The following is a 115343-nucleotide window of genomic DNA, read 5'->3' as shown; positions in this document are numbered from 1 at the left end:
ACACCTCGACCCCGCGCTCGGCCGCCAGGTGCGGGGCGTTGACGTAGGTGACCTGCTCCTCCACCACCGAGCTGAACAGCCCCTTGGTCGCCGCGAGCTTGAGCACCGAGACGTCGTTGCTGACCACCTCGCCCCGCACGTCCACGGTCACGCTCGCGGCGATCCCGCCGGCCACCGCGGTGAAGGCCCGGCCGAGCTTCTCGGCCAGCGGCAGCAACGGTCGGACGTCCTCGGCGACCACGCCACCGGTCTGCACGTTCACCGCGTCCGGCACGAACTCGCCCTGCAACGCCAACTTCACACTGCGGGCCACGGCGAGGCCCGCCTTGTCCTGCGCCTCGTGCGTGGAGGCGCCCAGGTGTGGGGTGGCCACCACGTTGTCGAAGGCGAACAGCGGCGATGAGGTGCAGGGCTCCTTGGCGTACACATCGACGCCGGCCCCGGCGACCCGCCCCTCGGCGATGGCGTCCGCGAGGGCCTGCTCGTCCACGAGGCCACCCCGGGCGGCGTTGACGATCCGCACCCCGGGCTTGACGATCGCCAGCTCCTTCTCCCCGATCAGACCCACCGTCTCCGACGTCTTCGGCAGGTGGATGGAGATGAAGTCGCTCTGGCGCAGCAGCTCATCCAGGCCGACGAGGCGGACGCCGAGCTGCGCCGCCCGCGCCGGCTGGATGTAGGGGTCGTAGGCGATCAGCCGGGTACCGAACGCGGCGATCCGCTGTGCGAAGAGGACACCAATGCGCCCGAGGCCGACCACCCCGACGGTCTTGCCCTGCACCTCCACCCCGGTGTACTTCGACCGCTTCCACTCCCCCACCTTCAGCGCCGTGCTGGCGCTGGCGGTGTTCCGCGCGACCGCCAGCAGGAGGGCGACCGCCTGCTCGGCCGCGGAGACGATGTTGGAGGTCGGTGCGTTGACGACCATGACGCCGCGGGTGGTGGCCGCCGGCACCTCGACGTTGTCCAGGCCGACGCCGGCCCGGGCGACCACCTTGAGTCGTGGTGCCGCGGCGATCGCCTCAGCGTCGATTCGGGTCGCACTGCGGACGATGACCGCGTCCGCCTCGGCGAGTGCCGAGAGCAGGGCCGGACGGTCAGTGCCATCCACATGTCGGACGTCGAAGTCGTGGGCGAGCACCTCGATGGCGGCGGGAGCGAGTTCTTCGGCGATCAGTACGACGGGATTCATTGGTCCTCTAAATGTCGTCTATAGCGGTCGGCCGGGCGGCGGGGGCAGCACTGCGCCCCGCCCGCAATCCAGCCATGGCCGTCAGGTACCGGCTACCGGCACCTGACAGGGATCGTAGGGGGCCGATCGGGGCCGGCGCCCCGCTGATCAGGGTGAGTGCCCTCACAGCGACCGCCCGGCACGGCCAGCTGCGCACCCGTCGTCGGCGCCGGAGCGCAACCGCCGGACGCCCGGGACCCAACGCCGGGGAGGGAGAGCGTCAGGTCACGGGCGTCCACGGTCCCCGGGCAAACCCCGCACCAGGGCGCCCGGGAGCTTCCTGGATCAGGCGGTCTCGGTGATGGGCCGGTCCACCCAGCTCATCATGGCCCGCAGCCTGCCGCCAGTCTCCTCGATCGGATGCGCCGCACCCTCCGCCCGCCACTTGGCGAAGTTGGGGCGGCCGGCCTCGTCCTCGGCAACCCACTCCCGGGCGAACTCACCGGACTGAATCTCGCCCAGGATCGCCCGCATCCGCTCCTTGACCCGGGAGTCGATGACGCGGGGGCCACGGGAGAGGTCGCCGTACTCGGCCGTGTCCGAGATGCTGTACCGCATCCGGGCGATGCCGCCCTCGTACATGAGGTCCACGATGAGCTTCAGCTCGTGTAGGCACTCGAAGTAGGCCACCTCGGGTGCGTAGCCGGCCTCGGTGAGCACCTCGAAGCCGGTCTGCACCAGCGCCGCCGCACCGCCGCAGAGCACCGCCTGCTCGCCGAAGAGGTCGGTCTCGGTCTCCTCGGTGAAGGTGGTCCTGATGGCGCCGGCCCGAGTGCCGCCGATGGCCTTGGCGTACGCCAGGGCCAGGCCGAACGCGCTACCGCTGGCGTCCTGCTCGACGGCGACCAGACAGGGCACGCCCTTGCCGTCGACGTACTGCCGGCGCACCAGGTGGCCGGGGCCCTTCGGGGCGATCATCGCCACGTCCACCTCGGCCGGCGGCGTGATCAGCCCGTACCGGATGTTGAATCCGTGCCCGAACAGGAGCGCCTTACCCGCGGTGAGGTGCGGCGCGATCGACTCGGTGTAGAGGGTGCGCTGGGCCGTGTCCGGCGCGAGGATCATGATGATGTCGGCCTCGGCCGCCGCCTCGGCCGGGGTCTGCACCCGTAGCCCCTGCTCCTCCGCCTTCGGCCGGCTCTTCGACCCGGCGGGCAGACCGATCACCACCGCGACACCGGAGTCGCGCAGCGACAGCGCGTGGGCGTGGCCCTGACTGCCGTACCCGATCACGGCGACCGTGCGGCCCTGAAGCAGACCCAGGTCGGCGTCGTCGTCGTAGAACACCTCAACGCTCATGGACTTCCCTTTCGTACGGCCGCGCCCGGCGGCCGGTCGGAGATCTGGTGGAGTACGGATCAGGCGGCCCGAAGCGCCGGACCGGCGGTGATGGAGCGGGACCCACGGCCGATGGCGACCGTGCCGGACTGCACCATCTCCTTGATCCCGAATGCCTCGAGGTCCCGGAGCAGGGCGGCCAGCTTGTCCGGGGTGCCGGTCGCCTCGACGGTCAGCGTTTCCGGGGCGACGTCGACGACCCGGGCGCGGAACAGGTTCACCGTCTCCAGCACCTGACCGCGGGCGCTGCGGTCCGCGCGGACCTTCACCAGCAGCAGTTCCCGGGCCACCGACACCTGGGAGTCCAGCTCAACGATCTTGATTATGTTCACCAACTTGTTCAGCTGCTTGGTGACCTGCTCCAGCGGAGAGGAGTCGGCGTTGACCACGATGGTGATCCGGGAGACATCCGGGTTCTCGGTCTCCCCCACGGCCAGACTGCCAATGTTGAAGCCGCGCCGGGAGAAGAGCCCGGACACCCGGGCCAGGACCCCGGGCTTGTTCTCCACGAGCACGGAGAGCGTATGCATGGTCACAGTGGTGCCTTCCTCGTCTGGTTCTCCCGGCCCCTGCGGCGCCCGGTGCGGTGGGCCATGACTACACCTCGTCCTCGTCGAAGACCGGCCGGACCCCGCGGGCAAACATGATCTCGTCGTTGCTGGTGCCGGCGGCGACCATCGGCCACACCATCGCGTCCTTGCCGACCACGAAGTCGATGACCACCGGGGCGTCGTTGATGGACATCGCGGCCTCGATCGTCTGGTCGACGTCCTCCGCTGTCTCGCAGCGCAGCCCGACGCAGCCGAGCGCCTCGGCGAGCTTGACGAAGTCCGGAATACGATGCTTGTGGGTACCGAGTTCGGTGTTGGAGTAGCGCTCCCCGTAGAAGAGGGCCTGCCACTGCCGCACCATGCCGAGATTGCCGTTGTTGATCACAGCGATCTTGACCGGGATGCCCTCCAGCGCACAGGTCGCCAGCTCCTGGCTGGTCATCTGGAAGCAGCCGTCGCCGTCGATCCCCCAGACCACCGTCTCCGGCCGGCCGACCTTGGCACCCATCGCCGCCGGCACCGCGTACCCCATGGTGCCGAGGCCGCCGGAGTTCAACCAGGTGCGGGGCTTCTCGTACGAGATGAACTGGGAAGCCCACATCTGGTGCTGGCCCACGCCCGCCACGTACACCGCCTCCGGGCCGACGATCTCGCCGAGCCGGCTGAGCACGTACTGCGGGGAGAGCGTGCCGTCGGCCGGCTCGTCGTACCCCAGCGGGTAGCGCTTGCGCAGCTCCCGCAGCTGGGACCACCAGTCGTCGAGGTGGGGCCGGTGGCCGGCCGCCTGCTCGACGGTGACCGCGCCGACCAGTTCGTCGATGACGTGCCGGGCATCCCCCACAATCGGCACGTCCGCGTGCCGGTTCTTACCGATCTCGGCCGGGTCGATGTCGGCGTGCACCACGGCCGCGTCGGGAGCGAACGAGTCCAGCTGGCCGGTCACCCGGTCGTCGAACCTCGCCCCCAGCGCCACGATCAGATCTGCCTTCTGCAGGCCGTAGACCGCCGCAACCGTCCCGTGCATGCCGGGCATGCCCAGGTGCTGCGGGTGCGAGTCGGGGAACGCCCCGAGCGCCATCAGAGTGGTGACCACCGGAATCCCGGTCAGCTCGGCGAGCTGGCGCAGCCCGTCGGTCGCGCCGGCCTTGAGCACCCCGCCACCGACATAGAGCACCGGCCGGCGGGCGATGGCCATCAACCGGGCCGCCTCCCGGATCTGCTTTCCGTGCGGGTGCAGCGTCGGCCGATAGCCGGGTAGGTCGAGCGTCGGCGGCCAGGCGAAAACGGTTGACGCCTGGAGGACGTCCTTGGGGATGTCCACCAGAACCGGGCCGGGCCGGCCGGTTGCGGCGAGGTGGAACGCCTCGGCGAGCACCCGGGGCAGTTCCTCGGCGCTCTGGACCAGGAAGTTGTGCTTGGTGATCGGCAGCGTGATGCCCTGGATGTCCGCCTCCTGGAAGGCGTCCGTCCCGATCGACGGCCGGGCGACCTGGCCGGTGATCGCCACCAGCGGCACCGAATCCATGTACGCGTCGGCGATCGGCGTCACCAGGTTGGTCGCACCGGGACCGGAGGTGGCGACGCAGACACCGACCCGCCCGGTCGCCTGCGCGTACCCGGTGGCCGCGTGTCCGGCACCCTGCTCGTGCCGGACCAGGATGTGCCGGACCGTGGAGTCGTACAACGGGTCGTACGCCGGCAGGATCGCGCCGCCGGGGATGCCGAAGATGACCTCGACGCCGAGCGCTTCGAGGGAGCGCACGAGGGAGCCGGCACCGGAGACCTGGGTGGGGGCGGGGGTGCGTACCGCCGGGACGGTCGGGGTGGCCGCCGCGCGGGGCCGGTCGGCATCGCGGGGCGGCTCGACGGCCGCACGGGCCCGCCGGGCGGAGTTGGCGAGGGTCTCGGGTGTGGGTCTCGTCATGGCGGTTCAAGCCTTCGGCTGGAGGGTGCGGTGGGTTCTGCGGTGGAACGCCGGCGGAACGCCCGGCAGATCTGACGGCAACAAAAAAGCCCGCGTGCGGGATGCACGGGGCCAGCGCACTCTCAGTGGGAGAGCGCGCTCAGATAAGTACTCGCAACGACCGGTACGACGACATGGGGAACAGCATGACGTATCTCAAGCAATGAGTCAACCCGTCCCACATTCTGGTTAACGGGTCGGTCGCAACTTCCACCCCGGGACAGTCGGCCCCACCGACCGGTCCCGGGCTGACCCGATCCCGCTCCGACCCCGGCCCTTTCGACCCGGGCTGCTCCGACCGGCACCGGCCACTCCGACCGGGCTACTCCGACACCGGCTACCCGGGCCCCGGGCGGGACGGCGGCCGCCGCGGCGACGGCGGGCCGGAGGCCAGCACGGGCGGCACCGACACGGCGACCGGCGGGGCGTGCGACGAGGTGGCCGCCTCCAACATCGCCTCCAGGTGCTCGGCCGGCACCCCCCAGCCGAGGAGTGCGCCCTGGCCGAAGTGGCAGCCCGCGGCGACCACTTCGGCCAGCGCGGTCGGAGTCGTCACCCCCTCGGCGATAACCCCGAGACCCAACTGATGCCCCAGGCGCATGACAATGTCGACCATCGGGGCGAAGGCCGGGCCGTCGGCGTCCACCGGACGAACCGGCTCATGCCCGGCGACGAGACTGTGGTCGATCTTGAGGATGTCGAGCGGAAGCCGCCGAAGCTGGCCGAGGGAGGAGTAGCCGGCGCCGAAATCGTCCAACGCGATCCGCACCCCGGTACGGCGCAACGCGGTCAACCGCCGGATCAGCTCGTCCACGTCGGTGGCGACGGCGTGCTCGGTGACCTCCAGCACCAGGCGCTGCGGCGGAACCCGATGTGCCCGCAGCGCGTCAGCGACCTGACCGACGTAGGCCGGGGCGTGTAGCTCTCGCGGCGAGACGTTGACCGACACCCACACGTCATGCCCGTCGGCGAGCCAACGGGCGAGCTGCTGGCAGGCCTGGTCCAGCACCCACGCCCCCAGCTTGGCGATCATGCCGCACTCCTCGGCGAGCGGAATGAACTCATCCGGGCGGACCGCGCCCAGTTGCGGATGGCGCCACCGGAGCAGCGCCTCGGCACCGACCGGGCGCACCGACGGCAGCGACGCCACCGGTTGGAACACCAGCCGCAGCTCGTCGCGTTCGATCGCCCCCCGCAGCTCGTGCTCAAGCGTGGCCCGCCGGCTCAACAGCTGGTCGTAGGCGACGTCGTACCGCTCGATCCGGTTCTTGCCGCGCTGCTTGGCGTAGCGCAGGGCCAGGTCGGCGTGGCGCAGCAGCAGGTCGACATCGGGTTGACCGGCCCAACCGGCGATGCCGATGCTCGCCGAGAGGAAGACGGGCCCCTCGGGCAGTTCGTACGCGGCCGCCACCGCCCCGAGGAGTCGCTCCCCCATCTGGTCGATGGTGGCCGGCGAGCCGGGCAGTAGGACGGCGAACTCGTCCCCGCCGAGCCGGGCCGCCAGCTCGCCGGAGCCCAGGGGGGCACGTAGCCGCCGGCCCACCTCGGCCAGGACGGCGTCCCCGGCGTCGTGACCGCGCACGTCGTTGACGTTCTTGAAGCCGTCCAGGTCGAGCAGGAGCAGGACGCACGGGGTGCCCCGCTCCGCGCAGCGGTGCAGCGCCCGCAGCAGTCCCCGCCGATTCGCCAGGCCGGTCAGGGCGTCGGTGTGTGCCAACTCCCGGAAGTGTGCCTCCCCCTCGACCAGCCGGCGCGCGTACCGCCGGACGTCGTGCAGGGTCAGGTACTGCCGGGCGACCAAGGCGAATACCTCGACGCTGGCGGCGGCCATGCCGCACGGTTCGAAGCGGCCGTCCTGGAGCAGGTGGTACGCCGCCGCGCCCGCCATCACCAGGATCGGCAGGACGGCGTGCTCGCCCTCGCGCCGGGTCGGGTCGATGTCCGACTGGCAGGGACGATCGAACCCACGGAGCATCAGCGCCACGGTCAGCAGGCCGGCGACGGCCACCGTCGCGCCACCGAAGGCCAACCCCGCCTCAGCCTTCAGCAGCCCGGTGGCGACGCCGAGCCCACCGACGGTCGTCGCGGCGGAACCGGCGCCGAGCGCGGCGAGCCGGCGCCGCGGCGACGAGACCCGAAACACCACGACGGTGGCAAGGCCCACGATCAGCGCCGCGCTGGCGGTGGCGAGCAGGATCGGCGCACCGACCGCCGGAGCGGATCCGAGCAGACGGGTCGGCTCGGCGAGGAGCACCCAACCCACGAACCAGAGCGCGGTAGAGATGATCATCCCGTCCAGCACCAGCCGGGTGGCCACCCCGATGGTGGGGGCCATGCCGGGGAGGCGGAGCAGCCCGGCCCCGAAGAGCAGCCCGCTGGTCGCGGTGGCCAGGGCGACCAGCTCGGCCCAGCCGACCAAAGGGACCGGCTCGGGCTGCCCGGCAGCGGTCAGCAGTACCGCCACGCCGGCCCCGACCTCGACCAGGCCGATGCCGGCGGCCACGGCGAGGAGGAGGAACGCTGCGGGGCGGCGCGCCGACAACCGACGGGCGCCACCCACCGCCGGGATGGCAGCCGGCTTGCGGGTGAGCCCGCTTCGCACCGCGCCGCGAAACCGACTCGTGGGTAACAACACAGCCCAACTCTGCCGGATGAACGCGGGGTGTGGGGGGCCGGGATGCGCATCTGTTGGGACACACCCGGCGCGGGCTCCGGTCACCCCCGCGACGGTGCCAGACTGGTACGCATGCCTGAGCTGCGGTCGAGGACCTCCACCCACGGTCGGACGATGGCCGGCGCCCGAGCCCTGTGGCGGGCCACCGGGATGACCGACGACGACTTCGGCAAGCCGATCGTCGCCATCGCCAACAGCTTCACCCAGTTCGTTCCGGGGCATGTCCACCTCAAGGAGCTCGGTGGCCTGGTGGCTGAGGCGGTCGCCGAGTCCGGCGGGGTGGGCCGGGAGTTCAACACCATCGCCGTGGACGACGGCATCGCGATGGGCCACGGCGGCATGCTCTACTCGCTGCCCAGCCGGGAGTTGATCGCTGACGCCGTGGAGTACATGGTCAATGCCCACTGCGCCGACGCTCTGGTCTGCATCTCCAACTGCGACAAGATCACTCCCGGGATGCTGCTGGCCGCGCTGCGGCTGAACATCCCGACCGTCTTCGTCTCCGGCGGTCCGATGGAGGCCGGGAAGACCGTCGCGATCGAGGGGGTCGTGCACTCCAAGATCGACCTGATCGACGCAATGATCGCCGCGTCCAACGAGGCGGTCACCGACGACCAACTCGACCAGATCGAACGCTCGGCCTGCCCCACCTGTGGCTCCTGCTCCGGGATGTTCACGGCCAACTCGATGAACTGCCTGACCGAGGCGATCGGCCTGGCCCTGCCCGGCAACGGGTCAACACTGGCGACCCACGCCGCCCGCCGGTCCCTCTTCGTCGAGGCCGGCCGTACCGTCGTCGAGATCGCCAAGCGCTGGTACGACGGGGACGACGCCACGGTGCTGCCCCGCACGGTCGCCAGTCGCGCCGCCTTCGACAACGCGGTCGCCCTCGACGTCGCGATGGGTGGCTCGACGAACACCATCCTGCACCTGCTCGCCGCCGCCCGCGAGGCCGAGCTGGACTTCGGGGTGGTGGACATCGACGCCATCTCCCGGCGGGTGCCCTGCCTGGCCAAGGTCGCACCGAACTCCCCGAACTACCACATGGAGGACGTCCACCGGGCAGGCGGAATCCCGGCCATCCTCGGTGAGCTGGACCGGGCGGGCCTGCTCAACCGGGAGGTCCACGCGGTGCACTCCCCTTCGCTGGAGCGTTGGCTCGCCGACTGGGACATTCGCGGCGGCACCGCGACGCCGGAGGCGATCGAGCTGTTCCATGCCGCGCCGGGCGGGGTACGCACCACCGAGCCGTTCTCCACCACCAACCGCTGGTCCACGTTGGACACCGATGCGGTCAGTGGGTGCGTCCGGGACCGGGCTCACGCGTACACCGCGGACGGGGGGCTGGCCATCCTGCACGGCAACCTGGCGCCGGAGGGTTGTGTGGTGAAGACCGCCGGGGTGCCCGAGGAGTGCCTGACCTTCCGGGGCCCGGCCCGGGTCTACGAGTCCCAAGACGACGCGGTCACCGCCATCCTGGCCAAGGAGGTCACCGCGGGGGACGTGGTGGTGATCCGCTACGAGGGCCCCCGGGGCGGGCCCGGAATGCAGGAGATGCTCTACCCCACCTCGTTCCTCAAGGGCCGGGGGCTGGGGCGGGCCTGCGCGCTGCTCACCGACGGCCGGTTCTCCGGCGGGACCTCCGGGTTGTCGGTCGGGCACGTCTCCCCGGAGGCCGCCGCCGGCGGGCTGATCGCCCTGGTCGAATCGGGCGACGAGATCGTCATCGACATTCCGCACCGGGCCATCGAGTTGGCCGTACCGGCCGAGGTGTTGGATGCCCGCCGGGTCGCGCAGGAGAAGCAAGACCGGCCGTACACGCCGGCGGAGCGGCAGCGCCCCGTCTCGGCGGCGCTGCGCGCGTACGCCGCCATGGCGACCTCCGCCAGCGACGGCGCCTACCGCCGCGTCCCCGAGTAGCCGAAATTCGGGGCGCGGCCTCGGGGACCGCCCTCCCGAGAAAGCCCGGGAACGCCAGCCGACCCTCCGCCTACCGAGCGGACCGGGCCGGCCTGGTTGTCGGCACGGACACCATTCACATCGAACATGGACACGATTCGGCGAGCGAGACCCGCGATTCGCCGGTGGCGGGTGTCTTTTCTTGCTGCTCAGTCCCGGGTTCGGTTGGATTCGTGAGCCCCGTCGCGGCGATTACAACAACAGCGACCAGTCTCACGACCTTCTGAATCGTCACGTCGTCCTCCTCGTCTGCCGGTCGGCAATGCCGCGGCGGAGAAGCCGGAAATCGCCTCCGCCGCACCGGTGGTTGACTCTACCGACCACTCCCCGACATTCACATAGATCTGGCTATAGGCCCATCCCAGAATTACCTTAATAAGTCCTAAATTCCAGCACATAGCAGCTGCCCGAACACTTTATGTGATGCCAGTCGTTCCCGCCCTTCTGGAATAGCTTCGCGCCGCACGCAGCCGCGAACCCAGAGTCACCCGCCGGCACCCCTGTTCGACGCCAACACCCGGAGCCCTCTCCAGGCCCAGGCCGGGCGTACACCGTGTCGACCAACCCAGGACGAGGCGATCAGGATCAACCGGAGCGGTCGACCACAGCAGAGCATTGTCTGTTTTGGGCATTTTTTTCGGGTTCATGTTCGTTTGATCCGTTTGTCGGTTTAGCGTCCGGGTTGGCCGCTACCGCCCGCTCGGTAGCCGAGGAACCCACCCGGTCCGGCACCACCGGGCGGACGGCTCCTCGTCGTTCACGGGGGAAGGACACCGACACCGCGATGAACCAGCAGGAACACATCCAGACACCCGAACCGGACCGCCCCGGCGGGCACCGGGCGAAATCACGGCGGCGCTGGTGGGCCGTCGGGCTGGCCGGGGTGACCGGCCTGGCCCTCACCGCCGTCGGCATCACCGTCACCCCGATCGGGGATGCGGTCGGACGCGCCATCAGCAGTAGCGACGACCGGCCCGGGAAACACCGGGGCGCCCCCTACGCCGGAGGCGAAAACCACGACGAGCGAGCCAAGGGGGACGGGAGCACCCACGACGGCAGGGGAAAGGAAACGAAGGGCGTCCCGGTCCCCTGCGACGCCGACAAGCTGATCGCCGCGATCACCCTCGCCAACGCCCGCGGCGGCGCCACCCTCGACCTCGCCAGCAAGTGCACCTACCTGCTCACCGCCATCATCGACGACGCCGGCCTCCCCGCCATCACCACCCCCATCACCCTCAACGGCGGCAAACACACCACCATCGAACGCGCCGCCGCCGTCGAACAATTCCGAATCCTCACCGTCGACACCGGCGGCGACCTCACCCTCAACCACCTCACCATCACCGGCGGACAAACCGACAGCGACGGCGGCGGAATCCTCGTCAACACCGGCGGGGCGCTCACCACCAACCACAGCACCATCACCCGCAACATCGCCAACGAAGACGGCGGCGGCATTTACAGCGCCGGCGTCACCACCGTGCGACACACCACCGTGAGTCGTAATACCGCCATCGTCACCGGCGGCGGTATCGCTAACTCCGCGGGGCAGGTGACTCTGGAGAAAGCAACGGTGCAGGCGAACACCGCAGGCAGCGTGGGCGGTGTGATCAGCAGCGGCCTCTCCGCCGTCGTGACGATCCGGCACAGCCTCATCGCCGACAACAACTCCGGGGGAGCCGGCGGCCTACTGATCTTCAATGGCGGTATCGGCACCGTCGTCGACACCACGATCACCGGTAACCGCTCGAGCGGCTTTGCTGGAATCCAGGTAGACGGACAGCTCACCCTGAAGCGGGTAAAAATCACCAACAACATCGCCTCCTCCGGGTTCGCCGGCGGCCTGTTCGTCGACCCCGGCTCCACCGCTGTGGTCGAGGACAGCCTCATCCAGGACAACACCTCCCTCTCGAGCTTCGGCGGCGGCGTGTACAACTTCAGCGTGCTGGTGATGCGCAACACGAAGGTCATCGGCAACCAGGCCGAGCAGGGCGGCGGCATCTACAACGCCGGGGGCACGCTGACGCTGTTCAACACGCAGGTGGTGAAGAACATCGCCACGGTTGACGGCGGCGGCATCGTCAACAACGGTGGGACGGTTGACCTGAACACCGCCACCGGCACCGTCGTCATCAAGAACCGGCCCAACAACTGCGTCGGCAACGTTCCCGACTGCCCAGCCTGAACCGGCCACCTACGCGGGGCTCCGACCCGCCGCCCACAGGGCGGGTCGGAGCCCCGCACTCCTGGCGGTGCGCGACCATGCCACCACCCGCGCGCACCTGACCGCCCCGTCCCGACACCGCTGGGGACCAGGTGGGATCATCACAAGGTGAGCAGCTCCGACACCCTCCGCTTCCGGCACAACCAGGCCCTGCTGGTAGCCGCGGTGGTCGCCTTCTTCGGCGCCCTGCCCCTGGCCGCCGCCCGGTGGTACCTGTTGCCGGTGCTCCTCGTACCACTCCTCCTCGGCGGGTGGGCCTGGCGGGCCGGCACCGACGTCACCGCAGAAGGGCTGCGCCTGCGGGCGCTCGCCGGCCAGTACCGAATCCGCTGGGAGCAGATCGTCGAGTTGGGCGCGGACCCAGCCGGCCGGGCGGTCGCCCGGCTCACCGACGGTCAGACGGTCACGCTGCCCGCCGTCCGCCGGGACGACCTGCCCCGGCTCGTCGCGGTCACCGAGCGGCCCGCAACCGGCCCGGCCGACCAGTCGACTCAGTAGCCCGCCACCACCACGTTGGTCGGCGGCTCGCCCGCGGCGAAGCGGCGAATCTGATCGCCCACCAGCCGGTACGCCCGCGGAAGCAGGCTCTGTACCGATCCCGCGACATGCGGGGTGAGTAGCACGTTCGGCATCGCCCACAACGGGTTGTCGGCGGGCAACGGCTCGGGGTCGGTGACGTCCAGTACGGCAGAGATCCGGCCGGTGCCCAACTCGGCGACGAGCGCCTCGGTCCGCGCCACCGGCCCCCGCGCCGCATTGACCAACAGGGCGCCATCACACATCGCCGCGAGAAAGCCCTCGTCAACCAGCCCGCGGGTCTGCTCGGTCAATGGCACCAGCAGCACCACCACATCCGCCTCCGGCAGCAGCCGGGGCAGTTCCGCGACGGCGTGCACGCCGGGCCGCGCGGTCCGGGCCACCCGGGTGAGGCGCACCTCGAACGGGGCGAGGCGTGCCTCGAGCGCCGTGCCGATCGAGCCGGCGCCGACGATCAGCACCCGCTTGCCGGCGAGTTCGTCGGTGGGCGCCACCTCGCGGTATGCCCACTCCCGACGGCCCTGTGCCCGGACCAGCGTGGGAAAGGAGCGCAGGTGCGCCAGGATCGCGGCGACGACCCACTCCGAGGTGGCCTGGTCGTGCACTCCCCGCGCATCACAGAGCGTCACACCTGGCGGCATCCGGCCGACCCACGCGTCCGCACCGGCGGTCAACAGCTGCACCACTTCCAGATCCGGCAGCTCCCGCAACAGGTCGGTGGTCTCCGCCTCGGCCAGGAACGGCGGGACCCAGAACCGGACGTCGGTCACCGGGGATGGGAGCCGCTCCGGCTCCGCCACCTCCACCGTGACACCCGCCGGCAGGTCACCGAGGAGGGACGTGCCGTGCTCATGGGGGATCCACACCTTCACACCCGCCGACGATAGAGCCTCGGGCCGGCCCGCCCTTTTCCGGGGCCCGCACCGGCCCACCGGCCGCTACCCTGGTCCCGGTGAGCGCCCGTCCCGCGTACCCGCGCACCCGCCGCTTTCGGGCTACCCTCGCGGCGTCGTGCGCGGCGCTGCTGATCGCCACCGGTTGCAGCTTCGGCGAGCCCGGGCCCGACCCGGCCGGCGAACCCCCCACCTTCCCCACCCCGACCACCTCCGACCCGGGGAGCACCGGGCCGGAGGTGGTCGCCACCGTGTTGGCGAAGGGCCTACGAGTCCCGTGGGACATCGCCTTCCTCCCGGACGGGGGCGCGCTGGTGACCGAGCGGGACTCCGGCCGGATTCTCCAGGTCGGGCCCGAGTCCGACCCCGACGGGCTGCGGGTGACCGTGGTCCAGACCGTCGCCGAGGTGACGCCCGGTGGCGAGGGCGGGCTGATGGGGATCGCCGTCTCCCCGGACTACCAGCGGGACCAGACGGTCTTCGTCTACTACACCGCCGAACAGGACAACCGCGTCGCCCGGCTCACCCTCGGCGAGCCGCCGCGCCCGATCCTGACCGGCATCCCAAAGGCGCGCACCCACAACGGCGGTGGCCTCGCCTTCGGCCCGGACGGGCAGCTCTACGCCAGCACCGGCGACGCCGGCGATCGGGAACAGGCGCAGGACGGCGACCGGCTCGGCGGAAAAATCTTGCGAATCACCACCGACGGCGAGCCGGCACCGGACAACCCCTTCCCCGACTCGCCCGTCTGGTCGCTGGGGCACCGGAACGTGCAGGGCTTCACCTGGGCCGCCGACGGTCGGATGTACGCCGTCGAATTCGGCCAGAACACCTGGGACGAGATCAACGAGATCGAGCCGGGCGGCAACTACGGATGGCCGGAGGTCGAAGGCCGCTCCGACGACAGTCGGTACGTCAGCCCAATCGTCTGGTGGCCGCCGGCGGACGCCTCCTGCTCCGGGCTGGCCCGGAGCGAGCAGCTCCTCGCTACGGCCTGCCTGCGCGGACAGCGGCTCTGGCTGGTCGAGTTGACCGACACCGGAACGCTCGGCCAACCGCGCGACCTCCTCACCAACCAGTACGGCCGGTTGCGGGCAGTCGCCGCGGCACCGGACGGCTCGCTCTGGGTGGGCACCTCGAACCACGACGGGCGCGGAGCTCCGGTGCCGGCGGACGACCGGCTCCTGCGCCTGGTGTTGGCGGACGGTGAAGCCGGACGAAGCTGACCGCGAGACCGGGCAGAACCAACCGCGAAGCCGGTTGGAGCCGACGGCGAGGCCAGGCAAAACCGACAGCGACGCCGGATAGAGCTGACAACGGGCAACACCCGGCCCGGATTTCCCGAGCCTGTCGACTGGGCGAGTCAGAATTTCAGCATGGACGGTCAGGGGAACGAACAGCAGGACAGCCGAGGCGGCCAGCCGCCGGAAACGGGCTGGAGTCGGCGGCTCCGGCGACGGCACCGCCGAGCCGGCGGCCGTTCGACCCGCTGGCGGACGCTCCGCGCCGTCGGGATGACCCTGGCCGTACTCGCCATAACCCTGGCCGGGGTGTTGATCGGCACGCTGGCCGGCGGCCGGGTCAGCACCGAGGTCGGGCCGTTCCAGGCGAACCTGACGGTGACGCCGGCGCTGCACGGCGGCACCACCATCGACATCCCGCCGCTCGGCGCCCTGCTGCTCGACAGCCACGACGGGCCGACCGAACTGACCGTGCAGTTCGGCGCCCTCGATCAGGACCGCACCGAGGCGTTGCTGCACGACCCGGAGAGCCTCGACCGGGCGAGCCAGACCGCCGTCGACGACATCCGGGAAGGCGTCCTGCGCCTCGGTGTCCGTACGGTCGCCGCCACGGTGCTGGTCACCCTGCTGCTGGCCCTGCTGGTGTTCCGCGACACCCGCCGTACGGCCTGGGCGGGGGTGCTGGCGCTCGCGATCACCGCGGGCAGCCTGGGCACCGCGGCGGCCACCCTGCGACCGCAGGCGATCGAAGAACCCCGCTACGAGGGGCTGCTGGTCAACGCGCCGGCGCTGGTCGGCGACGTCCAGCGGATCGCCAACGACTACACCCGCTACGCCGAGCAGCTCCAGCGCCTGGTCGGCAACGTCAGCCAGCTCTACTCCACCGTCTCGGAGCTGCCGGTCTTCGAGCCGCAGCCCGGCACCACCCGGGTGCTGCACATCTCCGACCTGCACCTGAACCCGGCCGCCTGGCAGGTCATCCAGACGGTGGTGGAGCAGTTCGGGATCGACGTCGTGGTCGACACCGGCGATATCACCGACTGGGGCAGCGAGCCGGAGGCGAACTACGTCGACTCGATCGGACTCCTCCGCAAGCCCTACGTCTACATCCGCGGCAACCACGACTCGGGGGGTACGACCGCGGCCGTGGCCCAGCAGCGCAACGCCATCGTGTTGGACAACGCGACCACCGTGGTCGCCGGGTTGACCATCGCCGGCATCGGGGACCCCCGCTTCACGCCGGACAAGAGCACCTCACCGGCGGGCAGCAACCTGACCGGGGAGACAGCCGACCAGCTCATCGACACCGGCGAACAGTTGGCGGCCACCGCCCGTAGCGCACCCCGGCCGGTGGACCTGGCGCTGGTGCACGACCCCGCCTCGGCGGGGCCCCTCTCCGGCGTCACCCCGCTGGTACTCGCCGGACACACCCACAACCGCGAGGTGTACCGGCTACCCCAGCAGCCGGACCAAACCCCCACCCTGTTGATGGTGCAGGGTTCGACCGGTGGCGCCGGCCTGCGCGGCCTGGAGGGCGAGGAGCCCACCCCGCTGTCGATGACCGTCCTCTACTTCGACGAGGAGAAACTGCTCCAGGCGTATGACGACATCACGGTCGGCGGCACCGGCCAGGCCCAGGTGAACCTCGAACGGCACATCGTGGCGGACCCGAAGGCCGGGGCCCCCGCCCCGGTCACCCCCACCCCGACCCGCTGACCGGACCGCCGGACGAGCCGGCGGTCAGCGACCGGTCAGCGCAGGGAGAGCGCGGCGAGGGCGGCGTTCACGATGCTGCCCGGCAACAGGTCGTGGAGCTCGTACAGCTCGGCGACGCTGCCGGACTGACCGAACTCGTCCACGCCGAGGGGCACCGCCGGGGCGCCGACCGCCGAGCCGAGCCACGCCATCGCGTGCGATGCGGCGTCGTGCACGGTGACCACCGGCACCCGGTCGACGAAGGCCGACCGCAGCGCGCCCGGAACGCTCGGCACGGTGGCGGTGCGGACCCCCTGGCGCAGGGTGCGCTGCCAGGCCCGGTAGAGACGGTCCAGGCTGGTGACGTCCACGACGTGCGCGGCAATCCCCTCCTCGGCCAGCTCGGCCGCGGCGGCGAGCACCTCGGGCAGGACCGCGCCGGAGGCGGCGAGCTGCACGACCGGGGCGTCGGCGAGCTGCGGGTACGCCTGGTGGGCGTCGACCAGCCGGTAGGCGCCGGCGAGCACCTGCCGACGCAACACCGCGTCGCCGAGCCGGCTCCGCGCAGCCGTGAACGGAGCCTGGTCAACCGGACGGGTGCTGAGCCGGAAGTAGTATCCGCCGTCCTCTCCGGGCGCGGCGGTGGCGGCCGGCGCCGCTCCCCCGGCGATCTGCCCCAGCGCGTCACAGAGCAGCCAGTCCAGGGTGGTGGCGTAGGCGGGCTCGACGAAGGTGACCCCGGGCAGTTCCAGGCCGACGCTGGCGGTGAGCGTCGACTGGTGGGCGCCCCCCTCCGGCGCGAGGGTGATCCCCGAGGGGGTCCCCGCGACCACGAACCGGGCGCCGGAGTAGGTGCCGTGCAGGAAGGCGTCCAGGCCCCGCAGCACGAACGGGTCGTACACGGTGCCCACCGGCAGCAGCGGCTGCCCGGAGTGGTCCCAGGCCAGGCCGAGCTGCCCGAGCAGCAGGAACAGGTTCATCTCCGAGATGCCCAGCTCGATGTGCTGGCCGGCCGGGCTCTCCGTCCACCGCAGCATCCGGTCCTCGGACCACGCGCGCTGCGAGGTAGGCGCGAAGACCCCGGACCGGTTGATGAACCCGGCCAGGTTGGTCGAGGTGGCCACATCCGGTGCGGTGGTGACGAGGTAACGCCCGACCTGCGGGTGACGGGACAGGTCAACCAGGACCCGACCGAAGACCTCCTGGGTGGAGACCGGCTTGTTGGCGCGTACCCGGGTCGTCTCCGGGACGCTGACGCCCAGTGCCCGCGTGCGTGGCGCCCGGGACAGCGCCTCCCGGCGCTCCCCGGCCCGGACACCGGCCGCCGACGCCGGGTCGAGCCGGTCCCACTCGGTGTCCCGGGTGCGGCCGTGCGCGGTCCGCAACGCGTCCACCTGCGCGGTGGTGAGCAGCGCCGAGTGGTTCCGGGGGTTGCCGGCGATCGGCAGCCCCCAGCCCTTCACCGTGTACGCGAAGACCACGCTGGGCCGGTCGGTGACCGCGTCGCACTGGGCGTAGGCGTCCAGCATCGCCGCCAGGTCGTGCCCGCCGAGGTCGGTGACGAGCGGGCCCAACTCGTCGTCGGGGATGTCGGCGATGAACTCCGCGATTCCCACCGGCGCGCCGTCGAGGAACTGCTTGCGCAGCAGCGGCCCGGCGAGGCCGAAGAGCGACTGGTACTGCTCGTTCGGCATCCGGTCGATCCAGTCCCGCAGCGCCGCCCCACCCGGACGGGCATACGCGGCGGCGAGCCGGCGACCGTACTTGACCTCCACGACGTGCCAGCCGGCGGCCTCGAACTGGCCCCGCCACTGGTCGATCCGGATGCCCGGTACGACCCGGTCCAGCGACTGGCGGTTGAAGTCGACCAGCCACATCACATTGCCCAGCCCGGTGGTGGCCGGGTCGGCGACCGCCTCCCAGATGTTGCCCTCGTCCAGTTCGGCGTCGCCGATGAGGGCGACGAACCGGGACCGGGGACGGGCGCCGAAGTGCGCGTCCACGTAGCGGCGGGTGACCGCCGCGAAGAGCGGCGCCGCCGCGCCCAGACCCACCGAGCCGGTGGAGAAGTCGACCTCGTCCGGGTCCTTCGTCCGGGACGGGTACGACTGGAGGCCACCGCGGGCGCGCAGCCGGGTCAGGTACGACCGGTCCAGGTTGCCGAGCAGGTACTGGATGGCGTGGAACACCGGGGAGGCGTGCGGCTTCACCGCGACCCGGTCCTCGGCGTCGAGGTGCGCGAACCACAGCGCCGTCATCGCGGTGACCAGCGATGCGCTGGACGCCTGGTGTCCGCCGACCTTCACGCCGTCGCCGGTGTCCCGGTCGTGGTTGGCCGCGTCCACGATGCGGGTGGCGAGCCACAGTACCCGGCGTTGGATCTCGTCGAGGACAGCAAGGTCGTGCTGGTTCACGGGGACTCCATCCGGGCGCCGCCGTTGGCGCCCTCCGAGGGGTGGGCAGGAAGGGCCCGTCGAGGGTGGCAGGAAGGGCCCGCCGGCAGCCAGCCGGCGGGCCCTTCGCGCACGTCAGCCCTGGACGCCGAGGCGCTCCAGGATCAGCTCACGCACGGTCTTGGCGTCAGCCTGGCCACGGGTGGTCTTCATGACCGCGCCGACCAGGGCACCGGCCGCGGCCACCTTGCCGCCGCGGACCTTGTCGGCGATGGCGGGGTTGGCGGCGATCGCCTCATCCACCGCCGCGGTCAGCGCGCCGGTGTCGGAGACCACCTCCAGCTTGCGGTCGGCCATGATCTTGGCCGGCGAGCCCTCTCCCGCGACCACGTGCTCCAGCACCGTACGGGCCAGCTTGTCGGTGAGCTTGCCGGCGTCCACCAGGCCCTGCAACTCGGCAACCTGCTTCGGGGTGGCGCCGATGTCGGCCAGCTCCACCCCGGTCTCGTTGGCCCGGCGGGACAGCTCGCCCAGCCACCACTTGCGGGCGGCGGTCGGGGTGGTGCCCGCCGCGATGGTCGCCTCAATCAGCTCGACCGCGCCAGCGTTCAGGATCGACTGCATGTCCAGGTCGGACAGGCCCCAATCCTGCTGGAGGCGGCGCCGGTGCAGCCGCGGCAGCTCCGGCAGCGTGGCCTTCAACTCGGCCACCCAGGTCGGGTCCGGCGCGACCGGCACCAGGTCCGGCTCCGGGAAGTACCGGTAGTCGGTCGCGGTCTCCTTGGACCGGCCGGAGGTGGTGTCCCCGGTGTCCTCGTGGAAGTGCCGGGTCTCCTGGGTGATCCGGCCGCCCGCCTCGAGCACCGACGCCTGCCGGATGATCTCGGAGCGCACCGCGCGCTCCACCGACCGCAGCGAGTTGACGTTCTTCGTCTCGGTCCGGGTACCCCACTGCTCACCCGGGAGGTTGAGGGAGGTGTTGACGTCGCAGCGCAGCGACCCCTCCTCCATCCGGACGTCGGAGACACCGAGCGAGCGGAGCACGTCGCGCAGCTCGGTGACGTACGCCCGGGCCACCTCCGGCGCCATCGCGCCGGCGCCGGGGATCGGCTTGGTGACGATCTCGACCAGCGGGATGCCGGCCCGGTTGTAGTCGACCAGCGACTCGGTCGCGCCGTGGATGCGGCCGGTGGCCCCGCCCACGTGCAGGGTCTTGCCGGTGTCCTCCTCCATGTGCACCCGTTCGATGCTGATCCGCACCGGTTCGCCGTTCACCTCGACATCCAGGTAGCCGTCCACGCAGAGCGGCTCGTCGTACTGGCTGATCTGGTAGTTCTTCGGCATGTCCGGGTAGTAGTAGTTCTTCCGGGCGAACCGGCACCACTGCGCGATCGAGCAGTTCAGCGCGAGCCCGATCCGGATGGTCGCCTCCACGGCCGCCCGGTTGGCCACCGGAAGCGAGCCGGGCAGCCCCAGGCAGACCGGGCAGACCCGGGTGTTCGGCGCCCCACCGAAGTCGGTCGGGCAGCCACAGAACATCTTGGTGTTCGTGCCCAACTCGACGTGGGTCTCCAGGCCGATCACCGGTTCGTAGCGCGCGACGACCTCGTCGTACGCGGGCAGTGTCGTCGTCATCGGTGCTCCTGCCTCACAGTGCCGGTGGGGTGAACGGGCCGACAGCGCTCTCCAGCGCGGCCGCGACCCGGTACATCCGGTCGTCGGCCATCGTCGGTGCCATGACCTGCAGGCCGACCGGCAGCCCGTCGGCGAGGCCACAGGGCACCGAGATGCCCGGCCCGCCGTACAGGTTGCTCGGAATGGTGAACAGGTCGGCCAGGTACATCTGGTACGGATCGGCGGTGCGCGCCCCGACCGGGAACGCGACGAACGGCGTCGTCGGCGAGATCAAGGCGTCGACCCGGTCGAAGGCGGTGGTGAAGTCCCGGCTGATCAGCGTGCGCACCTTCTGCGCCTGACCGTAGTACGCGTCGTAGTAGCCCGACGAGAGGGCGTACGTGCCGAGCATGACCCGCCGCTTGACCTCCGGGCCGAACCCGACCTCCCGGGTCGCCGACATGACCTCCTCCAGCGACCGGATGCCGTCGTCACCGACCCGCAGGCCGAACCGGACACCGTCGAAGCGAGCCAGGTTCGACGAACACTCGCTCGGAGCGATCAGGTAGTAGGCCGGCAGCGCGTACTGGAAGTGCGGGCAGGAGACCTCGACGACCTCGGCGCCCAGCTTGGTGAGCGTCTCCACCGCCGCCCGGAAGGCCGCCAGCACGCCCGGCTCGGCGCCCTCCCCGGCGAATTCCCGGACCACGCCCAGCCGAACCCCGGTCAGGTCGCCGCTGGCACCGAGCCGGGCGGCGGCCACCACATCCGGCACCGGTGCCGGGATCGAGGTCGAGTCGAGCGGGTCGTGGCCACCGATCGCCTCGTGCAGCAGCGCGGCGTCCAGCACCGTACGGGCGCAGGGGCCGGGGGTGTCCAGCGAGGACGAGAAGGCCACCAGGCCGTACCGGGAGGTCCCCCCGTAGGTGGGCTTGACGCCGACGGTGCCGGTGACGGCTCCGGGCTGCCGGATCGAGCCGCCGGTGTCCGAACCGATCGACAGGGGCGTCTCGTACGCGGCCAGGGCGGCCGAGCTGCCGCCGCCGGAGCCCCCCGGGATCCGGCTCAGGTCCCACGGGTTGTGGGTCGGCCCGAAGGCCGAGTACTCGGTGGACGAGCCCATCGCGAACTCGTCCATGTTGGTCTTGCCCAACATCACCGTGCCGGCCGCCCGCAGCCGCCGCACGATCGTGGAGTCGTAGGGCGGGCGCCAGTCGGCCAGGATCTTCGACCCGGCGGTGGTCGGTACGCCCTTCGTGGTGAGCACATCCTTGACCGCCACCGGCACCCCGGCCAGCGGGCCGAGCGGCTCACCGGCGGCGCGGCGCGAATCCACGTCGCTGGCGGCAGCGAGGGCACCTTCCGTGTCGACGTGCAGGAAGGCGTGCACCCGGTCGTCAACGGCCGAGATCCGGTCCAGGTGCGCCTGGGTGACCTCGACCGCCGAGGACTCGCCGCGCGCCACCAGGCCGGCGAGTTCAGCGGCGGAGAAGCTGGTCAGGTCGGTCATGAAGCCACATCCTCGTCCAGAATCCGCGGTACGCGGAACCGCTGCTCAGCGACGTCGGGCGCGCCCGACAGCGCCTCCTGGGGCGTCAGGCACGACGCCACCACGTCGTCGCGCAGCACGTTGGTCAGCGGCACGGAGTGCGACGTCGGCGGGATGTCCGCCGCGGTGACCTCGCCGACCTGGGCGACTGCCTGGAGGATCACGTCGAGCTGGCCGGCGAGGGTAGCCAGCTCCTCCTCGGTCACGGCGAGCCGCGACAGTCGCGCCAGGTGCGCGACCTCCTCGCGGGAGATGGCGGCCATCGGTGCCCCCTTCGTGGCTGTCCTGCTGATCTGTCCGCGCCGACCGCGGGCGGTGCTGCGCTACCCGCGGTGACCGCAGCGAGTCTATTGCTCCCGCTCGGCGCCGCTGCCTCGACTCCCCCCTCGGCGGTGGGTGGTCAACGGTCAACGGGCGGGGGTCCGCCCGACGGCGGCCTCCGGACCCGCCGTCGGGCGGACCGGACGATGCCGGGCCAGCCAGGCGACAAGCTCCTCGGCCGGCATCGGCCGGGCGTAGAACCAGCCCTGCGCGGCGTCGCAGCCGATCGCGTGCAGCATCCGCCAGGTCCGCTCGTCCTCCACCCCTTCGGCCACCGCCCGTAGCCCGAGCGCCCGGGCCAGCTCGACCACCGAGGTGACGATCGCCGCGTCGTCGGCGTCCTCGGTCATCCCCAGCACGAAGGAGCGGTCCACCTTCACCTCGGACAGCGGTAGCCGCCGCAGGTGTTGCAGGGAGGAGAAGCCGGTGCCGAAGTCGTCCAGGGCGATCCCCACGCCGAGCCGGTGCAGCCGGGTGATGGTGGCGAGCACCCGCCGCGGGTCGGCCATCAACGCCCCCTCGGTGATCTCCAGCTGGAGGCGCTGCGGCGGTACGTCGTGCCGGGCGAGTCGCTCCGCGATCCGGTCGGCGATCTCCCCGGTGTGCAGGTCCCGGACGCTGACGTTCAGGGCGGCCCGGAGGACCACACCCGCCGCCTGCCACCGTCCCAGCTGCGCCACCACGTCGTCGATGACCCGGAAGGTGAGCAGGCGCATGACCGCGCTCTGCTCGGCCACCCGGATCAGCTCCTCCGGGTCGACCATCCCGCGCCGGGGGTGGCGCCAGCGCAGTAGCGCCTCGACCCCGACCACCTCGCCGGTCGCGATGTCGACCTGCGGCTGGTAGTACATGGTGATCTCACCCGCGCCGGCCGGGTCAGCCAGACCACCGGCGCGCCCCGCCGCTGCGGTGAGCTCCGGCCCACCGGCTCCGTCGGTGGCGGCGAGCGGTGCAACGGTCTCGCCGGCGGCCGGCAGGCCGGCCGGGCCGACAATGGTACGGCGGCGAATCGGGTCGGCCGCGGTGACGATCCGCTGGATCAGCTCGTCGGAGTGGACCAGGTGTACGCGCTGCCGTCGGCCCCACCGCGACCACCGGCTCGGGCTCGGCCCGCTCGTGCCGGGCAGCACCGCGCCGGCGCCATCGAGCACCGGACGCGCCACACCGTTGCGCCCCGGGTCGGCCCCGCCGCCGTCCGTGTCGGGGCGTAGCCCGGAGGCGAGGACCCGACGCAGGTCGGCCAGGAGGCCCAGCCGCTCGGCCGAGTTGTGGTCGGACTCGGCCACGTAGACGGCGACCGTGTCATTGCGCTGTTTCGCGTCGTACATGGCCACATCGGCGTGGCGCATCAGGGTGGTGAAGTCCTCACCGTGGTCGGGGAAGAGCGCGACCCCGATCGACCCGCCCACATCCAGCGGCAGCCCGTCCAGCGTGACCGGCTCGGCCAGCGCGGCCACCACCCGGCCCGCCCGGTCACGTGCCTCGGCGACGTCGGTCAGCCCGGTCAGCACGATGGCGAACTCGTCCCCGCCGAGCCGGGCCACCAGGTCCCCGTCGGCGACCTCGGTCAGCCGGGCGCTCACCTCGACCAGCAGCCGATCGCCGACGGCGTGCCCGAGTGCGTCGTTGACGTGTTTGAACCGGTCCAGATCGAGCAGCAGCAGCGCCATTCGGGCCGGCGCCGAACCATCGGCGGCCCGCTCCGCGGGCCGGTGCAGCCGCGCGCCGACCTCGGCGACCAGTGCCTTCCGGTTGGGCAGACCGGTGAGGGGGTCGACGGAGGCGAGCTGCTGCTGCTCGGCGCTGAGCCGGGCCATCTGGTAGACCGCGAACAGCGGCGCCAGCACCAGCGGGACCAGCGCCGCGCTCGCCTGGGCCGCGGTGACCAGGACCGGCGCGAGCAGCAGCAGCGAAGCGGTGGATAGCAACTCGAAGCCCATCCCCGGCCGCCAACGTGCCCCGAACCGCAGCCACACCGCCGCGCTGACCAGCCCGTAGTTGACGGTGAACCAGGCGAGCATCGCGCCACTGACCGCGACCACGTCGGTCCCGCTCAGCTGCCCGCCACCGACCAGATCGCCCGGGCCGAGGCCGATCAGAACATGGGCGGCGGCGAGGGCGCAGGCGTACTGACCGGCGTTGAAGGCGATACGCCAGCTGGCGTGCCCCATGCGGACTCCGGCCACCACGACCGCCACCGCCTGCACGGTGACCGCCGGGCCCAGCCCCCAGCCGAGCAGGATGGCGAAGGTGAAGCAGATTGACGGAAACATGACCGAGGGCCGCCGCCGCCCCGGCGGGACGAACGGCCACGCGTCTCCGGCGACTGCCAGCACCGCCATCGTCCAGAACGCGGCGGGCAGCCGGAACACCTGGTCGGGAAGGGCCAGCAACGGAGCCGCCGAGGTCAGCGCGGCCACGGCGAGGACCACCGCCACGAAGGCGAAGAACGGCGCGCTCCGTCCTGGTGGGACGAAGTTGCGCGGGTCGGCCGTCGCCATCACACCTCCCGCGGGTCAGGGCGGCGCACCCAGATGTACGCCGTGTCCCCCATGTAACGCCCCAGGAGCCCGAATTCCCCGTACGACAGTCACGAATCGGTCGTAGTCGTAATTAAGTTGGTATACGCGCCCACGGCCGTCGGTCAGCCCTCGACCCGGGCCACCGCCTGAGCCGCCTCGGGGCCCGCGTCGAGCAACACCGCGAAACCTTCTTCGTCCAGCACCGGCACCTTCAGGCTCGCCGCCTTCTCCGCCTTCGTCCCAGGGTTGTCACCGACCACCACGAAGGCGGTCTTCTTCGAGACCGAGCCGGTGACCTTGCCGCCGCGCGACTTGATCGCCTCGGCCGCCTGGTCCCGGGAAAAACCGGCGAGTGTCCCGGTCACCACCACGGTCACCCCCTCCAGCGGGCGCGGCCCCTGCTCGACGGCCTTCTCCGCCATCCGCACCCCGGCCTCGGCCCACTTCCGCACCACCTCGCGGTGCCAACCCACGGCGAACCACTCCCGCACGCTCGCCGCGATGGTCGGCCCGACTCCGTCAACAGCCGACAGCTCCTCCTCCCCGGCCTGGTCAATCGCCTCGACCGACCGGAAGTGCCGGGCCAGGGCCTGCGCCGCGGTCGGGCCGACGTGCCGGATGGAGAGCGCCACCAGCACCCGCCAGAGCTCGCGCTCCTTGGCCACGGCCAGGTTCTCCAGCAACTTGACCGCATTGCTGCCGAGGCTGCCGTCCTTGTTGACGAAGAACGGGGACCGCGCCAACTGCGCGGTGTCGAGAGTGAACAGGTCACCCTCATCGGTGATGATCTGGGCGTCGAGCAACGCGGCGGCCCCCTTGTAGCCCAGGACCTCGATGTCGAAGGCCCCCCGCCCAGCGAGGTGGAAGACGCGCTCCCGGAGCTGAGCCGGGCAGCTCCGCGGGTTGGGGCAACGGATGTCGATGTCGCCCTCCTTCGCCGGCGCCAGCGGGGTGTCGCAGCACGGACACCGGCTCGGCATCACGAACGGCCGAGCCTCCAGTGGGCGCAGCTCGACCACCGGGCCGAGCACCTCGGGAATCACGTCACCGGCCTTCCGGATCACCACCGTGTCGCCGATCAACACCCCCTTACGCTCCACCTCACGGGCGTTGTGCAGGGTGGCCAGCGCCACCGTCGACCCGGCCACCCGAACCGGCTCCAGGACCGCGAAGGGAGTGACCCGGCCGGTGCGCCCGACGTTCACGTCGATGTCGAGTAGCCGGGTGTTGACCTCCTCCGGCGGGTACTTGAACGCGATCGCCCAACGCGGCGCCCGGCTGGTCGAACCCAGCCGGCCCTGAATCGCCACCGGGTCAACCTTCACCACCACGCCATCAATCTCATGCTCGACGTCGTGCCGGTGCGCGGCATAGTGCGCGACGTACGCCGCGACGCCGGCCAGCCCCGGCACCACCCGCCACCGATCGCTGGTCGGCAGCCCCCAGGCCCGCAACGCCGCGTACGACTCGGACTGGGTGCTCGGCGCCCAGCCACGGCGGGCCCCGAAGCCGTGCACGACCAGCCGCAACGGCCGGGACGCGGTGACGCGTGGATCCTTCTGCCGCAGGCTGCCGGCGGCCGCGTTGCGCGGGTTGGCGAAGGGCGCCCGCCCCTGCTCGACCAGCCCGGCGTTCAGATCCGCGAAGCCGGCGACCGGGAAGTAGATCTCACCCCGAACCTCGAGGAAACCGGGCAGCTCCGGAAACTCGGCCGACGGCGTCAGCTCCCCCGGCACGTCCCGAATACTGCGGACATTCGCCGTCACGTCCTCGCCGGTGCGGCCGTCCCCGCGGGTGGCCGCCCGGACCAGGCGCCCCTGCTCGTAGGTCAGATTGATCGCGAGGCCGTCCACCTTCAGCTCGCAGAGGTAGGGAACCGGGCCACCGGCATCCCGCTCGACCCGCTCGGCCCAGGCCGCCAGTTCCTCGTCGGAGAAGGCGTTGTCGAGCGACATCATCCGCTCGGCGTGCGCCACCGGGGTGAAGTCGGTGGAGAAGGCGCCCCCCACCCGCTGCGTCGGCGAGTCGGGCGTGCGCAGGGCCGGGAACTCCGCCTCCAGCCCCGCCAGCTCCCGCAGCTGCTCGTCGAAGGCCGCGTCGGAGATGGTCGGCGCGTCGAGCACGTAGTAGCGGTATTGGTGCTCGGTCAGCTCCCGGCTGAGCGTCGCATGCCGCTCGCGCGCCGCCGGGGTCGGCTCCGCGCCGGCCGCCGCCTCCTGCGCCGCAGGAACCTGCTGGCCGATGGCATCCTCGGACATCGCCCTGACCTCCCATTCTTTCCCACTACCCCGGGAACCGTATCGGGGCGGTGAGACAGTGCGCCGCCCACCCGCCCAGCCGGATGGGTGCCGTTCCGGACTCCGGTGCTGGGTTCCCGGCCCCGGGGTGCCGCCGGCACGGTGGTGCCTTCACCGTTCTGGTCGTTCTTCGGCGGGTCCTTCGTCACCTGAGCCTGCCTTGTTCGCTTATACCTTTCGGCGGGCGAGGGTTCGGCAGGTTGCTGGGGGTAGGGGCAGGTGGAGAGTTTCTGTACCGGCAAGGTCTCGGACGTGAGCGGAAGCTGGGTCCGGCGCGTGAGTCTGCGGGGGCTGTTCGCGGTGCCGCTGATGGTGGCGGTCGTGCTGGGCATAGCCTCGGTCGGTGCGACGCGTGTGCTCGCGCAGGACGTTACACAGAAAGTCAGACAGGCTCCCGCGGCAGCGGGCACTCCTGGCACCGGCCTGGCCTGGGGCAACAATTTCTTCGGCCAGTTGGGCGATGGGACCACCACCGACAGCAGCAGCCCCGTAGCGGCGGACGTACCGGCCGGCACCACGATCACCGCCGTCGCCGCCGGCGGCGCCCATAGTTTGGCGGTGGCCTCCGCCGGCACCGTGCTGGCCTGGGGCAACAATTTCTTCGGCCAGTTGGGCGATGGGACCACCACCGACAGCAGCAGCCCCGTAGCGGCGGACGTACCGGCCGGCACCACGATCACCGCCGTCGCCGCCGGCCTCCGCCACAGTCTGGCGGTGACCTCCACCGGCACCGTACTGGCCTGGGGCCACAACAACTTGGGACAGTTGGGCGACGGGACCACCACCGACACCAGCAGCCCTGTTGCGGTGAACGTGCCGGCCGGCACCACGATCACCGCCGTCGCCGCCGGCGAATTTCACAGTCTGGCGGTGACCTCCACCGGCACCGTGCTGGCTTGGGGCAACAACAGTGTCGGCCAGTTGGGCGACGGGACCACCACCCCCAGCAGCACCCCGGTAGCGGTGGACCTACCAACCGGCACCACGATCACCGCCGTCGCCGCCGGCCTCCGCCACAGTCTGGCGGTGACCTCCACCGGCACCGTGCTGGCCTGGGGCCTCAACGACTTGGGACAGTTGGGCGACGGAACCACCACCAACAGCAGCACCCCCGTAGCGGCGGACGTGCCGGCCGGCACCACGATCACCGCCATCGCCGGCGGCGGCTTCCACAGTCTGGCGGTGGCCTCCACCGGCACCGTGCTGGCCTGGGGCTTCAACACCTCGGGTCAGCTGGGCGATGGGACCACCATCCCCAGCAGCACCCCGGTAGCGGTGGACCTACCAGCCGGCACCACAATCACCGCCGTCGCCGGCGGGGTCTTCCACAGTCTCGCCATCGTCCCGTCGACAGCAACCACGACCCTGCAGGTGTCCCCACCGAACCCGAAACCCGATCAACCCGTCACCCTCACCGCTACCGTGACCTGCACCGGCAGCACCCCCACCGGGACCGTGACCTTCCAAGACGGCACGAAGACCCTGGACACTGAACCACTGTCCGGCGACCCCACCGCCACCGCAACCCTCACCATCACCCGCCTGACACCCGGCGAACACCGCATCCACGCGCGCTACAACGGCGACGGCAACTGCCCAACCTCAACATCCAACCCCACAACAGTCACCGTCCCAAAACCCACCATCCCAGTAACCGGCGCCAGTCTGCCCACCATCCTCACAGCCGGATTCCTGCTCACCCTCACCGGCGCGGCCCTGATCCTCGCAGCAGCGTCGCTCACCCCTGCTCGCCCAACCGCCGTCCCGCGTCCCGGCAGGCGGTGAGGACCGCTCGAGTGTGCGCTTCGGTGGCGTTCGCCAACCCGCAGGCCGGCGTGACGACAACCTGCTCGGCAAGCTGCCGACGGGGGAACCCGAGGCGGTCCCAGAGCCGGCGGACCCGCTCGGCTACCTGCGCCGACGTCGGCGGGTTGCCGGCCGCCGACGGTTTCGTGGACACGGCACCGGCCAGGAGGCCCAGCCCGGCGTCGATCGCCTCGCCCAGCGGGTCCAGGTCGGTGACCAGGTCGAGATCGAGGGCCACGCCGACCGCGCCGACCTCCCGAATCAGCTCCAGCGGCACGTCCGGGGCGCAGCAGTGCACCACGACCGGTACGTCGGCGGCGGCGACGACCTCGCGCAGCAGACTGCGGGCCCGGCCCGGCTCCACCGGCTGGTACGTCCCGAACCCACTCTCGGTCGGCACCCGCCCGGCGAGCACCGCCGGCAACGACGGCTCGTCCAGCTGCAACAGCACCGAGGCCCGCGGTAGCCGACGCGCGACGGCGGCGACGTGCTCCCGTACCCCCTCGGCCAGGGAGCCGGCCAGGTCCCGCACCGCGCCGGGGTCGCGAACCAACCGGCCGCCCACCGGCAGCTCCACCGACGCGGCCAGGGTCAGCGGCCCGGCGACCTGGACCTTGACCGGCCCGGCGTACGCCTCGGCCTGCGCGGCGAGTTGGTCCAGATCCCGCTCCATCAGGTCCCGGGACCGGCGCCGGTCCCGACCCGGGCGGGAGGCGACGCGCCACCGGGCAGCGTAGAGCTCGACCGGCAGCTCCACCAGCAACCCGGCGGTCCGGCCGATCAGCTCCGCGCCCGGGCCACGGGCGGGCAACTCGGGCAGGTGGGGAAGGAGGGGCAGCTCGCCGAGGACGATCCGCTGGGCCTCCGCGATGTCGGTGCCGGGGAGCGACCCGACACCGGTCGCCGCACCCGCGGGCCACGGCCACGGCTGATCACTCACGGTCGAAGACTATCGGATTCACGGACGACCGCCGCCGGGCCACCCGGGTGGTTCAGACCGCGATGGTGGCGGAGCCGAGCACGATGTCGCCCGCCGGGTCCGGGCGGTAGGCCACGATCGCCTGACCGGCCGCCACCCCGCGGACCGGCTGATGCAGCTCGGCCCGGAGCCCGTCGCCGGTCACCACCACGGTCGCCGGCACCACGTCACCGTGCGCGCGCAACTGCACCTCGCACTCGACCGGGTCGGCCGGCCGGGGCCCGCCGATCCACACCGGACTCCCCGCCTGCACCTGGGACACCGCCAACGCCTCGGCCGGGCCCACCGTCACCGTGTTGGTCTTCGGAGTGATCGACAGGACGTAGCGGGGGCGACCGTCCGGGGCCGGGCGGTCCAGGTGCAGCCCGCGCCGCTGCCCGACGGTGTAGGCGTACGCCCCGGTGTGCCGGCCCACCACCTCGCCGGTGGCCCCGTCAACGACATCGCCGGGCGCCGCACCGAGCCGCTGGGCGAGGAAACCACGGGTGTCCCCGTCGGCGACGAAGCAGATGTCGTGCGAGTCCGGCTTGTCGGCCACGGCCAGGCCGCGCCGGGTCGCCTCCACTCGGACCTGCGTCTTCGTCGAATCCCCCAGTGGGAACATCGACCGGCTCAGCTGCTCGCGGGTGAGCACGCCGAGCACGTAGGACTGGTCCTTCGCGAGATCGACGCTGCGGCGCAGCAAACCGTCGGCGCCGAGCCGCGCGTGGTGGCCGGTGACCACAGCGTCGAAGCCCAGCGCCACGGCCCGGTCCAGCACCGCGGCAAACTTGATCTTCTCGTTGCAGCGAAGGCAGGGGTTCGGGGTACGGCCGGCCGCGTACTCGGCGACGAAGTCATCCACCACGTCGGCCTGGAACCGCTCGGCCATGTCCCACACATAGAACGGGATGCCGAGCACATCGGCGGCCCGCCGGGCGTCCCGGGAATCCTCCAGCGTGCAGCAGCCGCGGGCGCCGGTGCGATAGGTCTGCGGGTTGCGGGCCAGCGCCAGGTGCACCCCGGTCACGTCATGCCCCGCCTCGGCGGCCCGCGCCGCCGCGACCGCGGAGTCCACGCCGCCCGACATCGCCGCCAGCACCCGCACCCCGACCACCTTTTCCACACCGTCCGGCACCGCGGTGGTGCCCGGACGAGCGTAACCACCCTGGCCGCCGCCCCCCAAACCCAGCGCGCCCCGCTCTCCCGGACGGTGCCCACGGAGCGAACCACTGCCGCCGGGCGGCGACGGGTCAGCGCGAAGCGCGGAGGCTACCGGCCCGCCGGGCCCGGTCGACCGCCTCCGGCAGGGCCGCGATCAGCGCGTCAACCTCCTCCGGTGTGCTGGTGTGACCGAGCGTGAAGCGCAGCGAGGAGCCGGCACGAGCGCTGTCAGCGCCCATCGCGAGCAGCACATGACTCGGCTGGGCGACCCCCGCCGAGCAGGCCGAGCCGGTGGAGCAGGCGATGTCCTGCGCATCGAGCAGGAGCAGCAACGCATCGCCGGCACAGCCGGGAAAGGAGAAGTGAGCGTTGCCGGGCAGGCGATCGTTCGGATCCCCGTTGAGCACCGCCTCTGGCACCGCCTGCCGCACCCGCGTCACGAGATCGTCCCGGAGCGCGGCGACCCGGGCCGCGTACTCCTGCTGCTGTCGGACCGCGGTCTCCAGGGCGACCGCGAAAGCGACGATTCCGGCCGTGTCCAAGGTCCCCGAACGGACGTCCCGCTCCTGGCCGCCGCCGTGCAGCAGCGGGGTCACCGCGACGTCCCGGGCGAGCACCAGGGCGCCCACCCCAGCCGGCCCGCCGAGCTTGTGCCCGGTCACGGTCAGCGCCGAGACGCCACTGGCGGCGAAGTCCACCGCCACCTGACCGACCGCCTGGATCGCGTCGGTGTGCAGCGGCACCCCGTGCTCGGCGGCCACCGCGGCCAACTCGGCGACCGGCTGGACCGTACCCACCTCGTTACTGGCCCACATCGTCGTGATCACCGCCACCTGGTCGGCGGCGGTGGCCAACTCGGCGCGCAGCCGCTGCGGGGTGACCCGGCCGAGGGCATCGACCGGAAGCCAGCTCACCTCGGCGCCCTCCTGCGCGGCCAGCCAGTCGACGGCGTCGAGCACCGCGTGGTGCTCCACCGCGCTGGACACCACCCGGGTCCGCCGGCGATCGGCCGACCGGCGGGCCCAGAAGATGCCCTTGACCGCGAGGTTGTCACTCTCGGTGCCACCCCCGGTGAAGATCACCTCGGCGGGGCGGGCACCCAGCGCGGCGGCCACCCGCTCGCGCGACTCCTCCACTCGGCGGCGGGCCTGGCGGCCCGCCCCGTGCAGGGCGGAGGCGTTGCCGACCTCACGGGCGGTGGCGACGTACGCCTCCAACGCCACGTCGAGCATCGGAGTGGTCGCCGCATGATCCAAATAAGCCATCAGGTTCAGCCTAACGACCGGATCGGGGTCAACCGGAAGCCGGCGGGCTCCCCGACGGAGAGTCGCACCGCGCGGGCACGCCAGCGCTGCTCAGCCGAGCCGGCGGCCGAACCAGCCGAACCGCTTGTCGAGTGCCACGACGGCACCGGCCGCGAGGGCGACACCCACGATCCGCAGCCACGTTCCGGCGCCGATGGGCGCCGTCCGGAACAACGTGTTCAACACCGGCAGGTAGGTGAGCGCCATCTGGCCGAGGGCCTGCAGCAGCACCCCGCCGATCAGCCAGCGGTTGGTGAACAACCCCAGCCGCCACGCCGAGTGGCGCAACGACCGGCAGCTGAACAGATAGAAGATCTGCACGGCGACGACGAGGTTCACCGCCGCGGTACGGGCCTCCGCCAGCTCCGCGCCACCGCTGCGCTCCCACTCGAACACCCACCAGGCGCCGGCCACGACCAGGGCGGAGACGAGCAGGATCCGCACCACCAGAGCGCCGGTCAGCAGCGGCTGGGCCGGGTCCCGGGGCGACCGGGACATGATCCCACCCTCCTTCGGCTCGAACGCGAGCGTCAGCCCGAGCAGCACCGCCGAGGTCATGTTGATCCAGAGGATCTGGCTGGGCAGGATGGGCAGCGCGGTGCCGAGCACGATGGCGACGAGGACCAGCATGCCCTCCGCCGCGTTGGTGGGCAGCGTCCAGGTGATGAACTTGGTGAGATTGGCGAAGACGCCCCGCCCCTCCTCGACGGCCGCCTCGATCGTGGTGAAGTCGTCATCGGTGAGGATGATGTCCGACGCCTCCTTCGCCGCCTCGGTGCCGCTGCGTCCCATCGCCACCCCGATGTCGGCCTGCCGCAGGGCCGGCGCGTCGTTCACGCCGTCCCCGGTCATGGCCACCACCTGCCCATCGGCCTGCAACGCCTCCACCAGCCGCAGCTTCTGCTCCGGCGACACCCGGGCGAAGACCGCCGCCCGGTCCACCGCCGCCGGGCGGTCGGCGGGCGAGAGCCGCGCGAGGTCGGCGCCGGAGAGCACCGCGCCGGGACCCGGCTCCGCGGCCAGCAGTCCGAGGCGACCGGCGATGGCGCGCGCGGTGCGCTGATGGTCGCCGGTGATCATCTTCACCGAGATTCCGGCTCGCTGACTGGCGGCGATCGCATCGGCGACCGCGGCCCGGGGCGGATCAAGCATGGCGTGCAGACCGGTGAGGACCAGGCTGCCCGGCAACTCCTGCTCCGCCAGCTCGGCCGCACCGTCCAGCCGCACCTGCGCCGTGGCCAGCACCCGTAGCCCTTCGCCGGCGAGCGCTTCGGCGGCTGCCAGCACCTCGTCCCGGTCCAGTGGCACCGGTTGCCCCTGCACGTCCAGCGCCGCAACGCTCCACTCCACCAGCCGCTCGACCGCGCCCTTGACCAGCACCACCCGTCCGCCGTCCCCGGCGTCGTGCAGGGTCGCCATGAACCGCCGCTCCGAGGTGAACGGGATCGACGCGACCCGGGGCAGCTCCTCGGCCACCGCCGCGGCCCAGAGGCCGCCCTTGGCCGCCACCACCAGCAGCGCGCCCTCGGTCGGGTCGCCGAGCACCTCGTACTCCTCGTCCCGCTCGACCAGTCGGGCGTCGTTGCAGGCCACCCCGGCGAGCAGCGACCAGCGCAGCGCCCCGGCACCGGAGATCCGGGCGGCCTCGCCGTCGGGGCCCCGGAGCTCGCCGGCGGGCCGGTATCCGCTGCCGGTGACCTCGTACCGGCCGGCGACTGTCCAGAGCGCCCGTACCGTCATCTGGTTCTCGGTCAGGGTGCCGGTCTTGTCCGTACAGATCACCGTCGTGCTGCCCAACGTCTCCACCGCCGGCAGCCGCCGGATCACCGCTCGCCGGCGGGCCATCCGCCCCACCCCGATCGCCAGCGTGATCGTCACCGCCGCCGGCAGTCCTTCCGGAATGGCCCCCACCGCCAACGCCACGGCGGCGGTGAACATCTCGCTGCCGCTCTCCCCCCGGAGGATGCCGACTCCGAAGGCCACCCCAGCCAGCACCAGGATCACGACGGTGAGCAGCCGGCTGAATCGGGCCAGCTTGGTCGTGAGCGGGGTGTCCAGCACCTGGGCGCTGCCGACCAGGCGATGAATCCGACCCAGCTCCGTCTCCGCCCCGGTGGCCGTGACCAGACCGGCCGCCGAGCCGCCGGTGAGAAGCGTGCCGGAGTAGAGCACGTTGCGGCGATCGGCCACCGGCGTCCCGTCCGGGACGACGACCTCGTCCTTGCGGACCGGCTGCGACTCACCGGTCAGGGTCGACTCGTCGACCCTGACCTCGTCGGCCCGGGCCAGGCGCAGGTCGGCGGGGACCTTCTCCCCCGCCTCGACCAGCACCAGGTCCCCGGGGACCACCTCCGCCGACGGCACCCGCCGCGATTGGCCATCCCGGACCACCCGGGTCTCGGTCCGCACCATCGACCGCAACGCGTCCAGCGCGGCCTCGGCCTTGGACTCCTGCAGGAACCCGACCAGGGCGTTGACCAGGACCACACCGAAGATCACGACCGAGTCGACGTACTCGGCGAGCAGCAGCGTGACCAGGCCGGCGCCCACCAACACGTACACGAGGGGGTTCTGGAACTGGCGGAGCAGCCGGCGGGGCAGGCCGCCGCGGCTGGCGGCCGGCAGGACGTTGGCCCCGAAGCGCTCCCGGCGGTCGGCCGCCGCCGCGTCGCTCAGGCCACGCTCGGTGTCGGTCTCGAGCAGCAGCACGACCTCGGGCAGGGCCAACGCGTGGTGACCCCGATCGGGCGTCCTCGGCATCCGCGCTCCTCGTTCCCCGCCTCGGCCGCGGTGCGTACGGGGCACGCAGGCCATCCTCGCAGGTTGCCGGGGCGGCGGTGCGCGGACGCCGATACGACCAGCGCCGGGAACCCCACGGGTTCCCGGCGCTGGTCGTGGCCGACGAGTCAGTCAGCTCACCGGCGCTTGCGGATCTCCTCGGCGGTCTGCGGTACGACCTTGAACAGGTCGCCCACCACGCCGAAGTCGGCGAGCTCAAAGATCGGCGCCTCACCGTCCTTGTTGACGGCCACGATCGTCTTTGAGGTCTGCATGCCGGCCCGGTGCTGGATCGCACCGGAGATCCCGAGCGCGACGTAGAGCTGCGGGGAGACCGTCTTGCCGGTCTGACCCACCTGGAACTGGTGCGGGTAGTAGCCCGAGTCGACGGCGGCGCGGGAGGCGCCGACGGCGCCACCGAGCAGGTCCGCCAGCTCCTCGACGAGCTTGAAGTTGTCGGCGGTGCCGACCCCACGGCCGCCGGAGACCACCACCGACGCCTCGGTCAGCTCCGGACGGCTGCCCTTCTGCTCGGCGACCCGGTTGACGACCCGAGCGAGCTTGTCGGCGGCCGGGACCGAGACGGTGAGCTGCTCGACGGCCGGGGTGGCCGCGGCCGGTTCCGGGGTGACCGAGTTCGGCCGAACGGTGACCAGCGGCAGGCCCCGGGTGACCTTGGACTTGACGATGGTGGAGCCGGCGAAGACGACCTGCGTCGCGGTGCCGTCGGCATCCAGCCCGACCACGTCGGTCAGGATGCCGTTGTCGAGCTTCACCGCGAGCCGAGCGGCGATCTCCTTGCCCTCCTGGGCGGAGGCGAGCAGCACGGCGGCGGGCTGCACCCGGGTCACCAACTCGGCCAGGACGGTGGCCTTGGGTGCGACCAGGTAGCCGTCGATCTCCGCACTCTCGGCGGCGTAGATCTTCGCTGCCCCGTACTCACCCAGCTTCGCGCTCAGCGCCTCGGCTGCGCCGGGGCCGCCGAGCACGACCGCGCTCGGCGTACCCAGGCCACGGGCGAGGGTGAGCATCTCCAGGGTGACCTTCTTGACGCCGAACTCCTGGGTGGCTTCGACGACGACGAGAACCTCAGACATGTCCAGACCTGCTCTCACACGAACTTCTCGGTGGCGAGGAACTCGACCAGCTGCGTGCCGCCGGCGCCCTCGTCGGTGACCTTCGTGCCGCTGGAGCGCGGCGGGCGCTTGCTGTGCTCCAGCACGGCGCTGGTCGCGCCGGCACGGCCCACCTCGGCCGGGGCGACACCGATCTCGGCCAGGGGCAGGGTCTGCACCGGCTTCTTCTTGGCGGCCATGATGCCCTTGAAGGAGGGGTAGCGCGGCTCGTTGATGGTGTCCCAGACGGAGACCACGGCGGGGGTCTCGGCGGTGACCACCTCGTAGCCCTCCTCGGTCTGCCGCTCGATGGTGAGCGTGCCGCCGTCGACGGTGAGCTTCCGCGCACCGGTCAGCGCGGCGACGCCGAGCCGCTCGGCGAGCATGTGCGGCAGGACCTGGACCCGGCCGTCGGTGGACTCGGCACCACAGAGCACCAGATCGGCGTTCAGCTGCCCGAGCGCGACGCTGAGCACCTTGGAGGTGGTCACCGCGCAGGAGCCGGCCAGGGCGTCGTCCAGGACGTGTACGGCCTTGTCCGGTCCCATGGAGAGCGCCTTGCGGATCGACTCGGTCGCCTGGTCGGGCCCCATGGTCAGGATGGTGACCTCGCCGCCGTGCGCCTCCTTGATCTTCAACGCCTCCTCGATGGCGTACTCGTCCATCTCGTTGATGACGTTGTTCGCCGAACCGCGGTCGACGGTGTTGTCGTCAGTACGCAGGTTGCGGTCCGCGCCCGAATCGGGCACCTGCTTGACGAGTACGACGATATTCATCGCGCTTCGACGACCCTCCTGTGGTTGATGCGATTCGCTCGCCCGGTATGGGGCGCAGCCTCCCGCGTAACTCAACGCGCGGTCAACCGCGGACGCTGTGCGGTTGCCCACGACGTCATGTTACCCACAAGTAGCTTCTACCCCCGGGGCCCGTATGGTGACACAGCTCACCGGAGGCAACTCAGACCGGCTCCACCAGCGCACCCCGGATGCGCTCGATCATCGCCGTCTCCCGCGGGGTGACCCCCCGGTGCGCCCCGGCCGCCTGGTCGGCAGCGGCCAACACCACCTCCCGGTAGGTCCGCACGTCCGGTGGCGACTTCTCCCGCAGAATCGCCACCGCCCGGGTCAGCGCCGGCAGCACCACCGACTCGATCTCCAGCTCCGAATCGCGCGGCAGCCGGGGCAGGGGACCACTGGTCAGCACCGCCTTGACCACCCCACTGGAGTCAGCCAGCGCGGCGGAGGCGGCGAAGCTCTCCCGAACCAGCGCCAGCACACCGGGCTCCACATTTGACACGAGGACGACCGCGCCGAAGGCGCCCGTCCTGAGGGTCAGCCGCTCCTCGGCCGTCAACCGCTGCTCCATGATCACGGAGTGTAAATGTCGCGCCCGCCGTGGGGTGTGGCAACAACCACGGGTACGTCATGATGGTGTCATGGCTCGGCTGTACGTTCTCCTCTTCCTCGCGCAGGTCGTCCTCGCCGTCATCGCGTTGATCAGCTGTCTCTCGGCCGAGGAGGGCGACATCCGCGCCCTGCCCCGGATCGCCTGGGTGCTGATCATCCTCTTCTTCCCGTTGGTCGGCTCGATCGCCTGGTTCGTCGCCGGCCGCGAGACCAGAGCCGGTCAGCCCGGGGCCGGACGGCCCGGGGCCGGACGGCCCGGGGCCGGACGGCCGACCGGCTACGGTCTCACCGGGCGCCGGCGCCGCCCGATCGCACCGGACGACGACCCCGAGTTTCTCCGTTCGGTCGAGGAACGCACCGAGAGCCAGGCCGACCGGGAGCTCTTCCGCCGCTGGGAGGAGGACCTGCGCCGCCGCGAGGACGACCTGCGCCGCGGAGACGGTGAGCAGAAGCGACCCGAGGCCTGACCCGCCTCAGGCGAGATTCGACGACCGGGGGTACGCGTCAGCCGGGTCGGTCACCACGTTGACCAGATACGGCACCCCGGCCGCGAAGGCCCGCCGCAGCGCCGCCTTAAGGTCGGCGGCCCTCGTCACGGTCTCGCCCGCACCGCCCAACGCCTGGACCACCTGGTCGTAACGGAGCTCCGGCTGGAGGTCGGCGGCCACGTCGTAGCCGTACAGCGCCCGCATCGGATGCTTCTCCAGCCCCCAGATGCCGTTGTTGCCGACGACGATCACCACCGGCAACCGCTGCCGGACCAACGACTCCACGTCCAGCAGGGAGAAGCCGGCCGCGCCGTCCCCCATCAGTACGCAGATCTGCCGGTCGGGGTGGGTGACCCGGGCACCCATGGCGTAGCCCATCCCGGTGCCGAGGCAGCCGTATGGACCGGGGTCGAGCCAGGTGCCGGGCTGGGCGGGCTCCAGGTACCGACCCGCGTACGAGACGAAGTCGCCACCGTCGCCGATGGTGATCGCGTCCCGGGCCAGTACCCGGCGCAGTTCGCCGTAGACCCGGGCGGGCCGAATCGGGTCGGTCTCCGCGGCCATCTCCGCGGCGTCGCGGGTCCGGGCGGCATCCTCGGCGGCCCGCAACTCGGCGACCCACTCCGTGTGGTCGGCGCGGGCGCCGGGGTGGTCGGCGAAGGCGGACAGGATCAGTCGCAGGTCACCGGCGGGGGCGGCGGCCGGCTGGCGGTGCCCGGCACGCTGACCCGGCGCGTCCACCACGTGCACCACCGCCGCGGCGCCGAAGTCGCCGAAGTTGAGTCGGAAGTCCAGCGGCGTGCCGACGACCACCACCACGTCGGCCTGCTGCAACGCCACCCGGCGGGACTTGGTGAAGGCGAGCGGGTGCTCCGGCGGCAGCGCGCCCCGGCCCATACCGTTGGTGAAGACCGGCACCACGAGGGCCTCGGCCGCCGCGCACAGCGCGGCAACGGCATCGCCGGCGTAGACATCGGAGCCGGCGATGAGCACGGGTCGCTGACCCCGGGCGATCAGGTCGGCGGCCTTCGCCACCTCCGCCGGGTCCGCCTCGATCGCCTCGATCGGAGCGACGGCCGGCAGGTCGGCGTCGGCCACCGAGAAGGCCACCTCCAGGGGGAGGTCCACAAAGACCGGGCCACGGTGCGGGGTCAGCGCCGTGGCCAACGCGGCACCCACCGCACGGGGGATGTCCTCGGGGCGCAGCACCGTCTCGGCGTGCTTGGTCACCGGGGCGACCAACGGCAGGTGATCCAACTCCTGGAGACTGCCCGCCCCCCACCGGAACTGTGGTGCTCGCCCACCGAGCACCAGGATCGGTGACGCGTTGAAGAAGGAGCTGGTCAACCCGGAGATGCCGTTGGTGACGCCCGGTCCGGCGGTCAGTACGGCGAGGCCGGGGCGGCGCTGCAGCTTTGCGACCGCCTCGGCCGCGAAGACCGCCGACTGCTCGTGCCGGACGTCATAGATCGGAAACCCGAGCTGGTGCGCGGCGTCGTAGAGCGGGAAGACGTGCCCACCGGAGAGGGTGAACATCTCCCGCACTCCGTGTGCCCGCAGCGCCGCCAGCGCGAGCGCCCCGCCGTGCCCCTCGATCCGCTCCGACATGACCAGCTCCCCCTGATCGCGGAAGATCCGGGCATACGCTACCCAGCGGTAGCCGGAAAGGGAACGCCCCGGATCAACGTCCGGTGAAGTCCGGCTTGCGCTTCGCCACGAAGGCCGCCATGCCCTCCCGCCGGTCGTCGGTGGCGAACAGCGCCGCGAAGAGCTGACTCTCCCAGGCCAGGCCGGAGGTCAGATCCATCTCCAGACCACCGTCGACCGCCAGCTTCGCCGCGCGCAGGGCCTGCACCGGCCCGGTCAGGTACGGCTGCACCAGGGCCACCGCGGCGGGGTAGACCTCGGTGGCGGGTACCACCCGGTCGGCCAGCCCGATCCGGAGCGCCTCCGCCGCGTCCACCATCCGCCCCGACATGATCAGGTCCTTGGCGCGGGCCGGGCCGACCAGGCGGGCCAGCCGCTGGGTGCCACCGGCGCCGGGAATGACACCGAGTTTGATCTCCGGCTGGCCGAGCTTGGCGTCCTCGGCGACCACCCGCCAGTCACACGCGAGGGCCAGCTCACAGCCGCCGCCGAGGGCGTACCCGGTGATCGCGGCGACCACCGGCTTGGGGATCTGGGCGATCGCCCCCAACGCGCTGGAGAGCGCGACCGCCCGCTCGGACATGTCCACGTAGGACATGTCGGCCATCTCCTTGATGTCCGCCCCGGCGGCGAAGACCCGCTCCCCGCCGTACACGATGACCGCGCGGACGGCCGGGTCGCCCCCCGCCTGGGTCGCCGCGGCGCGCAGCTCCTCCTGCACCTGGGTGTTCAGCGCATTCATCGGCGGCCGCTCCAATCGGATGGTGCCGATCCCGTCCTTGATCTCCAGCCGCACGAACTCGCCCACGCCGTCCCTCACTTCCTCGTCGAAGTAGCGTGCCAACCTTACGGCCCGGCCGCTGGAGCCGTAGTCTGGCGCCAGCGGCGTAACCGGGAGTTCGGAAATGGTCACGCATTACCACGATAAATCGATACAAGTAACATCAACGACTGTCCAGGTGCTGCACCAGACCTTCCCGCTGGCCGAGATCAGCGCCGTGTGGCACCACCGCGGCAGCCGCTCTTGGCGCGTGCTGGTCGGCCGCGGCGCGATCGGCGCGGCCCTGGCCGGCCCGCTGGTCGCCGCGGTGGCGGGCATCGCGCTCGCGCTCTGGCTCGGCCGCTCCCCCACCGTCACCATCGCCATCATCGGCACCTCGGTGCTGGTCGGGCTCGCGGTCGGGCCGGTCGCCGACTTCCTCTTCGAACACCTGGACCGCTCATACGCCCGCGGCAGCCGCCGGTTGGAGATCTGGATCCGCTGGCAGGGCCGGCCAACGCTGCTGCTGGCGACCGCGGACGCGGTGCGGTTCGGGCAGATCTACCGAGCCCTGCAGCGTGCCATCGAAGCCAGCCAAGAAGCCCTCCAACCACCGCACCCGGCGGCGAGATCGGCCCACCCCCGGGCCAGCAGCCGGAGCGGCCCGGCACCGAAGTAGGGGCCAGTACCCGGGCCCGATCAGGCCGACCCGCACCGACCGACCCCGGTTAGAGTTAATGATGACCCTCTATTACCGGGACGACGCGGTGCAGGTGACCTCCGAGGCGATCCGGTCGGGCGGGCTCCGGGTACCGATAGCCGAGATCAGGTACGTCTGGCACGCGAAGGGGCGAACCACCCTCGCCGTCCGCGGGCGGCTACTCAGCCGCGGCGTCCTGGTGCTGCTGTTGTCGCTGCCGCCACTGGCGGCAGTGCTCTGTGCGCTCTCGCTGGTCTGGTCAGCGCCGGAGCGAGGGTGGCTGCCGGTGCTGCTCACCCTCGCCGGGTGCCTGCTGCTCGCGTTGGCCGTGGCGCCCTTCCTGGAGCTCCCGCTCAGCTGGCTGGACCGCTCCTACGAACGGGGCAACCGGGTGCACGAGCTGTGGGTGCAGGCACAGGGCCGCGAGTTACTGCTCCTGCGTACGCCGGACGCACTCCGGTTCGGCCAGATCTACCGCGCCGTACAGCGCGCCGTCGAACAGCAGACCTACGACCGGTGACCCGGCCGGCCAGCACATCCCGCCGTCACGGCGACCACCACCCTGGCCGGCGGTGCGGGAAGAGTCAGCCCGGCTGGTACAGCTCGTCGATCTCGTCCCGGCGGGGCAACGCCACCGAAGCGCCGAGCCGCCGGACACACGCCGCGCCGGCGCCCGTCGCCCACCGCACCGCGTCCACCAGGTCGCGCCCCTCCCCCCACCCGACCGCGAGCGCGGCCGAGAACGCGTCCCCGGCCGCCGTCGAGTCAACGGTCTCCACCGGCACCGCCGGGACGCACGCCCGGCCGCCATCCCGGTCGCCGTACCAGGCGCCGGAGACGCCGAGGGTGAGCACCGCCCGGGGGGCCAGCTCCAGTAGGGCCGCTGGGTTCTCCCGACCGTGACCGGTGAACGCCTGCGCCTCGCTCTCGTTGACCACCAGCACGTCGGTGGCGGCGAAGAGCTCCGGCGGCACGGTCCGGGCGGGCGCGGCGTTGAGCACCACGCGGGTACCGGCGGCACGCGCCGCCACCGCCGCCTCGGTAACGGTCTCCACCGGGATCTCCAACTGGGCGACCAGCACATCCGCTTCGCGGATGGCGGTCAGCTCCGGCTCGGTCAGCCCGGTCATCGTGGCGTTGGCGCCGGGACTGACCACAATGGCGTTCTCGCCCTCGGCGTTGACCATCACCAGGGCGACGCCGGAGGCGCCGTAGGCGACCCGCAGGTGGCCGGTGTCCACCCCGGCCGCGGTGATGCGGGCGCGCAGGGTGACGCCGAAGGCGTCGGAGCCGATGGCACCGAGGAACGTGCAGGCCGCGCCGGCCCGGGCTGCCGCGATGGCCTGGTTGGCGCCCTTGCCGCCGGGGACCATGACGAAGTCCGCGCCGAGCAGCGTCTCACCCGGCTGAGGCAGGGCCGGAGCGGTCGCCACGAGGTCCATGTTGGCACTGCCAACGACGACCACCCGGGTCTGCGGCATCACGTACCTCCGGTCTGTGTCCCAAGGGATTCCTGCCCGCCGTGGACGCCCGCGGCTCAACCGGCACGGGCGGTGTAGCGGTCGCCGTGCCGCTCCACCACCAGGGACAGCCCGAACGTCTTGCTGAGATTGTCCCCGGTGAGGACGTCGGTCAGCAGGCCCTGCGCCATCACGTCCCCGTCGCGCAGCAGCAGCGCATGGGTGAAGCCGGGCGGGATCTCCTCCACATGGTGGGTGACCAGCACCAACGCCGGGGCGTCCGGGTCCGACGCCAGCTCCGCGAGCCGGGCCACCAGCTCTTCGCGACCCCCCAGGTCAAGCCCGGCCGCGGGCTCGTCGAGCAGCAACAACTCCGGGTCGGTCATCAGCGCCCGGGCGATCTGTACCCGCTTACGTTCCCCCTCGGAGAGGGTGCCGTACCGGCGGACGGCGAGATCTCCGACGCCGAGCTGGCCGAGCAGGGCTCGGGCCCGGGTCTCGTCGCCGCTGTCATACTCCTCCCGCCAGCGGCCCACCACGGACCAGGACGCGGTCACCACCACGTCCACGACCCGCTCCTCGGTGGGGATCCGCTCGGCGAGGGCTGCGGTGGAGAGCCCGATCCGAGTGCGCAGCTCGGTAAGGTCGGTCCGGCCGAGCTGCTCGCCCAACACGTGGGCGAGCCCGGCGGTCGGGTGCAGTCGACCACCGGCCAGGTTGAGCAGCGTGGTCTTGCCGGCACCGTTGGGACCGAGCACAACCCAGCGCTCGTCCAGCTCGACCTGCCAGTCCACGTCGTGCAGCAGGGCCGCACCAGCGCGGCGCACGGTCACGCCCTCGAGGCTGACCACCAGATCCGCGTCCACGGGGGCGAGGGCGGGGGCGGCACCGGCGGGGCCGGGGATCAGGGCACCAGTCACGACCCCATCCAACCACGCACCGGGCAGCCACGCCCGAGCCCCCGAAGGAGCTACCGGAGCGAAGCGCGGTGGACCGGCGGGAGCGTCGGCCGACCGCACCACCACACCGCCCCGCCGGTCAGCTCGTCGTGGAGCCGAACACCTCGTCCCGGACCGCCGCCAGGGCGGTGTGCAGCGCGCCGCGCAGAATCGGCTCCTCGGTCAGGCCGGTCGGCACCACCCGCGGCCGGACCAGAGCGATCGCCGCCACCTCTCGCTGCACTCGTTCGGCCAACGCCGCCCCGCCGGCCCCGCCGACCGCACCAGCCAGGACCACCAGCGGCGGATCCAACACCACACAGGTGCTCGTCACCCCGAGGGCGAGCCGACGGGCCAGTTCGTCAAGCATCGGGGCACCCGCCGCGCCGTCGGCGACCGCCGAGGAGACCCCGCCGGCCGCCGTAGCGTCGGGGTACCCGTGCTCCCGGGCGAGCGCGCGAACCGCCTCCGCGCCGACGAGCTGTTGGAAAGCGGGCTTCGTACGAAGGGCCGCGGCACGCGGGATCGGCACCCCGGGCACCGGCAGCCAGCCGATCTCTCCGGCAGCGCCGGTGCTGCCGTGGTGCAGCCGCCCGCCGATCATGATTGCCAGGCCGATACCGGCGTCCACCCAGGCCAGGACGAAGTCGGCTACGCCCTGCGCCGCTCCCGACCGCGCCTCCGCCATCGCCGCCAGGTTGACGTCGTTCTCGAAGACCAGGGGGATACGCAGGTCGTCCCGGAGCGCACCGAGCAGGCCGGCGTGCCACCGCGGCAGGTTGAACGCGAAGGTGATGTCACCACTGGTCGGATCCACCAGACCGGGGGCGCCCAGGACCACCCGGCGTACGGTCGCCAGTGGCGCCCCGGCGCTACTCGCGGCTTCGATGACGGCGTCGTGCACCACGCCGACCGGGTCCTCGGTATCGCCAGTTGCCTGCTCGGAGCGGCCGACCACCGTCCCGGTGATGTCCGCGCAGGCGGCGACCACCCGTTCGGCTCCGAAATCGACCCCGACCACGTGGGCGCTGCCCGGGCGGACGGCATAGAGTTGGGCGTTCGGACCCCGCCCGCCCGCCTGCTCACCAACCCGGGTGACCAGCCCTCGTTCCTCGAGGCGCTCGACCAGCTGAGACGCGGTGACCTTGGACAGGCCGGTCAGCTCGCCCAACCGCGCCCGGGTCAGCGGACCCTGCTCCAGTAGCAGCTCCAGCGCCGCGCGGTCGTTGAGCGCCCGCAACAGGCGAGGAGTGCCGGGGAGCCGGGTCATAGTCATGCCAGTCCTCGAGGATTCATAAAAGAAGCCACCCGCAACGACGAAAGAGGTGACCGTAGCGTAACGACCACCAACCGAGCGGGTAACTGGCCGTACCGGCAGAGAGACAGGGGAGTAGATGAGGCCGGATCCAGGAGTTCGCCGCCTCGTGCTGGGCACGCTGCTCGCCGCGTACCCAGGCCCGGTCCCACCACAGTGGGCCATTGACCTGGTCGGCGACGGCCTCGCCGGGCACACGCTCTTCGGCACCAACGTGCACGACCCCGAACAGGTGGCGGCGAGCACCGCCGCGCTCCGCACCGCCCGGTCCGACGTTCTGATCGCGATCGACGAGGAGGGTGGAGACATCACCCGCCTCGCGCACGCGACCGGAAGCCCGTACCCCGGCAACGCCGCGCTCGGCGCGATCGGCGACGTGGCGCTGACCCGACGGGTCCACGAGGCCATCGGGACGGAGTTGGCCGCCCTCGGCATCACCCTCAACCTGGCCCCGGTCGTTGACGTCAACAGCGCCGACGAGAACCCGGTGATCGGCACCCGTTCCTTCGGTCGCGACCCGGATCGGGTAGCCGCGCACGCCGCCGCCGCGGTGGCCGGCCTGCAACAGGGCGGCGTCGCCGCCTGCGCCAAGCACTTCCCCGGCCACGGCGCCTCGGTCGCCGACTCCCACCACGACCTGCCCACGGTCGACGTCCCCCTGGCGCTCCTTCGCCAGCGGGACCTACCGCCGTTCGCGGCGGTGGTCGACGCCGGCACCCGGGCGGTGATGACGGCGCACATCCGGATCCCGGCCCTGACCGGCGCTGGCCCGGCCACCTTCAGCCGGGCGGCCCTGGTTGACCTCCTACGCCACGAGTACGGCTTCACCGGGGCGGTCGTCACCGACGCCCTCGAGATGAGGGGCGCCGTGTTGGCCGCGGGCGGGGTGGGCCCGGCCGCGGTCGCGGCGCTTGCCGCCGGGGCGGACCTGCTCTGCCTCGGCGCGCGGGTCGACGCTGGCCGGGTCGAGCAGGTCGCCAGCGAGATCGGGACGGCGCTCACCGCCGGCCGGCTGGAGCGGACCCGGGTAGCGGAGGCGGCCGGCCGTACCGCCGAACTCGCCGCCTGGACCCGGACCACCGGCACCGCCGACCCCCTGCCCGCCCAGCTCGGGTACGCCGCCGCCCGCCGGGCCGTCCGGGTGGAGGGCACCCTGACCGGGCTCGGCCGCCCCCTGGTGGTGCAGCTGCACGCCAGCTCGACAGTCGCCGAGGCACGGGTGCCGTGGGGACTCGGCCCACACCTCGGCGGCGTCGAGCAGCTGCGGGTCGTCGCCACCGGCACGGAACCGGCGACCCTGCGCCGGATCGCCGGCGGGCGGACGATCGTCCTGGTCGGCCGGCGGCTACACCTGCTCCCCGGCGCCGCCGACCTGGTGACGGCGCTCGCCGCCCAACACCCGGTGGTGGTGGTCGAGATGGGCTGGCCCGGGTCGTGGCGGCCGCCAGGAGTCGACGCCTTCGTCACCACGTACGGCGCCAGCCACGCCAACGGCCGCGCCGCCGCCGAACTCCTCGGGCTGACCACCGGACGCTCCTAGTACGCTCCGTCACCGTCTATGCCAACCGGTCGTACAGCTTTCTATTGCAGGTCAGAGTCCAGTTTTCGACACACCAACACCTCCGGCCTCCCCTTGCCTACCCGCCGCTAAATACGTAGCGTCACAACTGCATCCGGCGGTCCGCCCCCGGGCGGCCAGCGGGGGCCTGGGGGAAGGACGCGGACCGGGGTTCCGGCCCGGGAGCTCCGGTCCGCGCCCTACCCACTTCGCCCCACCCACTCCCGGCGGCACGCGCCGCCGCCGCTGCACCTCTGCCCCGATGCGGGTCGCGCTCCAATTCAGCCCGGGTAGACCCCGAACGACCGCCAGCCCCGGTCGGGGAACCCGGCCGCCTCGGCGACCCGGGCCGACGCCCTGTTCCGCCGGCTGTGCAGGTACGTCGGCACCGCCCCCTCGGCGAGGACACGGCCCGCCGCCTGGGCGACCAGCCGGCGGGCCAGCCCTCGCCCCCGGGCTGCCGGAACGGTGCCCACCGCCAACTCCCGGCCGTACGCGTCATGCCACTTGACGCCGACCCCGGCCTGGTACTCGCCGCGGTCGTCGCGCACCACCAGCACCGGCCGGTCGAACAGTCGGAGCCAGGGCGGCAGGCCGGGCGAGGTCGGCGGGACCCACTCACCGACCTCCGGCAGCGGCGCGGGGTCCTCGGTCCACCGAAACACGTCGTCGTGCACCACCCAGTCGGGGTGACCGACAGCCGCCGGCAGGCCAGCGAGGAGCCGCCGGGACGAGCCCCGGGCCAGTTCCCGGACGACTGCGACCCGTTCCGGCGCCACGGAGAGCACCTGGTGCTCCCCGGCGGAGACGGCGATCGCCGGCCGGAGCCGACCGTCCCAAGCGGGTTCGGCCCGGCGCCGCGCGGCGACCACGTGCCGACCCGGGCCAGCCGGCCACTGCCCCAGCCAGGTGGTCAGGTGCAGGTGAAGCCGCCGGCTGCCCATCGCCCTCCTTCGAGGTCCACTCGTCGCGCTCCGCCTACCGCGTCCAGGGTGCCGCACGGGTCGCTGGCCACCGCCGCGGACGACGGCCGTAACCGCCTCGCAAGATTTTAAGCTGATCACTGCGGCTACGCTGGGCAGCAACGAGGGAGGCCCGGTGACGCAACGGGTACTGGTCGTTGACGACGACCGCACAGTCAGTGACGTGGTCTGTCGCTACCTGGTGCACGCCGGCTACCAGGTGCGGCATGTCGGCAACGGCGACTTGGTGCTCGCCGCGGTCGCCGCCGAACCGCCGGACCTGGTCGTGCTGGATCTGATGCTGCCCGGGCTCGACGGCCTGGAGGTGTGCCGGCGGTTACGCGCCAAGCCGGGCGGGGTGCCCATCATCATGCTCACCGCACGCGGCGACGAGGCGGACCGCGTCCTCGGCCTGCAGCTGGGTGCAGATGACTACCTCAGCAAGCCGTTCTCGCCCCGGGAGCTGGTGCTGCGGGTCGGGTCGGTGCTGCGGCGCAGCGGTGAGCCGCGGACGGTACCGGCCACCGTGCTCCACGACGGCGCGCTCGTGGTCGAGACCGGCCCCCGGGTGGCCCGGCTGCACGGCCACGAACTGACCCTCACCGTGCGCGAGTTCGACCTGCTGGCGTACCTGATGCGACATCCCGCCCGGGCGCTGGGCCGGACCGAGCTGCTGGAGCGGGTGTGGGGCTGGAACTTCGGTGACCAGTCAACGGTGACCGTCCATGTTCGCCGGCTACGGGAGAAGGTGGAGGCCGATCCCGCGAACCCACGGCGGATCGTAACGGTCTGGGGCATCGGCTACCGATACGAGCCAACCGATGGGTGAACTGGCGCTGATCTTCGCGTTCGCGCTCGGTCCGGCGCTCTGCGTCGGCGCGTTCGGCGCCCTCGCCCTGCGCCTGCTGCGCGGGCGCTCGGTGACGGTACACATCGTCACCCTGCTGGTCGTCGCGGTGACCGCGATGGTCGCTGCGGTGGCCATGGTCGCCGACCAGATGTTCCTCTCCCCGCACGACCGGGACGTGGTGCTGATCACGGTGGCGGCGGCGGCCCTGGTGGTTCTCACGGTCGGCTGGCGCTTCGGGCGCCGGCTGGCCGCCGCCGCGGTCTGGGCGGACCAGGCCCGGCAACGGGAACGCCAAATCGAACAGGGTCGGCGGGACCTCGTCGCCTGGGTGTCGCACGACCTGCGAACCCCACTGGCCGGGCTGCGCGCGATGGCTGAGGCGCTGGAGGACCGGGTGGTCGACGATCCCACGACGGTGAGCGAGTACCACCGTCGGATCCGGGTGGAGACCGATCGGATGACCCGGCTGGTGGACGACCTCTTCGAGCTCTCCCGAATCAACGCCGGCGCCCTGCGCCTGACCCTGTCGGCGGTGCCCCTGGGCGACGTCGTGTCGGACGCCGTGGCCAGCACCGCACCGCTGGCAGCCGCCTGCCGGGTCCGTCTGCTGGCACCCGACTCGGGCTGGCCCACCGTACTGGCCAGTGAGCCCGAGCTGGCCCGGGTGGTGGGGAACCTCCTGCTCAACGCCGTCCGCTACACCCCGTCGGAGGGGACCGTCCGGGTCGAGGCCGGGACGGAGACCGGCTGCGCCTGGCTGGCGGTCGCGGACACCTGCGGCGGCATCCCCGAGGCGGATCTACCCCGCGTCTTCGAGGTCGCCTTCCGCGGCGGGCGCGCCCGCACCCCCTGCCCCAGCACCGGGGAGCTGGCCAGCTCCGGAGGGCTGGGACTGGCGATCGTACGCGGGCTGGTCGAGGCGCACGGCGGCCGGGTGCAGGTCCGCAACACCACCGGTGGGTGCCGGTTCGAGGTCCGGCTACCTCTTCCGGGAGCCGCCTAACTCATCGACCATTACCGCTATCTTTAATAGATGTACACCATTCTCTGGAATGCTGGGGTCATGTCGAACCCGCCACAGCACCGCCGCCGTCCTGACTCGAGCGCACTCTGGCCAACCGCCTGGGTTGCCGCGGAGTGTTTTCGGGCCCAGCCACCACATCGCAGCACCCGCGCCTCGCCGCTGCTCACCTGGGTTGAGCTGAACCGCCGGCCCACCCGCCGCCCCAACACCCACTGACCCTTCGGCTGGCTCCGGGGGCGACACCCGGGGGATCAACGCCACCACCACAACGACCGGCGAGCCGGCGCCGGCATTCGCACACCTGTCGGGTAACGTCTGCTGGTCCTCCAGACCGGGCTACGACAGGAGAAGTTCCGCGCATGGGCAAGAAGACGATCCGCGTCTCCGACTTCAGCGGCCGGGTGCTCCAGCCCGACGACGAGGCCACCCGGGTGGTCGTCCTGGAGCACCCGGACCTGGTTGCCGGGCCCGTACAGTTGGATGCCACCCCGGCCGAGGTGGAGAACATCGACGACGGGGCCCTGGACATCGCGATCGTGGAGATCCACGACAGCCACGGTGGGGGCGAGCCGCGCCGGGTCGTACTGACCGCCAGCGAGTTCGACGCGATGGCCACCGACACCCCGATGGCGCAGCTGCTGCGGACCGCCGAGCGGGTTCGCCCGCCGAAGAGCCGCCGCGCCGCCGAGAAGGTGGACTACGGCACCATCGAGCACGCCGGCCGGCCGCACCGGGGTCGGGTCACCGAGGAGGAGGCCCGGCTGGTGCGGGAGCGGCTGGACGAGGTCAACAAGCGCCTCGCCGACTCCGGCGTACGCCAGATCGACCCGGCCGATCCGGAGCACGCCGCCCGGTACGGCTTCCCCATCCCGGACTGAGCTGCTCGCTTCCGGAGGTCGGGCTGGCTGGGGCACGCCGGCCTCCGGAGCCAGCCGGGCCGGGCCCAGCTGTCGGCGTTTCGGCGAAGGGATCTCGCGTGCGGCTCCAGGTGGGATGCGCGATGTGGACGCACAAGGCGTGGCAGGGGCGCCTGGTGGCCCATCCGCTACCGGCACCCGAACGCCTGCGGCACTACGCCGGGTGGTGCACGGCGGTGGAGGGGAACACCACCTTCTACGCGACCCCCGCCCGGGAGACGGTGTCCGGCTGGGCGCAGCAGACCGACCCGGACTTCGGGTTCGTGCTCAAGCTCCCCCGGGTGGTCACGCACGAGCGCCGCCTCGGTGCGGTGGACGAGCCGCTGCGTGCCTTCCTCGACGCGATCGAACCCCTGGGCCCCCGGGCGCAGGCGCTCTGGATCCAGCTGCCGGGTTCCTTCGCTCCGGGCGACGTGGCCACCCTCGCCCACTTCCTGCGGCGTCTACCCCCGACCCACCGGTACGCGGTCGAGGTGCGCCACCCCGCGTTCTTCGTCGACTCCGACGCGGCCCAGTCGCTGGTCCGAACGCTGGCCGCCACCGGCACCGAGTGGATTCCCTTCGACACCACCGCGTTCTTCGCCCGGCCCCCGACCAGTGACGCGGAGCGGGATGCCTGGACGAAGAAGCCACGGCTGCCGCTCCGCTCGGCGGCGCTGACCGACCGGCCGGTCGTCCGTTACCTCGGCCGGGACGATCCCGACCAGACCGGTGCGGGCTGGCGGCGCTGGGTCGACACCGTCGCTGGTTGGCTCCACGAGGGCCGCTCGCCCACCTTCTTCGTCCACACTCCAGACAACGCCGACGCCCCGGTGCTCGCCCGCCGTTTCCACGACGAGGTACGCGCCCGCGTCCCCGCGCTCGAGCCGCTGCCCCGACCGGCTCCGGTGCAGCCGCTGACGCTCTTCTGAACGCCGCAGCCGCTGAGCGCAGCCCCTCCGGACCGCCGCCGCTTCCGGCCCTCGCCGTCGGCGCTGACCCACGTCGCGGAAGCCGAGTCAATCGTCCTTTTGCCCGGACCGACACCCTTAACGCCCGGTACGCGTTGATCCTGGCGGTAGAGACATTTCTACCCGCTCAGGGTGATAGGTAGCTAAAAGTGGCTGCTGCCCTATTAGCGGTCATTTGTCGGCTCGGAGGTATGCACGATGCAAGGAATCGGTCAACGGCTCGGCCGAGGCGTTGGAGGGCAACAGACCGGACGCACCGCCGCCGGCTGGCTCTCCCTCGCGCTGGCCGTGACGGTCACGCAGGCGCTCGTCGTGTCGCCCGCGTTCGCGCAGAACAAGCCACCGACGGCCGCCGCCGTGACAGACACCGCCCTGTCCTGGGGCGAGAACGACAAGGGGCAGTTGGGCACCGGGACCAACGACAACAGCAACGTACCGGTCGAGGTCAGCCTCCCCACGGGCACCCTGGTCACCGACATCGCCGGCGGTGGCGCCCACAGCCTGGCGTTGACCAACACCGGCACCCTGCTCGCCTGGGGCGACAACTCCTTCGGCCAGCTCGGCGACGGCACCACGACCAGCAGCAACACTCCCGTCGCGGTAGCCCTACCCACCGGAACCGAGGTTACCGCCATCGCCGCCGGCAACATCCACAGTCTGGCGTTGACCTCCAGTGGTACCGTCCTCGCCTGGGGCGGCAACGCCCATGGTCAGCTCGGCGACGGGACCAACGACGACACCAGCACACCCGTCACCGTCGGCCTGCCCACGAACACCACGGCCACCGCCATCGCCACCGGCGCCGTCCACAGCCTGTCGCTGACCGCCACCGGCAGCGCCTTCGGCTGGGGGGCGAACGACCAGGGCCAGCTCGGTGACGAGACCACCAACAGCACCAGCAAACCGACCAACGTCGCGCTGGCACCGGGCACCACGCTCACCGCGATCGCCGGCGGCGCCGCCCACAGCCTCGCGGTAACCACCGACAACGCCGCCGTCGCCTGGGGGGACAACTCCCAGGGGCAGCTCGGCGACGGGACCAACGACGACGCCCTCGCGCCGGTCAACGTCGCCCTGGCACCGGGCACCGAGGTCACCGCCGTCGCCGCCGGCAGCCTCCACAGTGTGGCATTGCTCGGCAACGGCACCGCCGCCAGCTGGGGAAACAACTCCTCGGGCCAGCTGGGCAACGGAAACAACCTCACCAGCAGCACCCCGGTCGAGGTCACCCTGCCCACCGGCACCACGCTGACCGCCATCGCCGCCAACAACAGCAACCACACCGTGGCGATAACCGACGCCGAAACCGCCCTCGCCTGGGGCGACAACTCCTTCGGTCAACTCGGCGCCAATCTCACCACCGGCGGCGGGGTCGGCATCACCAGCAGCAGCAACACGCCCGTTGCGGTCGTCCTGCCCACCGGCACCACCGTGACCACCACCGCCGTCGGCAGCAACCACAGCCTGGCCCTGCCCACGCTCCAGGCGACCTCCGCCACGGGCCTGCAGGTCTCGCCGCCGGACCCGACCACGGATCAGGACGTCACCCTCACCGCCACCGTCACCTGCGACCCCGGGCCCGCGACCGGCAGCATCACCTTCCGCAACAACAACACCGACCTCGCCACCGTGCCCCTGGACAGCACCGGCACCGCCACCCACACCCTCCGGCTCCCCGCCGGCGTCCACACCATCACCGCCGACTACACCAGCGATACCGTCCTCTGCCCCAACAGTCAGTCCGAGGCCGTCACCGTCACCGTCACGGAGCCGACCGACCCCACCGACCCCACTGACCCGACCGATCCCACCGATCCGACCGATCCCACCGACCCCGACCTACCCATCACCGGGGCCAGCCTGCCCAGCCTGCTCGGCACCGCCGCCCTGCTCCTCCTCGTCGGCGCCAGCTTCATCTTCCTCACCCGCCGGCACCGGTCCACCCACCACCAGAAGTAGCACGTAGCACAAGGCCCGGCCGGGGCTGCTCGTCGCCGACAGCGACGAGCAGCCCCGGCCGGAGCGTCAGTGCCGGTGGTAGTTGTCCGGCTGGTTCGGGTCGCCCGGGTGCTCCAGCCCCGGCACCAGCCGAAGCCGGTGCGCGCGAGCGTGGTCGAGCCACCGGACAAAGGCGATCCGACGCGCGGAATCGTTGATCCGATCAGTCGGATCAAGAGCCGGATCGACCAACTCCCGGCGCCCCCGAAGCACCACCGTCCACGAGTCGACGGTGACCGACTCCCCCGGCGCGGCCGCGCGCAGCGCCGCCGCCAACGCCGTCGGCAACGAGTCCGGGGTCGCTTCGAAGTCGCCATCCGCGGAGGACAACTGCCACACGACTCCGGCCGACCGTGCCGCGGTCGCCGCACGATAGGCGGCGACCTGCTCCGCGGGCGCGGTGACCTCCGCGGTCAGCTCCGCATACAGGGCCCGGACCGCGGCGCAGCCCTCGAACGCCGCCGCGGTGATGGACCCGAACTCGACGGCGGCCAGCTGATCCAACCGAACCAGTGGCGCATCCGTCACGTCGAGCCCCCGGGACTCGGCCTCCGCGATACAGAGCTGTTCGGTCAGGATCACCTGCGCCACCCAGCGGGTCAGCTGCCGGTCCTCCGCGCTCCCGGGCACCGGCAGTGCGGAGGACCGCAGCCCGCCGCGCAGGGCGGCGAGCCGGCGGTCGAGTTCCGTACGGTCCAGTGGCCGTCCGTCGAGCCAGCCCAGCACCGACTCGTCGAGCTGCGCGGTGGTCATGGCTCCAGCACCAGTTCGACCGTCGGGGCGTACTGGCAACGGCCGAACCACATCACCTTCACCAGCGCCCAGAAGCGGCCCGGGTCGGCGTCCCGCGGGGGAACGACGTCGAAGGTGATCGTGTCGGACTCGCCGGCGGCCAACGCGACGCCACGGATCGGCTCGGCGATGGCGTCCCAGGTGCCCCAGGGCGAGACGAGCTGGAGCTCAGCCCGGATCTCCCCCCGGGTGCGGTTGTGCAGCGACACGCCGACGGTCGCCCGCCCGCCGGGAGCGACGGTGACCGAGGTGGTGGTGACGTCCACCGTGAGCCCGGTGTCGCGTCCCGTCTCGGCGGTCGTGCCGTTCATGGCGACCGCGTCCTCCGGAATGTCTCCGGGCACCGGCAGCAGAGCGGGAAGCTCGCCGACCGCGACCGTGGCGACATCCTCGATCGTCTGCCCGAGGTGCTCGGTCCGCGCCGTGATGAAGTACAGCCCGGACTCCACCCCGGCCGGGGGCGTCACCGTGACGTCGACGCGGAGCTGACCATCGGGGTCGAGCCGGTACGGGCGGCTACCCAGCGAGGCCGTCCACCCCTGCGGTACGAGGACGCTGACGGTCCCCTCGACGGCCGCGTCCCGCAGGTGCGAGGCGAGCACCACAGAGACCTCGACCGGCTCGCTGACGGTCTGCAGCAGCCCCGGTGAGACGCCCACGGAGACCGGTAGGTAGCCCATCGGCGCCGGACCCCGGTTGTGCAACCAGTACCGGGAGTGCACCGGCTGGGCGATCTCGACCTCGGGCCCGAGCGGCTCCTCGCTGCGCGGGGCCGCGGCCGGTACCCCGACGACCGTGGTGACCTGCGAACCCGCCAACTCGATCGAGTCCGCGAGCGGCGCACCACGACGTTCCAGCAGGTCGGCCTGGTGCTTGTCGGACAGGGCCAGCGCGCCCGTCAGGGTCGCGGAGCGGCCGAGCCCGGTGGACTCGAGCAGCCGCAGGCTGACCGCGTCCGCCGGGTCCGAGGACGCGGCGGCGCCGTGCGCGATCGGGTTGCCGGTCGGCTTGAGCGTGCCGATCAGCACCTCCCGGGCGGGCTCCACCCCCAGGTACGAGTGCGTCGCCGGCTTCGTGCCCGAGTGGTTCTCCACGACCCGGCCGTACAGCGGGTGGTTGAACTCCTGGCCCTGCGCGGGCAGCGTGAGCGCCCGCCAGTCGCCGTCGCCACTGGTCACCGCGTAGTTGAACTCGTGGGTCCAGTGCTGCAGCTGGAACGACGCGCCGTCGGGCAGGGTCCGCTTCGGCGGGTCGATCCACACCCCGGACGGCCAGCCGGTGCACGAGCGCATCAGCGACAGGTGCAGCGCGCCGGTCGGGTCGATGGCGAAGCCGGGCAGCCCGTAGGTGAGCATCGCGACGGTGTGGTTGACCAGCAGCTCCGAGGCCGGCACCGGACCCGGGCAGGGCGCCTGGACCTGGGCGTCGGCAACATCCTCGGTGAGCGCGGCGACGTCGGTGACCACGAGCGCCGGCAACGCCCGCAGGTCCCGCAGGTCGGCGTTGGGCTGCCACACCTCGTGCAGCGGCTTCTCCGCGGGAATCCAGACCCGGCCGTGCTGCTCCAGCGCCTCGACGTACTCCGGGCCCGCCCGCTCCAACAGCTCCCGGGTGGCGTCGTTGTCCTGCGCCCCACCGATGAGAATGCGGAAGTCCGGCAGGTTCGAGTCGACGTCGAGCCAGCCGTACCGCGCCCAGTCAGCGCTGGCGGTCGTCACCGTGACACCGACCGCGGCCAGCGCGACGACCAGGTCGCGGGCGTCGGCCGCCTCGTCGAGCGTGGGCGTGACCACCTCGGCGACGCCGAGGGCCCGGTCCCCCAGCGGGGCACCGGCGGCGTCGGTGAGCGAGACCCGCGCGGTGGAGCCGAGCCCGAACCAGGTGTTGGCCGGGTTGTCCAGCGTCCAGGGTGCCTCCGCGGCATCCACGTCCGGCAGCGCGAACCCGCGGCCGACCACCGCGGCGGCGACCTCGGAGACCGGCAGCGCGCCGGGCAGGTCGACCGGGAACCGCACCCGGACCAGCCGGTCGGCGCCGGCGAAGTCGACGATGCGGGTACGGCAGTCCACGCGGCGCACCCCGTGCCAGAGCGTGATCGTCTGCTCGTAGCCGATCTCCTCCACGACGCCGGAGACCACCAGGCGGGTGCCGATCGGGCTGGTCTCGACGCGGACCGTCGCCCCCGCCGCCGAGCTGCCCACGACCGGGCCCTTCGGGAGCAGGTGCCACGGGCCCTCGCCGAAGTCGGGGTGGGTCGGGTACTCCTCGTAGATCCGCAGCTCGTTACCGAGGTGGTCGTCGCGGATCAGTTCGCGGTTCGAGATCTTGTCGTAGATGCTGTCCAGTCCGCCGCCGCGCTCGGCGTCGGCGGTGACCCGGTAGTAGGCGTTCTCGATCGCGGCACCGTCGGCGGGCGTCCAGGCCGGCTCGGCGCTGGAGACGCCCGGCAGCAGCCGCCAGGTCCGCCAGCCCAGGGCGGGGACGTCGGCGGCGTGGAACCGCAGCGTGCCCCGGTCCACCACGGCCGGCACCTCGGCGCCGGTGTCGTCGATCACCCGGCCACCGTCGTGGCCCTCGGGCAGCCGGACCGACACCAGGTCGGAGCGGACGAAGGAGAGGGTGTTCGTGACGACGATCGGGGTTCCGTCACCGGTGGTGTCGACCGTCCCGACGAGCGCCTCCAACGACCGGTCCCGGACGGCGGCCGCCAGGTCGTAGGCCTCCCGCCAGCCGGAGAGCAGGTCGATGTAGACCTGGTCGGACTCCGATCCGGTGATGGCGTCGTGGTGGGCGCCGTAGGCGAGCTGCCGCCAGACCTTGTCGAGCGCGGCGTCGGGGTACCGGCCGAGCCCTTCCAGCGCGGCCAGCGTCGCCAGCTTCTCCGCGTCCACGGCGGCGACCTCGCCGGCCCGCTGGGCCTGCTTGGTGTCGATGTAGGAGACGTCCTTGCCCGTGTAGACCGGGTTCATGTCCCGCGTCTGTGGGCTGGGGCGGCGCCCGGCTTCGGCCAGCTCCGCGCGGACGGCGTCGAGGAAGTCCCGCGGGTTACCGCAGACGAAGCGGGGCCAGACGTACTTCTCGGCCCACGAACGGTGAATCTCGGTGACCCACTTGTTCGGCGGGGTGTAGTCGGTGCCGACCGGCAGCAGCAGGTTCTTCGTCGCGCCGACCGGCTTGAGGCGCTGGTACAGCTCGTAGACGGCCTTCTCGGCGCTGGCCAGGTCCGGCGAGGAGTCCATCCACCAGCCGGCCGAGTAGTGGTGCGGCATGAAGTGGGTGAGGACACCGAGCCCCGACGGCGAGATCCACTCGAACTCGCTCGGGAACTGCATGACCGTCGCGTCGTTCTTGGCCTCGCGGAAGTTCTTCTGGATCGGCCCCCACTGGTGGAACGGGCCGCGGGCCCAGGCCGAACCGGTCAGCCCGGCGTCGGCGAGGTAGCCCGGGAACTGCGGGTCGTGCCCGAACACGTCCAGCTGCCAGGCCGTCTGCGGGTCACCGCCGAGGATGTCCCGCTGGTAGCCGACGCCGTAGATGATGTTACGGATGGTGGTCTCGGCGCCGGTGAGGTTGGTGTTCGGCTCGTTGTAGGTGCCGCCGATCAGCTCGACCTGGCCGCGCTCGATCAGCAGGCGCAGGTCCGCCCGCCGCTCGGGGTGCAGATCGAAGTACGGCTTCAGGTAGTCGATCTCGGCGAGGACGAAGGTGTACACCGGGTCGCGCAGGGCGAGGTCCATGTGCGCGTCCACCAGCGCGAAGCCGTTGCGCTCCCAGAGCGGCCGGGTGGTGGCGTCGCCGGAGAGCAGTTCCCACGGCGAGGTGTACGCGGCCTGCGTGTTCCACCACACCGGGTCGTAGTGGAAGTGTGAGACGAGGAACATCGTCCATCCCGGCTCGGCGACCTCGACCGTGGCTTCCGCGGTCGCGTCGCCGGCCGTGACGGTTACCGGCAGCTTCGTGCCGGGGGTTCGGTCGTCGATGTCCAGGGGGACCTCGACGACGCCCGTGCCGGTCGCGTTACCGGAGACACCGGGCCCGGTGACGGTGACCGGGCCGGCGGGTCCGTCAAGTGTCACGCGGAGCACCTGACGCGGATTGTCTTCGGTACCGACGAACAGGTCGGTGGACTCGACGGCGGTAATCATGACCGACACGGGGTCATCCTTTCTGTTGGTACGCCCACCGGCGCAAACACATCGCGCCGGTGGCAGTTGGGGAGGCTATTCGCCGCTGGCCACAGACTCGTGGGCGCAGACGACGAGGTCGTCGTTCTGGGTCAGGGTGGTGACAACCAGCCGCACGTACCGGGTGTTGACGCTCACTGGATGTGTCGTCAACTCGGCGCGTTCGCCGACCGGTCGAGCGCCGGGTTGGTCGTGGTCGGCGCGGTGCCGGACCAGGTGACGGTGGTGGTCGCCGCGGTGGAGCGGCCGTACTCGGTCGAGACCGCCTCGACCTCGATGGTCACGCTGGTCTCGGTGCCGACCCGGTTGAGTTGCGGCACGAAGTACGCGTCGTTCGGCGTGGCACCCAGGAGGGTGCGGCTGCCGTCCGGGTTGCGACGGTACACCTCGTAGTGGTGCACCGTCCCCTTGGCCGAGGGGGTCCAGGCCAGCCGCAGCGTCTGCTGGCTCGCCGAGACGTCGGTGCTGCCCAGGACGGTCAGCTCGGTCGGCGGGGTGACCCGGTCCACCTTGCCGTCGTAGACGGCGAGCTGGCCGACCTTGATGTCGTAGGACGGGACCGCCTCGGACGCCGACGCCTGCAACCCGATCTGGGCGATCGTCTTGCCGGCGTACCCGGAGAGGTCCAGGACGCGACGCTCCCAGCCGGTGCCGGAGGTCGAGCCCAGGTCGAGGGGGATGAAGGTGTCCGGGGCGTCGGTGAACGCCACCGCCGCGCTCAGGTGGGTCGCGCCGGCCTGCGGGGTCTTGACGACCGCCGACAGCTTGGTGTCCTTGGCGACCTTCAGCTGGGTCTGGTAGAGGCGCACCGTGTTCGTGGCGTCCAGCGTGCCGTTGAGGCGCAGCGTCGAGCCGCCCTCGTAGGCGTCGGTGAAGTCCAGCGACGGCGTCAGCTTCGTGCCGCTCGAGGAGGCGACCCACTGGTACGTCGGCGGCACGTCCTGCAGCGACAGGTTGTTCCAGCCGCCGGTGTGCACCTGCTCACCCAGGACGTGGTATGCCTCACCGTTTCCGGTGTTGAAGCTGGTCACGAAGGGCTTCCGGGTCACCGGAGTGGACTCGGCGAGGTAGTTGGCGAGCCCCTTCCAGGGCGAGGAGGTCGCGGTGTTCGAGGGGTCGCCGTTGGCACCGACCCAGTAGCGAGAATCACGCTCCCGGAAGTCAGCGGGCCCACTCGACGAGGTCCAGGTCCACTCCGGGCGGTAGATGCCCAGGGAGGTGACGTGCGACTCGCCGGCCGGGAACAGGGCATCCCAGTCGACGTCGGTGTGGTAGCCGTTGGCCTCGGTGTCGATGCCGGCGTGCAGGTCGTACTCGCTGCGCCGAAGCGACTGCGCGTGCTCCCGCGACTCCTCCAGCAGCTCGCTGCCGGACCACCAGAAGTTGAGGAACATCGAGTCGGCGACCGGCTTCCGGCTGCTACCCAGGAACGCGTCGTTGGCGTCGGTGAGCGCGTTCTGCCAGGAGATGGGGCCGGATTCGGTCATCGCGTCGTACCACATGAACTCCAGGCCCTGCTTGCGGCCGTGAGTCATGGCGTTGCGCATCTCGGTGGCGAGGGCGGCGTCGCCACCCGTCGTCTCCTGATTGATGAACCAGCCCTCGAAGCCGTAGTACTCGGCCACCTCGGCGAGCTTGTCCACGACCGGATAGGTCGAGCCCGACTTGGCGACGAAGTCATGCACCCAGTCGATCTTCCCGCCGTAGGCGACCGGCGGGAAGAAGACGGTGCCGTACACCTTGACGCCGTTGCGGTGCGCGGCGTCGATCACCGTGGGGTTCGGCGCGAGGATCAGGCCCTCGACGGACGATCCACCCCAGAACACCAGGGTGTCGATGTACTGCCAGTGCCCGAACGCGTAGTAGTCCGCGTCGAGCGAGCCCTGGGACGGGTTGTCCGACGTCGGGGCGAACGACACCAGCGACGCCACCTCGCCCTCGCCGGCCCGCGCGTTCGGGTTGGCCTTCAGCGCGGGGTCGGAGACCCGCTTCTGGAGTGGAACAGTCGCTCGGTTGAAGCGGGCGTCAGGGTCGGTCTCCGGGTCCCAGTCGAGGATCTCGTTCGGGAACCAGTACGAGGCGTACGGCTGACTGCCGTCCTGCGGGTTGGTGTTGGCTGCCGCGGTAGGGGCCGCGTTGAGGGTGCTGCCAGCCACGACTGTGGCACCAACCAGCAGGGACAGAAGCAGGCGTCGCATCCAGGATCACCTCCATTGGGGGTGGGGGGTGGGGGTGGGGCGAGGGTTACCCCTTGATCGCCCCCTCCTCGACGCCGCGGAAGAAGAACCGTTGCAGCGTCGCGAAGACAATGACGATCGGAATGAACGCGATCATCGTGCCGGCCGCGATGACCCGCGGGTTCGCGGTGAACGCCCCGCTGAGGTATTGCAGGCCGACGGTGAGGGTGTAGTTCTGCGGGTCGGTCAGCACGATCAACGGCCACAGGAAGTCATCCCAGGCGCCGATGAAGGCGAAGATCGTGACGACGCTGAGCATGCCCCGAACGTTGGGGAGACCGACATGGATCAGCCGTTGCCAGGCCGACGCGCCGTCGATCACCGCCGCCTCGTCCATCTCGTCGGGGATCGCCATGAACGCCGCGCGCATCAACAGCACGTTCAGCATGGCGACGGCGGTGGGCAACGCCACACCGACCAACGTGTCGGCCAGACCGAGGCTGCGGACCGTCACGTACTGCGAGACGATCGTCACCTCGCCGGGCAGCACCAGGGTGCCGAGCACCAGCGCGAGAAACAGCGTCCGGCCCCGGAAGTGCAGCTTGGCGAGGGCGAACCCGGCCAGGGTGGCGCCCACGGCGTTACCGATGACCGCCATCGCCGCCACGATCAGCGAGTTCTTCGCGTACGACAGGACGGGGATCGTCTCGGCCACCCGCAGGTAGTTGTCGAACGTCGGGTTGGAGGGAATGAACTGCGGCGTCGAGGTGTAGATGTTCTCGCCGGCGCCTTTCAGGGAGGTGGACAGCTGCCACACGAACGGCCCGACGGTCACCACCAGCGCCAGCAACAGCAGCGCGTACCGGAGCAGCTTCTCGCGCCGCCGCATGGTGCCGAAACCCGAGCCCCGACGCCGTCGCCTCGGTGACGAGGCCGGCGTCTTCGCCGGAGCGCCGGCGGGTGGGGTGGTGAGCTGGGTCATGACTAGGCCGCCTTCCGGTTCAGGCGCAGGAGGAGAAGCATGGGGCCGACAGTGATCACGAACAACAACAGGCTGAGCGCCGAGGCGTAGCCGAGGTGCCCGGTGAAGCCCCGGCTGTACATCTGGATGAGCATGACCAGGGACATGGTCCGGCCGCCGGGCCCACCGGTGCCGTTGGTGAGGACGAACAACTCGGTGAAGACCCGGAGCGCGGAGACGGTGACCAGGACGCTGACCAGCAACATCGTGGTGCGCACCCCGGGCACGGTGACCGACCAGAACCGGCGGATCGGACCGGCGCCGTCAACCGCAGCCGCCTCGTGTAGCTGACGCGAGACGTTCCCCAACGCCGACAAGTAGATGATCATGTAGTAACCCAGCCCCTTCCACACGGTGAGGCTGATCGCGCTGAACAGCAGCAGCCAGCGCCCGCTGAGGAAGGGCAGCGGTTCAGTGAGGAAGCCGAGCTGTTGGGCCAGCCCGTTGACCAGGCCGCGGTCCTCCAGCAACCAGGTCCAGATCAGCGCCACGACCACCGCGGAGGCGATCACCGGGGTGTAGAAGGCCGTGCGAAAGAACGTGATGCCCGGCAGCTTCTTCTCCAGCAGCACCGCGAGCAGCAGCGGCAGGAAAAGTAACAGGGGTAAGCAGACCAGCATATAGACGATGCTGTTCACCAGCGCATAGACGAGTTGATCGTCGTTGAGCATGCGCTCGAAGTTGGCCGCTCCAGTGAAGCTTCCACCGCCGAGTGGCTTGGCGTTCGTGAACGCGAGGACCACGGTGTTGATCGCTGGCCAGAGGTTGAACACCAGCAGCCAGACGAGGGCAGGCCCGAGCAACAGCCAGGGGGTGAACCAACGCTGAGTTTTCATTACGTCCCGCTCTGCTTTTCCGGTGGGGTGCGTGGCGATGCGGTGTCGCGCAACGACAGGTGATGGCAGTGGTGGCGCCGTGGCGCGGGCGGCGCCGGTGCTCGGCCGGCCGGCTTCCGGTCCGGCCGAGCACCGCTGGTCAACATGGGACCGGCCCGGCTCGGCCGATCAGTTGTTGAGCAGTTCGTTGCACTTTTCGACTGCCTTGTCCAGCGCCTGCTGGGAGGTGATCTCTCCGCTGATCGCCAGGGAGAACTGCTGCTTGAGGAAGTCGTCCATCGCCTGGTCGACGATGACCGGCTTCAACAGCTCCGCCTCAGCCAGCGAGGTGAAGGCGATCTTCTTCGCGTCCCCGACGTTGGTGCCGTCGCTCTGGCTGAACTGCGGATCCTCAGCGGAGGTAACTGTACTCGGGAAGATGCCGGGCACGACCTCAGCGAAGGCTGCCTGGTTCTCCGCGTTGGTCACCCAACGGGCGAGGGCGACGGCCGCGGGCAGGTTGTCGCTGTTCTTGGCCACCGACAGCCCCTGGGTGTACAGCGACGGGGTGCCGATCGACGGCGACGCGATGACCTTCTCGGCCAGCGACGGGTTGTCCACCGCGATGTCGGTGATCGAGTTGCCGCCGCCGGTGGTCCAGGCGACCTGCTCCTTCTTGAACAGGTCCATGTTGCCGAGGTACGCGTCGGTGAGCACGTTGCGGGGCAGGAGCCCTTCGGCGAAGGCGTCCCGGTACAGGTCCAGGACCGCCACGGCCTCGGGGGTGTTGAAGATGAACTCCGTGCCGTCCGCCGAGATGAGCTCGACGCCGGCCTGTTTGAGGTCCTCGATGCCGGGCTTGCGGCTCAGCAGGTGCACCTCGCCGTCGGACTTCTCCTTGAGGATCCGGGCCTGGTCGACCATCTCCTCCATCGTCGTCGGCAGCTTGGTCTCGTCCAGGCCGTACTTGGCCAGCAACTCCGTGTTCCAGAAGTTCACGTCGGTGTTCAGGTACCACGGGTAGCCGTGGACCCCGGTCTGACCGGCGTACTCGTAGGAGGCGACGGCGCCCTCGACGTACTCCTCGCGGAGCTTGTCGTCGGCCTGGTCGACGTCGAGCAACAGTCCCTGCTTGGCCAGCGGCAGGGCGAAGTCTGGTGGGAGATTCGTCACGTCGGGCAGCTCGTTGCTGGCCGCCTGGCTGAGTACCTTCTCCGAGTAGCCGTCACCGGGCTGATCCAGCCACTTGACGGTCGTTCCCGGGTACTTCTCCTCGAACCCGTCGATAACACCCTGCATGTAGTCGGTGAACTTGGGCTTCAGGGCCCAGGTCTGCAGGGTCACAGTGCCTTTGACCTCACCGGTGATGTCTACCTGGTCATCACTGGTGTCCGTGCCGGACAGCCCGCATCCCGCGACGGCCGTCAGCACAGCCGACGACAGGGCAAGCCCGGCCAAGCGTGTTCGCATCTCTCTCCGCCCCTAACTTTTAGTCAGCCGGCCACCCCGTCGGATCGGGCGTGTCCGGTGCTCACAGGCGATCCGCCGGCAATGATAAACCGGTCTAGTGAACGGACTATCCCCCCGGTTAGAATCACGTGTCAAGAGCGGTCTACCGACCGTCGCTTCTCGGTAGCCGCATGGAGGGAGAGCGTCGCCAGATGCAGCGACCGACAATCGCCGACATCGCCCGGCGGGCCGGGGTCTCCAAGGGCGCCGTCTCGTTCGCGCTCAACGGCCGGCCCGGCGTCAGCGAGACCACCCGGGCACGCATCCTCCGCGTGGCTGAGGAGATCAACTGGCGCCCGCACAGCGCGGCGCGAGCCCTCGGCGGAGCCCGAGCCGACGCCGTCGGGCTGGTGATCGCGCGCCCCGCGCGCACCCTCGGCGTAGAGCCCTTCTTCGCCCGCCTCCTCTCCGGCCTACAGGCGGAGTTCTCCAGCCAGTCGATCGCGCTGCACCTGATGATCGTCGAAGACACCCAAGCGGAGATCGAGATCTACCGGAGCTGGGTCTCCGAACGCCGGGTGGACGGCCTGGTACTGATCGACCTGAAGGTTCGTGACGCCCGCATCGCCGTGGTGGAGCAGCTCAAGATCCCGGCCGTCGTGGTCGGCGGGCCCGGCCGGCACGGGAGCGTCTCCTCGGTCTGGGCCGACGACCGAGCGGCGATGCTCTCGGCGGTGGAGTACCTCGCCGTGCTCGGCCACACCCGGATCGCCCACGTGTCGGGGCTACCCGAGTTTCAGCACACCCAGCGCCGTTCCCGAGCACTCAGGGACGCCGCCAACCGGCTGACGCTCCCCCGCGCCCGGTCACTGCACACCGACTTCAGCGACGCCCAGGGCGCGGCCGCCACGCGCAAGCTGCTCGCCGGGGCCGGCCGCCCAACGGCGATCATCTACGACAGTGACCTGATGGCGGTCGCCGGGCTGGGCGTCGCGCTGGAGATGGGGGTCGCCGTCCCCCACGAGTTATCGATCATCTCCTTCGACGACTCGGTGTTGGCCCAGCTCACCCACCCCTCCCTCACCGCGCTGTCCCGCGACACCTACCGCTTCGGCGTGCAGGCGGCCCAGACCATGATGGCGGTCCTGGCCAACCCCACGAAGACGAAGAACCACAAGACCGAGACGCCCCGGTTGATCACGCGGGAGAGCACCTCACCGACCCGCAACTAGTACTCCCGGGTCGATGCTCGCGGGTCGAGCGACACTCGTGGTGTGTAAATAAATCGGTTTAGCTCCCAATCTATACCTGGCTATCCACATGGAGGACCTTTTGATCACCAATGCCCGTACGCAGAGCACCCGAAGGTTCCGCCTCGGCGCCAACTACGTACCGTCCGACGGCTGGTTCTACAGCTGGCTCGACTTCTCGGCTGACGCGGCCCGCCGCGACCTCGAAGACCTGGCGAGCATCGGCCTGGACCACGTACGCGTCTTCCCGATCTGGCCGTGGATCCAACCCAACCGCGCGCTCCTACGCCAACAGCCGATCGACGACCTGCTCTCGTTGATCGACGTAGCGGCAGAGTTCGACCTCGGGGTCTCGGTCGACCTACTCCAGGGGCATCTGTCCAGCTTCGACTTCCTGCCCTCCTGGGTGCTCACCTGGCACCAGAGCAGCATCTTCACCGACCGGGCGGCACGCGACGGCATCAACGAGTACGTCCGACGGCTCAGCACCGAGGTCGCGACGCGCCCCAACGTCTTCGCCATCACCCTCGGCAACGAGGTCAACAACCTCTGGCCGGCCAACCCCACCACCCCGGACGCCTCCCACCAGTGGGCGGCCGAGCTACTGGAGGTGGTCCGCACCGCGGCGCCCGACGCGCTCCGCCTGCACTCCGTCTTCGACGACGCGTGGTACGCCCCCGATCACCCCTTCCACCCCGCCGAGGCGGTCGAGCTGGGCGACCTGACCACAGTGCACTCCTGGGTGTTCAACGGCACCTCGCGCATCGATGGGCCGCTCGGGCCGGCCACCACGTCACACGCCGACTACCTGCTGGAGCTCGCCGCCTCGAGCGCCCCGGACCCGACCCGCCCGGTGTGGCTGCAGGAGGTCGGGGTACCCCGGCCGGACGTACCAGCGGAGCAGGCCGGCGAATTCGTCGCGCGCACCCTGGCGACGGTGGCCAGCAACCCGGCACTGTGGGGCGTCACCTGGTGGTCCTCGCACGACATCGATCGTCGCCTCACCGACTTCCCGGACCGGGAATACGATCTGGGCCTGTTCACCGTGGACCACCGACCGAAGCCGGCCGCGCTCGCCCTGGCCGAGTTCGCCCGCGACACCGCGGCCCACGCGGCAGCCCTGGCTCGACCAGCGCTGGTGGCGCCGATCAACCCGCTCCAGGAACCCGCACGGCGGGCCGAGGTCGCGCCGGGAAGCGCGTTCCACCAGGAATGGGTGAAGGCCCGGCAGGCCGAGCCCACCGCGATCGTGACCCCGGACCGGGCGACCGACGAGGGCTACCTCGCCGCCCGCGGCCTCGGTCCGGTCCGCTAACCGGGCCCCGACCGGCCCCGGTCGGGTCAGCGCCACCGGCGGCTACGGCCGTCGGCGCTGACCCGGCCGGCCGATCAGGTACGACGCCAGGCGAGCAGACCGAAGAGCAACCCGGCCGCCCCCGCCACCGACACCATCCGGTGTCGAGACAGCCACGCCTGCGGGCTGTGCCGCAGCGATCGATCGGTGAACGCGCCGTGCGCGCCGAAGTCGTGGCCACCGGGCCCATCCACCGGCTGCCACAGGTTCGCCGGCTGGTCCGGACCGACGGGCTGGTCGGTCTGCTGCGAGTCGAACCCCGTCCGGCCCAGGTAGCGATCCAGCAGCCCCGGCACCAGCCGGTTACCCAGAATGGTCAGGGCGGTGGGCGTACCCACCCAGTACGCTCGCCGGCCGGGCCGGGCGGCAGCGGCGACGATGGAGCGGGCGGCGACCTCCGGCTCGTAGATGGGGGGCACCGGCTGGGCGTGCCGCGGCAGCCGGGACAGCAGCCACGAGAACTGTGGGGTGTTCATCGCCGGTAGGTGCACCATGGTGACCTTGACGTTGCTCTTGTCGTGCAACAGCTCACAACGGAGCGACTCGGTGAACCCGACGATGGCGTGCTTGGCCCCACAGTAGGCGGCCTGCAGGGGAATTCCCCGGTACGCCAGCGCCGACCCGACCTGCACGATGGCACCCCGGTCCCGCGGGATCATGTGGTCCAGGGCCACCCGGGTGCCGTAGACGTAGCCGAGGTAGGCGACCTCGGTGGTCCGACGGAACTCCTCGGGCCGAATCTGCTGGAAGGGCGCGAAGACCGAGCTGAAGGCCACATTGATCCACACGTCGATCGGCCCCAGTTCGTCCTCGACTCGCTGGCCGGCGGACGCCACCTGGTGGTAGTCGGCCATGTCGACCTCGATCGGCACGGCGTGGCCGCCAGCGGCGCGGACATCCTCGGCCGCGGCGTCGAGACCGGCACGACCGCGGGCCAACAGGGCGATCGCGACCCCCGGCCGCGCCAGCTGCCGTACGGTGGCCCGCCCGACCCCACCACTGGCGCCCGTGACCACCGCCACCTGAATATCCCGTAGCCCGTGCCCCATCCGCGCCACCTCCCGTAACGGGTTGACCTGCTCCGGTTCCACTCGGCTCAGCACGCTGTCTACCCGGGGCGTTTCGAGTTAGTCGAGCCGGTCCGCCGGCTGCCCACGGGTGGGAGCCGGTCCGCCGGCTGCCCAGGGGTGTCGAGGACCACCGATCGGGTACGGAGGGCGGGGAGGTGCTGCCGTGGCCGGCAACGAACGGACGAACAGCTCCGAAGCGCCCCACCTGGACTCACCGAACGTGCTCCGGGAGTACGCGCTACTCGCCGACGGGCAGCGGGCGGCGTTGGTCGGCCCGGACGGGAACATCGCCTGGCTCTGCGCCCCCCGGTGGGCCGACCCGCCGCTGTTCAGCAGCCTCCTCGGTGGCCGGGGCAGCTACCTGGTGACCCCGACGAGCCGGCGCTTCGTCTGGGGCGGCCAGTACGAGCCCGAATCGCTGATCTGGATCAACAGATGGGTGACCACCGACGGAATCATCGAAACCCGGGAGGCCCTGGCCTTCCCCGGTGACGCCCACCGGGTGGTCCTGCTACGCCAGGTGCGCGCGGTGGACCAGGACGCGAAGGTCCGGGTACGGCTCGCCCCCCGGGCGAACTTCGGTCGGGAGCCGCTCCGCCAGGTACGGCAGGACGGGGGGCTGTGGCACGCCCGCTCCGGTGGCCTGCACCTCCGCCACAGCTGCGGCCACCCGCTCGAACCCAGCGCCGAGGGGCCGCTCAACGGCGAGCTACGGGTACCCGCCGGTGGGCAGGTCGACCTGGTGCTGGAGATCGCCACCCAGCCACTGGAGGGGAAGCCACCCGACGCCGCGGAGCTGTGGCGGATCACCGAGAAGTCCTGGCAGGACGTGCTGCGCCCGCTGTCCCGCAGCACCGCGGGACGGGATGCGGTCTTCGCCTACGCGGTGCTGCGCGGGCTGACCCAGCCCGGCGGCGGGATGGTCGCCGCGGTGACCACGGGGCTGCCGGAGCGAGCGCTCGCCGGACGCAACTACGACTACCGGTACGCCTGGATCCGCGACCAGTCGTTCGCCGGACAGGCCGCCGCCCTGATCGGTCGGCACGAGCTCCTCGACGACGCGGTGCGGTTCCTCACCGACCGGGTCCTCGCCGACGGCGATCGGCTCGCTCCCGCCTACACCATCGATGGTGGCCCCGTACCGTCGGAAGAGGAGCTGACCTTCCTGCCCGGCTATCCGGGGGCCAAGGCCCGGACCGGCAACTGGGTTGGCGGGCAGTTCCAACTGGACGCCTACGGTGACGTGCTGCTGGTCCTGGCGACCGCCGCCGGCCGGGGACGGCTGGAGGCCACCTCCTGGCAGGCGCTGACCGTCGCCGCCCAGGCCATCGAGAAGCGCTGGCGGTCGCCCGACTCGGGCATGTGGGAGCTCCCGGCCCGGCAGTGGACCCACTCGAAGCTGACCTGTGTGGCCGGGCTGCGCGCGGCGGCCCGGATCGCGCCGGGCGGGCTGGCCGGCCGGTGGGCCTCCCTCGCCGACACGATTCTCGCCGACACCACGGCGCACGCTCTCCACCCCTCCGGGCGCTGGCAGCGCGCCTACGACGATCCCCGCATCGACTCGGCGTTGCTGCTGCCGGGAATCCGCGGCGCGCTCCCCGACGGCGACCCCCGGACCGAGGCGACCCGTCGGGCCGTGCTGAACGAACTCCAGCAGGACGGCTACCTGTACCGGTTTCGACCCGACCGCCGCCCGCTGGGGGACGCCGAAGGGGCCTTCCTGCTCTGCGGTTTCGCCGCGGCGCTCGCCGAGTGGCAGGCCGGTGACGCCGTCGCCGCGAACCGGTGGTTCGAACGCAACCGGGCGGGGTGCGGCCCACCGGGACTCTTCACCGAGGAGCTCGACGTGGCGCAGCGGCAGCTACGGGGCAACCTACCGCAGGCCTTCGTACACGCGCTGATGCTCGAAACCGCCGTACGCCTCGGCCACGCCGCTCCCTGCACCGACTGATGCCGTGACCACCAACGCTCGCGGTGCGCCCCACGGAGGTCACCGAGGTACGCCACGGGACGAGCTCGGTTGTCCAGCCGCACGGTGACCCAGACGGCGGCCGCGGGCACCCGCCCGACCCGCGGCGACACCGTCGTGGATGGTCCACCCGGTGGCGATGGCGGCGTCAGTCCACGCGACCCGGCGCCGTCGCCGATCGGCGATGAGCGCCACCGCGGTCAGCGCGTGCAGCCCGTCGGCGACCGCACCGAGCCGGAACGCCTCCGGCGTCGGCCACCGGAGCAGCACCGCGGCCTGCACCAGGTGCCGGATTCCGAGCACCCGCAGGATCGCCGACGGGGTCGAACCCGGATCGCCGCCCAGCACCCGCAGCACCCGGTCGGGCGCGGCCAGGAGCAGCCCGCCCCAGACCAACCGGGTCAGCTCCCCCACCGCCGCCGTCGGCGTCAGCTCCCCCCGGCCCGCGATCCGGGCAGGCGCCTGTTTCGCCCCCATCGTTGCCGCCCTCCATCCGATGCCGAACCCGCCTCACCAGAGCCGCCGTGGCCTTGACCTCCCCCACCGCCGCACCGTCGACTCGACCAGGGCGACCACCGGCGCGAGTACGGCCAGGCCGACCAGCCCGACCGCGGCGAGCCGCGCCGGTCGGGACGGCGACCGCGGCCGGCGTCCCCAGCGCCGTTCCGGCCGGGACACCACCGACTCACCGTGCAACCCGGCACGCAGTAACTCGGCCAGATGAATCGCCGTGCGACCGCCGGACGCGCTCTGTTCGACCTGGGTGCGGCAGCTGAACCCGTCGGCGAGGATCACATCGGTGTCGTTGGCGTCCCGAACGGCCGGTAGGAGTACCCGTTCGGCGCAGGCCTCGGAGACCTCGTAGTGCCCCTGCTCGAAGCCGAAGTTTCCGGCGAGGCCGCAGCAGCCCGAATCGAGAAAGTCGGCCCGCACCCCGGCGTCGGTGAGCACCGCCTGGTCGGCGGCGGTACCCAGGACGGCGTGCTGGTGGCAGTGGGTCTGGATCAGCGCGTGCGCCGGCAGCCGCGGCGGCTGCCAGCCGGGGCTGTGCTCATGCAGGAGCTCGGCCAGGGTGACCGTCTGCTGGCGGAGACGGATGACATCCTCGTCGTCCGGGAAGAGCTCGTAGGCGTCGCTACGGAAGACCGCCGTACAGCTCGGTTCCAGACCAACCACCCGGGTACCCGCCCGCAGGTGGGGCCGAAGGGCAGCGACCGTACGCCGCAGCACCCGCTTGGCGACGCCGAGTTGACCGGTGGAGAGCCAGGTCAGCCCGCAGCACACCGGCCCCTCCGGCACCCGGACCCGCCATCCCGCTGACTCCAGCACCTCCACTGCGGCCTGGGCCACCCCGGGATGGAGCCGGTTGGTGAAGGTGTCCGGCCAGAGCAGCACCTCGCCGCGGTGGCCGTCCCCAGTCGGGGTCCGGTGTGCGAACCACCGCTGGAAACTCTCCTCAGCGAAGGTCGGGATGTCGCGCCGCTGGTCGATGCCGCCCGCCGCCTTCGCCAGCCGGCCCAGACCGGGCGCGTGGGTGAGGGCGTTCACCACCCCCGGGACGGTTCCGGCCACCGCCGCCAGCACCGGCAGCCATCCCATCGAATAGTGCGCACGGGGACGGAGGCGCCCGGCGTAGTGGTGCGACAGGAACTCCGCCTTGTAGGTCGCCATGTCCACGTTCACCGGACAGTCCGCCTTGCAGCCCTTGCAGGCCAGACAGAGATCGAGGGCGTCGCGGACGGCGGTGGAGCGCCACCCGTCGTCGATGCTGCCGCCCCGGGCGCCGCCGTCGAGCATCTCGAAGAGCAACCGGGAGCGACCCCGCGTGGAGTGCTCCTCCTCCCGCGTGACCATGTAGGAGGGGCACATCACCGCACCGTCGTGCCGGCGGCACTGGCCCACCCCGACGCAGCGAAGCACGGCGTTGGCGAAGCTACCCTCGTCGTTGGGGTAGGCGAAGGTGGTCCGCACCGGGCCGTGGTCATAGTCGACGCCCAACCGCAGGTGGCTGTCGAGCGGGTAGGGCGACACGGTCTTTCCCGGATTCATCCGGTCGTCCGGGTCGAAGATCGCCTTGAGCTGGCCGAACGCCCGCATCAGCCGGCCACCGTACATCCTCGGCAGCAGTTCGCCCCGGGCCTGACCGTCCCCGTGCTCACCGGAGAGGGATCCGCCGTAGGAGGTGACGAGGTCGGCCGCCCGTTCCAGGAACGATCGGAACCGCCCCACCCCGTCGGGGGTGTTCAGCTCGAACGGAATGCGCGTGTGCACGCACCCCTGCCCGAAGTGGCCGTACAGCGACGCCTGGTCCAGGCCGTACTCCTCGAGGAGCTGTCGCAGGTCCCGCAGGTAGTCGCCGAGCCGCTCCGGGGCGACGGCCGAATCCTCCCAGCCCGGCCAGGTGCGCTCGGAGCCACGTACCTGTGCGGTCGCTCCCAGGGACGACTCCCGGACCTGCCACATCTGCCGCTCGTGGGCCGGGTCGTTGAATTCGTGCACGGTGCCCGCACCGCCCGCACGGACCGCGGCGATCAATTGGTTGGCGGCGGCACGGGCCTGTCCTGGCGTGTCCCCGCCCATCTGGATCATCAACCAGGCGCCGCCCTCGGGGATCTCCCGAAGCCCCGCGGGCCGCTCGCGTTTGCGCCGCTCGTCCGCGACCAGCCGATGGTCGATCCCCTCCAGCGTGACCGGTTGGTGCGCCAGTACCCGCATGACATCGTCACCCGCCGCGGCGATGTCCGGATAGTTGACAAAGACGAGAGCGGACGCCTTCACCACGGGCACCAGCCGCAACCGCGCCCGGAGAATGGTGACCAGCGTGCCCTCGGAGCCGACCAGGGCCTGCGCGACGTGGAAACCCTTCTCCGGCAGGAGGCTGTCGAGGTTGTACCCGGAGACCCGGCGCGGAATGTGCGGGTAGCGGGTTCGGATGTCGGCTAGGTACTCCTCGCGCAGCGCCCGCAGCTGCCGGTAGATCTCGGCCGGTCGGCCACCACGGAGCTGGATCTCGGCGTACTGCTCGTCGCTGGTCTCCCCGACCCAGATCCGGGTCCCGTCGTAGAGCAGTACCTCCAACTCGACGATGTTGTCGACCACCTTGCCGGTCCGCTGGGCGGTGGCGCCGCAGGAGTTGTTGCCGAGCATGCCGCCCAGGGTGCAGCGGCTGTGGGTGGACGGGCGGGGACCGTATTCCAGCCCGGTCGGCGCGAGTTGGGCGTTGAGTGAGTCCAGGACGATGCCGGGCTCCACCAGGCAGGTCCGCGCCTGCGGATCTACCTCCAGCAGGAGGTGGCAGTACTTCGACCAGTCCAGCACGACGGCGGTGTTGGTGCACTGTCCCGCCAGGCTGGTGCCACCGCCTCGGGAGACCAGCGGCGCCCGGTGCCGACGGCACACCGCGACCGCCGCCACCCCCGCCTCGATCGTCCGGGGCAGCACCACCCCGAGCGGCACCTGCCGGTAGTTGGAGGAGTCGGTGGAGTAGGCGGCCCGGGAGCCGGCATCGAACCGGACCTCGCCGTCCACCTCCGCCCGGAGGTCGGCGACGAGTGCGGCCAGGTCGACCTCCAGCGCCGGTCCGGGTGCGCGCACGACCGGTTGGGGCAGCAGGACCTCACTCACGGCCGCCGCTCCCGCCGCCGTCTGGCCCGCCGCTTCCCTACTCCCCCCACCACGCTCACCGTCCGGTTCTCGCCGACTTGAGGCAATTCTCGGGCGGGGGTACCCGGGCGAGGCCACCGGTAAACCCACCTCCCCCGAGGTTTCCGCACCACCGGGAGCAGCGGATGAACCAGGTCGGCCAAGCGCTGGTGCGCGGTCCCGACCGAACGCCCGCGGCCCCACCGCACCGGAAGGCCGGGGCGTCAGTACCGGTGACCTGGCCGGCGCCGACGGGTGAGGTGGATGAGGGCGACGCCACCGAGGAGGAGCAGGGCTGCCGCGGCGAGCAGGGTGGGCAGGTGAGGTCCGGTGGTGGGCAGTTCGGCGGCTTCGGCGACGGTGACGGTGGTGGCTTCGGACTGACTGTTGGGGCAGACGGTGTCGGTACTGGTGTAGTCGGCGGTGAGGGTGTTGGTGCCGGCGGGAAGCACCGTGGTGTGGGTGGCGGTGTTGGCGCTGTCCAGCGGCACGGTGGCAAGGTCGGTGTCGTTGCTGCGGAAGGTGACGCTGCCGGTGGGGTCTCCGGCGTTGCAGGTGATCGTGGCGGTGAGCGTGACGTCCTGATCCGCGGTCGGTTCCGGCGGCGAGACCTGCAGCGCCGTGGCCGAGGCCGCCTGGAGTGTGGGCAGGGCCAGATTGTGGTCGTTGCCGACGGCGATCATGTCCAGCGTGGTGCCGGTGGGCAGGTTGACCGCCACGGGGGTGGCGCTGTCGGAGGTGGTCCCGTCCCCCAGGTGCCCCTGCGAGTTGACGCCCCAGGCCAGGGCGGCGCCGTCACTGGCTATCGCCACGGTGTGGTCGCTGTCCCGACTGGCGATAGAGGTGAGCTGGGCGCCGGCCGGAAGACTGACCGAGACCGGTTCGCTGCTGTCGGAGGTGGAGCCATTACCCAACTGCCCCCGCTGGTTGCCGCCCCAGGCGAGGGCCGCTCCATCTGCGGTCAGCACCGCACTGTGCGTACGGCCGGCGGCGACGGCGGTGGCTTCGGTGCCGGCCGACAGGGCGGTGCTGACGGGTACGAGGCTGTCCGTGGTGGTGCCGTTGCCGAGTTGGCCGCGAGAGTTGCTGCCCCAGGCCAGGGCGGTGCCGTCGGCAGCCAACGCCAGGCTGTGGTCGCCTCCGCCAGCGATGGCGGTGACCGTGGGACCGGGTGGCAGCTGAACGGCGACCGGGGTGCTGCGGCCGAACCTGGTTCCGTCGCCCAGCTGGCCTTCGCTGTTCGCCCCCCAGGCGAGCAGGGCCGCCGACCCGGTCGCGGTCAGGACCAGATTGTGGTCGCGGCCCGCGCCGATGGCGGCAACCACGGTCCCTGATGGCAGTCGTACCGCGACGGGCGTACTGCTGCTGGTGATCGTTCCGTTGCCGAGTTGGCCGGAGTTGTTGGCGCCCCAGGCGAGGAGGGAGCCGGTGGAGGTCAACGCCACGCTGTGGTTGGCGCCGACGGCGACGGCGACGGCCCGGACACCCGCGGGCAGGCGCACCGGGACGGGCTCGCCGCTGCGCACGGTGGTCCCGTTACCGAGTTGGCCTTCGTAGTTGCTGCCCCAGGCAAGGATGGTGCCCGCCGAGGTCAGTGCCAGACTGTGGCGCTCACCGGCGGCGACGGCGGCGACCGTGGTGTCCGCGGGCAGGCGCACCGCCAGCGGCTCACTGCTGTTGTCCGTGCTCCCGTCGCCCAACTGCCCCCCGGCGTTCCCACCCCAGGCGAGGATCGCGTCCGAGCTGGCGGAGGTCGATTGGGGTTGGTGCTGCGCCGACGCGGACGGTCCGCCGACCACCGGCGAGAACGCCACTGCCAGCGCGAGGGAGAACCAACCGGCGACCACACGTCGTACCCGCTTCGCTCCACCACCCCGGCCACGCCGCTGGCAGAATCCCTGCATCGCATCCACCTCCGAGCAGATAATCCTCTGCCAATAAGACAGATGCCATTATTAGCTACTTATTCCTGGATTCATGGGTAGAAACGCCCATGCCAGGACATGAACCGATCCGCCGAACGGAGTGTCAGCTGGCGCATCCCGGCGCGCGCGAAGACCTGCCGATGCTCCGCCGGGACCTGCCGATGCTCCGCCGGGCAAACCAGCTCACCCGCCGCCGAACAAGGTGAAAGCATGTGCCGCTATGGAGCTGGCTACGCCTCGCCTGTTGTTGCGAGAATTCCGCCGCACCGACCATGCCGCCGTGCACGAGTTCGCGAGCGATCCGGAGGTTGTCCGCCACACAGACTGGGGACCCAACACTCCGCAGGACACCGCGGCTTTTCTACGCGAGGTGGCCGCGCACGCCGCCCTCACCCCACGATCGACATTCGCCCTCGCCATAGTCAACCCGGCGGTCGGCGCCCTGATCGGCTCCATCCAACTCGCCGAAACCGACCCCCCTCACCGGCAGGCCGAGATCGGCTATGTATTGGCCCGCCCCTGGTGGGGGCACGGGTATGCCACCGAGGCCACCCAGGCCCTGATGAGGTTCGGATTCGACCAGCTCGGCCTGCGCGAAATCAGCGCGACGTGCGACCCGGCCAACGTTGCCTCCGCTCGCGTCCTGACCAAAGCGGAATGCGGCCGGTCGGGCGCCGGCACAACCACCTCCGCATCCGCGGACAGTGGCGCGACCGGCTGTTGTTCAGCGCCGTTGGTTAGGCGGAGCAGGGGCAAGAAACGTACGGGCACCGCGGAGCTGGGTAGTCAGTCTGGACTGGGTCTCGGTGCAGTCGAGACGGACCCGGATCGGACCAGGAATGGTGGTGTCGGCCCGCCGGCCGGCGGGCAGGACCAGGTCGTCGATACCGTCGCGGTGGGCGATGAGCTCGCCGAGTTCGTAGCGGCTGACCGCATCGGCGCCAGCCACGTGCTGGATTCCGGCATACCCGGAATTGGCCAGCTCCAGAAGCGCCGCGGCCAGGTCCGCGACGTGGATCGGGCAGCGCAGGTCGTCGGTGAAGAGGACACCACGGCGGCCGCGGCGGCAGCCACGTTCATGCCGCCGTCGGCGGTGGTGACCCAGTCGTCCTGGTGGTAGGCCGCATTGATGATCGCAACGGGTCGAAGCTGGTGCACCAGGGCGGCGACCTCGTCGCGGCGTCGGATGTCGAGCTTCCGCCAGGTCACATCCGCTACCGGCGCCACCTGACGGTGGAAGGTCGCCGCCACCTGACGGCCGGTCCGCCGCGCCTGGCGAACGAGCTCGCGGCCCAGCAGTCCACTACCGCCTACGACGAGAAGGTCCATGGTCGGCAATGGTGCCCGACACCGCTACCCGGTTGCCTCAGTGGTGGGTCGACCGGTGTCGGCGGGTGAGAAGGATGAAGCTGACGCCGGCGCTGATGAGCAGGGTGGCGGCGCCGAGCAGGCTGGGCAGGCTGGCCCCGGTGATGGGTAGGTCGGGATCGGTCGGATCGGTCGGATCGGTGGGGTCGGTCGGATCGGTGACGGTGACCGGGACGGCTTCGGCCTGGTTGTTGGGGCAGACGGTGCTGGTGCTGGTGTAGTCGGCGGTGATGGTGTTGGCGCCGGCAGGGAGCCGGGTGGTGTGGGTGGCGGTGTTGGCGCTGTCCAGCGGCACGGTGGCGAGGTCGACGTTGTCGTTGCGGAAGGTGACGCTGCCGGTCGGGCTTCCCAGGTCGCAGGTGACGGTGGCGGTGAGCGTGACATCCTGATCCGCGGTCGGTTCCGGCGGCGAGACCTGCAAGGTCGTGGCGGAGCTTCCTTGCTGAACCGGCAGGGCCAGGCTGTGGTCGTTGCCGACGGCGGTGGTGGTCAGGGTGATCCCGGAGGGCAGGGCGACGGCCACCGGTGTGCTGGAGTCGTTGATGGTGCCATCCCCGAGCTGGCCAAAGACATTGCTCCCCCAGGCGAGCGCGGTGCCGTCGGTGGCTATCACCAGGGTGTGGTCGCTGTCCCGGGAGGCGATGGTGGTGAACGTGGCGCCCGTGGGCAGGCTGACATCGAGGGGCTCACTGCTGCTGCTGTTGCTTCCGTTTCCGAGTTGCCCGGCGCTGTTGTCCCCCCAGGCGAGAACAGTGCCGGCCGAGGTCAGGAGGGCACTGTGGATGCGGCCGGCCACCACGGCGGCAACGTCGGTGCCGAGGGGCAGAGCGACGTCAACCGGCGCGCTCCGGTTGGTGGTGGTCCCGTCCCCGAGTTGCCCGGAATTGTTGTACCCCCAGGCAAGGGCGGTGCCGGTGGAGGTGACCGCCAGGCTGTGGAGGCGGCCGGCCGCGATGGCAGTGACCTCGGTGCCGAGGGGCAGGGCGACACCGGCCGGCGTACTCCGATCAAGATTACTCCCGTCGCCCAGCTGGCCGAGGTTGTTCAGCCCCCAGCCGAACGCGGTGCCAGCGGAGGTCACCGCCAGGCTGTGGCTTTCGGCGGCGGCGACAGCGGTGACCGTCACACCCGACGGCATGATCGCCTCGACGGGCGTGGTGCGCCGGGTCGTGCTCCCGTCCCCGAGCTGACCGAAGCCGTTGCCACCCCAGGCCAGGACGGTGCCGGCCGAGGTCAACGCCATGCTGTGGACGCCCCCGGCGGCGACGGCGGTGACGGTGGTGCCGGACGGCAGGATCACCTCGACGGGCGCACTACGGTCGATCAGGGTTCCGTCCCCGAGCTGGCCAAAGTGGTTGGCGCCCCAGGCCAGGACCGTGCCGGCCGAGGTCAACGCCAGACTGTGAAACTTACCAGCGGCGACAGCAGTGACCGTGGCGCCCAGCGGCAGGCCCACCGCGATCGGCTCGCTACTCCCGACGGTGCTCCCGTTACCAAACTGCCCATTGTCGTTCTTCCCCCAGGCCAGGAGGAACTCCGACACAGCGGTCGATCCGGGCTGGTGCTGGGCCAACACGGGTGCTATCCCGATCGACTGCGTTACCGTCACCGCCAGCGCGAGGGCGAACCATCCGACGACGGCACGTCCCGCCCGGCGCCCTCCGGCGCCCCTACCCAGCCGCTGACCGAAACCCTGCATCGCGTACGCCTCCGCGCAGTGAAGTACCGCACGAAGGACAGCTGCTACTCCTAGTTGCCTATCCCTCAATGCGGGCAGAAACACCTCTACCGCCAGGATCAACGCCCAGCGGTACGCCGAGGTTGTTGGTCACCGTGGAAAGACCGCCGGCCTCGGCCGAGGGAACGACGACCGGCCTCAGCCGACTCCGCGGTAGGTGCACTCCAGCTGGGGCCGTCCGGTTGGCTGCGGCGCCGCCGGTCCTCCGGTCGGCTGCGGTGCCGCGGCGAGCGGGCCGCCCGAAGGCCCGGCCCAACCCCGGACAGCGCCAGCACCGCCGCCACCCCGACCGCGGCCAGCGGCGCCCAGCCCTCGATTGCGGCAGCGCCGGCCGCAGCGCCGATGGCGGCGCCGAGCTGAATGGCAGCCCCAGTCCAGGACTGCGTCTCCGCCTCCGTGCCCGGGGGCGCCAGATCACCCGCACCGCTGTACAGGGCAACGAAGGTGGGCCCGATGAAGAGACCGACCAGGAGGCACCCAGCCATCAACAGCCCCAGCGGCAGTCGACCGACCACCGCCAGGGCCACACACGCGAGGGCAAGCCCCAGGAGCAGGACAGGCAGGCACGGTACCCACCTGCTACGCAGCGCCCCAACGGCCAGGCCACCGACGATGCTGCCCACCGACAGGAGGCTGACCAGAGCGGCGCCAGCCGATCGACCAGCCACTGCGGGGAGCGCGATCTGCACGGCGTGCAACGCTGCGGAGAAGAGGCAGGCGACGAGCAGCAGCCAGCGCAGGGGCCCCAGCACAAGCGGCCCGAACCAGTGTCGCGCGCCGCCGGCGCCCCGTTCCGATTCCTGGCCGGCATCCCCCGCAGCCGGCTCCCGAAGGGTGCCCGCTACCGACGCCCGGCGGGTGCCCCCCAACGACGCCCGGCGGGTGCCCCCGACCGGATCCCGGCTGGATCTCCGGGCTGGTTCCCGGCCGGCCTGCGCCCGCCGGAGCAGGACCGTCGCCAGCGCGCTCGAGCTGCTGGAAACCACCAATCCGGCCATCGGCGACACAGTTTCGGTCAGCAGACCAACCAGGGCGGGTCCGAGGACGAAGGCGAGATCCGTGAGCACCGCGTCAAGCGCCAACGCGCTCCGCAGATTCTCCGGCTGAGACATCCTGCGCCACATGACCCGCGACAGCACCCCGACCGGAGGCATCGACACGTTCGCCACCAGCGCCGGCCCAAAGGTGGCCAGCACCGGCCCGTGCAGCCCTTCGTTGACCGACAGTGCCGCCACAGAGACCACATGCACGGCCAGGATGGGCCACAGGACCCGCCGGTCGCCGAACCGGTCGAGCAGCCGCCCACGGAAGGGCGCCGCGATACCGCCGAGCGCGGCGACCGCGACGACCAGCGCGGCGACGCCATAGGAGCGACCGGCGGAGACCGCGTAGAGCAGCGCGAAGGAGAACATGCCGGCTTGCAGCTTGCTCGCGGCGGCGCCCGCCAACCGGAGCCGGAAGCCGGACTCGGCCCCGAGGCTGCGGTAGCCGTACCGGGCCGGCGGTCGCGGAACCATCACCCCATTCATTTTGCCGGCGCTGCCTCGCTACCCGCCGCCCCGCCGGGTCGCACCGCGCCCCGCTACTCGGCCGCGCCCGGCTCAGGCTGATCGGAAACGGGCTGGGTGGCTGGTGTAGCCGCTCGTTACTGGTGACGAGGCGGATCGTGACCGCACCCCGAGGCTCGCCACCGGGAGCACGAACACCGAAAGGCCCTGACGCGTGACGTGGCACGCGCAGGGCCTTCCGGGTACGGCCAGGGGTGGATCAGTCGTACAGCTCAGCCACCTCGTCGGCGAAGTCCGCCATGATCACCTTGCGACGCATCTTCAGCGACGGCGTCAGGTGGCCGGACTCCACGGTGAACTCGCTGGGGAGTACGCGGAAACGTCGTACCGCCTCGGCCGTGGACACCGCCGCGTTGCCCGCGTCCACGGCGCGTTGCAACTCCTGCAGGAGGTCAGGGTCGTTGGCCAGTTCCGCGGAGGTGGCCTCGGCCGGCTTTCCCGCGCTGGTCTTCCAGTGCTCCAGGTACTCCGAGTCGATGGTGATGAGCGCGGCGATGTACTTCTGCCCGTCCCCCACCACGAGCGCCTGAGCGACCAGCGGGGAGGAGGCGATGCGATCCTCGATCAGGACGGGGGACACGTTCTTGCCCCCGCTGGTTACCAGGATCTCCTTTTTCCGGCCCGTGATCCGCAGGTGACCGTGGTCGTCGAACTCTCCGATGTCGCCGGTGCGGAACCAGCCGTCCTCGGTGAATGCCTCGACATTGGCCGCCTCGTTGTTCCAGTAGCCCGCGAACACCGGGTCGCCGGTGCACTGCACCTCGCCGTCGTCACCGATGCGCATCTGCACGCTCGGCACGACCCGGCCCACCGTCCCCGGCCGGAAGGACTCCAGCGAGTTGACCGTGACCGCCGCGCTGGTTTCGGTGAGGCCGTAACCCTCGAACACCGTGATGCCGCAGCCCCGGTAGAAGTGCGTGAGACGCTCCCCCAACGCCGCACCCCCGGAGATGACATAGCGCAGGTTCCCACCCAGCGCGGCACGGAACTTGCTGTACACCAGTCGATCGAAGAGAGCATGGCGAAGGCGCAGGCCCAGACCGGGCTTCTGCGCCTCTGAGTAGGCGATCGCCGTCGCTGCCGCGCGGTCGAAAATCTTGCCCTTGCCGCCCTCGTACGCCTTGCGTCGGGCGCTGTTATACGCCTTCTCCAACACGTACGGAACCGAGAGTAGGAAGGTCGGCTTGTAGCTGGCCAGTTCCGCCGGAACCTGCTTCACATCGGAGCAGTGTGCCAGGGGCGTCCGCGCCACTGTGGCACCGACCTGCACCATCCGGCCGAAGACGTGGGCAAGGGGCAGAAAGAGCAGAGTCGAGGCGGGAAGGTCGCCCACCGGCCCGAACATGGTGCGGAGCAGGGCGACCGAATTGCCGGAGCCGGCGAGCAGGTTGGTGTGGCTGAGGGTGCAGCCCTTGGGCATCCCGGTGGTGCCCGAGGTGTAGATGATCGTGGCAGTGTCCCCCGGGTGTACCGCCTTCCGACGCTCCTCCACCACAGTTGGCTCGACCACGGCACCCGCGCCCCGGAGTTCCTCCACCGCCCCGTCGTCGAGCTGCCAGACATGCTGCAGGGCGGGGAGCTTACCCCGCAATCCCTGAACCACCTCCTCGTGCGTCGCGTTTTCCACCACGACCGCCACCGAACCTGAGTCGCCGAGAATCCATTCGATCTGCTCGGTTGAGGAGGTCAGATAGATCGGGACGGGCGACGCACCGATCGTCCAGAGGGCGAAGTCCATGAGTGACCACTCGTATCGATTACTGGAGAGCAGGCCGACGCGGTCCCCGTGCTCGACCCCCTTGGCAATCAGCCCACGGGCCAGATCGGTGACCTCGGTGAAGAATGTCGCGGCGCTGACCGGCTCCCAACGGTCCCCGACCTTGCGGTGGAACACCGGCGCATCCGGCTCCTCGGCCGCGTTGCCCGCGACGAGGTCAGCGAGCCCGCCCTTCTCCGGCACCACGTATAGCGGCGGCGATGTCGACTCCCGCACCCGATCCTCCAATATTCAGTGGCGGCGGTCGCCGCTGCTGCTATCAGGGGAACCGGCCGCCCAGCCTGTTAAGAGATTTCAGAGCTCCGACAGTGGCGCGTCACCGGGCTCAACGCAGACAGCCCGGCATTACTGGGAAGACCACAAACAAGCCGGCGGGAACGATCTGCTGCGCCCCACCAACCGCGCATTCACGTTAACCGAATTCCTGGCTAACGGGAAGGTCTGTTCGGCGCCACTCTCCGCCCACCAGGCCAGTCCACACACCGGCAGGTCACCTCGGCCGACCCATCCGGTGCGGCTGCCCACTCCCGCCCCAGAACCCGCCGGGGCAGAACAGCCTCACCAGGCACAACCCGTCGAGCGCCATCCGCCACCGAGCCAGCCCCCGCCATCGATACTGCCCGACCAGCGAGGGTGGCCGGCGACGTAGGCGCGTAGGGCGGAGTGTCACACCCGGTGCAGATCGCCCCGTCACAGGTCCACCCCCGGCGTATCGACCCCGTTCCGGCTTACCGTCAAACCCGGCTGCCGACAGCCTCCGGTCACCGCCACTGCAGCCCTGCTCACTGGCGACGGCAGCCAGCGAGCAGTCGATAAGCTGCACGATGCTGGCCGCGCCCCCTCGGGCCTGCCCGTTCTGCACCTTCGGCCGGCGACCGACGACCTTCGGATAAATTCCGAGGCCCATAGCAACCCGTTCCAGCGCACGCTCTTCAGCGCGGGCGAGTGTCGGATTAGCAGGTGCAGACACCGTCCCCTCCGCCTGAGCGGCCTGCGCGCCGCCGACGCCGCACGCCGCACGCCGCACCAGGACGGATCAGCTTCGCGCCCTTATTGCCGATACCGGGCATTGATCTCCGGCAGTCCAGCAACCGACATGTCGATCTCGAATCAACCTTGCGCGGCGGTACCGGTGCATCCGGTGGGGACCCCGCAGATACCAGGAAGCCTGGAGCGAGGTATGGCGTGAGCGGGATGGCGTACAGGTCGTAGTTAAATCGCTCCCAGGGGGTCACGGCCACCAGCACGATGAACGGACTCAGCGAAGAGCGAGTCTGACATCCTCTAACGACCCTTTCCTCAGATATGGCAATCAGGTCAAGGCTGTTACCGCAGATGCTCCTCAGTGGCTTGGGCGAGGTTGGCGTGCGTCTCGCGATGAGAGAGACACTCTGGCGACACGGCGCCAAGTCAGCGATCGCTCAACCTCAACGCCGCCCCGTCACCGCGCCGCCGAGCCTGCCGCTGATCAGCGCTTGGGCCGCCTGGCCGTACGAGTCGGCGTCGAGGCGGGGGTCCCAGGACCGCTGCAAGATGAAGCCTTGGATGATTGAGATCAGGACCTGCGCCGCGGCGTCCGCGTCGATGTGGGCGCCACTGTCGGCGCAGGTGACCTCGATGCTCTCCCGAAGCGCGGCGCGGGCCCGCCGTAGCCCTTCCTGCATCCGCTGGGCAAGGGCTGGATCGCGGAGCGCCTCCCCCCACGCCTGCACCGCCAGCCGCATCCGCTCGTCGATCTGTTCGAGGTCGAGCAGCGCGCCTGGCAGCGTAGCCAGCAGGTCGGCGACGGGACGACCGGCCCGGACACCGTCGCGGACCACCGTCTCGATCACGCTGATCGCCTCCAGGGAGATCGCCATGACGATGTCGTTCTTGGTGCGGAAGTAGCGGTAGACGGCACCGAACGACAGGCCGGACTCATCCACCACGTCCTGCATGGAGGTGCGGTGGAAACCGTCGCGGGCGAAGCGGGTGGCGGCGGCCGACAGGATCTGCCGGCGGCGGGCAGCACGGTGGTCTTCGGAGACTCTCGGCATCCCCTCATCGTAAAGCGAGCGCTCGCTCTTGACGGCGCCCGGCGGGCGGGTGCACGCTAAAAAAGAGCGAGCGCTCACTTTTATTAGTCCTTGGGCATCGGTAGAGAGGCGCACGACATGCCACACCCGCAGGTACTGATCGTCGGGGCCGGCCCCACCGGCCTGGTCCTCGCCGCCCAACTGACCCGACTCGGTGTCGACACCCGAGTCATCGACAAGCACGCCTCCCCGCTGGAGCTGACCAAATCCGCCGCGCTACCTTCAACCTGGCCCGCCAGCAGGCGGCCAGCTACCGCGCCGGTCGAGTCTTCCTGGCCGGCGACGCAGCGCATGTCCACACCCCGTTCGGCGGCCAAGGGCTCAACCTCGGCGTCGCCGACGCGATCAACCTGGGCTGGAAACTCGCCGCGGTGATCGCCGGCTGGGCCCCGACCACGCTACTCGACAGCTACCAGGCCGAACGGCATCGGATCGGACGACAGGTCGTCCGCTTCACCCACCTCGGCGCAGCGGCGATGCTGTTGCGGGGCGACCCGCGCCGGCACCTACGCGACCTGGTGCTGTCCGGGCTACAGGCCAGCATGCCGGCCCGCCAACTGCTCGCCCACCGACTGTCCCAACTCGCACACAGCTACCGCGGAACCGCCGGGGTGACCGGCCGCAAGGGCGGTCTGCACGGTGGGGACCGCCTGCCCGACCCGACGCTCTTCGACGGGATCAGCCACCAGCCACAGCGCCTGCACGACCAACTCGCCGCCGACCGCCACACCCTCCTGCTGGCCGTGCCGACGCCAGACCCGGCCCTGACCACACAGATCAACCGGCTGGTCGACACGCTGGCCCGCCGCTGGCCCCGCACAGTGGAACTGCGGCTCCTGACCCCCGCCTGGCAGGCGACCCAGACCGTACGTGCCCCGGTTCCGGTCCTCCTCGACCGGGGCCGTAGCGCCCAGAAGCTGTACGACGCCGGTGCCGCGGCCTTCGTGATCCGGCCGGACCGGCACATCGGCTACGCCGGTCCACCGGAGCCGAACCGCATCGAGCGGTACCTGTCGGGCGGGTAGGCAGATCGGCGGCTCCCCGCAGTAGGACCCCCGAACGGTTCGCTTTTGCGCGCGCGCTGTAACGAGATCCTTAGGCTGGCCGGGAAGGGCCGCCGCCCTGACTTTTCGTCGGGAAGGCTATTCACCCCACGGCGGTGGCGTGGTCAGGTGCCGGGTTGCATCGCCCGCCGGTAGAACCAGCCGAGATGCGCGATCAACGCCTCGCGGGCCGCGGCGTCCGCGAGGACCTCCAGGGGGAAACCGGGGCGGAGGGCGAGCTTCGCGGCGGCGATCCTTACACCCGGCAGCTTGTTCAACCGCTGGCGGAACTCCTCGCGAAGCGCGATGTCGTCGAAGGGCGTCCTCGTGCTCATATGCTGATAGACGATCTCGAACTTCCCACTGGGGTAGATCGCCGCGGGCCAGATATTGCCGAGCTCGTGGTCCTTACCGCGGGCCACGAGCAAGCACGAGGTCTCGCCGGCCGAGCCGTAGAGTGCTCTGCCACCCAGCTTGACCCAGGCCTCAACTACACCCAGCGTTCCGGCCACAACCCGCGCATCCTGCAGGTCGGTCAGTTGCTCGACGAACCGGTCATCGAGCTCGTCCCTACGGCGGGACCGTGGACGGAGAAACTTCCGCGACACATCCTGCTGTGGCAGACCGGCGAGCTGGGCCAGCTCCTCGACGCCGAAGCGCTGCGCCTGGCTGGCCCGCCCGTACCTGTCGAACTCGATCCCCTCGGCGCGCAGCAGGTCGCACGGATCGTCCGTTCGAACGGGGTCGAGCCACCGGAAGCTGGGCGACACCACACCTTCCGCCTGAAGCACCCGGTGCGCGTTCGGAGCCGGATGGTTGGCCAGCCGGATGCCGACCGGCACCGGGTGGCTGCCGATCAGCGCGGCAACATCGCCGTACGCCGTCCAGGAGCCGGCGGGTAGCGCGGCGAGCGCCTTGTTCATGACGTCCCAGGGCACCTCGGAGCGGTTGCCCGCCTCCTCGGTGGGCCCCGGCCAGTGGGTGATGACCCATTCGGCGAGGGCATCGGCACGGGCGTAGATCTCGGGGCGACCCCAGCGCTTCTGCGCGGCGATCTCCCCGTTGAGCAGAATCCCGCTCTTGCCCAGTTGTGCCCGCTTGACCAGGAAGGAGCTGTTGCTCAGCTCGGCGTTGTAGCCAGTGAGGGTGAGGTTCCCCAGCGTGTGAACCAGAGCCTCGTGCACCTCGGCGAAGGTCTCCTCGCCCTGCAGATCCTCGCTCAGCGTCCGTCGCCACTCCGTGGTGGGGCTCTGCGGCATGACGTGCTCGATGGTCAGCGAGTCCGGCGCCACCGGCTCCTTGCTGCCGTACGACTCCTCCAGCCACCGGAGCACAAGCTTGCGCTGGCTGGCACGGCCGTTGAGATAGAACGGGATGGACCGCACCGCCTCCCGAACGCTGACATCGGTGGCGTAGTACTTCCGGCCGACCGACAGGTATGCCCGCAGCGCCTCGTCAACCGGCAGGTCTCCGCGCATGTCGGTCACGACGCGAAGCAGAATTCGGTTGATGTTCGCGGTCGCCCGGCCGATCAGCAGGCGCCGGACGAAGAAGCTCTCCACGTATCGCATCGCCGACGCGACCTGCTCAGAGGTGGCCGTGCCCTGCTCGCGGCTGTCCAACAAGTGCAACAGCAGCGGGTACACGGTGGTCGTATCCCACTCGTTGAGCCGGGCCAGCCGCCGCCGTACCTCCGGATCGTCTTCCTCCTCGGGGTGCAGGATGATCCGCAGGAGGGCACCGAGCCGGCAGAACCGACGCACCTCGGCCTCGATCTCCGCCTCGGTGTGCAAGCCGTTCAGCCGCGTCTGCTGTCCGGTGTAGGTGTCGGTCTGCTTGACCCCGGGGTCTCGGTGCACCAGGTCGAGCCAGAACAACTGCTCAAGCTCCCCGGGGTCCAGCTGCTGCTGAAGCGGGAACCACAGCGAGCCGTAGACCTCCGCACCGCGGTTCGGCAGCCGCATGAAGAGATAGTTGCGAAGCAGGTCGGCCTGGGTGAGCTTGAGCCCGGTGTTGTTCAGCGACTCAAAGATCCGGTAGACGTTGTCGCCGGCCTGCGCGACGACCGAAACCAGTGCCATCCCCGAGATGACCGCGTCCTCGAGACGCTGGATGTCCAACGGGTCGTCCGGGTCGTCCACGGCGGCGAGTTGGGCCACGAAGAACCGGTAGGCCGCACCGACCCGATCACTTCCGCCGGCCTGGGGAGTGGCGTCCAGGCACGCCTCGTACGCGGGCCGATCGGCCTGTGTCGGGACGACCTTCAACCGGTGCGTGGGCTTCCACTTGTTGATCAGGTATTCCTGGTCGATCCGGTCCCGGTGGCCCGGGTCCTCGTGCTGGGCCCGGTGATCCCGAAGGGCGCAGAGCAGGATGGACAGGGTGGTAAGTCGCTGCTGACCGTCTACCACCAGAAACTCGGAGACGCCCGCCGGTCCGTTCGTCGGGCTGGGCGCGAGCACCAGCGAGCCGATGAAGTGCGTCATGCTCGGATCCTCGATCCGCTCCTCGGCCAGCTTTCGGATGTCCTCCCACAGGCGGACGAGCTGAGAGTCCGTCCACGAGTACGTCCGCTGGTACAGCGGTACCCGATACTGCTTCGCGCCCTCCAGCAACTCCCGCAGCGTCGTCTCGTGTGCCGCTACCATGCGCTCGGCTCCTCACTCACGGTGGCACGCTCTGAGCCGGCTACACAACCAGAGCACCAATCAATGAAGCAACCCGCAATCACGATCGATAGCTGTCCAAAACCCGACAACGATCCAGGTACTCCTGGAAGCAGTAACTTGCAATATCCACACTGACGAACGGTCGGCGGTGGTGCTGGGCCGACTCCAAGGTGGGGCCCGCAGTCGACGCCTTCCGAGCTCGGTTCGCCGCACCGGCACGGTGGCTCAGGCAGGCTAGCGTGATCCGAAACAGCGGCGTACGGCGGCAGCGAAAATGGCCATCACCACGCGTTACCGCCCGCACTGTCCTGGCGAGCTGACGAACGAGGGCTGGCGGAGGGAACACGATGGGTGACGTACGGATGGCCGAGGAACGTCCGGTCGGGACGGGAGCAGAAGAGCAGCCGAGCACCGCGAAGGAACAGTTCGACACCGCCGGTTTGAAGGCACTGCTGACGTTTGCCCGGCCCTATCGGAAGACACTCGTCGCCGGTGTCGGCCTGGGTTTGTTCGGTTCGGGCGCTGCGCTGGCCCAGCCGCTGGCCGCACGTGAGGTGCTGGAGCGGGTTGGTCAGGACGGGGGTCTGCTGCGGCCCATTCTGCTTCTCGTCGCCCTGGTACTGGGCGGCGCCGCGCTGTCCGGAATCCAGTTGTTCATCCTGGAACGTTCGGGGGAACGAATGGTTCTGGGACTGCGACTGACGCTGGTGCGCAGGCTACTGCGGCTGCGCATGAAGGAGTACGACCGCCGTTCGGTCGGCGACCTGCTGTCCACCGCCGGAGCCGACACCACACTGCTGCGGTCGGTCATCACAGCCAACGTGCTGGACTCGGTGTCCGCCGTGGTGACGCTCGTCGGAGCGATCGCGTTGATGGCCTACCTGGACTGGGTCCAACTGGTGTCGGTGCTGGCGGTCCTGCTGGTCGTCGGCCTCGGTGTGGTTCCGGCGCTGAGCCGGATCAAGACCGCCACCGAGCGGGCACAGGAAGGGCTGGGGCAGATGACCGCCGGCCTGGAGCGGGCCCTGGGCGCCATCCGTACGGTGAAGGCCAGCGTGTCCGAGGAGCGCGAGTCCGAGCGGATCAGTGCGTGGGCCCGCACCTCGTATGCGGCGGGGGTGCGGTCGGTCAAACTGGACGCCGTCGTCGGCATCGCCAGCGGCCTCGCCATCCAGCTGTCGTTCCTGATGGTCCTCGGCGTCGGCGGTGTGCGCGTGGCCAACGGGAGCATCTCGGCCGCCGACCTGGTGGCCTTCCTGCTCTACATCTTGTACCTGGCCTCCCCGATCATCCACATCGTGAATGCGGTCATCCAGCTGCAGAAGGCCTCAGCCGCTACCACGCGCATCGCGACGGTGAACGATATGGAGGTCGAGCCGATACCGGGCAGCGCGGCACCCATGGTCGGGGAACCCGTCCCGCTCACCGGGGTCGGAGGGACCGCTGGGCCGACCGCGTCACCGAGCGAGCCGACCGCGCCATTCAGCGGGGCGCCCTCGTCGGTAACGTTCGAGAACGTGAGCTTCGGCTACCGCGAGGGCGTCCCCGTGCTCCGTGATGTGTCATTCCACATTCCGGCCGGTGCGCAGGCGGCCCTGGTGGGCCCTTCCGGCGTCGGAAAGACCACCGTCCTGGGCCTGCTCGAGCGCTTCTACGAGCCCGAGACAGGCCGGGTCCTGCTCGGCGACCGCGATGTGGCGGACATTCCACTCAACGAACTGCGCCGCCAGATCGGCTACGTGGAGCAGGAAGCTCCGGCACTGGCCGGCACGCTACGCGAGAACCTGCTCTACGCCGCGCCGGCCACCACCGACGGCCAGCTGAACACGGTGGTGGAGGCCAGCCGCCTCGGCGCCCTGGTCCGCCGGCTTCCCGACGGCCTGGACACCGAGATCGGTGACCACGGAACGCAGCTGTCCGGTGGCGAGCGCCAACGGCTGGCCATCGGTCGCCTGCTGCTGAGCCGGCCCCGGCTGGTACTGCTGGACGAGGCGACCTCCCAGCTCGACTCCGTCAACGAGGCGGCACTGCGCGAAGCGATCGAGGAACTCGCCACGGGCTGCACGATGCTGGTGATCGCCCACCGGCTGTCCACTGTTGCAGCCTCCGATGCGATCGTCCTGATGGACCACGGTGGCGTCCGCGGGACCGGCACCCACGACCACCTCATGGCCGAGGACGAGCTCTACCGGGAGCTGGCGCGCGGGCAGCTACTCAGTGGCGAGCGTACCGTCGCCACCGGGTCGGCGGTGCCCCACGGAGGTGAACGGGTGAGCGGGTCGCCCCACTCCACCGTGTGCGGCTCGTCGATCGCCACCCGGTCCAGCTGATGCCCACCGCGCGAGGGATCAGCGGGCTCCGGCCCGTTACGAGCCTCCTCCCGAAACCAAAGGAACCGACCGGCGAAGACAGCGCCGAAACCGACACACTCCCTCCGCTAAGTTTGCGGGACGGCGGCCTTCCGACTCCACTGCCGCATTCCTTCAGGTAGATCCGACGGATCAATCATCACCTCGATGAGCGTCAACCGGCTCGGGCGCTCTTCGATACCAGCTAAGATCTCGGCCAGCTCGGCCTCGGTGCGGGCGGTATGCACCGCGAAGGTTCCCTCCGCAGCAAACACCGCTGGTAGATCACCATATCGCCAATCAGGTATCTCCTCCCCGTAACCTCTCCCAACCTCTTTTCCTATTGCTCGTTCGGAGGTGTAGCCACGGTTATTGATCACGAAAATGATCGGATTTTGACCAAAGGTAAGCATCCGGCTAATTTCCTGCGAGGACATCTGCAGGCCCCCATCGCCGGTAATCGACACCACTTGCCTCTCAGGCATCGCAACTCCGGCACCGAAAGACGCAGGAACAACATAACCGACCGCCCCCCAGATCGGCGCCATCAAAACGGCAACCCTGGCCGGCAACCGCATCGTTGCCAAACCAAAAAATGATGTCCCAACCTCCCCGGCCAAGATATCCCCCGGACGGAGCACCCCTTGGAGGGCCGGCCACAGCCGTTCATGACAGATTGGCCTGGCGCCCGCCCGAGCCAGCTCGGACGGCTTAATCAGTGGAGCCTCGCCACTCGGCCAACCACTCGCACGACTGGGGGCTATCTCGTGCAGTTGACCCAGCGCCGCAACCATGGAGATCGGGCCGAACCGGGTGCCGGCAACCTCTGCGGAATCCCGCTCCAAGTTTATGATCCGATCAGGATCACGGTCTACGGCGAAAAGACCGTTCCAGGCAAAAAAGGTGACACCCAGGCAGACCAGGACGTCGGCGCCTTCAACCACCTCCCGGATTGAATCACGACTCCCACTGCCACTATAAACCCCGACGAAACGAGAGTCGGACTCATCAAACAGTCCCCGACCGGGCGCCTGCGTGGCGACGGGCCAATTATGCTCAGCTGCAAACGCGGCGACAGCCGGCCCGAGGCCCAGACGGATCGGAATATTTCCCACCAGTAACGCCGGCCGCTCCGCGTCTGCGAGTCGCCGTTGCGCAGCGACGGCAAACGCGTCCAGTTGCGCGGAATTCGAGATCGGATCTGGGCGGGTGAGACGTCGCGACGGCTGCGGGACGGACGTTCGAGCTACATCCGCGGGAATCCGGATGTACACGGGACGTTGTTGTGACCAGCACTCGGCCAGAACTCGGTCGATCTCCCTCAGCGCACACTCCGGGGTCAACGAGGTCTGGGCAACGGTCACCTGCCGGGCTACCTGAACCCACTGGTCCGGAAAACTATCCACAAGTGATTGACGGATCAGGGCATGCTCCCGCATAACCTCCGTCGATGGGGCAATCACGATCGACACGATCGGCACCGACTCAACCATCGCGGTAGCCATTGCATTAATGCTCGATAATTCACCCGCACCAAACTGTGAAACAACCACGCCCAGGCCAGCAACCCGCGCATAGCCGTCAGCGCTGAAGCAGGCGTTCAGCTCGCTGGAACTACCGACCCAGTCGATGCCGTCGAAGGCTAAAACGTGCCCGGTGAATCCCATTGTGAATTCGCCCGGCACTCCGAACACATGCCGCACACCCAGGTCATGGAGGCGACCAAGCAACAGCTCGCCGACCGTTACCGTCGGCCCATCCTCCCCCACCATTCCTCCAATTAAAGAATTTTCGGATCCACGCCATGGAACAGCCCCACCCTAACCTCGACGTTTCGCGCTTGTGGCCGGCTTCCATAACTCGACGCTACCGGGCCCGGTGGTGGAGCATCGGCCGGAACAGTCCGTCGGCCCGGCTTGTGGCGCCGGCCCGTCCGGTGGCCGCTAGCATGGGCAGCAGCGCCCGCAGGCGCTCGAGCTGCCACGACGCATGCCCCGGTGTGGGTAGCTCCCGCACCCAGACCGAATCAATCGCCGGTTCGGTCGCCGGCCGGTCGCCAGTGGTTGATACTGATCCTAAGCATCCCGTGGGGTTCTAACTGGCAAACTGGGAGACTCATGAACAAGCCCTGGCCAGCGAACATTGCCGGTCAGGTGCCATGGTGTCGGGGGCCTCCGGCTGCCCCTACTACTGCGCTCCCTGCACCCGAAGCGGGGGGACCGGGTGCCCGCCCCATGACCCGATGAGCGCGCGGGCAGCCGGAGGGGGCGGCAGGTTCAGACCGCGACCTACGGCGGCGGTCGCGGGCTACTAGGCAGGCAGCCCCAACCGTGTCTCGTAGGTGCTGTCTCAGGATCAGGCGGTGAGGATGTCGCGGTCGAAGGTTCCGGTAGCGGCCGCGTATGCCCGGCCGTGGCGGTTCCTCAACATTGCGCTGATCGTCTCGTTCATCAGCTGGATCGACCTCGGTGCCATCACCGTGATGCTGCCCTCGATCGACCGCTCGCTGGGCACTGACAACAACATTCTCCAGTGGGTCTTCTCCGGCTACTCGCTAATGTTCGCACTTGTCCTCATCCCCGCCGGGCGGCTCGGAGACGCCAAAGGACGACGATTTACCCTGCTCCTCGGTCTCGCCTTGTTCGTCGCAGCCAACACGATGGCAGGATTCGCCACCTCCGGCCTCATCCTGGTGGTCGCCCGGCTCCTGCAGGGCGCCGCCGCCGGTATCCTGACCCCCCAGATCAACGCTTTGGTAGAGGAGCTGTTCCGCCCCCGGGAACGAGGCCGCCCCTTCGGAGCAGTCGGTGCCAGCGCCCACGCGGGCGCCGCCCTTGGCCCACTGATCGGCGGCATAGTCATCGCTGTGGGCGGGGCGGACGACGGCTGGCGACTGGTCTTTCTCGTCAACGCCCCGATCGGGATCGCGGCGGCGGTGCTCATCTGGCGGTACTTCCCGAGCAGATCCACACGTCCCCAGACCGATCACCAACACGACCCGATCGGTACGCTGCTGCTGGCCGTCGGGACCATGTTGGTGATCCTGCCCGCACTGCAACAGGGACAGTGGAGGGGATTGCTGCCGTGGCTGTTGGTGCCGGTCGGAATCGGTGTCCTCGTCGTCTTCCGGTCCTGGGAAACCGCCACGGCGCGACGCCACCCGCCGGTCTTCGACTTCCGTCTGTTCACCCATCGAACCTACCGCCGAGGGCTACTGATCGGATTCCTCTTCGGCGCCGGGTTTTCCCCACTACCGGCAATCTTCAGCTTCTACCTACAGTACAGTCTTGACCGCAGTCCCCTGATCACCGGTCTCACGATCGCACCATTCGCGTTAGGTTCGGTCCTCGGGTCCGTGCTCGGTGGACGAAAGGTTGACCGTTACGGCCGTCAACTGCTGGTCATCGGACTCGTCGTCGTCGTGACGAGTCTCGCCATTACGATAGCGTTCACCGGCCTAACCGGGACGACCTTCTCGATCGTCAACGGCTTTACGCTACTACTCGTCGGGATCGGCGGCGGCCTCGTGATCACACCGAACAACACGCTGACTCTCCAGGAGGTGCCCCGGGCTGACGTCGGCAGCGCCGCTGGCATGTACCGCACCATGCGACAGGTCGGATCCGCGATGGGGCTGGCGATCATCACCGCGACCCTGTTCGCGGCGGTCGGGGCCAACGACGGACGCTGGTCAACCGCGCTTCGGTACGCGCTTGCCGTGGCGATCGGCATCGTCGCCGCCGCCCTGCTCACCAGCCTGGTCGAGATCCTCGGCAGCCGCCGCCACGGACGCAGTCGAGCATCCTGAGCCACCCGTTATCCCGGCGGGCACCCAGGGGTGTTCGCCACCGCCTGGACCGCATCCGGACGCGGGTGCTGGTGCATCGCGTCGATCACGATCTGCGGGTGGCCGACACCGGTCAACCCCCAGGACCGATTCCTGCCTTCGTCCCGGAGCCGTTCGAAAGTCGGCACCACCTGGTCGCGGTACAGGTCCCAGCCGAGGGTACGGGGAGGGACTCACCTACCGCCTCGGCTCAGCCGGTCGGCTCAGCCCTTTCGAGCCCGAGGCTCCCTGGCTCCGCTCGACGGCCTGGCCGGACGGTTCCAGGCGCCGGTCAAGACCCCGCCGCGACGAGTTGCATGAGCTCACTGAAGTCGGTGACCACGTCGTACCTCACCGGTTCCTTCCGCTCGTGGTTCAGCTGGGCGAAGAGCTTACGGGCACATTCGATCTTGGCTTTTTCGACGCCTCTGAGCTGCATCGATGAGAGCGAACCCTTGGTCTCGGCAACGAAGTAAACGTGCTTGCCCGCGGCCCCCCGGAATGCTATGGCCCAGTCGGGGTTGTAGTTGCCGACCGGGGTCGGGATAAAGAAGCCCGGCGGCAGCTTGGCGTAGACAACAACCTCCTCGCTGGAATCCAGATTGGCGACAAAGTCGCGCTCGACCTTGGAGTCGGTGACCACGTAGTCGTAGATGTGGTGCTTGAGCTTCTGCCCGGCTTTGGCGAAGTCCTGCTTCGTCTGGTTCTCGGTGAAAATGGCGAGGTCGTGCCGCTCGGCGAGGGCGTGATAGCTGAGGTGCTCAACAACCACCGCGGCCTTCTGCTCGTTGATCAGTCGGACGCACTCGGTGATGAACTGCTCGGGGTTCTGCCGGTATTTTGCGAAGGTCGTCGGCTTGGTGCGACCCAGGATCGCGGCGGCTGTTCGGCGGGTCAGCTGGGTCTTCTCCGTGATCTCGCCGAGCAGGTCATACGGCACCCGCGACGACGCCGAGACCGTGCCCGTGTAAGTGCTCGTCGAGTTGACCGTGAATCCAGCGCCGCTGGCCAGTTCGTCGGTGTCGAGGGCCGCACGCTGCCGGCCGGACCGCACGACGTATTGCATGGCCGCGACGTTGAGCTGGGCGTCGAGCACGGCGACGCACTTGTCGACCAGTTCGACGGAGTCGAACTTCACCTGGTAGACGACCTTACGGTTGATGCGATTCCAGAGTTCTCTGAACTCCTCCTTGGCGAAGTTTTCCTCATTCAGCGGAATGCGCTTGGGCTTGCGCCCGTCGGGGATAGGCGCGATGTCCTGGCAGAGAGCATCGACCAGCGGCCAAATACAGTCAACGACTGGCTTGAGTAGATTCGAGGTCGGCTCGGCGCGGGCGCCCGTGTCGCGCGCGGTCTTGTAGGCGTCCGAGATAGTGTCGTCGTCGTTGAGGTAGTCGTTCCGGACGAGGTACTTGTACAGGGCGTTCGCGAGTACCTCATCGACGACGCTCTCGCCGGACTCCGTGGTGAAGGTCTTGCCGATGAAGTACGTGACGCTGGCCTTGCGGGGTCGGGATGCGAGGGAGTCGCTGATCTCCTTCTGCAAGCCCGCCACGAATTCGGTGTAGGACTCGTCGGTGACGACGGTGAGCTCGTTGATGTCATGCACGGTGACGGGGTTGTCCATCCGCTCACCGTGCTGGTCTACGGCGAGCCGCAGGCCGCGCCCGATCTCCTGTCGGCGCGAGACCGTGTTGTCGCTCTTCTTGAGCATGCCCATGACGAACACGTTGGGGTTGTCCCAGCCTTCGCGCAGTGCGGAGTGGGAGAAGATGAACCGGACGGGTTCGGCGAACGACAGCAGCCGCTCCTTGTTACGCAGGATCAAATCATAGGCGTCGACATCTGTCGCCTGGCCTACCTCTCCCCCGCGCTTTGACACCTTCGGATCAAGGAGACGCCTGGTCCTCTTGTCGATCGAGAAATACCCTTGGTGGGTGTCCTCGGCGGCAATCGTCTGGAGGTGACGACGGTACGCCTCGGCACCCTCGTCAATTGACAACTGGCTCAGCTCCTCGGCCACGAGCGCCTGATACTCCTCGACGAAAAAACGCGCGTAGTCGCCTAGGGTGTCTTCGCGGTCGTAGTCGCGGTACCTAGCCACGTCGTCGACGAAGAGGAGCGAGAGGACTTTGATGCCCTGCGCGAACAGCTCGCGCTCCTTGTCCAGGTGGGCGCTGATCACCTCACGGATCTGGATACGCCGCTTCGCCTCGTCGCTTACGTCCCCCGTGACCTGCCCCGCGAACAAGGTATCGCCGTTGCTCAGCTCGACCACGTCGCGGTTCGCGTCGATGTCGGTGATGAACAGGCCCTTGTACGCCTCGACACCCTTTGCGGCGTTGTGCAGGTTCGCCCCCTGGTCGAGGCGTCTGACCTCACGCTTGATGCCGCTCTTGGTCTGGATCTCCAATTCGAGCCGGGCGCGTGGCTTGGCGCCCTTGGCGATCTCGATCCCGGCCAGATACAGGTACGCCGTGCTCCCGGCCAACCCCTTGACGGTGATGCCGCGCACGGCGATCCGCTTCACGAGCTTCTGGTGGTATGCGTCAAGCGCGTCGAGCCGGTGGATCTTGTTGTGCTCCACCTTGTGGGTCGCGGAGTACCGCAGCACCATCAACGCGTTGAACCGGCTCAGTGCCTCCAGAGATTTGGCCGCGCCGAGCTTCTGCGGCTCGTCGATGATGACGATGGGTCGGTTTGCGCTGATCACGTCGATCGGGCGGCGGGACAGGAAGCCGTCAAGCTCGTCGTAGATGCGCCGGTTATCCTTACCCGTGGCGTTGAACGCCTGGATGTTGATGATCATCACCTGGACACCCGCGTCCGAGCTGAAACGCTCCAGCTCGTGCAGTTGGGACGAGTGGTAAACGAAGGAGCGCGGCTTCGTCCCGTACGTCTGCTGGAAGTGCTCGGCGGTGATGTCGAACGTTTTCTGCACGCCTTCACGGATCGCCACACTCGGCACCACGACGATGAACCTCGACCAGCCGTAGCGCTTGTTCAGCTCCATGATCGTCTTGATGTAGACGTAGGTCTTGCCGGTTCCCGTCTCCATTTCGACATCGAGGTTCGGCGTGTTCAGGACAGACGCCGCCCTGCTCTGCACGAGCGACGCCGACAGCGGCAGGTTCCGGCTGCGCTGCACCGCCTGGATGTTCTGCAGCAACCGCGCCGGACTCAGCAGGATTTCCGAGTTCCGCAGCCCCGATTCCGAAAACTCCAGCGCTGGTTGAGCGGAATCGGCAGGACGGCCCGGGTCGATTCGATACGACACGCCTTCGCCACGAGGCTGCCCGGCGAAGCAGTCCACCACCGCATCCACCGCGTCGGTCTGGTACTGCTGGACCTTGAATTGAAGCTTCATCGGTCAGATCGCCCTCACCTCGGTCGCGGGCGAAACCTCGGCGAACACCTGCTCGGCGTTGATCCGATCGGCGTCCGTGGCGAAGCCGGAGTCCCGGAATACGGCACGCAGCGGCTGTCTGCTCGCCATCTCGCGCACCACGGCGGGGCTCACCTTTGCCTCGAAGCACGCGATCAGGACGCCGCCCTCGACGACGTACACCTCATGATCATCGATCGACACCGGGGCGATGGGCATCGTTAGTTCCCGGCCCCAGTCGAGGAGCACCTGAAAGACAAGATCTTCGCCGGTCCGGTCGGGCTTCACGCTGTCCGCGAAGAGGTCGAGTTCGCCCTGGCCCAGCTCGCCCGGGGTGCGCAGCAGGTCGGAGAGGTTCGTCGAGTCAACCTTGAGGACGCGGAAGCCCAGGTCGAGGTTGCCTGGGGCATTGTCCCGGCTCCCGATCTCCGCCGCGAGGTTCCTTACCCGGGTGAGACCCATCTCGAAGATCGAGCTGAAGGCGGGCTCCGGGACCGGCAGCGGTTCGTGGATCTGGACGCTGATGAAGCGTCGGTTGCCACCGTCAGCCAGGTTCTGCTGGAGGACGGCATGAGCGGTGGTCGCGCTTCCGCCAAAGAAGTCGAGGACGATATCGCCGTCATTCGGCCTGCCCGCGAGCTGCAGGATCCGCTGGATCAGCTCGACCGGCTTAACAGAATTCAGCACATTCGCTGTGTTCTCGAACGGGACGTACTTCAGGAGTGCCTTTTTGGCGTCCTGGGTGTGCCCAACCTCCGCATAGGACCACAACGTCTGGGGGGTCCGACCGGCCGAGACCTCGGAGAGGAACCGCTTCACCGCCGGGGTGTTGTTCCCGTCCGCGCCCCACCAAATTCGGTTGTCCGCGTCGAGCTCGGCGAATTTTTGCTTGGATATCCGCCAGTAGCTGCCCCGCGGCGGACCTTCGATAAGGCGTCCCGACGGTGCCGTGATTGGGTACACGCCTGCGTCATACCTGTTCCGCGCCGACATGTTCTCGGCCTTCCACGGACCCCTTGGGTCGCTGTCGGGGTTCTTGTAGCGCGCCTCCATATCCTCGGTGCGCGCGAGCTGCTGGGGCTGCCAGAGTTCCTTGTTACGGGCGAATACGACGATGTAGTCGTGGTCCTCGGAGAACCATCGCGCCGAGTTCTTCGGCGCGTACACCTTCTGCCAGATGATCTGTGCGACGAAGTTCTGCTGCCCGAAAATCTCCGAGCCGATCTTCTTGAGGTTGTCGACCTCGTTGTCGTCGATCGAGATGAAGATCACGCCGTCGTCGGTCAGCAGGTTTCGCGCGAGCTTGAGGCGCGGGTACATCATGCTGAGCCAGTCGGAGTGGAACCGCCCATTCGACTCAGTGTTCGCGACCAGGCGGTTCCCGGCAGCGTCGACCTGCCCGGATTTCGCGAGGTACTCCGTGGAGTTCTCCGCAAAGTCGTCGTCGTAGATGAAGTCGTTTCCCGTGTTGTACGGCGGGTCGATGTAGATAACCTTGACCTTGCCGAGGTACGACTCCTGAAGCAGCTTGAGCGCGTCGAGGTTGTCACCCTCGATGAAGATGTTGCGCGTGGTGTCAAAGTCGGCCGACTCGGCCCGGACCGGACGCAACGTCTTGGCGACCGGCGCGTTCGCGGCGAAGAGCGCTTCGCGCTTACCCGGCCAGTTGAGCTGGTAGCGCTCCTGCGGACCCTCGACCGCGTGGCCCGACAGCTCCTGACGGAGCAGGTCAAAGTCGATCATCCGCGTGCCATCGGGACCCTCGGTGACGACCGCCGGGAACAGCTCGGCGATCTTGTCGATGTTCCGGCCAGCCAGATCCGGCGAATGCATCCTCAGCTCGTCCACGGGGCTTCCTCGGTCGTCGGTGTTGCGGGGTTGGTCAGCGCCGCGAGCGCTGCGGCTCGGTCGCGAGGCAGCCGCCGCAACTCGACCCTGCGGTTGAACTGCGGCTCGCACCGGAGGCTCTTCCCTAGATTAGTGATCTCGTGTTCGAGCTTGCGTGCCTGGTCTATCCTGCCGGTTGCTTGGTCTATCCTGCCGGTTGCTTCCGACACATCCTCGCCCGGACGCTTCCTGATGGGCAGAACCGGCGTCCGGAGACCGGCGTAGCGACCGGCAGACTCTTGCGGGTGGGACACAGCACGTCACCGGCCGCGAAGCGGACCGCTGTGTGGGCAGGGACAGACCCTTGGTCGACGCAATCCCTCGACCAAGGGTGGTCCTTCCGCTATGGCTCGAGGTCGACGTACAGGTTCCGGGCCGCCGGGCGGGCATTCACCGAACAGGGCGACCGGGTAGCGGTGGCACACCGTGGCCGGGAATTCCCAGACAGGATGTTCGGGCTCAGGTGTGACCCTCCGACCGAGCACCCGCCGAGCACCCGGATGTGTACGTTGACCTGGCGCATACGACGACAGCCTGTCACTGCGATCGCGCTTTCCTCCACGCCGCCGCGAACACCGGCTCCAGTTCCCACAGCCCGTCGTCGGGTCGCTCGACGAGCACGTCGAAGTACCGCAACGCCTCCACCGACCGGGCGCCGCCGCATTCGGTCACCTCAAGCCAGGTGGCCAGGTCCTCGCCGCTCATCGGGGCGTTGTAGTCGAGCAACGAGTCGAAAGCGGCCGCAAGCCTCGGGTTGTTCGCCAGTCCGACCTGATCGACGAACACACTGGCGGCTTCGGCGCTGTGGAGCCTTGCTGCGGTGATCGCATCGCACACGCGTCGAGCGGTGCGTTCGGTGGCCGCGAGCCGGGCGGCGTCGTCGAGCAGCACCGTCCATCCGCCGGTGGTCTCCAGCAGCGTCTTCTGGCTGGCCGCATCACCGAAACACGAGATCTCATTGTCGACGACCCACGACCGCAGCCCGCCCGGCGACAGCCGGCGCAGCACGATCGCCCGGTCGGTGACCTCCCCTAGCGGCGGAGCGTCGGCCTTGGTGAACAGTTCGCTGACGCTGGCATCGACAATCGCGACCACGGAGCGGGTCACCCCTGCTGCCGGCAGCAGGGTGTCGACCTGAAGCAGTTCATTGAGCGCATTGTCGAGCCTCGTAGTTGACAGGTCGCCGAGCACGACCCGGTGCCGGTCACCGGGCGCCCCGCCGCGCAGTTCCCGCCGGTAGCCTGCTGGTCCCCGGGTCACGTGCAGGGTGAACCGCGCCCCGATCATTTCTGCTTCCTCAGTCAGCCGCGCCGCGACCCGGTCGATCCCGGTCGCCTGGGTGCCGACGACCACCCACAGGTGGTTGCCCCGTTCGGTCAAGGTGGCCAGCTGCTTCTCGGTCACCGGCGAGATGCGGCCGTCCGTCAGCGTGCGACGGGCCTGCTCGGCCGACAGGGTGGTGACGACGTTACGCCATTCCAGGGCGCACAACTCTTCCTCGATGGTCTCCGCGGTACCGAGGAGACGCAGCACGTTGCTGGACCGCAGCCGCCACCGGCCGCTAGTTTCCGACAGGACCCCGAGGCCGCTCATCTCCGACAGCAACGACCGGAACTCGTCAGCTCCCTGGTCGACGAACCCTTCCGGCCACCACGCCAGGCACTCGTCCCGCAGCACATGCGTGGGGATGGCGTGGTCGGCGCCCTTCTCCAGTGCGGAGAGGGCGACGACGAGAGCGATCAGCTTGTACCGCGAGTCGAGGTTGAGGGTCAGGTGCACCGTCTCACGGATCTTCTGCCGGACGGCGTTGGAGCCGATCACGCGTTCCAGGTCCTCGTCGCGGATGCGGTACCGCGGCCCTTCCAGGCCCCGTCGGCTCAACGCTTCCCGCACGAGCTCCTCGCCGACCATCTGCAGCAGCTTCGGCTGGTAGTTGCAGTAGGCGAGGACTCGATGGATGAGCTCGTCGGAGTCAAAGGAGATCCCGAGGGTGTCCATCGGGGTGAACATCAAGTCGTGCGCCGCGGCTGGTGTCAACGGGCCGATGGCGATCGGGTCGCCGAAGTGTGCGCTGGCGAGCGGCTGGTTGGGCAGGTGCGCGAACCGCTGGACCTGGTGCAGGCCGGCGAACACTGGCTTGAAGTTACGGTTTGTGGTCATCATCAGGTTACGCAGGCGGGTGGTGTGCTCAAACCCTGTCCGGGCGTCGGCGTCGAAGAATCCGTCGCATTCGTCGAGAAGCAGCAGCAGCCGGCGCTGGTTGTTGCTGCCCAACCACGTGGTGATCGTCGTCTCTACGTACTGAGCGGCGTCGCGGGCCCGTTTGCGCGGCGAGGCGATACCCCGCTGGGCGAGCCGTTCGGCGATCATGTTCCACAGGTCGTCGATCTTGACGGTGGCGCCGAACCCGCCTGACAGCGGCAGATACACCGCGACCCGGTCCTGGTAGAGCTCGAACTGGCGAGCGGCGGCCTGCAGCAGCGCTGACTTGCCAAGCTGCCGGCCGCCGTAGAGCAGGTTCGCGCCGTACGGGTCGAGGATGCTCTTGCGTTCATCGACGCGGCCGAAGAAGATCTCCCCGGGCAGCGCGTCGTGTCCGCTCGGGTGGTACGGGTTGGTCGCCGCATACGGCAACAGGATCCGCTCGGTGGTAGCGAACAGCCCGCCTCCGCGGGCGGCGAGGAACGCAATCGCGGCGTCGTCGACGACCATGACCGGCCGGTCGGCACGCGCCGCACACTCTTTGGCTAGGACCTTACGCTGCGCAGCCGACATGCTGCCGAACAGCAACACGAGGATCGGGTCGTTGCTCTCGTCCTGCTCCACCCAGGTCAGCAGCGTGGCGGCGTCCTGCACGCCCCAGCACAGCATCACCTTCAACAGGTCACCGGCGCGGGACCCGAACGCCGGAACCCGTGCCCCACCGGTCAGCTTGACACTGGTGAGCTCGACCCACTTCCGGGTCGGGGCGTTACCGAGCTTGTACGGGGTCCTTTCGCCGGTGAACTCGACACCGGCCAGCCGCAGTGCATACCCGAGCACCGACTTCGTCCGTTGGTGGCGCAACGACTGCCGTTCCATGGTCAACCGGTGCCACTGCTCGAGGCCCTCGACGGCATTGGTCCGTTCAAAGTCGTTGAGCCGACTGAAGTCGAGGCCGGTGTGGGTGCCGCCGTCCCGGGCGGCCCGGATCAACGCCGGGGTGACACCGTCGGTGGCAACGCCGAGGGCAGTGAGGAACTTCTCCAGGTCGGTAGGCCGGGTGGTGCTGGGTGGATCCTCTCCCGCGAGGGCGTTGAGGAGGTACTCCTCGGCGGTGGCGAGGTCTCCGGTGTCGATGCGGGCGTTGATGAGCTCTGCGGCGTTCTCGGCGACCTTGGGTCCGTTGGTGTTGGCCGCCCGGCTGGCGGCCTCGTTAAGTTCGATCGTGACGCGGCTGCGCATCGCATCGCGCGCCTGTTCGGCGCATTCGGGCAGGCGGCCGATGATGTCTTCGAGTTGACGTCGGACCGCGCCCAAATCGGGCCGGTCAAGGCGGGCCGCCTCCAGTTCGGCGAGGACGCGGGAGTTATTGGCGTGGCTGAGCTGTCCCAGCCGTGCGGCTTTCTCCACCTGCATGGCGACATCCGCCCGCAACGACCGCACCTCGTTCTGCGATCGGGCGATGCTGCCCTCCAGGCGGTCCACCATTTCCTCGGCCCGTCCAGGGCCGGCGTCTGCGACCGCGTCGATGATGATCCGCGCCGCGCCGTAGTCCTCGATGGCAAGCCGAGCGTCGAACGCGGCCGGCCACGAGGTCGCCACCGCTGACTCGATATCGGTGATCGTCACCGGCCTGGCGGGGTTCAGCTTCGCGTCGACCGGCAGGTCCGGGCTGCGCAGCACCTCCCGGTTGAGGACAGTGTTCGGGTCCGGTTCGGCTCCGCCCAGCCTTATCCCGTCCAACAGTTCGACACTACGGGCGACACTCTCGCGGCAGACCGCCGCGGCCGCTGCAAGCAGGCCGTCGTCGCCGGTCGACGCCGTGTCGTGCAGTTCGATGTCGGCGTCGACCCGTCCCGCGCGGACCTCGTTACGCAGCTCCGCCAGCTGCGGGGGCACCTGAAGGCTGTCGCGGGCCGCGTCCGCGTTCGCCCGGACCGCGTCGACCCAGTTGCCGACGGCGTCGAGACACTCGCGTGCGTGATCGGTGAGGCGCCGGCGGACCGCGCCTTCCAGCGGCCGGGAGTTCTTCGCCCGGATCTGGGCGTCTTCCCGCATCAGTTCCTCGACGATTGCCTCCCGGCGGGAGAACTTGCGCAGCCGATCGACGGCGACGTCAATGTCAACCCGACGGTCGTGGGCGGCGATGTCAAGCACCTGGCCAATGAACCCGTCGGCGGACCACCACTGGTCGGCGATCTGCTGCGCGCGGGCGAACCGCACGGTCCGAAGCCGGTCCCGTGCCTGGACGGCGGCTTCGACGGCGGTGGCGATGCTCTGGTCAGCCCCCGCGATCGGGGCAAGCGCGGCGAGTATCGCGCTGCTGGAAAGAAGCCCGCGAGCCGAGGCCGTGCCGATCGCGCCGGCGACCCGGGCCAGGTGCGGCAGTTCATGCAGCGAACCGACCAAAGCCTGCAGGATCGTCCCGGCGTTAGGATCGGCGGTCACCAGCGCCGCCCGGACGGCGGCGGCGAGCAGCGCCAGTTGGGCGGCGCGGTCACCATCGAAATGATGAACGTGCAGCGCGTCGAGGTCGGCGCGCAGCGCCGCCGACGTGGCGCCGCTTTCACTGCGGACCGCTTCGGACAGCGCGAGCATGCGCAGCGCCTGTGCCCGGGGGGCGTTCCCCCGCACGGTCTCGGCGTGAAACGCCAGGCAGTAGCGCCGTTTGCGTAGTAGCGACGCGATGAGGCTGTCGCCCGCGGTGTCATCGGGTTCTCGCGGTAAGACAGCTGGCCGATGCGGCTCAGACGGCGCCGTCGGCTGCAGACTGATCAGATCGGCCCCGTCGCTGCGCTGATCCGTGGTGCGGCGGGGCGCGCTGACGTCGTCGGTGTCGCTCGTTGCGACAGCCACCCCCTCCGACGCTGCGGACGCTTCCGTACCGCTCTCCGTTGTGTTCCCTGGATAGACGTGACCGGGGACGGTGTCCGTTACAGGTACCGGCGACTGGGCGCTGTCGGAGGTGAGGTCCGTCGCGACCGGCGGCGCGGCAACGGAGACGCTCTCGGTGGCCATGACCGGACCAGACGGTGGCGCACCGACAGCGTCTACGGCTTCGGTGGGGACCCGGTCTTCGGGCTCCGGCCCGGCCACCTGCTCGACGGCATCGTCCTGGCTAAGGGCGCCGACCGGCGCCGCGGTGTTGTCGGTTCCGGTGGTCAGTTTGCCCATGAGCGCGACAACCAGGACCGGTCCCAGTTCCGTGGGCAGGCGATGCTGGGCGGTGGCGTACAGGTGCATCGCCGTGGCGGTGTCGTCGGCTTCGGCGGCGTCGATGATCTGCACCAGGGTGGTCAGCGCGACGACATGGTTTCGCTGGTTGTCGTCCCAGCAGTCCTCATCGAGCAGCTGCTCGGCGAGTTGGCGGACGCCTCCCAGCACATCGGCGCTCGTTGGCGGCCCAGACAGATGAGTCAGTCGTGTCAGCTGCCCGCGGGCGGTGTGCTCGTTGTCCTGCTCGGCTGCGGCGCGGTCGAGCGCGGCGGCGAGGACGTCGCAGTCGTCACCGAAGTCGGTGTCCACACCGAGATCGGCGAGGAATGCCCGGGCATGCGTGACAACCGTGCCCAGCTCGGCGACCCGGGCCAGCAGGTGCGGATCGGGCAACTTTAACGCGGCGAGAGCGTCGAGTATCTGCTGGGCTGCGTTGTGGGCGCTGCCGACGGCGGCACGCAGCCGGGCGGCGAGCTCGGCGGCCGTCGTAGCTCCCGTCAGATCCGGGTCGAGGCTGTCCGACGCCGCATCGGTGGTGGCGTCTGGTCCGGGAGGGTTGGTTTCAACCGGACCGTGGTGGCCGTCAACCACGTCAGCGGTGGCATCGCCGACGTCGGGCACCTCCCCTCCGTCTTCGGCATCGGCGCCTGGATCGCCGCTGCCGACGGGTTCGTCGCGCAGCGCCTCAAGGCGGCCGCAGGCGGCGGCGATGTCATCGACGACGTCCGAAGGCCAGGTCGGCAGCGCCAGCCCGCTGGTGAGTGCGACCCGCAGCGCGGCGACGACCTGTGGAAAGTCGTGCCACCAGACGAGCACCATCAACCGGACCGCGTTCGCCTGGCTGGCACCGTCGACCAGCGCCTTACGCAACGCGGCGTCATCCCCGTCGAGGAGCCACGCATCAAGTGGCTCCATCAGCCGCCGCAACACCGGCCGGGTGATGGTTTGGGCCGCCCGCCGGCGATCCTCAGTGGTCAACATGCGCAGCCTCGCCAGCCCGTTTGCCGCCGCGATCGGCACGGGTTTCTTCGCCGACGGCACGCGCAGGTGACTCAGGAATTCGGTGCGTTCCGGGTTGGGGATCCGCCAGACGAGGTCGGCGAATTCTTCCGGGGTCAGGACTTTGAACGCCGCCTCCAGCGCATCGTTGAGGCGTTCGAGCTGGGCGGCGAGTTCCGCCTTCGCGGTGTAGCTCCGCCGCTCTGCCTCGTCGGTGGCCTCTGCGGCCAGCTCGGCGAGCCATTCCGATGTGCAGATCAGCACCGGTGCTTGCCGGTGGCGGTGCCGCAGACGACCACTCATCTGGGGTGTGACTCCTATTCGCGGGTGGCTGTGCGCTGGAAACGGTGCTGGTCGGCGGCGGCCGCCGACGGCGAAATGCCAGTAGAACGGCTGGGTATGACATCGATGACGTCGACACGGTCACGTTGTCGATGTCACGTCATCGGTAACCAAAATGGACCGGGATCACTCCCCCGGCGGTGCCCTTTGACGAAGGTGAACCCTTCGGGAAGCCTCGTGTTGGCGTTCGGGCCCCAAACCTTGCGGACGTGCCGGGCATAGTTCTCCTTCGCTTGGCCGCTGGCGCGGTACCCGCTCGGAAGCGCCCGGCAGTTGGGCGGCACCCAATGCTGGCGGGTGCGCTCCCGCAGCGCCGCGTGTCGCTGTTGCGCCGCGGCGTGGTCGGCGTGCTGGCGGGCCGACTGGCTGGGCCACCACACGAACGTGTCCGGTCCACCGCTTCCCGGCTTGTCGGGACGTCCCGGGTTCGGTTCACCCGTGAGCTTGCCGGCGTCGACAAGACGTTCACAGGTGTAGATCACCTGCCACATCAGCGGCGGGTTGTCGAAGTCTGCGCCGAACAGGACGCCGAGCAATTGTTTGCCGGTCAGCCGGCGGGAGCCGAACGTGCCCTCGATCCCGTGATGGCGAAACGCGGCGAGGATCAGCCGCCGCAGCGGGTCGACCCCCTGGTATTTCGCCGGCGCCGTCGGCGGTGCCGGTTCGTCGTCTGCGTCCGGCTTGGTGCCGTCAGTCAACTCGGGCGGGTCGGGGTCAAGGTCGACTCCGAGGGCGGTGGCAAGCAGTCGATGGTCGGCCGCCCAGCGGAACTCGTCACCGTAGGACAGCGGCCGTTCGAGCAACGTCGTCGTAGCGGCCAGTCTGCGGGCACCGCGGGCGAGCGAGACCACGACCTTGATCCCCGGGTAGAACGACAGCGGCCAGGCGACACCGGTCAGCGCCCCGTCGCCGTGTTCGACCGGGTGGATCCTCTCGTCGTCGGCGGGGTCGTCGCCGTCGTGGTGCAGTTCGATGACGAGGGCACCGTCGGCGAGCATGACGGCGATCCGGTCAGATACCGGCAGAGTGTCGTTGTCGAGATGGATTGGTCGCAGCGCGACGGTGTACACGGCGATGTTGTCGTCGAGGTGTTCGACAACGACCTCGTCTCCGGCGGATTCCTCTCTCTCGGTGTCGTCCGGTTCCAGGTGGGTCGTGTCGGGGTCCGGACCGGGTTCCCGCTGATCTGTGCGGGTGCCGGTGATCGCTGCGGTGTCGTCCGCCGGCTGCTGGATGTCGGCCGGACCGGGCGCGCCGGTACCGTCATCGGTGCTCAGGGACTGCGGCTGTGACTGGTGGTAACCGAGCCCGAGAGGGCGTAGCGGGTCGATGTCGCGCAGGTCCGCTGGGGCCGGCGACGGTTGCGCCAGCCACACGCCGCCCACCTGCCACAGGTCGTCGACGCGCAGGTGGACTCCGTTGGACTGCAACCCGTCAACGGCTGCCGTGGCGTGGTCGGCGACGGCGAGGTTGGCGTGCACGACCGCTTCGGCGGCTGCGGTGAGCTCGAACGGGTCGACGCCAGCATCTCCCGGGTCGGTGGCGAACACCTCGTCGACTCTGCCGGCCAGCAACGGCCACACACCGGTGAACCGTGGTCCGGTCCCGGACCGTGCGATGGTGTGGACCAGGTCGTCGAGGTCTTCCCCGCCCAGCAGGCTAGGGTCTTCCCGCCGGTGGTGGTACCGGTCGACCGGGGTGGCGTAGCCGCCCCATCGACGCAGGTGCGGTGCGACGTCCAGCAGTTTGTCGATCGTGTGCAGCGCCGTCTGCAACGCTATGGCGAGGGTGTCGTCGTCGTACGGGTCGACCAGCAGACCGCCGAGCGGGCCACCGACAAGTAGTGGCTTGCCGGCGGTGAGCAGATGATGGGCATACAGGGCGATGTCGTCGAGGCCGGCCAGCCGAGGACCGGGGTAACAGACCTGTCCTGTCAGGTGTCCGCGCTCGTCAAGGAGCACACCACGCTGGCGCAGCCGATGAAGTTCGGTGCGTTCCCGGGGTGTGAGTGGTGCGCCGAACGCTTCCGGGTCCACGATCACCCGTTCCGACCGGCAGCCGGTGTCGTCGAGGACCGCCGGTGCTCCGGACAGGCGTGCAGGGACCCACCCGTCCGGGTGGACGCCGTCGGCGGCGCCGAACCGGGCGACGACCTCTGCCCACAGCGACTGCTGACCCCGTTCGATGCGCACGAACGTGCCGACGGGCAGCGCCGGCAGCGTCCCGGCATCGGTGGTCAGCCGCACGAACAGTCCGGGGTCGAGGACGGCGGCCTGGTAACCGCGGGCCTGCGGGTCGAAGCCGAAGTGCAGCGCGTTGAACGCGGTGGTGGTGTGCAGCGGTGCCCGGCGAACATGGGCGACCTGCTCGAGGTAGGTGATGACGGCCGCGCGTACCGCGTCGGGGATGTCGTCGACCTCGCGTAGCAGGTCGGCGGTGAACAGCGGCTCGTCGTGGAACGGTCGCCACGTCGGTGTCGCGGTCATCGTCATCGGGCGGCTCCTGCCTGCCGCGCCGCGGCGCGGGCGTTGTCACGGTCGACGTGCCGGCGAAGCCGCCAGACCCGGCCGCCGTCGGTCAGGACCGCCTCGCCGGTGGCTTCGAGCTGGGCGAGCGCGTCGGTAACGTGGGTGAGCTTCATGCCGGGGTCGACGCCGCGCAGCCGGTGGTAGAGCAGCTGCGGCCACAGCGGTCGCAGTCGACCGGAGCGGCTGTCGCGGTAAGCTTCGTCGCCGCGCAGGACCCGGTGCAGCATCCCGGCGGTCAGACCGTGGAAGTTGTCCCACAGCAGCGCCCGCAGGTACCGGTCGACCGCCGCCTGGTACGGCGCGCCGTCACGGTCGGCGGCCGGCCGCGGCCGCGGGGTGTTCAACGCGTTCAACAACGCCGGTGTCGGTGTGGTGTCGGCGCTCGACGACCAGCAGGTGGAGCAGCGGCACCCGGCGGTGCTGCAGGTGCCGTCAGGTACCGACCGCCCAGGCTGACCGAAGTACTCGGCGAAGCCGACGTTGGCGCACCGGGCGTGCTCTGCGTACCAGTCCCGCAGCGCGGTGAGTTCGGTGTTCAACCGGGCCCGGTGGGCGTTCATCCGGGTGGCGAAGTCAGCGGGCAGCCGGCCGGTCCGGTCGAGCATCCGCACCGAGACCAGGGTCTGGGTGTTGCCGGCCTGGGAGAGGTCGACGACGCCGAGGTCGTGCAGGGTCGCCAGCAGCGCCCAAGTGCCGGCGACGTCGTCGGCGAGGCCGTCGTAGCCGGTCACGGCTGCGGCGAGCTGTTGGTGGACGTCGGTGAGCTGGTGACGTCCCGGCCGGGTCGCGGCGAGCTGCTGCACGACCGCCGCCGCGTCGGCGAGGGTGTCGTCGCAGCGGATCGGTTCGTCGAGCGGGGTCAGCGTGACCGTCGCCGGGAAGTCGCCGCCGTCGCCGACCGTTCCGGCCGCGTCGAGGGCGGCGAGCGCCCGGATCACCGTGGTGCGGTACATCGTCATCGTCGCTGGTTTGCGGGCGTCGTCGAGCGACATCCACCCGGCGTCGACCTCCTCGCCGATAACGCTGTCGGCGACGTGGTCGGGGTTGAGCACTCCGCTGCCCCGGGCGGCGGCCACGACCGCGTTCCCGATGCGCTGCAAGGTCGGGTTCGCCAGACCTTGCGAGATCATCCACGCGACGGTCCGGAAACCACGGCCGGTACCTAGGGCCAGCCCGTACGACGGTGCGGTGATCTCCGCGGGATCACAGCCGGCCTGGTCACGGCCGGCGCGGCCGAGTTGCTGGTACAGCCCGGCGAGGTCGGTGGGTGGGGAGACCACGAACACGCAGCGGATGTCGCCACGGTTGACCCCGAGACCGAACGCGCTGGTCGCCACGATCAGCAGCGGAACGTAACCCTCCTCCCCCTTCTTGGGCGCGTCGCGGAACTCGGTGAGGACCGCCGCTTTCTCCGCCTCCGACAGCCGGCCGTGGAAGCGGCGCACCCGCCGGGTTTCGCCCTCTCCCACAAACTCGCGCAGGTGCGCGTACAGCGTGTCGACCTCCCGCACGGTCAGGCAGTAGAAGATCGCATGGTCGTCGCAGGCGGAGGTGACCGCTTCGGCGAGCCCAGCGACGACGTTCGGACCGGCGGCCCGGAACGCCCGCCGGTAGATCGCAAGTTCCGGCCGTAGCGGGTCCGCGGTGACGGTGACATGACGTTCACCGGCGGACGGGGTCTCGGGCAGACCGAACAGGACGCTGCGCAGCCCGGCGCGCACCCCCCGGTTGGCGGTGGCGGTGACCGCGGTGACCCGGACGCCGTGCCGGTCGCGCAGCTCAGTCAGCAGACCGGCGGCGCGGCGGAAGCTAGGGCGAAAGTCGTCGCCCCACTGCACGAACGTGTGAGCCTCGTCGACGGCGACCCGCCGCAGCTGCCCGTTGGCCGCCCCGGTGCGCAGCAGCTGCTGGAACCGCCGGTTGCCCAGCCGTTCCGGGGAGATGTAGACCAACTTGATACCGTGGTCGTGGACACCGGTGAGCTGTTCAGCGACCTCGGTCTTACCGCGGCGGCTGTTGGACTCGGCCATCGGCCCGACGAGGGCACGAACGGCGCCGCCGACGCTGGCGTTGAGCTCGAGGGCCTGGTCGGCCATCAACGCCACGAGCGGTGACACGACAACGGTGACGCCGGTCAAGGCGAGCGCGGGCAGCTGGAACGTGTAGGACTTGCCGAAACCGGTCGGCAGCAGCGCGAGCACGTCAGCGTTGTCGGCGACCGCGCGGATCACCTGCTCCTGCTGGTCGCGTAGCTGCAGTGGGACGTCGGAGAACCGCAGGTACCCGGCGATCTGGGAGCAGCGTTCGACGAGCAGGTCGCCCAGTTTGCCTTCGGCACGGGCAGTGGTTTCGGTGTCGTCGTCGATGCGGGCGGCGAGAATCTTGCGGGTGGCCGGCAGCAGGGTGTGTTCAGCGAGCGCGTCAGCGGTACACAGCTCGTCGGCCCGCGCGGCAGTGATCTTTCCGCAGTCGGCGAGGAACCGCCAGATCCGCTCCCAGCCGTCAGCCATCGTCGTCAGGTTCCCACCGGCGGCCTCCCCCGTGTCGGGGTCGGCGACCAGCAGCCCGGGGTCGAGCGACTCGAGGAACACCCTCCGATAGCTTCGCCGGAGCGCGGTCTGGCCGGCCAGTTTGCGGTCGCTGATGATCACGACACCGCGGTGGTGGGCTGACCGGATCAGCCGGCCGACTGCCTGCCGCAGATCCATGGCCGCCAAGGGCAGGTAGTACGACTCGGTCGCGACCCGGTCCGGGTCCGGATGGCCGCTGTCGGCGGCGCGGCGGGCGACCGCGGCGCGGCGGGCGGCGACGACCGGGTCGGCGAACGGCACGAATGGCAGCTTGTTGATCCACACCAGCGACAGCCGCTCGGCGGGAAAGTCGACCCCCTGCCACATCCCGCGGGTCGCGACACAGAACCCTCCGATTTCGGTGAACGCCCGCGCCGCCCGCGCGTTGCCGAGGATCGGGGCGACCGCGACCGGGACGTCCGGCGCGACCGCGGGCAGTCCGGCGAGCAGCCGTTCGGAGATCGCCGACGCCGCCCGGGTCGACGTGGTCAGCACCAGCGCACCACCGGTGGCCGCGCTGCCGTCATCACCGGCGGTTTCCGGGCGGATGACCTCTCGGGCGTAGCCGGTGAGGTGGTGGGCGACGGTGCGGACCGCACCGTCGGCCTGCTCCGCCCAGCTGGGGAAGTCCGTCAGACACACCAGTCTCGCCTGGGAGGCAAGGTCGAACGGGCCGGGCAGGTAGTGCGCGTCGACGTCGGATCCCAGTCCGAGCCGACTGCGGATGTAGTCCCAGCGGCCGGAAACCTGCAGCGTCGCCGACACATACAAAATCCGGTCGAACCTCGACCGGGCGAGCCTCCACTGCGGGTCGTGGGCCAGTTCGATCGGCGCGGACGTAACGGTGAACGCGTACCGGCGGGCGGAGACACTCAGGCCTTCGAGCTCCAGTTCGGTGGCGAACACCACCCGGTTCGCCACCACCGGCACCAGTCCGGAGTCGTCCGGCGTGAGGTCTGGCCCAGCGTCGTCAGCGCCGACCTCGCCGAGGCGCTCCTCGAGCGGGTCCACCGGCACTTCGGTCTCCCCCGACTCATCGTCGTCGACGCCCGCAGCATCGTCCCCACCGCTACCGGCGGGTTGGTCGGCTGGCGTGCCCGGCTGCCCAGCAGCGTTCCCTGCGTCGGGGCGGGGAGGATCGAGGATGGCATGGGCATCGGTGACGATCTGGTCGGCCGCCTCGGCCAGGGTGCACACCCCGCTGGCCAGTGACGTCGCCCGTTCCCGTTCCCACCACGACGCCGCCTGCATCTGCGCCGATCCGAGGTGACCGGACAGTTGCCGGTAGACGAGCCCGGCGACAACGGCGAGGCGTTCCACCCGGGCGAGCAGCTGCCGCGCCGGAGCGCTGCCGCCGAGCCCACCGAACGGGCTCGCCAGGGTCGCCGCGCGGTTGCCCGGCTCTCCGCCAGCGGCGTCGAACACCGCCTGCGCGGCCCGTGGCATCACCTCGGTGTCGAGCATCGCCTCCAGGTCGGCGAGCTGCTCCCCCAGCGCTGCCGGCGCCCCGCGCTGGCTGGCAAACCAGCTACGCAGCTCGGCGATGAGGTTCTCCACCGCCCGATAGTCCACCTCGGCGCTCGCGGCTCCTGTCGCGGCGTGTTCGAGGGAGTGCGCCTCGTCAACGACGAGCAGGGTGTCGTCGGTGAACGCGTCCGGGTTGCTCAGCAGTAGCGCGTGGTTGGCGACGACGAGGCGATGGTTGGCCAGCGCTTCGCCGACGGTGTCGGTCATATGGGCAAGCGGCGACGCGGAGCCGGGTCCGTAGTCGTCGGACTCCTGGCTCACGCTGCCCAGCCACAACCCCAGCAGCGGGCCGGCTGTCGTCGAGATGTACTCGGCGAGGAAGATCGGAATGTCGGCGGTGTCGACACTTCGTGCCACCCACGCCTGCTGCAGAGATGTCGCGGTGGCCAGCCGCTGGACCAGGTACACCAGCAGCTCCCGGTAGCCCGGGTGGGCGGCGAACCGGTTCCGGCGATCCCGGCGGCTTGCTCCGGCGGCCGCAGCGACCGCGTCGGTGAGCGCGGCGACGAGTGCCCGCAGTGACAGCCGGTTTCGTCTACCTTTCACCAGGTCGGCGACGTCGTCGAGGCCGGGCACGACCATGGCGAGCCGGGTGATGTCGGCGGCCAGCTGGGTCTGCAGCTGTTTGGTGAACGTCGCCAGGACCACCCGTCGGCGGAAGTCGCTGGCGAGCCAGTCGAGGGCGGTGGCGAGAACCGCGAGGCTCTTACCGGTTCCCGTCGGTCCTTCACACAGCGCATCCCGGCCAGCGTCGACCTGGCGGGCCAGGAGTTCGGCCATGTGCTGCTGCGCCGGCCGGCGTTCGACCGAACCGTGCGCGGCCGCCAGGGCGAGTGCGTGCGGATCCACGTGACCGGTGCGGTCGAACAGTCGCTCCGGCACCGTCAGGTTCTCCGGGACGGCTCGGCCACGTCGGGTTGGTTGCCGCAGTTCGCCACTGCCGAGCACGTCCACGAGCACTTGGGCGACCGACCCGTCGTCCGCGGCCGGCCGACCAGATGGCGCGGATAGCAGCGACGCGAGCAGATCCCAAGCGGCTGACCCGGCACCGGCAGCGAGCAGCAGATCCCGCAACGGCCCGTCCCAGCCGGAGACGGTGTCCGCAGCGTGCCGCAGCAGCCGGGCTGTCAGGTCGGCATCGTCTGCGGCGTCGTGCCAGCTCAGCCCGGACCGACCGACACCTACCTCGTCGGCGAGCTCGGCCAGGCGGCGGGAACTGGCGGTCGGCCAGACCGCGTGGGCGAGGTACAACGCGTCGGCTCGGCGCAGCGCGCCGAACGGTGGCTGCTCGGCGCGGGTGGCCGCATCGTCGAGCATCGGAAAGTCGGCGCCGGTGCCGTTGTAGGCCACGAGGACGTCCGCGTCCGCCAAGTAGTCCCGCAGATCGTGCAGCGCCTGCTCGACAGGGATCGCGTGTGCGGCGTACTGGTCGCGGACGGCCGCGGACCGCAGCTGCTCTTCCCAGTCAACGTCCGGCAGCCGCACCCAGACGGTAAAGCGTGGCGCCTCCTCGACCCAGCGCCGTTCCGACGACAACCGCACCGCGCCGATCTGGTAGATGCGCCGGTCCCCGTCGGGGTGATCCGCAATGGGACGCACAACAGCTTCGACGTCGATGACGACAGCCCGGGGAACCTGCGCAGTCACAGTCGATCGATACCCGGAAGGGTGTGGCGTTGCGGGAGCGTCGGCTGCCCTGAGGATGCCGTTGTCGTCGTGGATGAGCCCAGCGCTGAGTGCCGAAGCGGTGATCCTCCGAAGTCGCGCCTGCGTCATCGCCGGCCAGCGCTGCCGCGCGGCCTCGAGGACCTGGCCGCCGCTACAGGGTCCGATGTCCGAGATGAGCCGCGCGAGTTGCTGCTCGCGGCTAACTGCTCCGTCCGTTGTGCCGTCCCTTCCGCCCCGTTCGGCACACCGCCCCGACGTGCGGCGCTGACACCTACTCGTCTATCGCACGGTCCGATTCGCCTTAGTCAACCCCCTGCATGCGAATGCAATCGATGCCGATCAACTCCTACAGGGTGCTTGGGTACGAGCAGCCGCCGTTGGAGATGTTGCTGGTGAGGTGGAGTGGGCGCGAGAAACCAGTAGTGACACGAAGCCGACTCGACACCCCCTTAAACCGCAGCAACTGATGCGCTGCCAATCGCGATGAGTGCGTACTGTAACGAGACAACAGGGCTCACAGGGAGAGGCCGCAGGACCGAAGTTGTGTCGGGAAGAAGACAAACGGGACGTACGCACCGCCGATGAACCGCAAGCGCCCGGCTCGAGACACGTCGACGCCCCACAAGGATCGCCTCGTGGCATCCGCCTACCTGCAGACGCGCTTCGGACGATCCGCGACGTGAACGACCCGGCCCACAGTCCTCGGTGGACCTAACTCCCGACCGGACACCGCGAAACCGGCTCTTGGCCAGCGGCCAACCGGAGCTGATTTACAGCCATCTACAAGGCGTAGATCAAACCAACCCTTTGACTGAATTGATTCAGCGAGCCAGGGGCGGGCTCTGCAAGCAACTTATCCACCTCTTCATTGTGGCGTTGGCTACCGATCCCAACACCCACCCGGCGCAGGCTCGGCATCCTCACAAGCGGCCGGTCCGCCGCAACAGGCAAACCGACGGCGCGTGGTCGACGCGCCCGGCGCGGGTGGCGGCGACATAGTCAGCCAGCCGGTCCACGTCGCGGATCCGCAGCGGGCTACCACCGACACGACGTGCGATGAGACGCTACCAAAACCGGTACGCGGCATCCTCCGACACCGGCGCCCCTCGGTGAGGGCGGCCCGCGGCGCAGTCGGGGCGCCGACGTGGTTCAGGCCGGTCACGTGGTGGCTGCTGGCCAGCACCACCCGCCGCACCCGCTGGCGGCGCGCCGCCTCCAGGACGTGGTGGGTGCCGGTGACGTTGTGCTCCACCATCGCCGGGAACGGTCGGCAGCCACGGGCAGCCCGACCACGCAAGCCCGCCGGTCAAGCAGCCGCAGTAACATCCCCTGGGCGGCCAGATCGGCCGCCAGCCGGGTGCCGATTGTCCCGGCGGCGCCCGTGAGCAGCAGCCTCACGGCCGGTGTTGCAGCATCGACGCCACGCCCGCGTCGCTGCTCTCGTAGGCGACGCCGCGCAGGACGGCGACCGGGGCCCCACGGTCCCGCTGCCCGAGGATGATCCCGGCCGCCGCGGCGATCAGGTCGGTGAAAGTCTCCTCCTGCCGCTTGCCGCCGTGCTCCGTGACACGCAGCGGCCCCACACCCGCCGCGCCGATCGAGATGACGGTCGCCCCACGCCGGTCGGCACGACCGTCGGAGTCCGCGACCACCACCGCCACCTCCGCGCCGGTGTGGGCGATCAACGCATCGCGCAGGGCGCGGGCGGAGGCGTCCGGATCCACCGGCAGCAGCCACGCACCCTGCGGCCCGGCCCGGTCGATCCCGGCGGAGGTGAGCTGGAAGCCGAGCCGGTGCCGCGCGATGATCGGGCCCTTGTCGGTGGCCAGGAAGTAGCTGTCGCTGGAATCCAGGATCAG

Annotated in this window: 66 protein-coding genes and 8 pseudogenes (1 of these 74 running past the window's edge); 23 read left to right on the top strand and 51 right to left on the bottom strand. The window is 70.2% G+C overall.

All coding sequences use genetic code 11. The annotated features are described in order from the left end of the window. The 5 genes from serA to T398_RS07960 all read right to left on the bottom strand — a co-directional run. Positions 1 to 1192 carry the 5' portion of a phosphoglycerate dehydrogenase gene (gene serA / locus T398_RS07980; RefSeq protein ID WP_496445713.1) on the bottom strand. The gene continues 404 nt to the left of window position 1, outside the view, so 1192 of the gene's 1596 nt are visible here — the first part of the coding sequence; the start codon lies at positions 1190 to 1192; its stop codon lies off the left edge, out of view. A 324-nt stretch (positions 1193 to 1516) separates the two neighbouring features. After that, on the bottom strand, positions 1517 to 2530 hold the full coding sequence (gene ilvC, locus T398_RS07975; RefSeq protein WP_496445712.1) for a ketol-acid reductoisomerase: 1014 nt from the start codon (positions 2528 to 2530) through the stop codon (positions 1517 to 1519). A gap of 59 nt (positions 2531 to 2589) precedes the next feature. Next, a complete protein-coding gene (ilvN, locus tag T398_RS07970; protein ID WP_496445711.1) occupies positions 2590 to 3105 on the bottom strand; it encodes an acetolactate synthase small subunit in 516 nt (171 codons plus the stop codon). Between the two features lie 61 nt (positions 3106 to 3166). Beyond that, complete coding sequence (locus T398_RS07965; protein ID WP_496445710.1) at positions 3167 to 5044, bottom strand: acetolactate synthase large subunit; 1878 nt, start codon at positions 5042 to 5044, stop codon at positions 3167 to 3169. A 376-nt stretch (positions 5045 to 5420) separates the two neighbouring features. Further along, on the bottom strand, positions 5421 to 7685 hold the full coding sequence (locus tag T398_RS07960; RefSeq protein WP_496445819.1) for a putative bifunctional diguanylate cyclase/phosphodiesterase: 2265 nt from the start codon (positions 7683 to 7685) through the stop codon (positions 5421 to 5423). A 144-nt stretch (positions 7686 to 7829) separates the two neighbouring features. Between T398_RS07960 and ilvD the strand changes: the two genes are divergently transcribed. The 3 genes from ilvD to T398_RS07945 all read left to right on the top strand — a co-directional run bounded on the left by ilvD (position 7830) and on the right by T398_RS07945 (position 12438). After that, entirely contained in the window at positions 7830 to 9677 is a 1848-nt protein-coding gene (gene ilvD, locus T398_RS07955; RefSeq protein WP_496445709.1) for a dihydroxy-acid dehydratase, read from the top strand. Positions 9678 to 10500: 823 nt separating this feature from the next. Next, the gene (locus T398_RS07950; protein ID WP_496445708.1) at positions 10501 to 11901 is read left to right on the top strand and encodes a right-handed parallel beta-helix repeat-containing protein; all 1401 of its coding nucleotides are present in this window, start codon (positions 10501 to 10503) and stop codon (positions 11899 to 11901) included. Positions 11902 to 12048: 147 nt separating this feature from the next. After that, complete coding sequence (locus T398_RS07945; RefSeq protein WP_496445707.1) at positions 12049 to 12438, top strand: PH domain-containing protein; 390 nt, start codon at positions 12049 to 12051, stop codon at positions 12436 to 12438. Here T398_RS07945 and T398_RS07940 read toward each other — a convergent pair. Then, positions 12432 to 13349: a 2-hydroxyacid dehydrogenase gene (locus T398_RS07940; protein ID WP_496445706.1), complete on the bottom strand. Its 918-nt coding sequence runs from the start codon at positions 13347 to 13349 to the stop codon at positions 12432 to 12434. The two genes, T398_RS07945 and T398_RS07940, sit on opposite strands and share 7 nt — an antisense overlap. A gap of 80 nt (positions 13350 to 13429) precedes the next feature. Between T398_RS07940 and T398_RS07935 the strand changes: the two genes are divergently transcribed. Together T398_RS07935 and T398_RS07930 are read left to right on the top strand one after the other, a co-directional pair. Then, on the top strand, positions 13430 to 14596 hold the full coding sequence (locus T398_RS07935) for a PQQ-dependent sugar dehydrogenase (RefSeq protein WP_496445705.1): 1167 nt from the start codon (positions 13430 to 13432) through the stop codon (positions 14594 to 14596). A gap of 150 nt (positions 14597 to 14746) precedes the next feature. Then, entirely contained in the window at positions 14747 to 16327 is a 1581-nt protein-coding gene (locus T398_RS07930; protein ID WP_496445704.1) for a metallophosphoesterase, read from the top strand. A gap of 35 nt (positions 16328 to 16362) precedes the next feature. Here the strand turns inward: T398_RS07930 and T398_RS07925 are convergent, their stop codons facing one another. The 6 genes from T398_RS07925 to ligA form a co-directional block, all read right to left on the bottom strand. After that, positions 16363 to 18720 (bottom strand): thiamine pyrophosphate-binding protein, encoded by a 2358-nt coding sequence (locus T398_RS07925; protein ID WP_496445703.1) that lies wholly within the window; start codon positions 18718 to 18720, stop codon positions 16363 to 16365. A gap of 114 nt (positions 18721 to 18834) precedes the next feature. After that, a complete protein-coding gene (gatB, locus tag T398_RS07920) occupies positions 18835 to 20334 on the bottom strand; it encodes an Asp-tRNA(Asn)/Glu-tRNA(Gln) amidotransferase subunit GatB (RefSeq protein WP_496445702.1) in 1500 nt (499 codons plus the stop codon). A 13-nt stretch (positions 20335 to 20347) separates the two neighbouring features. Further along, positions 20348 to 21823: an Asp-tRNA(Asn)/Glu-tRNA(Gln) amidotransferase subunit GatA gene (gene gatA / locus T398_RS07915; RefSeq protein WP_496445701.1), complete on the bottom strand. Its 1476-nt coding sequence runs from the start codon at positions 21821 to 21823 to the stop codon at positions 20348 to 20350. Further along, positions 21820 to 22125 (bottom strand): Asp-tRNA(Asn)/Glu-tRNA(Gln) amidotransferase subunit GatC, encoded by a 306-nt coding sequence (gene gatC, locus T398_RS07910; protein WP_496445700.1) that lies wholly within the window; start codon positions 22123 to 22125, stop codon positions 21820 to 21822. The genes gatA and gatC overlap by 4 nt, the downstream gene beginning before the upstream one ends. A gap of 144 nt (positions 22126 to 22269) precedes the next feature. Next, a complete protein-coding gene (locus T398_RS07905) occupies positions 22270 to 24684 on the bottom strand; it encodes a putative bifunctional diguanylate cyclase/phosphodiesterase (protein WP_496445699.1) in 2415 nt (804 codons plus the stop codon). Positions 24685 to 24827: 143 nt separating this feature from the next. Further along, positions 24828 to 26963: an NAD-dependent DNA ligase LigA gene (ligA, locus tag T398_RS07900; RefSeq protein ID WP_496445698.1), complete on the bottom strand. Its 2136-nt coding sequence runs from the start codon at positions 26961 to 26963 to the stop codon at positions 24828 to 24830. A 258-nt stretch (positions 26964 to 27221) separates the two neighbouring features. Here ligA and T398_RS07895 point away from each other — a divergent pair, with 258 nt between their 5' ends. Continuing rightward, entirely contained in the window at positions 27222 to 28787 is a 1566-nt protein-coding gene (locus tag T398_RS07895; RefSeq protein ID WP_496445697.1) for an RCC1 domain-containing protein, read from the top strand. On the opposite strand, the gene T398_RS07890 is transcribed toward T398_RS07895, so the two are convergent. The 7 genes from T398_RS07890 to T398_RS07860 all read right to left on the bottom strand — a co-directional run bounded on the left by T398_RS07890 (position 28741) and on the right by T398_RS07860 (position 37498). Continuing rightward, entirely contained in the window at positions 28741 to 29748 is a 1008-nt protein-coding gene (locus T398_RS07890; RefSeq protein WP_496445696.1) for a uroporphyrinogen decarboxylase/cobalamine-independent methonine synthase family protein, read from the bottom strand. The two genes, T398_RS07895 and T398_RS07890, sit on opposite strands and share 47 nt — an antisense overlap. A 52-nt stretch (positions 29749 to 29800) precedes the next feature. Continuing rightward, a complete protein-coding gene (gene mnmA / locus T398_RS07885) occupies positions 29801 to 30874 on the bottom strand; it encodes a tRNA 2-thiouridine(34) synthase MnmA (protein ID WP_496445818.1) in 1074 nt (357 codons plus the stop codon). Between the two features lie 145 nt (positions 30875 to 31019). Next, a complete protein-coding gene (locus T398_RS07880; RefSeq protein WP_496445695.1) occupies positions 31020 to 32195 on the bottom strand; it encodes a cysteine desulfurase family protein in 1176 nt (391 codons plus the stop codon). A 90-nt stretch (positions 32196 to 32285) separates the two neighbouring features. Continuing rightward, the gene (locus T398_RS07875) at positions 32286 to 34994 is read right to left on the bottom strand and encodes an HAD-IC family P-type ATPase (protein WP_496445694.1); all 2709 of its coding nucleotides are present in this window, start codon (positions 34992 to 34994) and stop codon (positions 32286 to 32288) included. Positions 34995 to 35149: 155 nt separating this feature from the next. After that, positions 35150 to 36109: an electron transfer flavoprotein subunit alpha/FixB family protein gene (locus T398_RS07870; RefSeq protein ID WP_018725878.1), complete on the bottom strand. Its 960-nt coding sequence runs from the start codon at positions 36107 to 36109 to the stop codon at positions 35150 to 35152. Positions 36110 to 36123: 14 nt separating this feature from the next. Then, the gene (locus tag T398_RS07865; protein ID WP_496445693.1) at positions 36124 to 36903 is read right to left on the bottom strand and encodes an electron transfer flavoprotein subunit beta/FixA family protein; all 780 of its coding nucleotides are present in this window, start codon (positions 36901 to 36903) and stop codon (positions 36124 to 36126) included. 181 nt (positions 36904 to 37084) lie between these two features. Beyond that, positions 37085 to 37498 (bottom strand): hypothetical protein, encoded by a 414-nt coding sequence (locus tag T398_RS07860; protein WP_018725876.1) that lies wholly within the window; start codon positions 37496 to 37498, stop codon positions 37085 to 37087. 64 nt (positions 37499 to 37562) lie between these two features. Between T398_RS07860 and T398_RS07855 the strand changes: the two genes are divergently transcribed. After that, positions 37563 to 38000, top strand: coding sequence for a PLD nuclease N-terminal domain-containing protein (locus T398_RS07855; protein ID WP_496445692.1), 438 nt, complete (start codon positions 37563 to 37565; stop codon positions 37998 to 38000). A gap of 6 nt (positions 38001 to 38006) precedes the next feature. Here T398_RS07855 and T398_RS07850 read toward each other — a convergent pair whose 3' ends face one another. Further along, positions 38007 to 39629 (bottom strand): acetolactate synthase, encoded by a 1623-nt coding sequence (locus tag T398_RS07850; protein ID WP_496445691.1) that lies wholly within the window; start codon positions 39627 to 39629, stop codon positions 38007 to 38009. Positions 39630 to 39702: 73 nt separating this feature from the next. Further along, on the bottom strand, positions 39703 to 40476 hold the full coding sequence (locus T398_RS07845; protein WP_180198228.1) for an enoyl-CoA hydratase/isomerase family protein: 774 nt from the start codon (positions 40474 to 40476) through the stop codon (positions 39703 to 39705). 97 nt (positions 40477 to 40573) lie between these two features. Between T398_RS07845 and T398_RS07840 the strand changes: the two genes are divergently transcribed. Further along, the gene (locus tag T398_RS07840) at positions 40574 to 41107 is read left to right on the top strand and encodes a DUF6232 family protein (protein WP_496445690.1); all 534 of its coding nucleotides are present in this window, start codon (positions 40574 to 40576) and stop codon (positions 41105 to 41107) included. A gap of 61 nt (positions 41108 to 41168) precedes the next feature. Further along, entirely contained in the window at positions 41169 to 41648 is a 480-nt protein-coding gene (locus T398_RS07835) for a DUF6232 family protein (RefSeq protein ID WP_026185361.1), read from the top strand. 64 nt (positions 41649 to 41712) lie between these two features. Here the strand turns inward: T398_RS07835 and T398_RS07830 are convergent, their stop codons facing one another. The 3 genes from T398_RS07830 to T398_RS07820 form a co-directional block, all read right to left on the bottom strand. Next, a complete protein-coding gene (locus T398_RS07830) occupies positions 41713 to 42609 on the bottom strand; it encodes a ribokinase (RefSeq protein WP_496445689.1) in 897 nt (298 codons plus the stop codon). 56 nt (positions 42610 to 42665) lie between these two features. Next, on the bottom strand, positions 42666 to 43508 hold the full coding sequence (locus tag T398_RS07825) for an ABC transporter ATP-binding protein (RefSeq protein WP_496445688.1): 843 nt from the start codon (positions 43506 to 43508) through the stop codon (positions 42666 to 42668). A gap of 118 nt (positions 43509 to 43626) precedes the next feature. Continuing rightward, the gene (locus T398_RS07820) at positions 43627 to 44802 is read right to left on the bottom strand and encodes an ROK family transcriptional regulator (RefSeq protein ID WP_496445687.1); all 1176 of its coding nucleotides are present in this window, start codon (positions 44800 to 44802) and stop codon (positions 43627 to 43629) included. A 118-nt stretch (positions 44803 to 44920) separates the two neighbouring features. On the opposite strand from T398_RS07820, the gene T398_RS07815 reads away from it, so the two are divergent. Continuing rightward, on the top strand, positions 44921 to 46381 hold the full coding sequence (locus tag T398_RS07815; protein ID WP_496445686.1) for a glycoside hydrolase family 3 N-terminal domain-containing protein: 1461 nt from the start codon (positions 44921 to 44923) through the stop codon (positions 46379 to 46381). A 299-nt stretch (positions 46382 to 46680) separates the two neighbouring features. Here T398_RS07815 and T398_RS07810 read toward each other — a convergent pair whose 3' ends face one another. Next, entirely contained in the window at positions 46681 to 47343 is a 663-nt protein-coding gene (locus tag T398_RS07810; RefSeq protein WP_496445685.1) for a GNAT family N-acetyltransferase, read from the bottom strand. Positions 47344 to 47497: 154 nt separating this feature from the next. On the opposite strand from T398_RS07810, the gene T398_RS07805 reads away from it, so the two are divergent. The 5 genes from T398_RS07805 (at position 47498) to T398_RS07785 (ending at position 53061) form a co-directional block, all read left to right on the top strand. Continuing rightward, positions 47498 to 48190, top strand: a complete 693-nt coding sequence (locus tag T398_RS07805) for a response regulator transcription factor (protein WP_496445684.1) — start codon at positions 47498 to 47500, stop codon at positions 48188 to 48190. Continuing rightward, positions 48183 to 49214, top strand: coding sequence for a sensor histidine kinase (locus T398_RS07800; protein WP_496445683.1), 1032 nt, complete (start codon positions 48183 to 48185; stop codon positions 49212 to 49214). Before T398_RS07805 ends, T398_RS07800 begins: the two co-directional genes overlap by 8 nt. 380 nt (positions 49215 to 49594) lie before the next feature. Next, positions 49595 to 50113 carry a hypothetical protein gene (locus tag T398_RS07795; protein WP_496445682.1) on the top strand — a complete coding sequence of 173 codons (519 nt, stop codon included), beginning with the start codon at positions 49595 to 49597 and terminating at the stop codon, positions 50111 to 50113. A 122-nt stretch (positions 50114 to 50235) separates the two neighbouring features. Beyond that, on the top strand, positions 50236 to 51063 hold the full coding sequence (locus T398_RS07790) for a DUF72 domain-containing protein (RefSeq protein ID WP_496445817.1): 828 nt from the start codon (positions 50236 to 50238) through the stop codon (positions 51061 to 51063). Between the two features lie 237 nt (positions 51064 to 51300). Then, positions 51301 to 53061: an RCC1 domain-containing protein gene (locus T398_RS07785; protein ID WP_496445681.1), complete on the top strand. Its 1761-nt coding sequence runs from the start codon at positions 51301 to 51303 to the stop codon at positions 53059 to 53061. A 66-nt stretch (positions 53062 to 53127) separates the two neighbouring features. Here T398_RS07785 and T398_RS07780 read toward each other — a convergent pair whose 3' ends face one another. The 6 genes from T398_RS07780 to T398_RS07755 all read right to left on the bottom strand — a co-directional run bounded on the left by T398_RS07780 (position 53128) and on the right by T398_RS07755 (position 63559). Next, positions 53128 to 53853 carry a DUF7158 domain-containing protein gene (locus T398_RS07780; RefSeq protein WP_496445680.1) on the bottom strand — a complete coding sequence of 242 codons (726 nt, stop codon included), beginning with the start codon at positions 53851 to 53853 and terminating at the stop codon, positions 53128 to 53130. Continuing rightward, positions 53850 to 58046, bottom strand: a complete 4197-nt coding sequence (locus tag T398_RS07775) for a glycoside hydrolase family 38 N-terminal domain-containing protein (protein ID WP_496445679.1) — start codon at positions 58044 to 58046, stop codon at positions 53850 to 53852. The genes T398_RS07780 and T398_RS07775 overlap by 4 nt, the downstream gene beginning before the upstream one ends. A 179-nt stretch (positions 58047 to 58225) precedes the next feature. After that, positions 58226 to 60274, bottom strand: coding sequence for an endo-beta-N-acetylglucosaminidase (locus tag T398_RS07770; protein WP_496445678.1), 2049 nt, complete (start codon positions 60272 to 60274; stop codon positions 58226 to 58228). Between the two features lie 46 nt (positions 60275 to 60320). Next, positions 60321 to 61235: a carbohydrate ABC transporter permease gene (locus T398_RS07765; RefSeq protein WP_496445677.1), complete on the bottom strand. Its 915-nt coding sequence runs from the start codon at positions 61233 to 61235 to the stop codon at positions 60321 to 60323. Positions 61236 to 61237: 2 nt separating this feature from the next. Next, entirely contained in the window at positions 61238 to 62110 is an 873-nt protein-coding gene (locus T398_RS07760) for a carbohydrate ABC transporter permease (protein ID WP_496445676.1), read from the bottom strand. Positions 62111 to 62278: 168 nt separating this feature from the next. Continuing rightward, positions 62279 to 63559 (bottom strand): ABC transporter substrate-binding protein, encoded by a 1281-nt coding sequence (locus tag T398_RS07755; RefSeq protein ID WP_496445675.1) that lies wholly within the window; start codon positions 63557 to 63559, stop codon positions 62279 to 62281. Positions 63560 to 63750: 191 nt separating this feature from the next. Between T398_RS07755 and T398_RS07750 the strand changes: the two genes are divergently transcribed. Together T398_RS07750 and T398_RS07745 are read left to right on the top strand one after the other, a co-directional pair. Then, positions 63751 to 64770 carry a LacI family DNA-binding transcriptional regulator gene (locus T398_RS07750; protein WP_496445674.1) on the top strand — a complete coding sequence of 340 codons (1020 nt, stop codon included), beginning with the start codon at positions 63751 to 63753 and terminating at the stop codon, positions 64768 to 64770. A gap of 100 nt (positions 64771 to 64870) precedes the next feature. After that, on the top strand, positions 64871 to 66103 hold the full coding sequence (locus T398_RS07745) for a glycoside hydrolase 5 family protein (protein ID WP_496445816.1): 1233 nt from the start codon (positions 64871 to 64873) through the stop codon (positions 66101 to 66103). A gap of 74 nt (positions 66104 to 66177) precedes the next feature. On the opposite strand, the gene T398_RS07740 is transcribed toward T398_RS07745, so the two are convergent. Continuing rightward, the gene (locus tag T398_RS07740; protein WP_496445815.1) at positions 66178 to 67191 is read right to left on the bottom strand and encodes an SDR family oxidoreductase; all 1014 of its coding nucleotides are present in this window, start codon (positions 67189 to 67191) and stop codon (positions 66178 to 66180) included. Between the two features lie 184 nt (positions 67192 to 67375). Between T398_RS07740 and T398_RS07735 the strand changes: the two genes are divergently transcribed. Continuing rightward, complete coding sequence (locus tag T398_RS07735) at positions 67376 to 69163, top strand: glycoside hydrolase family 15 protein (protein ID WP_496445673.1); 1788 nt, start codon at positions 67376 to 67378, stop codon at positions 69161 to 69163. A gap of 39 nt (positions 69164 to 69202) precedes the next feature. Here T398_RS07735 and T398_RS07730 read toward each other — a convergent pair whose 3' ends face one another. The 3 genes from T398_RS07730 to T398_RS07720 all read right to left on the bottom strand — a co-directional run bounded on the left by T398_RS07730 (position 69203) and on the right by T398_RS07720 (position 74727). Next, positions 69203 to 69658: a hypothetical protein gene (locus T398_RS07730; RefSeq protein WP_496445672.1), complete on the bottom strand. Its 456-nt coding sequence runs from the start codon at positions 69656 to 69658 to the stop codon at positions 69203 to 69205. A 33-nt stretch (positions 69659 to 69691) separates the two neighbouring features. Further along, positions 69692 to 72805 (bottom strand): FAD-binding and (Fe-S)-binding domain-containing protein, encoded by a 3114-nt coding sequence (locus tag T398_RS07725; protein ID WP_496445671.1) that lies wholly within the window; start codon positions 72803 to 72805, stop codon positions 69692 to 69694. Between the two features lie 242 nt (positions 72806 to 73047). After that, positions 73048 to 74727, bottom strand: coding sequence for an RCC1 domain-containing protein (locus T398_RS07720; protein ID WP_496445670.1), 1680 nt, complete (start codon positions 74725 to 74727; stop codon positions 73048 to 73050). Positions 74728 to 74968: 241 nt separating this feature from the next. Here T398_RS07720 and T398_RS07715 point away from each other — a divergent pair. Next, a pseudogene (locus T398_RS07715) lies at positions 74969 to 75343 on the top strand (GNAT family N-acetyltransferase); the annotation flags it as partial. 129 nt (positions 75344 to 75472) lie between these two features. Here the strand turns inward: T398_RS07715 and T398_RS07710 are convergent. From T398_RS07710 to T398_RS07690, 5 genes and pseudogenes are all read right to left on the bottom strand, one after another. Next, positions 75473 to 76077 (bottom strand): annotated as a pseudogene (locus T398_RS07710) (sugar nucleotide-binding protein). A gap of 37 nt (positions 76078 to 76114) precedes the next feature. Beyond that, positions 76115 to 77815, bottom strand: a complete 1701-nt coding sequence (locus T398_RS07705) for an RCC1 domain-containing protein (RefSeq protein ID WP_496445669.1) — start codon at positions 77813 to 77815, stop codon at positions 76115 to 76117. A gap of 58 nt (positions 77816 to 77873) precedes the next feature. Then, positions 77874 to 79383: pseudogene (locus T398_RS07700) on the bottom strand (MFS transporter). A 238-nt stretch (positions 79384 to 79621) separates the two neighbouring features. After that, positions 79622 to 81415: an AMP-dependent synthetase/ligase gene (locus T398_RS07695; protein ID WP_496445668.1), complete on the bottom strand. Its 1794-nt coding sequence runs from the start codon at positions 81413 to 81415 to the stop codon at positions 79622 to 79624. A 1211-nt stretch (positions 81416 to 82626) separates the two neighbouring features. Beyond that, positions 82627 to 83235, bottom strand: a complete 609-nt coding sequence (locus T398_RS07690) for a TetR/AcrR family transcriptional regulator (RefSeq protein ID WP_496445667.1) — start codon at positions 83233 to 83235, stop codon at positions 82627 to 82629. Between the two features lie 117 nt (positions 83236 to 83352). Here T398_RS07690 and T398_RS07685 point away from each other — a divergent pair. Together T398_RS07685 and T398_RS07680 are read left to right on the top strand one after the other, a co-directional pair. Further along, positions 83353 to 83433: pseudogene (locus T398_RS07685) on the top strand (FAD-dependent monooxygenase); the annotation flags it as partial. A gap of 59 nt (positions 83434 to 83492) precedes the next feature. Further along, positions 83493 to 84299: pseudogene (locus T398_RS07680) on the top strand (FAD-dependent monooxygenase); the annotation flags it as partial. Positions 84300 to 84442: 143 nt separating this feature from the next. On the opposite strand, the gene T398_RS07675 reads toward T398_RS07680, so the two are convergent. Further along, on the bottom strand, positions 84443 to 86965 hold the full coding sequence (locus T398_RS07675) for a GmrSD restriction endonuclease domain-containing protein (protein WP_496445666.1): 2523 nt from the start codon (positions 86963 to 86965) through the stop codon (positions 84443 to 84445). Positions 86966 to 87333: 368 nt separating this feature from the next. On the opposite strand from T398_RS07675, the gene T398_RS07670 reads away from it, so the two are divergent. Then, positions 87334 to 89316, top strand: a complete 1983-nt coding sequence (locus T398_RS07670; protein WP_496445665.1) for an ABC transporter ATP-binding protein — start codon at positions 87334 to 87336, stop codon at positions 89314 to 89316. 107 nt (positions 89317 to 89423) lie between these two features. Here the strand turns inward: T398_RS07670 and T398_RS07665 are convergent, their stop codons facing one another. After that, complete coding sequence (locus T398_RS07665) at positions 89424 to 91106, bottom strand: alpha-keto acid decarboxylase family protein (RefSeq protein WP_496445664.1); 1683 nt, start codon at positions 91104 to 91106, stop codon at positions 89424 to 89426. Positions 91107 to 91702: 596 nt separating this feature from the next. On the opposite strand from T398_RS07665, the gene T398_RS07660 reads away from it, so the two are divergent. After that, a complete protein-coding gene (locus T398_RS07660; RefSeq protein ID WP_496445814.1) occupies positions 91703 to 93142 on the top strand; it encodes an MFS transporter in 1440 nt (479 codons plus the stop codon). 310 nt (positions 93143 to 93452) lie between these two features. On the opposite strand, the gene T398_RS07655 is transcribed toward T398_RS07660, so the two are convergent. The 9 genes and pseudogenes from T398_RS07655 to T398_RS07615 form a co-directional block, all read right to left on the bottom strand. Next, entirely contained in the window at positions 93453 to 96527 is a 3075-nt protein-coding gene (locus T398_RS07655) for a type III restriction-modification system endonuclease (RefSeq protein ID WP_496445663.1), read from the bottom strand. 3 nt (positions 96528 to 96530) lie between these two features. Next, positions 96531 to 98393, bottom strand: coding sequence for a site-specific DNA-methyltransferase (locus T398_RS07650; protein WP_496445662.1), 1863 nt, complete (start codon positions 98391 to 98393; stop codon positions 96531 to 96533). 576 nt (positions 98394 to 98969) lie between these two features. Beyond that, positions 98970 to 105152, bottom strand: coding sequence for a hypothetical protein (locus T398_RS07645; RefSeq protein ID WP_496445661.1), 6183 nt, complete (start codon positions 105150 to 105152; stop codon positions 98970 to 98972). 134 nt (positions 105153 to 105286) lie between these two features. Next, positions 105287 to 107683 carry a hypothetical protein gene (locus T398_RS07640; RefSeq protein WP_496445660.1) on the bottom strand — a complete coding sequence of 799 codons (2397 nt, stop codon included), beginning with the start codon at positions 107681 to 107683 and terminating at the stop codon, positions 105287 to 105289. Beyond that, complete coding sequence (locus tag T398_RS07635; protein ID WP_496445659.1) at positions 107680 to 113463, bottom strand: DEAD/DEAH box helicase; 5784 nt, start codon at positions 113461 to 113463, stop codon at positions 107680 to 107682. Before T398_RS07635 ends, T398_RS07640 begins: the two co-directional genes overlap by 4 nt. A 977-nt stretch (positions 113464 to 114440) precedes the next feature. Beyond that, positions 114441 to 114584 (bottom strand): annotated as a pseudogene (locus tag T398_RS07630) (cyclophane-forming radical SAM peptide maturase AmcB); the annotation flags it as partial. Between the two features lie 17 nt (positions 114585 to 114601). Beyond that, a pseudogene (locus T398_RS07625) lies at positions 114602 to 114751 on the bottom strand (NAD-dependent epimerase/dehydratase family protein); the annotation flags it as partial. 11 nt (positions 114752 to 114762) lie between these two features. Continuing rightward, positions 114763 to 114882, bottom strand: a pseudogene (locus T398_RS07620) (NAD-dependent epimerase/dehydratase family protein); the annotation flags it as partial. Next, positions 114879 to 115343: coenzyme F420-0:L-glutamate ligase (locus T398_RS07615; protein WP_496445658.1), on the bottom strand; the 465-nt coding region annotated here is incomplete at its 5' end. The pseudogene T398_RS07620 and the gene T398_RS07615, both read right to left, overlap by 4 nt.

This window comes from Salinispora goodfellowii (assembly GCF_059570675.1).
The sequence above is the reverse complement of the archived record's forward strand: the minus strand, read 5'-3'. Positions and strand labels throughout refer to the sequence as shown.

What these genes read in the sequence shown, in the direction of transcription:
- ilvC (WP_496445712.1), bottom strand. Translation starts at nt 2,530, where the DNA reads ATGAGCGTTGAGGTGTTCTACGACGACGACGCCGACCTGGGTCTGCTT.
- T398_RS07965 (WP_496445710.1), bottom strand. Translation starts at nt 5,044, where the DNA reads ATGACGAGACCCACACCCGAGACCCTCGCCAACTCCGCCCGGCGGGCC.
- ilvD (WP_496445709.1), top strand. Translation starts at nt 7,830, where the DNA reads ATGCCTGAGCTGCGGTCGAGGACCTCCACCCACGGTCGGACGATGGCC.
- T398_RS07950 (WP_496445708.1), top strand. Translation starts at nt 10,501, where the DNA reads ATGAACCAGCAGGAACACATCCAGACACCCGAACCGGACCGCCCCGGC.
- T398_RS07930 (WP_496445704.1), top strand. Translation starts at nt 14,747, where the DNA reads ATGGACGGTCAGGGGAACGAACAGCAGGACAGCCGAGGCGGCCAGCCG.
- gatB (WP_496445702.1), bottom strand. Translation starts at nt 20,334, where the DNA reads ATGACGACGACACTGCCCGCGTACGACGAGGTCGTCGCGCGCTACGAA.
- gatA (WP_496445701.1), bottom strand. Translation starts at nt 21,823, where the DNA reads ATGACCGACCTGACCAGCTTCTCCGCCGCTGAACTCGCCGGCCTGGTG.
- gatC (WP_496445700.1), bottom strand. Translation starts at nt 22,125, where the DNA reads ATGGCCGCCATCTCCCGCGAGGAGGTCGCGCACCTGGCGCGACTGTCG.
- T398_RS07905 (WP_496445699.1), bottom strand. Translation starts at nt 24,684, where the DNA reads ATGGCGACGGCCGACCCGCGCAACTTCGTCCCACCAGGACGGAGCGCG.
- ligA (WP_496445698.1), bottom strand. Translation starts at nt 26,963, where the DNA reads ATGTCCGAGGATGCCATCGGCCAGCAGGTTCCTGCGGCGCAGGAGGCG.
- T398_RS07880 (WP_496445695.1), bottom strand. Translation starts at nt 32,195, where the DNA reads ATGGCTTATTTGGATCATGCGGCGACCACTCCGATGCTCGACGTGGCG.
- T398_RS07875 (WP_496445694.1), bottom strand. Translation starts at nt 34,994, where the DNA reads ATGCCGAGGACGCCCGATCGGGGTCACCACGCGTTGGCCCTGCCCGAG.
- T398_RS07870 (WP_018725878.1), bottom strand. Translation starts at nt 36,109, where the DNA reads ATGTCTGAGGTTCTCGTCGTCGTCGAAGCCACCCAGGAGTTCGGCGTC.
- T398_RS07865 (WP_496445693.1), bottom strand. Translation starts at nt 36,903, where the DNA reads ATGAATATCGTCGTACTCGTCAAGCAGGTGCCCGATTCGGGCGCGGAC.
- T398_RS07855 (WP_496445692.1), top strand. Translation starts at nt 37,563, where the DNA reads ATGGCTCGGCTGTACGTTCTCCTCTTCCTCGCGCAGGTCGTCCTCGCC.
- T398_RS07850 (WP_496445691.1), bottom strand. Translation starts at nt 39,629, where the DNA reads ATGTCGGAGCGGATCGAGGGGCACGGCGGGGCGCTCGCGCTGGCGGCG.
- T398_RS07840 (WP_496445690.1), top strand. Translation starts at nt 40,574, where the DNA reads ATGGTCACGCATTACCACGATAAATCGATACAAGTAACATCAACGACT.
- T398_RS07835 (WP_026185361.1), top strand. Translation starts at nt 41,169, where the DNA reads ATGACCCTCTATTACCGGGACGACGCGGTGCAGGTGACCTCCGAGGCG.
- T398_RS07830 (WP_496445689.1), bottom strand. Translation starts at nt 42,609, where the DNA reads ATGCCGCAGACCCGGGTGGTCGTCGTTGGCAGTGCCAACATGGACCTC.
- T398_RS07820 (WP_496445687.1), bottom strand. Translation starts at nt 44,802, where the DNA reads ATGACTATGACCCGGCTCCCCGGCACTCCTCGCCTGTTGCGGGCGCTC.
- T398_RS07815 (WP_496445686.1), top strand. Translation starts at nt 44,921, where the DNA reads ATGAGGCCGGATCCAGGAGTTCGCCGCCTCGTGCTGGGCACGCTGCTC.
- T398_RS07810 (WP_496445685.1), bottom strand. Translation starts at nt 47,343, where the DNA reads ATGGGCAGCCGGCGGCTTCACCTGCACCTGACCACCTGGCTGGGGCAG.
- T398_RS07800 (WP_496445683.1), top strand. Translation starts at nt 48,183, where the DNA reads ATGGGTGAACTGGCGCTGATCTTCGCGTTCGCGCTCGGTCCGGCGCTC.
- T398_RS07795 (WP_496445682.1), top strand. Translation starts at nt 49,595, where the DNA reads ATGGGCAAGAAGACGATCCGCGTCTCCGACTTCAGCGGCCGGGTGCTC.
- T398_RS07790 (WP_496445817.1), top strand. Translation starts at nt 50,236, where the DNA reads ATGTGGACGCACAAGGCGTGGCAGGGGCGCCTGGTGGCCCATCCGCTA.
- T398_RS07785 (WP_496445681.1), top strand. Translation starts at nt 51,301, where the DNA reads ATGCAAGGAATCGGTCAACGGCTCGGCCGAGGCGTTGGAGGGCAACAG.
- T398_RS07780 (WP_496445680.1), bottom strand. Translation starts at nt 53,853, where the DNA reads ATGACCACCGCGCAGCTCGACGAGTCGGTGCTGGGCTGGCTCGACGGA.
- T398_RS07770 (WP_496445678.1), bottom strand. Translation starts at nt 60,274, where the DNA reads ATGCGACGCCTGCTTCTGTCCCTGCTGGTTGGTGCCACAGTCGTGGCT.
- T398_RS07765 (WP_496445677.1), bottom strand. Translation starts at nt 61,235, where the DNA reads ATGACCCAGCTCACCACCCCACCCGCCGGCGCTCCGGCGAAGACGCCG.
- T398_RS07760 (WP_496445676.1), bottom strand. Translation starts at nt 62,110, where the DNA reads ATGAAAACTCAGCGTTGGTTCACCCCCTGGCTGTTGCTCGGGCCTGCC.
- T398_RS07755 (WP_496445675.1), bottom strand. Translation starts at nt 63,559, where the DNA reads ATGCGAACACGCTTGGCCGGGCTTGCCCTGTCGTCGGCTGTGCTGACG.
- T398_RS07750 (WP_496445674.1), top strand. Translation starts at nt 63,751, where the DNA reads ATGCAGCGACCGACAATCGCCGACATCGCCCGGCGGGCCGGGGTCTCC.
- T398_RS07740 (WP_496445815.1), bottom strand. Translation starts at nt 67,191, where the DNA reads ATGGGGCACGGGCTACGGGATATTCAGGTGGCGGTGGTCACGGGCGCC.
- T398_RS07730 (WP_496445672.1), bottom strand. Translation starts at nt 69,658, where the DNA reads ATGGGGGCGAAACAGGCGCCTGCCCGGATCGCGGGCCGGGGGGAGCTG.
- T398_RS07720 (WP_496445670.1), bottom strand. Translation starts at nt 74,727, where the DNA reads ATGCAGGGATTCTGCCAGCGGCGTGGCCGGGGTGGTGGAGCGAAGCGG.
- T398_RS07705 (WP_496445669.1), bottom strand. Translation starts at nt 77,815, where the DNA reads ATGCAGGGTTTCGGTCAGCGGCTGGGTAGGGGCGCCGGAGGGCGCCGG.
- T398_RS07690 (WP_496445667.1), bottom strand. Translation starts at nt 83,235, where the DNA reads ATGCCGAGAGTCTCCGAAGACCACCGTGCTGCCCGCCGCCGGCAGATC.
- T398_RS07675 (WP_496445666.1), bottom strand. Translation starts at nt 86,965, where the DNA reads ATGGTAGCGGCACACGAGACGACGCTGCGGGAGTTGCTGGAGGGCGCG.
- T398_RS07670 (WP_496445665.1), top strand. Translation starts at nt 87,334, where the DNA reads ATGGGTGACGTACGGATGGCCGAGGAACGTCCGGTCGGGACGGGAGCA.
- T398_RS07665 (WP_496445664.1), bottom strand. Translation starts at nt 91,106, where the DNA reads ATGGTGGGGGAGGATGGGCCGACGGTAACGGTCGGCGAGCTGTTGCTT.
- T398_RS07660 (WP_496445814.1), top strand. Translation starts at nt 91,703, where the DNA reads ATGTCGCGGTCGAAGGTTCCGGTAGCGGCCGCGTATGCCCGGCCGTGG.
- T398_RS07655 (WP_496445663.1), bottom strand. Translation starts at nt 96,527, where the DNA reads ATGAAGCTTCAATTCAAGGTCCAGCAGTACCAGACCGACGCGGTGGAT.
- T398_RS07645 (WP_496445661.1), bottom strand. Translation starts at nt 105,152, where the DNA reads ATGAGTGGTCGTCTGCGGCACCGCCACCGGCAAGCACCGGTGCTGATC.
- T398_RS07640 (WP_496445660.1), bottom strand. Translation starts at nt 107,683, where the DNA reads ATGACGATGACCGCGACACCGACGTGGCGACCGTTCCACGACGAGCCG.